Below are 115,343 nucleotides of genomic sequence, written 5' to 3'. Positions count from 1 at the left end.
GGAAGGCGTCGGCCAGGAGGGTGCTGATTTTAATGAAACCTCTGACCCTGTTACACCTGAAGTAAGGGCAATTGATGGTATTAATCCTCGTGAGGAGGGATTAAAAACAGCCAGAAAATCGGGAATCACAACCGTACAGGTAATGCCGGGAAGTGCCAATGTGATTGGCGGGGAGATGTCTGTTTTGAAAACTGCCGGTCATATCGTTGATGAGATGGTTATCCGCCAAACATCCGGTATGAAGGCAGCAACTGGTGAAAACCCTAAAAGATTCCATGGATCAAAAGGAAAAATGCCGGTTACCCGAATGGGAGTTGCAGCATTATTAAGGCAAAAGCTTCTGGAAGCAAAAGCATACACAGAAAAAGAGAATCCAACATGTAATCTTGGTTTAGAACAACTAGCAAAAGTGATAAAAAAAGAAATCCCGCTGCGTGTTCATGCGCATCGTGCAGATGATATTATCACCGTACTCCGTTTAAAAAGGGAGTTCGGTATCAATGTAACGATTGAGCATTGTACAGAAGGCCATTTTATCGCTGATTATATCGCCAAGCATGATGTCATGGTTTCTGTCGGTCCGACGATGTCTTCACGCTCTAAGGTAGAGCTGAAGGATAAAAGCTGGAGTACAATAAAAACGTTAATGGATGCTGGTATATCCTGCTCCATCACAACAGATCATCCTGTTGTCGGAATTGAATATCTGCTGACCAGCGCAATCCATGCAGTCAAAAATGGGCTTACCGAACAACAGGCTTTAGCAGCCATTACCTCTAATGCAGCCAGACATCTTGGTGTAGAGGAGCGGGTAGGGACACTGGAAGCCGAAAAAGACGCTGATTTTCTGCTTTGGGCAGGAAATCCATTTCATCCACAGTCTGAGCTTTGTCATGTATTTATTAATGGTGAGAAAATAACAGACTAACTTAAAATAATAAAAGAAGCAGGAGAATCTGACATTCAGACTCTCCTGCTTCTCTATTTACATTAGCCCATCAATGCTGTCATCAAAGCCTTCTGCGCATGCAGACGATTTTCAGACTGTTGGAAGACAACCGAGTGTTTCCCATCAATCACTTCAGCTGATACCTCTTCCCCGCGATGTGCTGGAAGGCAGTGCATAAAGGTTACATCTGACTTCGCCTGAGCAAGAAGCGCTTCATTTACTTGAAACTGTTGAAATTCCTGCTCCCGCTGTGTTTGCTCTGCTTCATGTCCCATGCTGGCCCAGACATCTGTATAAATAACATCCGCATCTTTAACAGCTGCAGCCGGATCATTACTCCATTCAATTGTTGCACCATGCTCAGAAGCGAATTGTTTTGCTTTTTCTGTAACCTGTTCATCAGGCTTATAGTTTTCCGGTGTTACCGTCACAATATGCATTCCCATCTTTGCAGCACCAATCATTAGAGAATGCGCCATGTTATTACCGTCACCAATATATACAATTTTTTGCCCCTGCAATACACCTTTTACCTCTTTAATAGTTAGCAAATCAGCCAGCACCTGACAAGGATGGTATAGATCGGTTAAGCCATTGATAACAGGAATACTTGAATTCTTTGCCAGTTCCTCCACATCAGACTGACTATAGGTACGTATCATGATTCCATCCAAATAGCCGGACAGCACCTGTGCCGTATCTGAAATGGTTTCCCCCCGGCCGAGTTGGAGGTCCTTGGAGCTTAGGAAAATTCCTGATCCGCCAAGCTGGTAAATCCCCGTTTCAAAAGAAACACGGGTTCTTGTCGAGGATTTTTCAAAAATCATCCCCAGCATTTTACCTTTTAACGGTTCAATGGTAACACCATCTTTGGTCTGCTTCTTTTGATACTCTGCTAATTCAATTAAATAATTAATTTCGTCTTTTGTATAATCTGCAAGTGTTAAAAAGTCTCTGCCTTTTAACTCCTGCTGCTGAAACTGGATTTGATTCGCTGTCATGCACATACCCCTTTTCAATAAGTTGTTACGCATTATTATGCAACAAAAAGTATATTTATGCAATAGTTTTTTTAGAATTTATTGTATTTTTCTTAAAGTTATATGTTAAACTAAACGGGCTGATCCTCTATCCAGAAAAGAAAAAGGCATCATGACAACAAACAAATTGCGAATTGTTGTAACAATGCCTTTATGGAAGTTATTCCACCTGAATCACAACTACTTTCAAATAATTCCCCTGCTTAAAATGCTTGTCCACCGTAAAATCACCTGGAAGCGAGAACTCTTCCAAAATCGTATATTTCTTTTGCTTCGCCTGAAATCCACGCTGAATCATATCTTTAAATTTCTTCATTCCAAATGAAGCTGTGTTGGTAGAAGCAATAATGACACCTTTTTTTTCTAGCAGATCTATCGAATGCTCAATCAGCTCCGGATAATCCTTCGCTGTCCGGAAGGTTCTTTTCTTAGAGCGTGCAAAGCTTGGCGGATCAAGAACAACAACATCAAAGTGCAGATTCTTCCGTTTGGCATATTTGAAATAATCGAATACATCCATCACAATAATATCCTGCTGTTCAAAATCAATACCATTTACACTAAATTGCTCAATAGTTTTGCTTTTACTGCGCTTTGCCAAATCAACACTGGTGGTTTTCGATGCACCGCCTAATGCAGCTGCCACGGAGAAAGCACCGGTATAGGAAAAGGTATTTAATACATGCTTTCCATTTGCATATTTGTCTCGCAACGCTTTTCGGACATCACGCTGATCTAAAAAAATACCCACCATCGCTCCATCGTTCAAATAAACAGCATAATTCATTCCATTTTCCTTCACGATAAGCGGGAATTCACCCCTTGTTCCTTTTACAAAATCATCATCTTCTACATACTGCCCTTTGCTATCAAAACGTTTCTTTTCATAAATTCCCTGGTAGTCACCAAGCTCGTCAAAAACCTGTATAATCCAGTCTTTAAACGCATAAATTCCTTCACTGTACCATTGGATGACGTAATAAGCCTCGAAAAAGTCAATAGTTAGTCCGCCAATCCCATCTCCTTCCCCATTAAACATTCGAAAGGCAGTTGTTTCTTCGGCCTGATAATAAGAACGGCGTTTATTCATGGCACTGAGCAGCTTTCGCTTAAAGAAAGCCTGGTCAATGACCTCTTCCTGCTTAAACGTCAATATCCAGCCCATTCCTTTATTTTGCCGGCCTGTATACGCCTGTGCCAGAAATTCTCCCTGTCTTGTATAGAGTGCAATAATTTCTCCTTCATCCAGCTTATCAGATCCGTCAATAGCTTCTTCTAAAATTAATGGATTCTGCTGTTTGATATTTTTTACATAGGCTTGCTTTACCGTTACTCGCTTCATTATTTCACCCTTATTTCTAAATTGTTTTAGGATCCTCAATCACTGCAAAAACACAGGTATCTCTGAGTTCCCCATTTTCTTCTCTATCATCGTTTCTCAAAATCCCTTCCAGCTCAAATCCGGCTCTTTCAGCAACTGCTTTGCTTCTGCTGTTTTTCGTATCACACCGGATTTCCACACGATTCGCCTCCAGCTCCCGGAATGCAAAGGAGGTCAGCCCTTTTACCAGTTCTGTAACATAGCCTTTCCCGCTATGCTTCGTATCAATCCAATAACCAATTTCAAATTTTCGCACATCCCAATTAATACGATGCAATCCGCTGGAAATAATAAACTCTCCACTCTCCTTATCAAAAGCATGGAATCGCAAATCCTCACGGGAAAGAAAGTTCAAATAGGCTTCCTTTGTTGTTTTCTGTACACCCAGTTCTGTCTGCTCCTGTCGTGCAAATGGAAGCCACGGCTCTAGTTCATTAATCGATGCCTGTATCGCAGTATAAACAGATTGCCAATCTTCCGGTTTTGGTGCACGAATAATTAATCGTTCTGTTTCAAATTCATCTGGAAAAGTTAATAATATTGGCTCCATCGTAAAGCACTTCCTCTCTATATTAAAAAACTTATTTTTCACCCAGCTTCAAATAAAACTCGCTTGTATTGCCTTTTTCATATAAGTTTGCTGTTGATGTAGCATATTCTAAGATTGTTGCCGGAAAGGACAGGGACTTTTCGGGAATGTTAAGCTGAAAATCATTCTTATAAAGCAGTGTGGTAACATCATGATAGGTTTCACTGGTTACATCAAATGAAAAGGCAACCTGCTTTTTGCCAGCTGTTTCATTTAATTCAACCTGTCTTCCTTCAAACGCATGCTCATTAATCTGAATTTCCACGTACAATCTCCTCCTTATTCAAATCCTGTGTGCCGGCTATGGCGTTCTGCGGGCAAAATATCCTTCCATCTGCCCGATTTTTTTCAAGAACACCACCCTTGTGAAATCCCATTTTTTCATGCAGCTTTAAGCTGTCTGTATTTTTAAGGATAATTTCTGATTACAACATCCATATTCCTGCCTCTGCACAAATAGATAGTGATTAATATCTTACATGCTTTTTATATGAAATTCTAGTGAATGAGACAAGTTTCTGAAATATTTGCTACAATATATAGAAAACCTCGAATATAAAGGAAGTGAGCGAATGAAAATCTATGTAGATGCAGATGCCTGTCCTGTCAAAGACATTATTATAGCGGAAGCAGGAAAAAAGAGTATTCCTGTAGTTCTGGTTACCAGTATCTCACATTTTTCTTTAAAGGCGTATCCAGATTGGGTGGAAACCATTTATGTAGACACAGGCGCGGATGCTGCAGATTACCGGATTATGAAACTTGCGGCAAAAAAAGATATCGTGGTAACTCAAGATTACGGACTGGCTTCTCTCGCACTTGCGAAGGGTTGTTATGTACTGCACCATAAAGGGTTCGCCTACACCAATGATAATATTGACCAGCTGCTGCAGTCCCGCTATTTAAGCGCCAAGGAAAGACGGAGCGGGAAGCATTCAAAAGGCCCTAAAGCACTAACAGAAGAAGACCGGCAAAAGTTTTTAGAGCTTTTTCAAAAGTACGTGTAAAAAAAGAGCATGCTTTCTGTTTCATGCTAGAAATAAGCAAAAAGATTCGTCGACATTATATACAAACATGCTCTTGGCTTAGATATTTTATGTTATAATTCGTAAATCGATAGATTGGCTTCACATGAGGGGGTAGGGTAAAAACCATAAAAAATAACCCCTCATGCACTTTAGCAGGTTAGTGAGGGATTATTCTTCTCGCCGCCTGATCCCTCTTGATGAGGTTCAGTCTATTGTAGCCGTTCCATGTACCAGCATGGTCGGTCTTTTATTTATATGTCTCTCCACTGATAGTATACCCTATTTTAAGAATTAATAACAACCAGTTTTATTTTATTGTCATCCTTTTTAGAATGCAATTAATTATACTAGGTTATTCGTCTTCCTCAAAAGCTGCAAAATTTGTGGAGAATAAATGCTTCACAGGATCTTCCGGATCAGCAATTTTTTTCGCATGATTGACTGCGATGGGTCCTTCATTAAACGCTCCGGCGATTAATCCAAGCTTATCCGGATAATGCGCGATATCCCCAATGGCAAATATACCTTCCACAGATGTCTGCATGCTCGAATCAACAGCAATCATACCATCTATCATTTCCAAACCCCACGCAGTAATCGGCTCCAGATTAATTTGAAAACCATGATTGACAACTACCCGGTCCACTTGCAGCTCTATATCATCCGCTTCCTCTTCCAAGTTCCCAAGTATCACTTTTTCAATCTGACCATCTTCTCCATGCAATTCTTTCAGTTCATACGGCGTCAATACATTCACACGCGAATTTTTCAGCTTTGTCACACTGCTTTCCAGACCTTTAAACTGATTACGGCGGTGAATAAGCGTGATACTTTTTGCGATGTTTTCAAGCTCCAGCGCCCAATCAACAGCACTGTTGCCGCCTCCGGAAATAAGTACATGCTTATCATGATAATCCGCCAGCTTTCGCACCGTATAATGCAGACTCTTCTCTTCGTAATATACTGCCTCCGGATGATCTAATTTCACAGAATGCAGTGTTCCAAACCCGGTTGCCAGCATAATTGTTTTGGAATAATGGGTATTTCCGTTACTGCTTACAAGCTCAAAATTCCGATCATCCATTCGCCGCATAGTAACGACCTGCTCTCCTAAAACGACCGCCGGATCAAATGTCATTGCCTGCTCCACTAATTGGTCCGTTACTTCTTCTCCAGTAGCATGCGCAATCCCGCCGATATCACGGATTACTTTTTCCGGGTAAAAGTAGGTTACCTTCCCGCCGAGGTAAGGAAGATACTCAATTATTTTTGTCTTCATTTCCCGCATTCCGCTATAAAAAGCAGCAAATAACCCGGCAGGCCCGCCGCCGATGATCGTTACATCATATATTTCTTCGTTTATCATTATCTGCGTCCCTTCCCTTTTTTAATTTGTTTTCATCAACAGATATACAAAATAAGGTGTACTGACAATCGATACAACAATTCCTACTGGTATCGTTGTCGGTGCTAAAATATTACTTCCTATCATATCAGCTGTCATTAAAATAAATGCTCCCAGCAGGGCAGAAATAGGAATCACATAATGATGCAGCGGACCGACCAGTTTGCGGACAATATGCGGCACAACCAGTCCTAAAAAGGCAATCGCTCCGCCGGCTGCTACTGACGCTCCAGCTAATGCGACAGCAATCAGCAGTAAGATTCCCCGTTCCCGTTCTACATGCGTACCAAGACCAGATGCAACATCGTCCCCTAAATGAAAGACGTTTAAGTTTCTCGCTTTATTTATAGCAATTGGAATAAGTATCAGCATCCAAGGCAATAAAGCAAAGACAAAGCTCCAGTTCGCACTCCAGATCTCACCGGATAGCCAAATCGTTACTTGGCGGTAATTTTGCGGATCCATTCGCAGCTGAAAAATTGTCAGTAGTGCACCGAATGCAGCATTCACCCCAATTCCGACTAAAACAAGCCGAATCGGCGATACTCCTTTTTTCCAAGCGATGGTATAAATCAAAATTGCCGCCGTAAATGCTCCTATTAAAGCAATAAAAGGGAGGATGTAAGTACTGAGTGCACTGGTTGCCGGTATGGCGCCTTGAAAGAAATAGAGAAATAATACAATCGCAAAGCCCGCTCCTGAATTAATCCCTAATATTCCCGGATCAGCAAGTCCGTTTTGTGTAATTCCCTGCATAATCGTTCCAGAGACTGCCAAGCCTGCTCCAATTAATAAAGCCAAAATAATTCCCGGCATCCGGAATTGAAATAATACAAGCTCCTGTCTGTCTGTTCCCTGTCCTATCAGCGTCTGAATCACTTCTTTTGGAGAAATCGAAATAGCACCCAAGTTTAAGCTTATAAAGGAAAAAATAATCATTCCGACAATTAATATGCTGATAATGATCCAAAATCGAAGTCGTTTTTGCTTTTCTACTGTATTCATTTTTTGTCACCCCCGCTGCCTCTTGCTAAATAGAGGAAGAATGGAACACCGATAATAGATGTAATAGCTCCTACCGGTGTTTCGAACGGGGCATTAATCATTCGCGCAATCAGATCTGCATTCACAAGTAATAAAGCGCCTAACACTGCTGAGGTTGGAATAATCCAGCGGTAATCCGTTCCGATAATAAAACGTGTCATATGCGGGATAATTAAGCCGATAAATCCGACAGAACCGGCAACAGAAACAGCAGCACCAGTTAAAATTAATACGACAATAATGCCAGAAATCTTAATAAATGTATTATTTTGTCCCAGTCCGGTAGATAAATCATCTCCTAAGCTCAGAACAGTGATGGACTTCGCAATAGACAATGCTAAAATTGTCCCTATTGCTCCTGCAAAAAGGAGAATTGTTACCGCATTCCAGCCTGCTCCATCCAATCCCCCCGCAAGCCAAAAGCCGATATCCTTCTCCAATTGAAAATGCAGCGAAAGAATAGAAGAGACTGAACGCAGTAAAGTCCCTATTGCAACCCCGGCCAGCGCCAGTTTAACAGGTGTCAATCCACTGCTTGAAAAAGACCCCACTAAAAACACCAGGGTTACAGCTATGCCTGCTCCAAGAAAAGAAACAAACATTAGACCCACATTAGAAACTGCAGGATAAAAGGCCAGGATAATCACAAGCATAAATGCAGCACCATCTGTCACTCCCATGATAGACGGCGATGCAAGCGGATTACGCGTCATTCCCTGCATAACTGCTCCAGACATAGCTAAAAACGCACCGACCAGCACAGCTGCCAGGGCGCGTGGAATACGCAGCTCCCAAATAACCTGATGCGCCTGCTCTCCTTCGCTAAATCTGAAAACAGCCTGCCAGACTGTATATAAATCAATTGTTGTTGTACCATAAGAAATAGATAAACCGATCGAAAAAACAACCAGACAAACCCCTATGATATTAATTAATAATTTTGTTAACTGCGAAGAACGTGAAAACAATTTCATTTCTTGTATACTCCTATATTTTTTATCAAATATGCTTGTACGATTACAGTATTTTTGAAAATAAAAAATCACATAAAACCTGCTGTTAAATAACTTGTTGACTTTCTAATTGAAAGTGATTATCATTATCGTTAGATGTTCATTATAACATAAAAGGAGAAAAAGAGATGAACAAATTTATGCAAAAACTATATTTATTTATGCTGATACTTACCGCTCTATTCGCTCTTGCTGCTTGCGGTGACAGTAATGATAGCAGGTCTAATGATTCAAATACATCTAATGATACGGAAGAATCAACGGAAATCACCGTTGATTCAGAAATGGGAGAAGTCACTATACCTGCAAATCCGGAAAAAATTCTTGCTTCATACAATGAAGATACATTGGTTGCACTTGATGAAAAACCTGTTGCGAAATGGGCGATTGGCGAAAGCGTTCAGGATTATTTGGAGGAAGACCTTGCAGATGTAGAGACCATTGAATGGACACTGCCTTTAGAGCAAGTGCTGAGCATAGAGCCGGATCTTATTATTTTGGATCATACTTTAGATAACTATGAAGGCACTTATGAAGACTACGCAGCCATTGCCCCAACATATGTATTATCCGAGGAAGAAGCAAGTGATTGGAAAGTACGATTACAGAAATTTGGAGAAATCCTTGGGAAAGAAGAGGAAGCGGAACAGGCTTTAGCAGATTATGATGAAAAAGTGACTGCAGCAAAAGAAGAGCTTCATGAAACACTAGGCAATGAATCTGTTGCCATGATGTGGGTTGTCGGTGGAAAATACTTCTTATTTGAAGAGAACCGCCACTCTGCAAATATGATTTATAATGAATTAGGTGTAGAAATTCCCGGGCTTGTCGAGGAGCTGGGACAAGGGGAAGAAGCATGGAATCCAATTTCGTTAGAAAAGCTTTCTGAAATCGATGCTGACCATTTGATTATTTTAGGTTACGAAGATGATGAAGGTATCGAAGCACTGAAAAACAGTAATGTATGGAATAATACCGAGGTTGTTCAAAATGGTCAGGTATACTACATTGAAGATGAAAGTAACTGGACAAACAGCGGTTTAGTAGCTTCTGAGCAGACGATTGATCTGTTTGTTGATTTATTTAAATAAGCTTCACCGCGCCAAAAGCTGAAAAATAAATTTCAGCTTTTGGCCTTTTTAGGCTCCGGTCAGCTCAAGTAATCCAGATCTCCTCACCTTAGTTTTCAATAAATTCAACCGGCATATTTTCAGATAAATTATAGGCCAATCCCTCAAAATGACTTACTTGACCGGGATCTTCCATTTGTAATTCGCGGCTGCTAATTACTGCAGCGTACATACTAAAATCTTTCCCACTTTCTTTAAAATCACTAAAAGTAATTTTCAGCTCCTCGTTTTCATTTTCAAAATTAACTACAAGTTCATCGTCATTTAACTCATATATTCCTTCTACAGCAATCGTATTACTTGCTACATTGCCCTCTGAAAATTCCAATGTCACAACAGATGGGTATTTATCAAGGTTATCCATGTCCTCTTGAAGTATTGGCGTATAAGCAACTTTCAATGTCTTTCCGGATAAATGGTTGCTGTCATCGCTGCAGGCTGAAATGAAAAATACAGATAAAAGTGCTATAAAAGCAACAAAGCCTTTCTTCATAAAGCTCCCCCTCTTTTATAAAATGAATCATCTTACTATTAAGTATATTGTTACTCCGAACCAACAAAAACTTATTCTTGGAAGTTGTCCTGTTCACGATAATCCAAACTATTCCAAAAGCAACAAGGGAAGTAAGTATTTCAAATCATATTTGTCATCTAATTGAAAACTATTATCATTGACTATTAATCTTCCAGGCAATAAAATGAAGTTAGTAGCTTATACGCACCTTTTTAGGTCAGGAGGCGTTTTCATTGAACTCACTAACTGCAAAAAACTTAACACTCAGGTTCGGAGACCGGATTATTATAGATGAATTAGATATTTCAATCCCTAAAGGGGAAATCACTGTTTTTATCGGCCCTAACGGCTGTGGAAAATCAACTTTATTACGTTCTTTGGCACGTTTATTAAAGCCAAAGCAGGGATCTGTTATATTAAATGGGCAAAATATCGCTAAAATGCGTACAAGGGAAGTTGCGCAGAATATGGCTATTCTCCCTCAGGCGCCAACAAGCCCGGAAGGATTAACTGTATATGAGCTTGTTAAACAAGGCAGACATCCTTATCGTAAAGTCATGAAGCAATGGTCCAAAGAAGATGAAGAAGCTGTACAAAAGGCATTAGAGGATACAAATATGGCAGATTTAAAAGATCAGTCTGTTGATTCGCTGTCAGGCGGACAGCGCCAGCGTGCATGGATTGCTTTAACATTAGCGCAGGATACAGATATTATTTTATTAGATGAACCGACCACATATCTTGATTTAACGCATCAAATTGATGTCCTCGACCTTCTGTTTGAATTAAATGAAAAAGACGGCCGTACGATTGTAATGGTATTGCATGATTTAAATCTGGCAAGCCGCTACGCACATCATATTATTGCGATTAAAGACAAAAAAGTATATGCACAGGGAAAACCGGAGGATACGATTTCATCCGAGCTTGTATCGGCAGTATTTCGTATGCGGTGCAATATCGCATGTGACCCGATTTTCGGTACGCCAATGTGTATTCCCCATGGGCGGGGTAACTGCTTAATCAAAGATGCAGTACAGGAAAATTCCATACATCAGACACCAAAAGCTTTATAACTTATATATTCCCGGACAATGATTTCATATTCTTTTATTCAGAATTTGGAGCTTGTCCGTTTTTTTCTTTGTTGCTATCTGCGTGCCTCTCATAAAAGAAACCTTGTTAAGTGGGAAAAGAAATGGATGGTTTAACAGCATTTTTTGTTTATCCGATTGTCATAGGAATTATTATATTTTTGCTCAGTATGCTCTTCAGAGAAAAAAGAATTATTCTTCCTCTCATCACTTGTATGTTAAGCCTTTTATTCATCATGGCCAGTTTTCTTTTTGCGAGTGGCTGGGAAGGTCTCGATCTATTATTTATAGGAATCTGTATTTTAGTGGCCTCCCTCTTAAATATCTTATTATGACTGGAATCGCATGGTTTAAATTAAAAAAATCGGAAAGTTAATTATCCAACGCTGTATTTCTTCTAGTGACAAATGCTTCTTTTTCCGCTATACTGTAATCAACAACTATCGAAAGGGTGAACAAAGGGAACATGAAGTACTAATCCTGTTTTTTAAAGAATGAATTCAAATAAAAGGATGATAACAGCAGGGCGATCAATATGATTTTGCTGTGTTATTTTTCATGCTTTTATGGAATGATTTCAGAACAGGATTAGCCTTTATCCTTTGTGGTACCCGCATGGAATGAGCGAAACATATGCTTATATCCTTTTTTGGCGACCCCTGTTCTGAACGCAGAATAGGGGTTTTGTCATTTGCAGACACTCCTTATTCGATCCCTTAACAGATACGGAGATGATCTTATGACTATTTTAGAAGGACAACATATCAAACACAGCATCAAGGACAGGGAATTATTTTCCATCGAGCATCTGGCTGTCTATGCCAAAGCCCGGATAGGTTTGGTCGGTAAAAATGGCTCCGGAAAAACAACCCTGCTCAATCTGCTTGCCGGCAATATTCAGCCTGAACAAGGCACGATTCATATGTATACTTCTGTCGAGTTATTGCCACAATTAAAAAAGAAACGTGATCAAAAAAGCGGCGGTGAGGTGACACAGGCTTATATCGTTGAGGCTTTAAAAAAGCAAACTGGCCTTCTCCTTGCAGATGAACCGACGACAAATCTGGATACCGTTCATATTGAATGGCTGGAAAAACAGCTGTCTCATTGGCAGGGAGCACTAATTATTGTCTCCCATGACCGCAATTTTTTAGATAAGTTATGCGATGAAATCTGGGAAATTGATGAACAAACTTTGAAAATTTATTCGGGAAACTATACAGCTTACCGGCAGCAGAAGGAAAAAGCAGTGGAAAAACAGCGCCTGGATTATGAACATTATCAGCAGAAAAAACAACAGCTTGAACGTGCAATCGAGAAAAAAGAGCAAAAAGCACAGCGGGCAACCAAAACACCAAAAAGTAAAATCGGTTCTACCGAAGAATCTTTAAAAGGGGCTAAGCCCTACTTTGCGAAAAAGCAAAAAAAGCTGCAAAAAACATCCAAAGCTCTGGAAACAAGGCTAGAGAATCTGGAAAAAGTGGAAAAGGTAAGAGAAGCTGCCCCTTTAAAAATGACACTCCCTCATCAAGAGAGATTACAGCAGAAAATTATTTTGCGGATAGAGGATGTTGAAGGGACTGTTCCCGGGAAACAATTATGGAAAAAAGCCAGTCTAAATATAAAGGGTGGAGACAAGGTCGGTATCATCGGTCCAAATGGGGCAGGAAAAACAACCTTTGTAAGAAAAATAATGCAGAAAGATACCGGTATCACCTTAAACCCATCTGTTAAAATTGGCTATTTTAAGCAGGACCTTTCCACATTAGATCCCGAAAAGTCGATACTGGAAAATGCCAAAGAAACCTCTAAACACGATGAAACACTGATTCGGACAGTTTTAGCAAGGCTGCATTTTTATCGTGATGATGTGTTTAAGCCTGTGCACGTGCTTAGTGGCGGCGAACAGGTAAAGGTCGCATTTGCAAAGCTTTTTGTCAGTGATATCAATATGCTGATTCTTGATGAGCCGACAAACTATCTGGATATCGAAGCGGTGGAAGCTTTGGAGGGTCTGCTTCAGGCTTATGAGGGAACGGTTTTATTTGTTTCCCATGATCGGCAGTTTATCGAAAACATTGCAACAAAAATGATTGAAATCAACAATCAGGAGCTCACTTTTTTTGAGGGAAGCTTCCGGCAGCTGCATGAAGAACCTGCGGAAAAAAAATCACAGCAAAATCCAACAGAACAGCAGTTAATGATCGTTGAAACAAAGCTGACAGAAGTATTAAGCAAGCTCAGTCTGGATCCTTCCGATGAATTAGAACAGGAATTCCAGAAGCTTCTCCAGCAAAAGCGGACTCTTTTAAACCAGCAAAAGAAATGATAAAATAAAACCTTGCCCGGCAGGAGAGCCATTTCTCTCCTGTTGTGCTTTATATATCATCGCAGAAAGGATCCTGATCATGCAGCAAGCAAATAAACAAAACGGTAGAGCAGCAATGGGGCTAAATCACGTCAGCTATGCCGATGACGATTTAGATATTATTAAAGATGTATCCGGCTTCCTCCCTGAAGGAAAAATTACCACATTCGTCGGACCTTCCGGAGCTGGAAAAACGACGATTTTCCGCTTATTAAACGGGCTGATTTCGCCAACACAAGGAGATATTCATCTGTTTGGAGAAAATATTCAAACGATGGAACCGACTGCGTTACGGCGTACAGTTGGTATTGCATTACAGGATGCCACCATGCTGCGCGGCACGGTTTATAAAAATCTGGCTATGCCTAAAACATTGCAAAATCAAGCATTAGAACAGGATGAGGCAAAACATTTGCTGACACAAGTCGGATTAGATGCTTCTTTTCTCAACCGGGATGTAACAGATTTATCAGGCGGTCAGCGCCAGAAAATATCGATTGCACGTACACTTGTCAACCGTCCAAAGGTATTGCTGCTCGATGAAATCACCTCCTCTCTGGATCGTATCTCTACATCAGAGGTGGAGCATTTAATCCAGCATGTAAACAAGGAATTTTCCGTGACCATTGCCTGGATTACTCATAACTTAGACCAGGCATTACATATTGGCGATTATACATGGGTCATGATGAATGGCGAACTAATTGAATCAGGAAGTACCGATATCTTAAAAAATCCAGTTAATCCCCAAGTACAGGAATTCATAAAGGGGGAAGGCTAATGAGTTTTCTTACACTGAGCTTGTCTCTTATTTTTGTACTGATTCCCTTAGCTCTTTCCAAAACGCTGAAGCTGGGATTAGAGAAGGACACCTTGATTGCTACGATCCGTTCTATTATTCAGCTTGTGGCAGTCGGTTATATTTTAACCTTTGTCTTTGAGTCAGAAAGCTTTCTTTTTATCATTCTGATGGTCGCTCTCATGATTGGTGCAGCAACCCATAATGCCCAGAAAAAAGGAGCCTCCATCAAGGGTATTGTCTGGAAGCTGATTCTGACATTTGTCTTTATCGAGCTGCTGACACAGGGTATTTTATTAGGCTTTCATATTACACCTGCAACCGCGCAGTATATTATTCCAATCAGCGGCATGGTTGTCGGCAATTCCATGGTGCTTTCCATTCTTTTTCTTAACCGTTTCACAGCGGAATTTCAATCGCAGAAAAAAGAAACGGAGCTGCTGCTTTCTTTAGGAGGAACTCCGAAGCAGGCGATCCATCTGCCGCTGATTCATTCGATTAAGGCCAGCTTGATTCCGACAATTGAAAGTCAAAAAACAATTGGTCTCGTTCAATTGCCGGGAATGATGAGCGGACAGATTATTGCTGGAGCAGACCCGATTCAAGCCGTTCAATTCCAGCTGTTAATTCTCTTTTTATTATTGACTACAGCTGCTGTAACCAGTATTATGCTTGGTTTTCTGTCCTATCCATCTCTTTTTAATGAACGGATGCAAATGCTAAAGATTAAGACAGAGGCAGAAGATTAGGTTTAGAGATGGGAAAAAGAATCTTTCTTTAAAGAAAAACTTGACAAGCCAAGCCTGAAAGACGCAGGATTGCCTTAGTTGTACTTTTACTTTCTTAAAGTGTAATAATATTTTATCAACATAGCTTCAAAGCACCTGTGTCTACTGCAGGTGCTTTCCATTATTTATTAGAAGAATTGTAAATACCAGAAAAACAATAGACAGGCTTGAAACGATTCATTGGATTTAGCAACTGCCAGATTTAACTGGCTCCTATCATATTGACAAGCAAATTATAATTCATTATTATTTAATTAAATATATCTTAATTAAAAACATTTAAATCTGTACTATATACTTTTTAAAAAGGAGGCCAACAAATGTCTGAGAATTTATCACTAAAGACCTTTGTTATTATCATGAAAGCATCTAAAGCGTTAGAAGAAGTCACGAAACAGGATATGAAAAAACATGGCATGCGTGCATCCGACTTTGCTATTTTAGAAGCACTATACCATAAAGGCAGACAGACCATCCGGGAAATTTCGGAATCGGTACTAATCAGCACAGGCTCGATAACATACGTGATTGATAAGCTTGAAAAAAAGGAACTTCTCATCCGGACAAATTGTCCTGACGACAGAAGAGCAGTCTATTTAGAAATCACAGCTAAGGGAAAACAAACCATGGATGATATTTTCCCGAAGCATCAGCAGGTAATTGAAGAGCTGTTTGAAGGAATTCCGGAAAGCGATAAAGAGACCGTTATCGATGTCTTGAAGAAGGTCGGGCATAAAGCAAGCGATAAAGCATATTAAACAGAAAGGGATGAAAAATCATGAAATATATCTATGAAGAAAAAGCAGGTCCCACTGGCCCTACCCTGCTTCTCTTACACGGAACTGGCGGAACAGAGAGCGATTTATTACCCTTGGCAAAAATCATTGATCCAGATGCAAATATCCTGAGTGTACGGGGGAATGTATTAGAAAATGGCATGCCGCGCTTTTTCCGTCGTCTGGCAGAAGGCGTTTTTGATGAAGAAGATTTAATCAAACGCACGGAGGAATTACATGAATTTTTAAATGAAGCAAGCCAAAGAATTGGCTTTGACCGGAAGCAGATTACCGCTATTGGCTATTCGAATGGAGCTAATATTGCCGGAAGCCTTTTATTCCATTATAAAGATTCCTTGCAAAAGGTAATCCTGCATCATCCGATGGTTCCCAGAAAAGGCATCGACCTTCCGGATTTAACTGGAACAGAGGTATTTATTGCTGCTGGGGATAATGACCCGATGTGTTCACCGGAAGAGGCAGAGGAATTAGAGCGTTTGCTGACAAATGCCGGTGCTAATGTTGATATTCATTGGGAAAGTAATGGTCATCAGCTGACAATGAGTGAGGTTAAAGCAGCTGCTGGCTGGTATGCAAAGTAACAGAAGGAGAGCCTTTTCTCCTTCTGTTTTAATTTCTAATAATAATATAGACTGTATACGCTACATAGATAAGGGCAAGTATAATCCCCTCTCTACGTCCAATCCGGAAGCTTGTCCGGGAAAAAATTAATAAAAGGATGGTCAGTACAATCATTATCCAAATATCCGTGAAGATAACAGGATTGATGGCTAAAGGAGAAATCAGCGATGCTGCACCAAGCACAAATAAAATATTAAAAATCCCGCTGCCGACTACATTCCCTAGTGCTATCTCACTTTCATTTTTTAGCGCTGCCGATATGGAGGTCACTAATTCAGGCAATGAAGTTCCTATTGCAACAATAGTCAAACCAACTAAAGCTTCACTCATCCCCAGTGACAAAGCAATTTCTGTTGCATTGGTCACCACGAATTGCCCTCCGATAATAATTGCTGCCAACCCCAGAAGGGTGATCCATGTACTCTTTCCCCACTTTACATTGGAATCTTTAATAGCTTTCGTCTCTTTCCTGCTTTTCAAACCAACCTCAATAATGTAATACATGAAAATTGCCAAAAACAGGAAGAAGATGATTCCATCACTTCTGCTGAGGATATTTTCTGCTGATCCTTGAAGCAGCACATCGCTTCCTAAGGCAAATAAAGCTACTGCTGCCAATAACGCAAAAGGAATCTGTTTGACAATCATTTCATTTTGAACCCGAAGCGGATAAATAGCAGCAGCCAATCCAACAACCAGTGTAATATTAAAAATATTGCTTCCAACTACATTTCCCACCGCTACATCGGCTGTACCCTGTACTGCTGCAATAATACTTACCGTTGCTTCCGGTGCACTTGTTCCAAGGGCTACAATTGTCAATCCGATTAAAATCGGCGGAACCCGCAGCAGCTGAGCAATATTGGAGGAGCCGTCAACAAACCAATCTGCTCCTTTTACTAACAATGCAAACCCAATAATTAATAAGATATATTCCATGAACTACTCCCCATCTCTTATTACATATTGTGTTTTTATTCTACCTTAACTGTATTTGCCTATCCACTATTTTCAGGTAATTGCTTCTTACTTTGCCGACTCAGCCAGAAAAATTTGATTTCCTGCAGGATCCTTTACCCTCCCGTCATGAATAGAATAGCCTAAAGCTTCAAGCCTTTGAATAACCTTATCTATCTCTTCTTTAACTGGATATGTTATTGTAAAGAATTTCAATCCAACTTCATTAGAATCAGGGATTGGTACGCCTTCTCCATTCCATGTATTAATTGCAACATGGTGATGATAGCCATTATCAGATAAGAAAGCAGCTCCAGGATAAGCTGTTACCTCTTGAAAGCCTAATCCTTCTACATAGAATTTCTTCGCTTTTGCCAAATCATTCACATGTAAATGAATATGTCCAATCAGTGTTTCTTCAGGCATACCGCTCCATTCCTCAGATGCCTGTTCAAGAAGCCCATCTGCATCCAGCGGCTCCGTACTCATTTGCACCGATTCTCCTGACCAATTCCAGCTTTCCGATAACCGGTCTCGTGCTACTTCAATTCCATTTCCATCCGGGTCTGAGAAATAGAGTGCTTCACTGACTAAATGGTCAGAAGCGCCTAATTGCAGCGTATACTGTCTTCCTTCTTGCAGAAGATGTTTTAAAAATATTGCCAAGTCTTTTCGTTCTGGCAGCAGAATCGCAACATGATAGAGACCTGTTGTCCTTCTTTGCTTTGACACAACCTCTTCCGGCTGCTCCAGAGTGATTAAAGCCTTTTTCCCGTCCGCTGTAAGCATTGCTTTATCTGCTGTTTCCTTCATCACCTGAAAGCCCAGAAAATCTTGATAAAATTGAATAGATCGCTGTAAGTCAGCTACTTGAATAGTTATATCTGATACATGGATTGTCGGAGCTTCGAAAAATTTCTTTTCCATTTTATATTAATCACCTTTCTAGGTTATTTTAGATTTCACTAAAAATAATTCACTTACTTAATGTAACTAATTATAGATGAAGAAAGCCCAGCGGTCAAAAATGTTTTCCTGGCTTCTTCTTTTACTAACTAAAGACGCCCTTTTGAAATAATGATTCCATAATACATACGTTAGTCTGTCAAAATAATAAAAACCAATACAAAACCTATTGTTTTCCGATTTAAATACTGATATGATATTCGTTGTGTCACGTGGTTCGCAATCATCCCACGCTAAAAAACTAGGAGGAAAACGAAATATGAATATAAGAACTCTTGTTATAAACGGGATTATCGCTGCACTATATGTCGCCGTATCCTTGCTTGTCTCCCCAGTCGCATTTGGAGCGATTCAATTTCGGATATCAGAGATGTTTAATCATTTAATTATCTTTGATAAGCGTTACTTTTTCGGAATTACAATCGGTGTATTTGCCGCTAATTTATTTTCAATGGCAGGCGGGCTGGATCTCCTGTTTGGAACAGCACACACTGCTATTTCATTAGGAATGATTATTTTCTTAAAGAAATATATTAAGAATACACTGACACTGTTTTTTCTGAACACATTGATTTTCAGCTTTAATATGTTTATTATCGCTTTTATGCTAAACATCGCATTACATTTGCCATTCCTGCTTACATGGCTTACAACAGGAATTAGTGAATTCATTGTATTGCTGATCGGTATTCCGATTTTCTATACGTTATATAAACGGATACATTTTGATAAAATGATATAGAATAGAGAAAAGACGGTGAATCCATCGTCTTTTTTTATCATTGAAAAGCAAACCTTTCCTTCATTATAATAAGGATTATAGGGTCAACAATTGATAAATGCCGCTTTTTTTTTACCCCATACAGCCATCAGCATGAAGGGAATGATTAAAATGATTATCCGGGAACACAAGGAACACTTTATTTGTATCTCGCAGGCGGACCATGCTCATTTATCTGGAGAAATTCTAAAGCATCTGGACGCTGTTTATTTCGAGCATACTCCTTATCAAGATTCTGTTATCTATGCTGCTTATCAGCATGACATCGGCTGGGATATGTTTGACCGGCAGCCTTTTTGGAACGATAAAATAAACCAGCCTTATTCTTTCACTGATTTTCCAGTCATTCCAAAAATTGTTCTATATACACATGGTATTAACAAGGTTCAGGAAAATGACAGCTATGCTGCGCTGCTTTGCAGCGAACATTACAAACGCTTCCTGGCAGATTCCTCTTTGCCTGAAGCAAAAGCATTCGTTCACGAGGAAACAAAACGGCAGGAACGGCTTATCAGCACCTTGAACGATTTTGACAATGAAAATTTTGTGGCAGATTACACACTTTTACAGTTTTCCGATCTTCTGTCGCTGTTTATATGTATGCATGAGGCAGGCTCCACAGACCAAGACCTCCATCCTTTTTTTAAAGAAGGGTTATCCTTATCCAATAATGCCTCTGCTTTACCATCTGCCTATTCTATCAGCTGGGCAGATAAAGAGACAATCTCCATGAAGCCTTTTCCATTTTCATCGGCTGTTCCAATCACTTTAAAGTATAAAAATATCCCAAAAATAATGATTCAACAGCAAGGGTTAATGGATGCTTATAAGCATGCTTCTGGTTTATCAGAAACATACCGGATACAGCCTGGAGAATAATCGCTGTTATATTTATCGCAGTCCCACGATCTCGCGAACTTAACCTTTGTTCCTTGGTCAGTGGGGATGAAAGAAAACCCCCTCTGAATAAAGTTTCACTTTATAAAGCTGGAAGGTGTTCCAGCTTTATTTCTTCCAAATCAAAAGAGGCCCAGACGCATCGCATCCAGCCCCTTTACATATAAGCTGTATTATATATGCCATTCAATATATGCTTCCTCTCCCCATACATATGGCGTCTCTTGGTACACATAGTAATTCAACCAATTGGAAAATAGCAAGCTGGAATGGCTTTTCCAGCGATGCTTAGGACGCTTATTTGGGTCATCATCCGGATAGTAATTTTCCGGCAACGCTGTATCAACTCCACGGGCATGATCTCTTTCATATTCTTCTTTTAAAGTAGTTGCCGTATATTCTAAATGCCCTGTTGCCATAATATGCTTGCCATTCTTAGAAGCAAGTAAAAAAACACCGGCATCATCTGATGTTGCAATCAATTGTAAATCCGGATGCCTCTCAATCTCTTCTAAAGAAATCTCTGTATAGCGGGAGTGAGGTGCCAAAAATACTTCATCAAATCCTCTAACTAAGCGCTCCTTTGGTGTCAGCACCTCATGTTCATAAATTCCAAAGCATTTTTTTGGAAGCGCATGCTTATCAATACCGTAGTGATGATATAAAGCAGCCTGTGCTCCCCAACAAATATGGAGTGTAGATGTCACATGATCATTTGTCCAGTCCATAATTTCCTGCAATTCCTCCCAGTAATCAACATCTGTAAAAGATAAATGCTCCACTGGAGAACCGGTAATAATCATCCCATCAAAGGTTTTATCCCGAACCTCTTCAAAGGTCTTATAAAATGTATCCAGATGGTTCTGGCTTGTCGTCTTTGATTCATGCGAAGCCATTCGTAAAAAAGAAATTCGCACTTGTAATGGCGTATTTCCTAAATATCTTAACAGCTGTGTTTCTGTTTTTTGCTTTTCCGGCATTAAATTAAGAATGAGTATGCTTAAGGGGCGAATATCCTGAGCCACAGCACGCTCCTCATCCATCACAAAAATATTTTCTCCTTCTAAAATCTCTTTTGCTGGCAACTCTCTCGGAATTTTAATTGGCATGGTTTGACCTCCACCTTTTATACTTCATTTATTTTAAATGTATTATTAAATACTTCTAAAACATGGTTTGTGATCCATAGTACATTTCTTTCAAATAATTAGTCTACCCCTATTGTAATCGCTGCCTAAAAAAGTTCAACCCTTCTATCTCTTTTTCCTGTGAAATAATATTATTTCATTTTCACAACGTCTAAAAAATCCCCTCCAAAAACGGTTATTTTCATCTGGATTGGCAATGCTAATAAGAAGAAATTTATATGGAAATGAGGCTAAGCATATGTCTGACCAAGAAAAAAAGAACAACCAAAACCATCTCGAAAATGATAAAACATTAACTACCCGCCAAGGGCATCCCGTAACAAATAATCAAAATATCCGTACAGTCAGTAATCGTGGTCCGGCAACACTTGAGAACTATGATTTTATTGAAAAAATAAGTCATTTTGATCGTGAAAAAGTCCCTGAACGTATTGTCCATGCCCGAGGTGCCGGTGCGCATGGTTATTTTGAAAGCTATGGAACAGTTGGCAATGATCCGGTTTCCAAATATACAAGAGCAAAAGTTTTTCAGGATAAAGGGAAGCAAACACCTGTCTTTGTCCGCTTCTCGACGGTTGTTCATGGTAATCATTCACCGGAAACCGTTCGTGATCCGCGCGGCTTTGCCGTTAAATTTTACACCGAGGATGGCAACTGGGATCTTGTTGGTAATAACCTAAAAATTTTCTTTATCCGTGATGCAATGAAGTTTCCCGATATGATTCATGCTTTTCGTCCAGATCCAGTAACAAATATCCAAGATTCCGAGCGCTTCTTTGATTTTTGTGCCAACTCTCCGGAATCCTTTCATATGGTGACATTTATCTATTCACCATGGGGAATTCCTGCCAACTATCGGATGATGCAGGGATCTGGCGTAAACACCTATAAATGGGTCAATCAAGCTGGTGAAGCAGTTCTTGTGAAATACCATTGGGAGCCAAAACAAGGAATTAAAAATTTAACAGCCAAAGAAGCAGCAGAAATTCAAGGTGAAAATTTCAACCATGCCACACAGGATCTATATGATGCAATTGAAAATGGCGACTATCCTGAATGGGAGCTGCTTGTACAAATCATGTCTGATGATGCTCATCCAGAGCTTGATTTTGACCCATTAGATGATACCAAGCTGTGGCCGGAGGATAAATTCCCATGGCTGCCAGTAGGAAAAATGGTATTAAATAAAAACCCGGAGAATTATTTTACCGAAGTAGAGCAGGCTGCATTTGGAACAGGGGTATTAGTTGACGGGCTCGATTTCTCAGACGATAAAATGCTGCAGGGGCGTACCTTCTCTTACTCTGATACACAGCGTTATCGTGTCGGCGCAAATTACTTACAGGTACCAATTAATGAAGCGAAAAAACGTGTCGCCACGAATCAGGAAGGTGGGCAATTACGTCAGAAAAATGATAAAGCACCCGGACAGAATCCGCATATTAACTATGAACCATCTTTACTTGGCGGACTGGAGGAAGCAGAGCAGATTGGAAAAGAATATACACCTCATGTAGAGGGAAATCTTGTTCGTGAATCCATTGATCGCAATGACAATACGAAACAGGCTGGAGAAACCTTCCGTCAGTTTGACGATTGGGAAAAGGATGAATTATTATCCAATCTGATTGGTGATTTATCGACCTGTGACAAGCGTATTCAAGAGAAAATGATTGCACTTGCAGAGGAAGCGGATGAAGAATACGGACGCCGCCTGCGGGAAGGCTTAGAACAGATGAAAAAACATGGCACCAGCAAAAATCCATTAGGCGCAACAGATGCAGAGCAAGCTCCGAAGTATGCTGAAGATATAGGACATGATGCTGATCCTTATTAAAAAATACAGGTGTCTCAAAAGCCTAATTTTTGAGACACCTGTTTATTCTTATTCAGCATCCTTTAAAAATGGACGGATGATTTGTTTATAGTCTTCGTAACGCGCTTCCCATAAATCCTTTGGAAATTCCATCTTCCTTCCTTTTAATACCTCATCCAGCATTTCTAAGCATATATGCCAGCCGGCTAAATCTTTGGGAATATGATTGTTCAGAGCAGGGATATATTCCTTCAATAAAAGAATACAGCCATCCTTCGCAGACTCCAATTCAAACCGGACGGATCCTTCTCCCCATTCAAACTGCCAATAAGACTTTTCCTTATAATCTAAAATAGTGATATCCAAAAACTTCCCAGTACCATCATTCATATTGAACTTCATCATTCCGTCTGTACGCAGGTCTGCCACTTCTAAATTCGGCATCCATTGCTGTAATTTATTATTCTCTGTCAGAGCAGACCATACTTCTTCCACAGTGTTTTTCCATTCTCGTTTAAAAATTGCCGTATAGCCATTTTCTGCTTTTTCTAAAGTTGCTAGCATCTCTTCACCATCCTTCGCTTCATTTCCGTTTACTTCAAGTTTTTCATTCTTATTATTGCACAAAAATCTTCAAAAAATAAAATGAAACTCATTCAGTGGGGGTTTTCTTTTCATCCCCCACTGAATAAAGAACAAAGGCTAAGTTCGCGACATCGTGTCGCAACGCCTTTGTGACCTACATCCTGTAGGCCCGAACGAATCGGGCCGTTACTGGCTGTTGGATCTCCCGCTTAGAATTTTCGTTTTTCTCCATTCTTGAAGCAGGAGTCTTACAAAAGCTCTTCGATGGGACGAGTAATCGCAATGGTTTTCGGTGGGGCGAGGAATCGCAGTCCCAGTCCCAGCCAGTTACACTGCGATAAATTTAAAGGAATAAAAGGTGCTTACATCGAATTACTACTATATACTTTTTTTAAGGAAGTGATGGCAATTACCCACGCTAAAGCAATTTTACTGGATCAATTATCGGCTAATGCAAACGATCAAAGCTGGTATCTTTCTTTTGAGCAGGCTGTACAAGGAATTACAGAGGAGGAAGCATTCTGGAGACCAGATGCTGCAAATCATAGTATTGCTGAAATTACTTACCATCTTATTTATTGGAATAAAGCCTGGCAAATCAGATATGATAAATCTGATTTGCATGCTGTTGAGACACTAAAAGACAATGCAGATACCTTTGCTGTCCCTCCAGAACATTCATTTTCTGACCTGAAAGCGGACCTGTTAAGCACACTTTTACATTGGCAAGAGCTTATTACCAGCGAGCAAAAATTAGATGAAAAAGTTCCCGGGTTTCCTGTAGCAGCTGAATGGTGGAATTTGATTGGAAATACAACAACACATAATGCATATCACATCGGACAAATTGTTTATTTAAGAAAAATGAAAAAAACGCTTGCTTAAATGCATAGCCTACTTCATTAACGGAAGCAGCAGCTTTTTACTGATTTTTCATTATCGCTTCAAAAATCCCTTCTACTCTGACAAATATGAGGCTTGCTATTTCCGGTACAAAGAATCTCGATTTAACTGCTGCTACTGCAATAGTCCAATCGAGATTCTCTATTTTTGATATCTATTCATTATATTTTTACCTCTTTTTTAAAAAAACGCATAAAAGAAACTTTTTTTCCTTTACCATTATGCTTCTTTTTCCTCTTTTTACATTGCTCTGCCGTCTTCCTTACATCCTCCATTTTATAATCTATATGACTTTTCAAAGCCTCATAAGAAGATAACATCATGGGATAAATCAGCTCCTAAGAATAAGTTATTTGATACTTTTATTGTATCGGCTTCCCCCTTTTTACACATCGGGTTGGCGGCTGATTTATCCCTTGAAATGATATTGCTGCAGATGGAAGAAAACCTCCGACTTCCGGTTGAGAACAGCTCCGACTTCCTCCCATTTAAAATGTATGTTACATATAATCAGCGGGAGTTTTATGAACGATTACCTAAGTGCTTATTTGCCAGCCATCGATTTATCGATAATTTCCAGAACGTGATACAGCTCCTGTACAGGAATCTGCCCCGGAGCAGAGGCTTTTTCTCCCGCTCCAAAGGTTAAAACAGATCCAAAGACCTGTCCGGACAACCGGCTGATAACCCCCAGCGGTCCCATCGCCATCGTAATCACCGGCTTCTCAGTATATTTTCTCATTTCATTGGTTGCTGTAAGCAGCTCTAAAACATCGGCTGTCTCCTTTGGCATAACAGCGATTTTTAATACATCCGCTCCAAGCTCATCTGCCTGTTTTAATCGGCTGATGATTTCTGATTCAGGCGGTGTTTTTTGAAAATCATGATTGGAAATAATCACATATGTATTGGACTGATGTGCTGAAGAAATCAGATTTTTAACAGTATCCTCTCCCTGAAACAGCTCGACATCAATAAAATCTGCAAGACCTGTCCGGATCACAAATTGATTCAGGGATACATAATCTTCCTTGGACAGCACCTTTTCTCCACCCTCTAGATGACTGCGGAAAGTAAAGATAAGCGGAATTCCTTTTAATGCCTGTACTATCCCTTTTAAAACCTGTTCCACCGCTGCATGATTTTCTATCTCTTCAAATATATCAGCACGCCATTCAACAACATCCACCTTTTCTTTTTGATAACGCTTCGCCTCCTCAATCAGTGCTGGTGTATTCGAAGACATTAAAGGGATGCAAATACTCGGCTTTCCCTCTTCCAATGTGATATTTTTAACTGTTAATGCTCCTGTCATTATCCATACACACTCCATTCTTTGCTATATTTTTCAAGTCTTCTATCACGTACTATACCTGTTTCTTTGCTTTGGAACAAAATGAAAAACAACCCATGATATCCCGACAAGTATCATAATCATACTAGATAAATAAAACACAGCAGAAATGCCATATAAATCAATAATAATAAATGATAGTAAAGGTCCAATTGCTGCTCCTAAATCAACTGCAACTGTATGCAGGGTCATCATCTTCACTGGATCAGTTCTGGCAGCAGCATCCCCTGCCAGGGTATCTGTTATCGTTACAAAGCTGGTTGAAACCACTTGAAAGAACATAATGATGATTACTAAAAATATAAAAGATTCCACATAACCGATAATAAAAAATGCAATACTGCCAAGCAATAATGGGACCAGAATCCAAGGATACTTTTGCTTTTGTTTATCTGCAAAACTCCCAATAACAGGAGCAAATACAGGGTCCCATGCCCAACGGATTGCTTGAATAATTCCAGCAAGTGTTGCAGCACCAATAACGATACCAAATACTGACCAATGTGCATGATAGGATTGTTCAATCAGCGGACTCAAGGTAGCGTTAAAAATACCCATGATGATAAATCCCATCGTTCCTCCAGTTATAATGACAAGGATAATATATGGCTGCAATATAGAAGGCTTTCCCTTTTCAGGCATATGACGACTTACAGTGACATTTTCTTTCCCGGCTGTTTTATTATTTTCAGGTACCAGCTTGAAGATAAAAGGAAATACTGCGACAGCTGCCAAGGCAAACAATGCTGTCACAAAAGGAATAGACAATTGATCTACTAAAAATCCTCCCGCCAGCATACCAGCTAAACCGCCTAATCCCCATAAACCATTATACAATCCCATATACTGCCCTCTCGTTTGTTCCGTAGAATACATTACAACTGTAAGCATTCCTCCCAGTTTCACAAAGGACCAGGCTATCCCCCATAAAATTCTGGCCAGCAACAGGAACCAAAAGCCCTGAAGCAGCCCATAGAATAACGTGCTTAATGCTGCACAAGCTACAGAAATCACTACACCTGACCGGATATTAAACTTCTTATAAAACATTCCTACAAATGGCGTAATCGGCAAACGTACAAATCGGTTGATGGATAACAGCACACCAATTTGCCAAATAGCTGTTAATCCAAAATCTTTCCAGTACAAGGGCAGCACAATAAAAAGCATAGCGTCCCCCATCAAAGTAATTGCTGTAATCAGGGCAATTCCGATAACTTTTCGTTTATCACTCATAGAAATTGCCCGCAATGCTTAAGTGGCAGCTAATTTTTCCCATTATCAGCCTCTCCTGTCTTTGTTCTAAATAATACATGGTTTTCATTCTTTTATTTTCAACTTCTCTTTTAATATATCACAAATTTTAGAATAATTCGCATCCACTTATTCTTAAGCAACCTCTTATATTTATGAAAAATTATATTCCATAGTCATGCACTTTTTGAAAGAAAATTTCTATATTGACATTCAACCGCAACACTGTTATGGTTATACACATAAGTATATAACCATAACACAATATGCATTTAAATATTTATTTTTAAAGGAGGAAAGATATGCCTTATGTAATTGAAGTCCGCAATTTAACCGCACATTATAAGAAATTTAAGACTGTTGTTTATTCTCATTGCTATCCTGCTTGCGGATGCATTTGAATTCTTACAAGGAGAGAGATGGAGGCTTGCTCCAATTAGGTTATTCTCCTCCAGTTTGCAAATTATCGGCAGCAGTTCTTACCTTATTTTCTTACTCATAATAGTCATTTTAATAGCTGTACCTATCGTTTAACCAAAGACGCATCATTTCGATTATAAAACGAAACTTCATTCTGTCAGGGTTTTAGTTCTTCTCCCTCAATGTTAGCGTCCAGTACCCCCTCCTGAATAGATTAATTCTCACTCTCTATTTTGAGGCGCGAGGTTTACGAAAGGTTATCCGTGATAAAGCCATTTCACATAAAGAAAGGAGGCTGAATGTACGATGTCTACACAATTCCGGAGTGATAAGCCTATTTTCATTCAGGTGCGGGAGCAAATCGAAGATCAGATTGTCAATGATCAATTAAAGGAGGGCGAACAGGCCCCTTCTACTAATCAGCTCGTTCAGTTTTATAAAATTAATCACGCCACCATCTCCAAAGGGGTTACACAGCTTGTAGATGAGGGCATTCTATACAAAAAGCGGGGTGTCGGCATGTTTGTTGCAGATGGAGCAAAACAAAAACTCGTTCAAAAAAGAAAGCAGGCGTTTATGGATAATTACATTATCGGTTTAGTCCAGGAAGCAGAGAAGCTTCGTATTACAGAAGAAGAAATCATTGATTTAATCAAAAGAGCGCGAAAGGAGAATAAAGCATGAGCTATGCGATTGAAGCAAAAGATGTCAGTGTAAAATATAAAGATTTTACAGCTATTAATCAAGTCAGTTTTCAACTGGAACCTGATAAAATTCACGGTTTATTAGGAAGAAACGGTGCGGGAAAAACAACCTTATTATCTGTTCTGGCAGCTTTTCGAAAAGCAGATGCCGGAAGCCTCACGATTGATGGCGAAAACCCTTTTGAGAATCCAGGAATTATGCAGAATACGATCTTTATTTTCGATCAGCATAAGGATTTAGAATATAGCTATGAAAAAATTGAAGATACACTGAAGAGCATGGCTGATTTCCGGCCAAATTATGACGAAGCATACGCTTTTCAACTGGCTAAGAAGTTCAAGCTGCCTTTAACTAAAAAAGTAAATCAGCTGTCCAAAGGGAAAAAGTCGGCGCTTCAGGCTATTATCGGTTTAGCATCCAGGGCTCCTTTAACGATTTTTGATGAAGCTTATTTAGGAATGGATGCACCGACGAGAGAAATTTTTTATAAAGAAATTTTAAATGATCAGGAAGAGCATCCAAGAACGATTATTTTTTCTACGCATCTTGTTTCGGAAACAGATTACCTGTTTGATGAGGTATTGATGATTCATCAAGGAAAGGTGCTGTTACAAGATACAAATGAACAGGTCATCTCCAAAGGTTTTTCTGTCACAGGCTCTCTTAAGCAAATAGATGCTTTCGCAAAGGACTTGGAGGTTTTAAACAGTCAAATGCTCGGCGGAACGAAATCTGTCATGGTATATGGTGAACTATCTGAACAGCAAAAAAATGCCGCAAATCAAGCCGGACTCGAAGTTGGACCGCTCTCTCTTCATGATTTGTTTGTGCATTTGACAAAGGAGGAAGATGAATGAATTCGATTATCTTAACACCGAAAAAAATAACCCGATTGTTATTTGGGGAGCAAGTGAAGTGGACAATGTGGTTTCTTTCCTTCATGTTTGTCATTTACATTGTTGTCGTAAGCCTGGTATCCGGTCCGCATTCCTCTTTTGTAGATCTGGCAAGCTTCTCAAATGGATCATCGGCTATTTACATGTTGGTTATCGGTATTTTGACAACAACCGTTTTCTTTCCGTATTACATGCAGCAGGGTGCAACCAGAAAAAATTTCTTTCTTGGTACGATGCTGGCATCAGCACTGCTGGCAATTACAATTACCGTTATAATCATTCTGTTAAGCTTCATCCTCCAATTTGCAGCTGGATGGGCAGGCTGGAATATTCATACACAAGAGGTTGATTTCACAAGCAGCTTCTCAGCGTTCATTTATACCTTCATCAGCTTTGTAATTTCGCATCTTATTTATTTTTTAATCGGCTGGGTGATTGGTCTGACCTTCTATCGCGCTGGCTGGTTATATGGGATGTTATCCATCGCATTTGGTATTATTTGTTTAGGAATCACAGGGATTCTACTTGAAATTACGCATATTTCCTTCTTTACACAACAAATAAATTTACCAATATTTGTATCCGTCCCTTTAAGTCTTGTATTAATCGTTATCCTTTTTGTAATTAATCACCGCCTGATAAAAGACGTAACTGTGAAAATATGATTTTGTCTCTATTTCGTTGAAAAATGAATAAACAGAATAACAGCACATTTTTTTGATAAAAGCTTATTTGAATGATGGAATCAAAAAGAGTAAAGCATATCCACAGTGAGGCATGCTTTACTCTTTTTTTACTTCAACTGCTGGTTCGCAAAGGAACGATACAGCTCATGTGATTCCAATAACTCCTGATGTGTCCCTTTCCCGGTAACCTCTCCATTTTCAATAAAGATAATTTGATCCGCATCAATAATTGTCGCTAAACGGTGCGCAATCACAAATGTCGTTCTTCCTTCCATCAAACGTTGCAATGCCTTTTGAACCACCTGCTCTGATTGACTATCGAGACTGGCTGTCGCCTCATCAAGCAATAAAATTTTCGGGTTACGCAGGAAAGCTCTGGCAATATTAATACGCTGCCGCTGTCCCCCTGATAATTTCGTTCCGCGCTCGCCGACTTGGGTATCCATTCCATTTGGAAGCTCCTGAATAAACTGTGCAGCATAAGCCATTTCGGCTACTGCCCAAAGCTTTTCATCTGCAATATTCTCTGCATTTTCCAAGCCATAGGTTAAATTATCACGAATCGTTCCGGACATCATGGAGCTTTCCTGCGATACATATCCAAGCTGCGAACGCCAGGATGCCAAAGAAATGTCCTGAATGGATTCTCCGCCAAGCAGAATAGCACCTTCATTCGGTTCATAATAACGTTCAATCAAGCCAAATACAGTGGTTTTTCCACCGCCGCTTGGCCCGGCAAATGCAATCATTTCCCCTGGTGCAGCAGAAAATGATATCTTATTGAGGACCTGCTCACCCGCTTCATAAGAAAAGCTGACTTCCTTAAACGCCAGCGGAAGCTCACCAATTTGCTTTTCAGAGCCGGGCAATACCTCTTCCTCTTCTTCCTGTAAAATTTCCGAAATACGTTCGGTAGCTCCTTTTGCCTTTTGCAATTCTGTAAAGAACATCGCAAATGTCGTAATAGGAAAAACAATCTGGAATAGATACAAGAGAAATGCCACCAGTGATCCGGTCGTCATGGTCCCCTGCTCCACACGGATACCGCCATAGCCAATGATCACGACAATAACAAGCATGACAATCATATACATAAATGGAGCAATAACAGAGAAAATTTTTGCTTCCTTCAACCCTGTCTGTAATAACTTGAAAATACCGTGCAGCCCCCGCTTTTCTTCCTTCTGTTCCGCAGTAGAAGATTTCATCAATTTGACTTCACTGATTGTCTGCTGAATTTCTCCCTGGAAATTAGCCGTCTGATCCTGAAGGCTGCGGGATACTTTTGCCATCTTATTTCCAAGCGGCAGCATGACAGCTAACGTAATCGGAACCGCAATAAACATGATTAGTGTCATTTTCCAATCCATGAAAAGCAAAATAATGACAGCTCCGATAATAGAAATCAGCCCGGAGATAAATTGCGGAAAATGCTGAGAAACCAAATCCTTTACAATCCCTGTATCATTAATAACTCGGCTGACAGATTCCCCACTCGGCTGTTTCTGAAAATAAGGAACAGGCAGGCGAATCAGCTTTTTCCATAATATTTCTCTGAGCCGAGCGACCACCTTCTGTCCAACATAGGCAAGTGCATAGGCCGATAATCCATCCACCAGTGCATGCACAATAAATACACCAATAATAACAGCAATAAAGCGCCAATCTAAATCGGCGATAGAAAATCCGTCAACAAGCTCCCTTGTCAAAAGCGGGATTGTCAGTCCTACCAGTGTGGTCAGCATACTCCCTATTAAGCCTAATATTAAAACAAGCTTTGGTATCTTTGTAGATAGTAACAGCTTTATAAAATTACTGGATGATTGCTTCGGTGCTTCCATTTAATCCTCTCCTTCTTCTTCATCCCATAACGGACTTAAATAATCCGTTGTTATTTGCTCAAGCCATGCTTCTTCTTCTTCTGTGATCGGTGTCGGGATAAGGCGTTCTATTTCTTTAAGGTACGCTTCTAAGCGTTCTTCATTTGCTTTATCCTCCAGATCCAAGGAAAATATTTCTCCTAATTCTTCGATAGAATCCATATCAAATATTCCTAATATAAGATGATAAAAGCTATCCAGCATTTGTTTCACCTCTGGATGATCTGCCGGCTTTCCACAATGCTCTCTGACCTGCTTATAAAATGTCAGCAGCCCCTGTTCAACAATCATCTTCTCCTTCGCTGTCTGCGGAAACATCTTCTTCATGACTTCATCCTTAATGATTCCTTTGGACAGTTCCTCCTGCTTCTTCTCGTGTTGCATACTTGCCAATAAACTGATGAGGACAGCCTGATCCACTTCTTTTTCATTTTCTAAAAGATGCACCGTGCGCTGGATGGCTTCCAGAGCAATATCAATCTGTTCCCTATCCTTGATCAGCTTTGATTCCTGCAGCCTTAACGTATCGATAAAGCTTAAATCAAACGTATCCGGCTGCATATAATCCTTGATATTATCTAAGCTCATCCCTAAGAATTTCATCGTCATAATCTTATGCAGCTGAATCATATCCTCTTTTTCATAAATACGATGTCCCGTATTTTCATCTCTCTTCGGCTTCAGTATATTTTTCTCATCATAATAATGCAGCGTTCTTACCGATACGCCCGTAGATTTGGCAAATTCACTGATGGAGAATGTCTCTTTTTTCATTTCCGTTCAAATCTCCTCTCGATTGATAGCTTTATCATACCACCTCACGTTACGTCAGGCGCAAGCTGGAAATTTCATTTATTTAAGACGTAACTAACATTAACATAATTGGTTACCCTGCATTGGTTGTTTCCTCCTCATAAACAGTTAAAATAAAAATATACCTAAACGAAAGGGATGCATCAGATGAACAAAATTACTTTATCAAGAAATCTCTCTTTTTTAAGAAGGGAAAATAACTATTCTCAAGAGGAATTAGCCGAAAAAATTGGTGTCACCAGACAATCCATTGCCAAGTGGGAAAATGGAGAGTCCTTGCCGGACATTATCAATTGTGATGCACTGGCCACATTATTTGATGTATCTTTGGATAATTTAATTCATTTTGACCAAAAAGAAAACGGTTTGCCAATCCCTCCTAAAGGAAAGCATATGTTTAACACGATTCCATTAGAAAAGGATGGGTATGTAAAATTACCGGAAAAGGCTGTGAATATGGTCAATATGCAGGAAGGCGACCAGTTTCTTGTTTTAGGTGATGAAAATCCGGAAAGTATCGGTATTGCCTTAGTCCCTGTCGAATTTTTCACTGCGATGACACAAGGAATTTTAAACCATACCAAGGATAGTAGAAAATGATGGAATATATTCTCGAAGCTAAAAATATTTCCAAAGCCTATAATGGTGTCCAGGCATTGGAAAATGTATCAATATCCTTAGAGAAAGGAAAAATTTATGGTCTGATCGGTCAAAATGGAGCAGGGAAAACAACCTTGATGCGGATTATTGCCGGCTTATCCTTTCCTACCTCCGGGGAGCTGTATTTATTTAATCAGCCGGATCAAAAATCATTACAGGCCGGCCGGAGACGAATGGGCAGTATGATTGAAAATCCAAGTATCCTGGGCAATATGAGCGCAATCACCAATCTGCGGGTCCATAAAACGATGAAAGGGATAAAAGAAGAAAGTGTCGAACAGCAAGCACTTAATATCGTTGGCTTGGGACATACAGGAAAAAAGAAAGCAAAAGATTTTTCCTTAGGAATGAGGCAGCGCCTAGGAATTGCTATTACCCTGCTTGGCAACCCGGAAATATTGATGCTTGACGAGCCTATTAACGGCTTAGACCCAAGCGGTATCGCTGAGATTAGACAATTAATCAAAGAATTAGCTGCGAAATACCAAATGACGATTCTGTTATCCAGCCACCATTTAGCAGAACTCCATCAAACTGCTGATGAATTTATTATTGTTAATAGAGGAAAAATCCTGAAAAACCTCAGCCATGATCAATTGGAAAATCAAATCGATAAGCATCTGATCCTTGACTGTAATGAACCGGAAAAGCTGCAAAAAGTGTTAAGAGAAGTGCTTGATACGGAAAACTTTATTGTCCAGCCTGATAAAAGTATTAAGCTGTATGATTTTATGGATAACAAAGAAGAGCTGTCAAAAGCTTTAATTGATCACAGCATTATCGTTACAACGCTTGCAACACAGGAGGAAACATTGGAAAGTTATTACCTTCAACTGATAGGAGGTGCGGGCTGATGCAGCTGTTAAAAGCAGATTTCTTTAAATTAAGCAGATCCATTTCACCATGGGCAGTATTTATTTTAGCTCTTCTCAGTGCTGTTATTTTCGCCGCCTGCTCCCATTACGTTGCGACAGGCAATCTTAGCTTGGAAACTGCGTCCGGCACCTTGTCTTTATTTTCGGAAACACAGATGATGGCATTGCTGGGAAGTATCGCTGCCGGTATTTGCCTGACAACGGATTTTGAAAATAAAATTATCGAAAATGCTATTTCGGGAGGACATGGCAGAAATGCTATTATTATTAACAAAATGGTTTCCTTTTTTATATTAGCCGCTTTATTATATTTTCCTTATATAATGATTACGATTATATTTGCTTTTACAGACACAGTATTCACCGGATTCATTCCGACGCCGACCTTAAATATTTTATCCGAAGCAGCCGGACAGCAATTCACAGTCGGGTTACTGGGCAAAATTTTATTGACAAATGGGTTGTCATTACTTATCTTTATCAGTCAGCTGATTATTAGCATTTTCTATATGTTTTTATTTAAAAAAGCGGTTCTCGTCATCGCTGCCACGTATATAACCAGTTTAATTCTTGGACCTGTCTCCAGTCTGAATGAAACGGTTCATTCTGTGATGGCCTATACGCCTTATGGTATTGATTTGTCACAATTAACACTTGAAATGAGCGGTGAATTTATAGTAGAGAGTTTGATTATCAGCTTGTTATTTATCCTTGTTTTCTATCTGGCCACCTTTTTCACCTTTCGGAAAGCAGAAGTGAAATAATCTTACAGGTCAAAGATATTTGATTATAAATCAAAACAGCCGTAAAATTACCGGCTCAGGCTACCCATGATTTGGAGAGTAATTGCAATCCAACCGCTGTTGATGAAAGAACGAGTAATTACAGTCCTGCAATTACGATGTTAGGCACACAAGTGTTTTCGCATTCTTACACTCTGATTATTCGCGCCCTATTGAAGACATTTGTGAAGATACTTGTGTTCTTTACTTTCCATCAGAGATGAGCAAAAAATGCATAGTTACATTTGACAGAATAAAAACATACCTATATCATATTCTCTGTGAAAGTGAGTGACTAACATGACAACATATACGTATAAAGTAACCAGTGACTGTGAAATACAAGGAACACTACATGAAACAACCAAAAAACAAGCACCGCTGCTCATGTATATTCATGGCGGCGGCTTAATATGGGGTACGAAAGATGATTTGGCTAAAAAGCAGATTGAGTGGTACACCAATGCCGGGTTCAATGTATTTTCCATTGATTATCGGCTGGCCCCGGAGACAAAATTACCGGAAATTATCGAGGATATTCGCGATGCCATCGTCTGGCTTGTGGAAAAAGGGAAGCAGCAATTTGATTTTGATACGGAAAACATTGCCGTTATCGGCTCTTCTGCCGGCGCTTATCTGGCATTAATGACAGGAACGCTGGAAACCCGGCCAAAAGCAATCGTTTCCTTCTACGGCTACGGGGATATTACCGGGGATTGGTACACCAAGCCAAGTCCTCATTTTACAAAAATGACTTCTGCTCCGGAAATGCTTGCCAATCAGCTGATTATGGATAAGCCTATCGCGGCTTCTCCGATTGAAAAAAGATATGCCATCTATCTTTATTGCCGACAGCAGGGAAAATGGATTGATTATGTAACCGGGAAAAGCTCCAAAGAAGATCTATCTTTCTTACATGCATACTGCCCTGTCCGTCTTGCAGACAGCAGCTATCCTCCAACCTTGTTATTACATGGTGACCAGGATGAGGATGTACCATATCAGGAATCTGTCCATATGAAACAGATGCTGGATGAAAAAGGGATAGACAATCAATTGATTACTATATCCAACGGGAAGCATAGCTTTGATCAGAATATGGATGATCCACAGGTTGTTCAGGCATTTGAAAAAGTGATCCAATTTCTAAAGCAGCAGCTTGGTTAATTTCTTACAGAAAATATAAGAGCGCGGCTCATCCAAATTTTTATTAAAAAAAGCAGGAAAGCACCTTTCTTTCAATCAGCGGGTGCTTCCTGCTTTTTTCGGCACTTTAAGAAAGTATAAGTGCAGCTAAGGTTTCACCTAAAGGCTTGGTGACAACCAAATCTTCTAATAAAACTATTGCTGCTTTCTTCACCCTTCAAGCCAGCTTGGCGTTTAAAAATGAGAAATATTTTTATGTACACTTACCCATTCCACTGAATCACCTGGGCGATAATTAAGAAAACAACGGCGGTCCCAATCCAAATGAAAAACAATGGCAAGTAAAACCGTACCCATTTCTGCCATGGTACTCCTGCTAAAGCAATGGTTGCCATAAAATACCCGGAAGTAGGGTACAGCAGATTCCCAACACCATCTCCAAATTGATAGGCTAATACAGCTGTTTGCCGCGTAACTCCAATTATATCTGATAAAGGCGCCATAATTGGCATTGTCACTAATGCTTGACCGCTCCCGGAAGGTACCAGAAAATTGAATAGCATTTGAACAAAAAACATACCAATTGCCCCAAATACCGCAGGCAATTCGCCAACAATTGTCCCAAGGCTGTTAACAATCGTATCCATTACCATTCCATCTTCCATGACCACCGCAACGGATCGGGCAACTCCGATAATAAATGCTCCCAGCAGTACATCACGAAATCCATCATTGAATCCATTACAGATCTCTGTAAAATTTAATCCGGATATTCTTCCAACGACAACACCCATGATAATAAACAAGCCGGCCATTTCAATCATAAACCATCCTTGCGTAAGCACTCCGTATAATAATAGGCAAAAGAAGGCAAAGAGAAAAATGGATGCAATTTTTTGCCTTGAGGTAGCTTTATGCACCTCTGTTGTGGTAGCAACCTGGTATTGTTTTCTTTTATCAGAGTCATCTTCATACACAAGACTTGTTTCTGGTTTTTTTTGTACTTTACGTGCATAGCGGATCAGGTACAGCATTCCAATAATCACAAAAACAGCAAAGGCTATTAACCTCAGCTCTATACCTGAAAAAACCGGCAACCCGGATAATTTTTGCCCAAGACCTGTGTTGACCGGGTTAAGAAAACCTGTCATGAACCCGGCTGTAGTAGCTATCAAAGCCACCCCGGCAGCTACAATAGAGTCGTACCCTAATGCAATCATTAGCGGTAAAAGAACTGGTACATACACTAAGCTTAATTCCTGTGTCCCTATCAGACTGCATATTGTCGCAAATAGAATAAACAAAACAGGAATTACCATGATACTGTTATTGGAAAATCTCCTTGTCAGTTTATCTACTCCAATTTCAATTAAGCCTGTCTTTTTAATAACTGCAAATAAACCACCGATAATAAAGGTAAAAAAGACAATTTCTCCTGCTTCAATCAACCCTCTTGGTACAGCAGTCATGAAATCAATTATCCCGATAGGTGACTGTTCAACACTTTGGTAAGAATTCGGATCAATGGTTGTCCGTCCTTCTGGTCCAGGAACTCTATCAAAAACCCCGGCAGGGATAAAATAAGTGGCAATAGATGCAAATACCATAAAGGAGAAAAGAATAACATAAATATGGGGCATAGTAAACTTCTTCACCTTTGATTTTTTTTCTTTCAGCTTGTTCTCAAGCTTTTTCTGCTCAGACATTTTATCCTCCTTCATTTACATCGCAAGCCCATTTATAAGCCTACTTTATACTTCAAACTCAAATAAAGACTTTCCAAATTATAAAGCTCCAAAAAAAAGATAATAATTTATATTAATAAAAAATTGTAATTTTTAAAAGAAAAACCACACCAAAAATTCCCATTGTTTCTTGGTAATTTTTATGGAGCTGACAACACAGATTCTTTGCTAAGTTTTATGCCTTCCTAGCGCACAAAAAAAGTGCCCGGCCGTTTTATGTAAAATACAAATCACCGCATCAGCACACAAACACAGAAGCTACCACCATTCTACCACATCTAAAAAAACACGTATATAAACTTGTTCAAAATAGAGAGAGATTTTCATTGTCATCGAAGGAATATCTAATTATTTTTCCTTTCGATTGTTTTCTAACAAATCAAAAACAGCCCATTCGTATTACCGAATAGGCTGTTTTTTGATATATAAACTCACTTTTAAGCTTTTACATTTAACATAAAAAATTCAGTGTTTCTGACTATCGGCCTTCGATGTAAATAATTATTCGACAGACTCATATACATCGAGTGCTGCTTGCAATCCTTTTCCAGAATTTAACTGGACGCCATGGCGAGCTAATACACCCTCTAGTGCAGAGATGACAAATAATACATTTTCTTTTCGGCAGCTGTATCCCATTGTACCAATACGCCAGATTTTCCCATGCAGAGGACCAAAGGAGCTCGCAATTTCGATTCCAAATTGCTCCAGAAGCATGCTTCTGACAGAATCGCCGTCAACGCCCTCAGGAATTTTTATACAAGTCACCATTGGAAGCTTCCAGCTAACATCATTAAATAGCTCCAGCCCCATTGCTTTGATACCTTCCATAAGTGCTTTTTCGTGGAGTTTATGACGCTCAAAACGAGCTGTCAATCCTTCCTGTAAAACAATTCTTACCCCTTCCCGCAAGCCGTACAGCATGGTGGTTGCCTCTGTATGATGGTTCAGCCTTCTAGGTCCCCAATAATCCTGTAACTGACTTAAATCAAAATAATTACTTTGAATTGGTTCACCGACATTCACCTGATCCTCAGCAGTAGCAATTCCTTTTTCCACCTTTTTTCTGGATGAAAGAATCTGTTCAACACGTTCATTATACGTGATCGGCGCCATACCAGAAGGAACTGACAGACATTTTTGAGTTCCGCCAATCACCGCATCCAGCTGCCATTCATCCACTTTTACCGGTGTACCGCCAATTGTCGCAACAGCGTCTACAATACATAGCACACCAGCTTCCCGGCATGCAGGTCCGATTTGATCAAGAGGCTGCATACACCCGGTAGAGGTTTCTCCATGTACAATAGCGAGAACTTTAGGGTTCACTTTTTTCATCTCTTCTATAATTACTTCCTGATCAAAAACCTCTCCCCATTCACAATGGATTGTATGAATCTCAGCTCTATTTCTTTCAGCAATTTCAGTCAGCAAATGACCAAATCTTCCATAAATCGGAATAAGCACTTTATCTCCCGGCTCAATGACACTGCTCAATAAAGCTTCAATCCCGGAACGCGATGTTCCATCTATTGGAAAAGCCCATTTATTTTTAGTTTGAAAGACATCTCGAAGCATTTCCATCGTTTCATTCATCATTTTTGTAAAAGCCGGATCAAATTGCCCAAGAATTGGCGTACTCATTGCACGCAGCACCCTTGGATCAACCTCAACAGGCCCCGGTGTCATAATTGTTCGTAATGGGGTATTAATTTCTTGATAACTATTCATTCTCAGTCCTCCTATAAGCTCTTTCATATAATACCTTTATCAACATTTGGATACTCTTTTGCAAATGACTTGTCTCCCGTTGACTCAGGAACAAACAACAAGATGATTAATATTTTCTAATCATATCTTGCCAAGCTTGCCATTTTTATATTAAAAATCATTTTTTCACAGACTGCCCGCTATCACCAATTTTAATAGTTTCTAAAGTAATGAATGCTCGACTCACATTTCAAAAAGTGTTCAGTTCCATTGGTGTCTTGAGCAACCCGAGGTGTGTATAAAGATACTGAACCACTATAGTACCGTCTATAATACCATAACCTTCTGCATACTTTCCACTTTCCCCTGCAATATCAGCATGTGCTACTGGCAATATTACTTTTATTCTTTTTGAAAGCAGGAAGCTAACTATTTAAAATTTTCAAACAATTTCATTTTAATTCCATGTTTCTGTTACCTTATGTGATATTAATTAACATGTACAGCTATTAATTTTATTTTAAAACAATCATCTTGTAAAAACATGAACATAATTGTAGAACAGTATATCCATTTTTGGCTGATTTAACTAAAAATCAGCGGGGGGATGAAGAGCCCCTCACTGATTAAATATTTACCTTATAAAAGCTGGAGCAGGATCAAATAATTCCTAAACAGTATATATTCCTGCCTCAATCTTTCAAAATGGTTATACCTATTAATCCATGTCCAAAAACAGCCTTGTAAAACCATTTTCAACTACATATTCCAACGCATACATAACAGTTTTTTAAGAAACAAAAAAATTGTCAGTTAAGCCTTGGCCTCTTTACCAGCAGCCGGCAGATTACTTTCGTCAATTAAAGAACTTGCAATCCATGCGATAATCAGCAAAGCGGCCGCAAAGTAAAACCCTATGTTCATACTTCCAGTTGTATCCGTCAGCCATCCAGTAATATACGGAGCTAAGATAGAGCCTAGCATCCCAACAAAATTGTAAAATCCAAACGCTGTACCTAATGATTGCTGTGGTGCATTGTTTGCTACAACAGCAATTAACACAGGGTTAACACTGATTTTCCCTACAATTCCATATACAATAAGTGTGATATACAGAATCGGCATGCTTTCAAAATAAACAATAGCCGCAGTTGATAAAATACCAAATGGCAGCATCAGCAGCAATACTGGTTTACGACGTCCCCACTTATCTGACAGCCAGCTGAAGAATAAAGAACCCGGAATTGCCGCCCATGGAACAAGTGATGCAACAAAAGCGATGTTTCCACCCGTCAGACCACGTGCTGTTTCCAAGTAGTAAGGCAACCAGGTAATAATCATAAAGAATCCATAAATCGAACAGAAGATAATAATATACGCCAAAATTAAATTTCTGTTAAATAAAGCAGAAAACTTAAACGGCTCGGCAGTTTGACTTTTAACCCCTTCATCCGTTTTTGGCTTGTCCTTAATGACAATCGCCATAGCAATACCAATGATTACTACAGGTACGGCGATGACAAAAAATGGAACCCGCCATCCAAATCCCCATTCTCCTACTACATAGCTGGAAATATAATAACCAATCGATGTACCAAAAGCCATGCCGGCATTAATGATAGCGCTGCCCAATGTTAATCGGTTCTTAGGGATAATCTCAGAAGATATGCCGTATTGAGGACCATAATAGACCCCTTGTGCAAGACCGACCATCAGCCATGCGGAAATAAACAGAAAGAATGTAGGCATCATTCCAGTGACTGCTGCCAATGATCCAAATAAAATAACCCCTGGAACAAGCACTCGTTTTTTCCCAATCTTATCTCCTAGTACCCCTGCTGGAACGTTCATAGCTGCATATCCGATAAAAAAGATACTCGTAATTAAACCAAGCTGTGCATTGCTTAATGAAAATGCTGATTGAATATCACCCATTATCGGGTTTAATATCGTTCTTGTTGCGTATAGTGCTATCCAGCCAAAGAAAAACACAATAACAACTTTTACCCAATAAGGGATCAATGGTTTTTTTCCATTACCTTTAGTTGTGTCTACCTTATTTTCCATTTGTTTAGTCCTTTCAATTTCAACCTCTTTATCAGGTTTATTATTTAATTTCAATCTAAATCAGATATGTGTCTTTATTCTGATATATTTTTGAAATCTATTGTATAGTACCACAAAAAACGATGCATGATAAATAAATGAATAATTCTGAAAAACAAGAAATTGAATTCTTATACTTTGTAATTTATTCGAATTATTTTCATGGACTGGAACTGCGTCGCACGAAAAGCTTCAGACTTTCTTAACATGCTAGAAAAAAGAGGGAGGATTTTGATGATCCACCCTCTCTTGGCATATTTATTTACTTCCTTATTTTGTGATACGTGTACCTGCTTTGCCTTCTAAAGCATCTACAGCCTGGTCCAATGAACAAATAATTGCCTCTTTACCTGCCTTGGCCATTTCTATTCCAGCCTGTATTTTCGGCAGCATACTGCCCGCAGGGAATTGCCCTTCCGCTACGTATTGCTCCGCTTCCTCTACTGTAATCTGGCTAAGCTTTTGTTCATTCTCTTTACCAAAATTGATATATACATTCGGCACATCCGTTAACATCATAAAGACATCTGCATTTACCTGCTGTGCAAGCTTTAATCCGGAACGGTCTTTGTCAATTACTGCTTCAACACCGTGAATTTGATCGTTATCATCACGATATACAGGTATACCGCCACCGCCTGAGGAAATGACAATGGTCTCATCGATTAAACGTTTAATCTCTTCTATACCGTGAATTTCTTTTGGTTCCGGAGAAGGTACAACCCGTCTGTAGCCGCGACCTGCATCCTCTGCCATCGTAAATCCTTGTGCTTCCATATGTTTTGCTTCTTCTTCCGAGAAAAATACCCCTATCGGCTTTGTTGGGTTTTCAAATGCTTTATCATTCTTATCAACTTCCACCATTGTTAATAATGTAGCCACGTTTGCAGAAATACCACGCTCTCTGATATGATTTTTCAGAGATTTTTCCAGCATATAGCCGATAAATCCTTGTGATTCAGCGTTACAAACATCAATTGGCATTGGTTCTATGACATCTTTAGCAGCCTCGTTTTGTACGATAATATTTCCTACTTGCGGGCCGTTTCCATGTGTAATAACAATGTTATGACCAGCTTCTCTGATTTCAATCATATGACCTGCTGCTGATATAACATTGTTTAATTGATTTGTATAGGTTGCTTCTTGCTTTGGTTGTAAAATTGCATTACCTCCTAATGCAATTACGACACTTTTACCCATTTCTTCACTCCTTCTTTAAAGTCATGCAAATTCCATATAATGTATCTTTTCCAGAAGAAGAGCCAACTTTTATAAGGCTTTTCATACTTTCCAAAGATGAATCATATTGCAATTTTGTAATCTTTGAACTAAATAAACCTTTTATAGCACAGGTTAAAAAACGCTGGCTGACAGTCGTTGTTAAAGGTTCTTTTATCAGATTTGCCAATGTTTCAAGATGATTTGGTGCGATAAAGGGATGAATAAAATGCCCATATAAAATACCGACCAGTATATCATCGCCTGTTGGCGTTAAACCTTGACCACGTCCAATAAAATACCGAAAATCTGCCTCTACATTTTCGGAGGAGTCCTGTAATTTATGGATTAATTCTGATACTCTTGCTAGCTCAAAATCTGTGGATTCATATGATTCAAATGAGATTTGCTGCATATTTTCTTTTAATTTATTTATATTGGCATGTTCAAAATCCATATTTAACGGCAGCATCTTTGCATGATCGAATTGGATATCAAAACGGCTATGAGAAAGACGGTGATTGCGGACAATAAAGGTATCCCCTGCTGTAATACCTGCTCTCACTGTTTGCTTCGTTTGCTGATCCAGCAGGATACCAAATGGAAATGTCCCATTTTCATCTGTCCCCAGGAATATCAATTCCCCATTGCAATCAATAATATTCCAACCCTTTTCAAAAATACTGTGAACCGTAAATTTTTTTCCTTCAATCAAGAGCTCGAGTGCGATTGATCCAATCGCACTCGCCTCTAAAATCATTCTGTAAAACCTAATTTTTCAGCATATGCCGTGATTGCTTTTTCAAAACATTCAATTGGCGGGTTAACTGTACCGGCACCAATTTGTCCGAAACCTGCAACTTTATGCGCAATACCAGTGTTGATTACCGGAGTAATACCAGTTTCAACAACTTTTCTTGCATCAATACCTAAGCATGCACCTTTGAAATCCCATGTTGGAATTGCAAAGTTTGGATTTTCACCGATAAAAATTTCTGTCATTTGATTACTTGTTTCCAGCGCATCATTAAATCCGCCTGAACCAACAAAACGAGTTACTGCTGGAGCAGCAATCATTGCTACACCGCCGACACCGATTGTTTCAGTAATCGCTGAATCACCGATATCTGTGTTTGCATCTTCTGCTGAATAGCCAGTGAAATACAATCCTTGTGGTGTATTAACAGGAGCAGTAAACCACTCATCTCCCATACCAGCGATACGAATTCCGAAATTTTCTCCATTCCGGCACATTGCTGTAACAACCGTACCATGTTCAATTGTTGCTGCTGCATCCATCATTGCTTTTCCTGTTGCCATGGCAATATTTAAGAAAAATTGATCGGTATCAGCTAAAAATTGAATAACCTCTGTACGTTGTTCTTTCTCAACATCATCTAATGCTGAAATAATTGGAGCTACCTCTTTTAAAAATGCAAGTGATGCAGCAATATTACGCTGGTGGAACTCATCTCCCATTGCAATAGCTTTTGCAATCAGAACGTTCACGTTCAAGCCGCCTTCAATGGTTTTTAATGCTTTACTCAATACTGGACCTAACACATCTTTCATCCAGTGCAGACGATTAATTACCTGCTCATTATACGCACCAAAACGCAATACAGCACCGATACCTTCATTCATTTGACAATATGCTTCGTTTCCAGTCTCTTTGTTCACAACAACCAGAACCGGCATATTAGGTGAGGTGATACCTCCCATTGGTCCTACTGCATTTACATGGTGACACGGAATAAAAGTAATCTTATCATTTTCAAGCAGTTCACGAGCTCCAGCTTCATCTTCCGCCCATCCTTCAAAAAGGATCGCTCCGACACAGGAGCCCTGCATTGGATCTGTCATATTTTCATACTTAATTGGTGGTCCTGCATGCAATAGTACATGCTCTTCCAGTTCAGGAATCACAGATTTAGCAGGCACTACATCCGTTAAGAATGGTGCAGCTGCAACTATCTTCTGGATAACAGCTTCGTTTGCTTCATTAATTGTTTTGTAACCCATTAGATGTATCTCCTTCATAATAGTTTAGGAATTGAAGTACTTTCATTAACTTCTCATCGCCGCCAGCCATTGGGCGCCAGTTAAATTGAACACACTCTGATCCACTTTCCTTAACAGCTTCTGTAAAGCTCTTCAGTCCAATATTGATGACACTTGGATTAGAGTTAATCAAGGACATAATTTTTTCATCTACAGACAAGTCTTCTTTTGTATGTTCAAAGTTTTGTACATCAAGAACCGGCTGTTCCACTTTTCCACCTACAAGGCTGATCGCTGTACGAACCATTTGATCGTTTGTTTCACAAATAATGGCACCACTTTCTTTTAAAGTGGCAATTTGTTTATCATAACCTTGAGGATCCTGTTCTGTACCTACAACTGTTGCAAGCACTGCAAGCTCACGGCCATCCTGATGTGCTTTCTCTAACACACGCTTAATAGTCGGCGCTAATTCATTTGCCATATCATCATGACTGCCGTAGCCGATAACATTATCGATCATGATAACTGCTGTTTCCGGATCGTTTCCAGATGTCTCTAGCATCTCAATACGTTTTTCCGGATCAATCATCGGATGCGGTTTTCCTTGTGTATAAATATCATCACCCAAGTCAATAATTTCATGGTGCTTTGTTTTTAAGATATAAGCTTCTTTCTTTTCTGCAGGAACCTCATCTTTAAATGCATCCTTTAATAACATCGCTGCTTCAGATGCCAACGTTCCGCCTGAATAATAACCTTTAATACCAACTTGTGAATCTTTTAATGCTACGTTGACATTTTCAACGATTTTAGGTTCAAAGTTCGGTTTTTCACCATTAGATAATTGAACGGATACAACTGCTGCTTCTTCCAGCGTGTAAGCATGATAAATATTTTCTTCCTGATAAGCAGGCTTGTCTCCTAAGAATAAGGTTACAACCGGCTTTTCAATATTTCTTAACACGTTTAATACTTTTTGCTGTACCTCTTCTGCAGGTGGCTTGGAGATAACTGTTATTACATTTACTTTAGGGTCCTGGTTCAATGCTTTGATACTATCTAAAACGGTGATAGCTCCAACTTCTGTTGATAAGTCCCGGCCGCCGGTACCAATTGCATTTGTTACCCCTTTTCCATAACGGTCAATGATGGTTGTTACTTCCTGAATACCTGTACCTGACGCACCTACAACACCAATATCTCCTTCTTTTACGATGTTCGTAAAAGCAAGTGGTAAGCCGTGGATGATTCCAGTACCACAGTCTGGTCCCATCACCAATAATCCTTTTTCATGCGCTTTTTGCTTCAACTTTACTTCGTCTTCCTTAGACACATTATCGCTAAAGATAAATGCATGCAAGCCTTCATTCAATGCGTTTTCCGCTTCCATTGCTGCATACTGTCCAGGAATGGAAATTAATGCTAAATTAGGGTTGTTAGCAAGCTCCATTGCCTTTTTCCAGTTGTGTGCCTCCTGCGCTTTTGACTCGTCCTGTGCAGCCGAGTTTCCTTTTAACTCTGCCTCTATCTCTGCTTCTACTTCAGATACTTTGTCTTCTTGGTCTGTATCTACAACAACAACAATATCGTTCGGGTTTGCATTTTCTAATTCATCTGTTCCCAAACCTGAAGATTTAAAAATATCTTTATTAGCTGGCGTTCCCATCATGATGGACACTTTGTTCACACCATCCATTGCAGATAATTTGTTTGATAAAAGCATTAACACAATAGAATCCTGATACGTGTTTTCTTTTATAATTGTATATAACATAATGTTCCTCCATTTTATTATTCTGCAAATCTATTTTTACCATGATAACGATCGTAATGAATATCGTCTGAAACCAGATAGTTGTATATGTCATCAACGATTTCAATACCATCTTTTTCATACTTTGCACTTCTTAATCTTGCGCGTTCTCCCGGATAAAAAACTTCTCCATAGCCTTCTGCCGCCGGTTGTGCTTTTAATTCATCCAGCATCGTTGAAATCTGTTTCTTAAAAGCATCCGAATCGGTAAAGTATGCCGGATTGATGACAATGTGAAGCTGGCCTAAATCCCGGCCTTTGGTCAAATCCTGATACATCGACGATACATGTACTCCATGAGGCACGCCAAGCAGACTGCCTGATAAAATATCCACCATCATCATTAACCCATATCCTTTGGGACCGGCAATTGGAACAAGAGCATGCACATCTCTGGCATTTGTTGTCGGTGCACCAGACGCATCCACTGCCCATGTGTCTGGAATGGATGCATCTTTACTTCTCGCATCCAATACTTTTCCCCAGGCCTGAACAGTTGTTGCCATATCAAATGTTATCATGCGTTCATCCGAAGATGGCGCACTAAATGCAATCGGGTTTGTACCAAAATATGGTTCAGTTCCTCCAAACGGAACCACCATAGGGTCCGATTGACACATGCTTATCCCAACCATATCTTGCTCTGCCGCCATTTCAACAAAATAGCCCAGTGCTCCGCTGTGTGAGATATGCTTCATCCCGACAACAGCAATACCGGATGTTTTCGCCATCTCAATCGCTTTTTCCATCGCCTGCTTTGCCGCCTGGTGACCCGGACCATTATCTCCGTCAAAAACAGCAGATGACGGTCCTGTCTGTTCAAACTTGTAATTCGGGTTTGCTGTAATACCGCCTTTTGCGATTCGTTCCGAGTAGTATTCTACACGTACAGCACCGTGGGAATGAATTCCCCGGTAATCAGCAAATGTCAATACATCTGAAACATCATGCGCTGCTTCTTCATTCAATCCGGCCTTTATAAACTTTTGCTTCATTAAATCAAACAGTTCCTGCTTAGATACACGCATCTGATTACTCCCCTTCATCAAATGATCAGTAAATCTTATCAGACTCTAAATAATCAAGAATTTCCTTTGTAACGGGAATGCCCGTTTCTTGATACTTCTTCATTACATCAAGCTGAATTTCACCCGGGTAGTACACTTTGTCAAATCCTTCAGCAGGCGGATTGTTATGCAATTCTTCAACCATTTGGGATATTTGTTCAAGGAATTGATCCCTGTCTCCAAAATATGCCGGATTAATGACAATTTGAAATTGCCCTAAACGCCGGTACTCTGTTAAATCCTTGTACATGGAAGTGACATGTTTGCCGAATGGCAAGCCAAGTAAGCTTCCTGCCAGGATATCCACCATCATCATTAATCCATATCCTTTAGGTCCTGCCATCGGCAATAATGCATTTACCTTAAATGGATCGGTTGTCGGCGAGCCTGTTTTATCTACTGCCCATGTATCCGGGATAGATTGGTTTTTACTTCTTGCATCTAAAATTTTCCCCCAGGCTTGTACCGTTGTCGCCATGTCAAAGATAATTGGTTCGCCATCTTTTTTGGGAGTTCCAAAAGCGATCGGATTTGTGCCAAAGTATGGTTCCGAACCGCCAAACGGCACGACCATAGGGTCAGATTGACATACGGTTAAAGATACCATGCCTTCCAAAGCTGCTTGCCGTGCATAATAACCAATTGCACCGCTGTGCCCCATTTCTTTTACACCAACAACTCCGATGCCGGATGTTTTTGCCAGCTCGATGGCTTTTTCTGTTGCCTGATAGCTTACGTAATGCCCTAACGCATTGTCTCCGTGATAAATCCCAGATGCCGGACCTGTTTGTTCAAATCTTAAATCAGGAGTCAGATTATACCCGCCTTTTGACGTGCGCTCTGAATAGTATTGCATTCTTACTGCACCATGAGAATGGATACCCCGTTCATCTGCAAAAATGAGTAAGTCCGCTGATTTATCCGCTTGCTCTTCAGGCAAACCGGCTTTCACTAATTTGTCTTTCATTAGCTTGCGGAGACGGTTACGTTCTACATACACTAATGGTTCACTCATAAAACTTGCCCCTCTTTATAAATTAATATCCCTGTTTGCATCCTTGGAGTAAATATAGGCAAATGGCTCATCCAGACCAACTGCATAGGTTGCCTGCGGTGCATAAGCGCCCATAAAAATATAATCACCCTTATCAACCGGCATCCATTCATTATCCAAGTTGTACATTCCCCGGCCGCTTAATATATAAGCACCATGTTCCTGCACATGTGTTTCAATGTAACCATGTGAAGCTCCCGGTTCAAATGAAAGAATATGGATATTCATGTCATATGCGATATCTTTAGGCAATAAATCTTGAATTAATACCTCTTTCATACCTTCATAAGCTTCCTGTTTAATCTCATTCACATTCCCGGAAACAATTTCCGGTGTATGACCTTCAAGCGGCTGATAGCGTTTTTTGTATAAGAACAAACGGCTGTCCTCGCCATTATTATTATTCTCAAAAGTCAATTGTAAATGCGGAGGTACGTATAAATACCCGCCTTTTGTCAATTCATATTTTCTGCCGTCAGCATAAGCGTTGATTTTACCATATTCAACATAGACAAATGATTGAACGCCATCGCCAGCAAAACCAGTTTTGTTTCCACCCTGGTTTTTAACTGTTACCAGGTAATCAACAAACCTTGCACCTAAACGGGGGGAGCCTAAGATGGTTACGTCACAGTCTTCAAAACCAGGCACCACATTATTCACAAGACCATCTGGTGTAATTACTGCATAGTTATCTTTTTTGATTACTGAACGTGTTTCTAACAATCCTTCTCTATATCCTTGATTGTGATTCAAATAACTCAAAAGTATCTAGCCCCTTTTCCAATTTATTATTCTTTATAAGCTAACTCATACAGTACATCTTTCAGTACTTCAATTCCTTTTACAAGGTCTTCTATTTTTGTTTCCTCATTTGTGTTATGGCTGATTCCGCCAATAGAAGGTACAAACAGCATCGCTGTAGGAACGAAATCCGCAAAAATTTGTGAATCATGTCCAGCTCCGGAAGGCATAACTTTATAGGCATCCCCTACATTGTCTTTCGCAGCCTGCTCGATGATGCCGATGATTTTTTCATCCATTAATGAAGGTGCTTCATCCATCCACAAATTGATGTCATAAGTCATATCATTTGCTTCTGCCACTGACTTGATTTTGTCTTCTATTTCTTTTGAAAAGTCATTTAAAGCCTGCTGATCAATATGACGGCAATCGACGGAAAAAGTGATTTCTCCCGGAACAACATTTACAGTGTTTGGAACAGGAGTCACATGTCCAAATGTTAGTACAAGCGGCTCACCGATTTCTCTGGCACGCTTTGTCAAGTCTGTGACGATTTCACTGTATGCAACAACAGTATCTCTGCGTAATGACATCGGTGTTGTACCTGCATGGTTTGCTTCGCCTTTTAAATTGATGGTATAACGCTTTTGACCGACAATCCCATTTACTACACCAATTGTTTTATTTTCTGTCTCTAATACTTTCCCTTGTTCGATGTGCACTTCTACAAATGCTTTAATATCATCGCGGACTGTATCTGATTTACGATAATCAAAGCCGGATTCACGCATCGCATCTTCAAATTTAATTCCTTCTGCATCTGTAATCGTTTCAACATCTTCTTTTTTAGCCAGATTAAAGAAGTTTTTACTACCCCAGAATGTATATGGAAAGCGACTTCCTTCTTCTTCTGCAAGGGACAGTACTTCTAATGTCCGTAGCGGCTGACCATACTTTTCTTTTAAGTATTTTACTGCAATCAACGCAGATAAAATACCAAATTGTCCGTCCAGATGGCCACCTTCGACAACTGTATCAATGTGTGAACCTGTTAAAATTGTCTCATCAGCATATTTACTTCCAACAAGGCGCCCGGATAAGTTTCCGATCTCATCAAAGCTTACTTCTAATCCTTCTTCTTTAAAGGTTGCTTCCAGCTCACGAACTGCCTCATTCCACTCAGATGAATATAACAGGCGTGTAATACCGCCCTGTTCCAAACCGCCAAAACTTGTAAATTTCTTATCTAACGCTTCAAAGGTTGCTTGAATATCCATTCCTTGCTCACTCCCCATTTCTTATTTATTTCTATTATAAAATCGTAACCCAAACCAATCATTGACATAACCAACAATTCTGGGTGTTAGTTTTATGCACTATCAACAAATGCATTTTTAATACTCACTCCTGCACTTATAAAAGATACTAATAAACAGATACACCATAAAAAAACCGGTAACCTCCAGCCTGAAAAGAGAAGGATTAGCCGTACTTATATGTTCATTTCTGTAATTTCTATGTTTTCCGAAATTTCGTATTAAAAGACTTACTAAACCAGGCCTTGCTGCTGACAAACAACCTTATAATAAAGGTTCATCCGGATATAGACACCATTCCATAGGATGCATCAAATTCCTACATAATACTTTCCCCCCTTTTAACTTTTTCAATCCTATTTTTATTATACAATAAATGATAAGATAAAAGTTACAATGCATACGGGCAATAGTAATCCAAGCTGTATTTTAATGTATAGTGTTAATATTGAAAACTGCCGGCATGGTGATTGTCTCCGGTGTCATCGGCGGCGTAAGAAGAATTTGTTCATGTAATCCAGGAATTTGAAGAGTCATCGTTGTAAAATCAAACACTCCACCAGCAAATAATTGCAGTCGCTGATTCTCAGATATATGAACAATGCTACCATGGACAATATCAAATTTTCACTTTTACAGAAATCTTGTATTACCAGACGGCCATGATAATAATATAACCGATCGGTCATAATACATACCCGCTTCAAGAAGAATGGACAAAAAGCAACAATTACGCTCGCTATTTCGTTTCCAATTGTATTGTTGATACCATATTATCATCATTTCTTTCTATCAGTAATTTTATTCGACTGTCATGCGTTGAGATGGACAATTTAGGAACCTTCCATAATAAGCACTTTTATTCACTGTCGACTCTTCCTTATCCCTTTTGGAGCATTACAATGAATTGTGAAAAATTTCACAATTATACTTAAATAAAAAACGATACAACTCTTAAGAAGAGTAGAAGTCTAAATAAAAACTTCCATGTAAAAAATCTAATGCAGACTTATTTCATTGTCCAAGTGACTTCAGCGTGATATTCTTGTAATAGTGCTTTCAGAAAACGAAGAATCACCTAAGTATTAATGATTCTCCTTTCATATTTTATATAACAGGTTTATACGTATAATAACCTTCAAAGACAGTGTACTATCATTCGTGCAGGGTTATCCTCGTAGCATCTAACATATTTAACTTTCATTTTATCTTTTTCTGACAAAGGTAAGGAGGCAGTCATCATGACAACATTAAAAGATATATTATCTGTACTTCAATTTTCAGATTTAACATTGCTGAATGCACAAGGTGACCTTGAACGTACAGTCGAAATGGTTGATATTACGGAAACGCCCGATATCAAAAATTTTACAACACCGCATTCATTTATCGTAACAACAGGGATGAATTACAAGGATAATCAATCCGGGCTTATCAGTCTTATCCGTGAGTTGAATGATATAGAAGTTGCCGGTTTAGGGATTAAATTATCCCGATTTTTAAAAAAATTGGATGATGAGGTAATAGCGTTTGCAAACAAATTAAAATTTCCAATTATTGAAATCCCGGAAAGCTGGAATCTCGGATCTATTACGCACCATATTTCATCATTTATCCTGGATGAAGAGACAGAAAAATTACATTTTGCGTTAGATATCCAAAAGGAATTAAACGAGATGCTTATTCAAGGTTTAAACTTAAACATGATGATTGAACGTTTAAGCAGACTTATCAAAGTTCCCGTTATGCTGCTGGACCCTTTTCATGAAGTGCAGTCTTTAAGTCAGCACTTTCACCAGCATTCCGATCAAGTTCAAAAAAACCTTAACTATTTCCGGAGATATTTAAATTCTGAACAAAGCAAGGAAAGTCAGCAACCCGTCTTTCAGGATAACTATGTCATATTTAAAGTCCCTGCCTTTAAATATTTCCCATATCATCTGATTATTTCAAATGTCAATATGCTCAACTATCCGATCAGCTTATTAACAATAGAACAAGCTGTAAACATACTCAGCCTCGCTATTTATAAAAACAGCAAAATCGAGGAAGCAGAGCAGCAGGATACAGATCATTTTTTCTCATCGCTTATGTCTGAACAACCAAATAATCTTATTTCTCTGACTCAGCACACGGATCTGTTAAAAAAATATCACATTCGGACCTCTGATTTCTATCAGGTGATTATCTGCGGGATTGACAAGGAAAAAAATGTAGAAAATAACATCTACTTAAACGAGCTTTATCAAATGACTTTCAAATGGCTGGCGCATATGTTTCATAATATTGATCCTACCATTAGTATATACATGTCTCCAGGGCAGCGTCGATTTACGATTCTTTTACAAACAGGGCATCATTATTACCTTGAATACTGTAAGTATATCCAAAAAGAATATCAGAATTTCTTTGACAGCACGCTTTCTTTCGGTATTGGTAATGAAGTCTCTGAGCTTTCTCAGCTGCCTTTGTCTTATTTCGAAGCGAATGAGGCTTATGATAATAAATACGAACGCGGTGAAAAGGAGTTTATAGAGCTGTATAAATCGAAAAGTGTGGAAGAATTGTTACAGCTCATCCCGACAAATAAATTAAAGCCATTTATCATATATACACTTGGTCCATTAGCTTATCCAAAAACAACAAAGGAAAAAGAATTAAAATATACATTAAACGTCTATATGGAAAACCAATGTGACCTTACCAAGACGTCGGAAGATATTTTTATTCACCGTAATACCGTCAAATACCGTATCAAAAAATGCGAAGAGATATTAGGACGGCCGGTTGAATCGCCCGACACCTCTCTGGGTATCCGGTTAGCTTTATTCGCTTCAGAGAAAATAACATTATAACAAAAAGGAGAACTGTCATTTGTTCTCCTTTTTGTTTTCCATATATTTTATTTAGCCAGCTAATGTTTTTTTCTGTCTTAACATCACCACAAGGAAAAATAGCAATGCTGCTAATGCCAGAAGAACTGTCGCAATATAGAACGCTAATACCTGTGATCCTGTTACATCACCAATATAACCAGTCAGTGCCGGTGCTATAACAGATGAACTCATACCAAAGAAGTTAAAAAGAGTCAACGCTCTGGCAACTTTATCTCCTGATACGGAATCAGACACATAAGTAATTAACACTGGGTCAATTGCAAGCTTACCTAATAGACCGTATAGAATCAGTGCGATATAAAGCACGATAGGGTTTGGTGCAAATACAGTCAAACTAATTGTCGCAGCTGCCGCAATCAATAGGAACAAAATTAAAGGCAGACGCTGATGTGCATTTTTATCGATATATTTCGTAAACATCAAAGCACCTGGTACAGCAGCAATTGCAACTAATGCAGATACATATCCTACAGCACCCTGTGCAAATCCTTTTTCTGACACAAGAAATGACGGTAACCACGTAACAATCATGTAGTAACCGTAACACGTTGCAAAGTAGACAAAATAGACAACTAATTGCTTGGCAGAAAATAAGCTTACGTTTGTCGGAGCATCCACGTTTTGCACGGCTTCCTGCTTGTCTTTCGCATCTCCACCGTTATCATCAGCTGCTGCTCTATCTTTTTTAATAAACAGAATAAATACAAATGTTATAGCTAATATGATAACTGCTGTCATATAAAGCATATAATTCCATTGGATTTGCAGACCGCCTACCAAAACAGAAGATCCGACTAGTCCAATGACCATCCCTAATGCCGAACCACTATTGATAATCGCATTCGCAAAGCTTTTCTTATCTTTTGGTGTATGTTTAGCCGATAGAGAAAAGGCTGCCCCGTAATAAGAACCAGTAGAAATACCCGCTAATAGTGCCCCGATATATACTTGCATAATTGTTGTACTTGTACCAATGACGATTGCTGCTATTGCAAACGCGAAAAATGCAGGAATTAAAACCTTTTTTTGCCCGAATTTATCAACAAGGGCTCCAGAAGGAATTTGCATCCCTGTATAAGCAAAGAAATAAAATGAAGCAACAAGTCCCATTTGCGTGTTGCTGACGTCTCCTAATGATGCTTGTATCTGAGGATATATCGGTGTAAGGATTGTTCGGTATATCCAGATAGCTACCCATCCTAAACACAATGCCACAATTATCTTTTTGTAATAATTAGGATCATGTTTGATTGTTTTATCCATGGTAAGACACGCTCCCTTTTTATTGTTTATATATTTGTTTACTTAATTAAATTGTAATTTATAAGTAAGTAAATAACATTGTGCAATTGTAACAAAAACAAATGTAACATTACACATTTCAGACAAAAGATACCCTTTTCAAAAAATGATGAGATAATTTCATTGAATGGAGGGTCTATTTATTATTCCACTATTACTCCCTTTTAAAAAAGAAAATAGGAAATACCATTCATTCCCATTATCAATCTTTAAGCACATTACCAATCCTATTTTAAATAATGAGAGCCAGAGGTATTCTTAGCTACATCATAACAGAAAATACTTCTCACTGGGTTGCATGAGAAGTATAAAAAAACGGATTTCATTTGGAGGAACAATGATGCATACTATATCCAATTCATTTGCGCAGTAGACATAAACCAGAATTTTCTTTCACAGCAGTTTCAATCTGTTCCCATCGAAAGTAACTCTGTAAGTTTGCTCATCCTTTCTTTCGGCATTGGCCCAGCGATTCCATAGAATATTCACCTTTAACCTGCCTTCATTCATTATCCGTCAGAACTCGCAGATGATTTTCCTGCTTTTTTTTGCACCATTGTCACAAATAATAAATAACCTATTGGTAACAGTCCCGCCAGCCAAACAACAGCATTCCACCCTGCTGCATCCCAGATAGGCCCCACTGCCGTACTCCCAAATGCTACACCAATATAGTAGGATACTAAATACAGACTGGATGCACTCCCCTTATGATGCGTTGCCTGCTCAGTCACAAAGGTTGCCGTTAAAGAATGCGCTGTAAAGAACCCGAGGCAGGTAACACATAAACCGACGATAATCCAGGGTAATGAAACAATCATTGTCAGGATAATACCACCAGATAAAATAATGATACCTGCAATACGAATAGCATTCAGCCCCAAAGAGCTTGCCAGCCAGCCGGCAGCTGGAGCCCCGATGACACCAAAGCCATAAGCTAGAAACGTATAAGAAATTGCTTGTGCTGACAGGTAGAACGGTTCCCCTTCCAAATAAAACGGTAAATACGTCCAAACAGAGGTAAAGGAAAGCTGGAAAACGATCCCCATACCAAAAATCAAAAGCATTGTCGGACTTTTAATATGAAAAATCATTCCATCTATATCTTTTCGAAAAGGAAGATGACTAGGCTCAAAAAATCGGGATTTTGGCAAAAATAGCATCACTACGGTCACAATAACTGCTCCTATACCAGCAAAAATGTAAAAGATCGTCTGCCATGCAAAACCCTCTGCTAAATAGCCTGCCAATACTCTGCCAACCATCCCTCCAAAAGCATTACTGGCTATGTACAAGGCGGTAGCAATTCCAATACTGGAACGGTCGACTTCCTCATTTATATAAGCGAGCGATGCTGCTGGCAAACCAGCCAATGCAAAGCCTTGGATAAACCGCATGAAAACAAAGAAAGAAAAGGAATCTGTCATAGGAATTAACAGAAACGGGATGACCGAAGCAAGTAACGAATATTTGATAAAAGGAACTCTGCCAATTCGATCAGAAAAAAATCCAAGAACAATTAAACCAATAATTAAACCTGCAATATTTATAGACAATGTTAAAGTAGCTTCCGATACAGATACACCAAAATCCCTGACAAACACCGGTAATAATGGCTGTACGACATAAAGACTTGCAAATACAAAAAAAGAAGCGGCTGCTAAACATAATGTAATTTTCCAAAAATAAAAATCTGTTTTATGATACTTCTGCATTGCCATATCATGACACCCCTTATCCACTTCATTATACTATTAAAACAGGAGTTTATGATATGCCTAATTTGTTTAGCTTCTATCGTGGAATGGCATAGTGGTGAATTATAGCAGAGAAGCTTCTTGAAGAAACAATAAACCACTCTCCAAAAGCCAGATTCCTCATCTGCCTTTTGGAGAGTGGTATAAAAAGCGCTGTACTTTACTTTCAAACAAACATCCCCAGCCATATAGCTGTCGCAAAAGCAAGAAAAAGCAGCTTTTTCTCATCATTTGTTACTTTTTCCACATCATCGGTGTCCATTTGGATAACAAGATAGATCGCATATCCTAAGAAAATACCGGCCCCGATTGCCCCGACAGGGCGTGTGAAGGCTGTCCAAAGCAGCAACACGCCGATAAGAACAAAATAAAGCAGTGCCGGGACTTTAGCACCCTTTGCTCCAAAAGCATCCTCTGCCCAGACAACGGAGGTTCGTTTTAATGGAGATGCTTTTCGATCCGCATGCCGATCAGGAATATGATGCACCATGACCCAAGCCATACACCATATCGCATTAATAAGCCCATTTTGCCAGGCCCAGACGGGAATCTGTTCAAGTAAAATCCATGGTGCTGCAATTCCCAGTATCAGCATTGTCGGGAATAAACTTAGCCACTCCCCTACAAAAGGGTAGTATGCTAACTGTAATGGCTTCAATGAATACGAAGCAGCTCCCCAGATACCTACAAGTGTTAAAACAGCAAACTCCATATACCCAAAGGAAGCAAACAAAATGGCAATCAGCAATAAAACAATGCTGGCACTGATGCCTAATTGGGTTAATATTCGTACTGACATCGTTCCTGTCTGCAATACCCTGCTCCCCCCGGAAAGAATACCCGGGCTATACTGATCTGTGCCGGACTGAAAATCTGCAAGATCATTGAAAACATGTGTCAGCATCCCATGTATCAGCACAGCACCTAATAATAATACAAAAGCAACTCCCATAACAGCAGGTACTGATAAGGGATAATAAAATAAAAGCGGCTGTACCGTTGATAAAATAGCTGCCACACTGGAAAATCCCACTGCTACAAGCCTTAGCAGCATGCCGATCCCTTTCAGGCTAAATGACGGCTGTGTAGGAATCATATGCATCATCCTCTGTCAGATAATTTTAACTTTCTTCTGTTATTAGCATGGTTGCTTTTCCTGTCATTTATACTCCCATCTTCGCAATATGCTTTTTTAGCCTCGACCCGCTTGCATCTCTCAATATCCTCATAAGATATTTAGCTTACTTGCCAAAAGCCAAATAATAATCCTTCATTTCTCTATCAAATTTTTCTATTGCATACCTTAATGTAATTCTGGGCATTGTTGCTGCATGTTTATCTAAAAAAGCCTTTAATTGATCTTCATTCAATTTGCCAGCTGTACGAATCCAGCTTCCGACTGCTTTTTGAATAAGCTCTTCTTTATCATCCACTAACAATTCAGCAATTTGAAAAGTATCTTCTGTATTCCCAGCTTTTATAAATGCATGGGTACTTACAATAGAGGTTCTACGTTCCCATACATTAGGTGATTTAGCCATTTTGTATAAAATATCCTTGGGCTTGTCCAATAGATATGCCCCAACTACGGATGGAGCTGCCCGGTCTACAAAATCCCAATTGTTAATCCGGTCATGCCTTCTAATATAAAGCCCGAACAATTCTTTTCTTTGCTCTTCTGTAATTTTCTTCTGCTTGGCTTGAAAATCCATAATACTAACCGCACCCATTCTCACTTCATAATATGGACTTTCAAGCAGCTCCTCGACTGCACTTAAAGGCATGTTTGTGAACCGTTTGGCAGTTTGAAATACATGACGCATATGCACTCCTAAACACAATGTATCTTTATCAGAGTCTTTAAAAAAACGTTTCATTTTTTCTATATCATTTTCATTCTCATACTGTTTTAATTCAGCCATAAACTTCTCTGCTTTAGCATCTGTCACTTCACCATTCACTCCCTATCTATATTATCCACTATTTTTTACTACATTCTACCAAAAGAAAGGAGAGAAAATTTCTTTCAGATTGCTTTATTTCCTGAGTTTATCCAACCAAATATTTAGAAGCATTAACATCAGAGTCGTTTTATTGCTGAATGCATCATTCCATCGGCTTGCTGTCCAAAACAACATTCAAGCAAATATCATGCTCCAGCAGCGCCTTTATTGCACAGAGTACCATTGTATATCCTCCCACTGAATCCATAGCTCTTGTGACCATCTCATCTCCTTCTCCAGTAAATCCAGAATTGATCACTGTAACAACTGTTCCAATATCCTCTTTAGCAGTAAACATCCATCTATCTTCCGTGCCATCCGGCCATTCAATTAGAATCGATTCATTTTCTTGTAATTCTTTGACATAAAGCGTGTCGGAAACATCAAACATTTCCCATTCCCACTTAATATGTTTTCCCTGCTCCAATCTGCCGCTGCTTTTCGTAAACCAGAATTTTGTGGTGATTTCTGGATTAACAAGCGCTTCAAATACCTCTTTCACAGGTTTTCTAATCAGCATTTCCGCTTTTACTACAGGTACTTTTTCTAACGTAATCATCAGCTTTTCTCCTTTATCATAAAAAATAGGTGGGCATCATTAAAAAAACGCTATCAAAAATAGTTTTCAACTCATTTCCTATAAGTGCGTGTTCAAAAGTTCGGTAAAAAGGAGCAATCCGGCTAAGATCTTGGGCGTCCTTGAGCCTAAGATTACTCACCCCACCGTGAAGAGTTGTTGCAACGCTGATACTACACGTCCTGGGGCTGCAATGACTTCTACGTTGCTCACACGATGCAGGCGTTGTTAGCAGAATTCCTTTTCCCGCCGTGTCATTTTTGTTGGATTTTTTGAACATCCTTCTTAAGAGCATACTGAATTTCCTTATCGATTATACTAAATTATCAATACATAGAGAGTATTTTGTTGCTGTGTACAGATTATCAAAAATTCGTATAAAAATAAAACACCCCGGGTAATAGATTTTTTCTAATACTTGAGGTGTCCGTTACAAATCAATAACCTATATTTTCCATTATTGCTAGCTGACACTAGCATATGCCCAGCACTTTTCCCTTTCACTATATCAAAAAAAGACTTATCTTTCTAACCATTTCATTTTTCTCTGAGTGAGTTTTTGTTTATTCCATTTTGTTCTGAAAAGCATCCAATTTCTTTTCGATTGCTTCAAGCCTTTCATCCAGTTTCCGATCCTTATCATTTTGCTCTTCCGTACCCTGCAAAAATTCATCAATCGCCAGGCTTGCAGCATAAGTGCTGATAGCATCTCCTAAAGTCGTTATTAAACCGCCAATGAAAGCTAATTTTAAACTGTAAGAAATTGGTACTTCTTGTTCCGGCTGGATAGAATCGTTTTTATTTTTTTCATCCATTTACCTCAACCTCTCGATTCAATTCATGTTCTGTTATGTATAATATTCAAATGAGACGTTTGCCGTTAATAAGACATCTAACTATATAAATGGAACTTATGAATATCACAAAATACATATTCTTAGCTAAACCTTGCTCGTATTATCTCTTCACAACACTTAATTTAATCCCTTCATCTGAATTTTAAGATTCGCACGCCTTTCAGCAAAGCTGAACGTTTAAGCTGATTATTCGTTGAGCTTATGGAGCGTCTCTTATTTTAACGACTAAAAAAAAACGCCACAGCGTTTTTTTTAGCTGTGACGTTTTTTTAGCTGTGACGTTTTTTTAGCCATGACTTTTCAATTATATTTCCATAACCCCGCCAGTGTTCGCTGAGGTTACAAGCTTGGAATAACGGCCAAGCCACCCTCTTTTCACTTTCGGCTCGAAGCCTTTCCAATTAGCTTTGCGCTTTTCAAATTCCTCATCAGAAACCAGCAGATTCATTTCCCGGTTTTCAAGGTCTAATTCAATCAAGTCTCCATCTTCTACAAAGGCAATTGGACCGCCTTCCGCAGCTTCTGGAGAAATATGACCAATGGAAATTCCTCTGGATGCACCAGAGAAGCGTCCATCCGTGATTAAACCAACTTTTGCACCCAGTCCCCGTCCAACAATTTGTGAAGTCGGCGCAAGCATTTCCGGCATGCCTGGTCCGCCTTTAGGGCCTTCATAACGAATAACAACAACATGCCCTTCTTTTACTTTGCCGGATTCAATCCCTTCTAATGCTTCTTCCTGCGAATCAAAGCAGATAGCCGGTCCTTTAAAATATCCGCCAACCTCCGGATCAATGGCACCTACTTTAACAATAGAGCCATTTGGCGCGATATTCCCAAACAATACAGCAAGTCCGCCCCGTTCGGAATGCGGGTTATCAAGTGTATGAATAACATCCTTGTCCAGAATTTCTGCATCCTGCACATTTTCGCGAATTGTTTTTGCAGATACACTTAGATTGTCTCCATGAAATGCGCCCGGCTTTTTAAGTAATTCATTAATAATTGCACTAATGCCGCCTGCTCTGTCAACATCTTCAATATGGTAATTCGATGCCGGAGCAACCTTCGCCAAATGCGGTACACGGTTTGCGATCTCATTGATGCGCTCAAGCGGATAGTCTACCCCTGCTTCGTGCGCCAATGCTAATGTATGCAATACCGTATTTGTTGATCCGCCCATCGCCATGTCTAATGCAAAAGCATTATCAATTGCTTCTTTGGTTACAATATCACGCGGTTTAATATCTTTTTCTACTAATTCCATTAATTGTTTTGCAGAGCGTTTCACAAATTCTTTACGTTCTTCGGCAACAGCCAGGATGGTTCCATTACCAGGAAGTGCCAGTCCAATTCCTTCTGCCAGACAGTTCATCGAATTAGCAGTAAACATACCGGAACACGATCCGCATGTCGGACATGCATTTTGCTCCAATTCCAGTAATCTGGCTTCATCAATTTGTCCAGATTGATAAGCCCCAACACCTTCAAAAACAGAAGTTAATGAGAGGGGATTCCCTGCACTGTCCGTTCCTGCCTTCATCGGACCGCCACTGACAAAGATAGATGGAATATTTACACGCAAGGAAGCCATCAGCATCCCTGGTGTAATTTTGTCACAGTTTGGAATACACACCATGCCGTCGAACCAGTGTGCATTCGCTACTGTTTCCACAGAATCTGCAATAAGCTCCCGGCTTGGTAAAGAATACCTCATTCCAATGTGCCCCATCGCAATACCATCATCCACACCAATTGTATTCATTTCAAATGGTATACCACCAGCTTCACGAATTGCTTCTTTGACAATTTTACCAAATTCTTGTAAGTGAATATGTCCAGGAACAATATCTATATAAGAGTTGACCACCAGAATAAATGGTTTTCCCAAGTCCTTCGTTTTTACACCTGCAGCATGCAGCAGGCTTCGATGCGGTGCACGATCAACACCTTTTTTAATCATATCACTGCGTAGTTCTGCCAATTTCAATACCTTCTTTCTAAGATTTTTACTACGTGCAGCAGCCGGAGAATGGCTCTCTTTTGCTGCTTATTCTGGAATGTCTCAAACACATCACTCATCTGAAATATTTTTTTAAGGTTTGTTCATCTGCCCGATCCATGGAGAGATGAACAACCTCCCTGGATGAAAGATTAACTTTTCAAACTATTTCAGGGGACTGCTTCTATGGATGACTGTATCAAAATAAACATTCTAATTTTTCTTATTTTACTACTTCTAGTTAGAAATTTATATACTAAATTACAAATTCAATGAAAAATCTTAATAGATTATGACGAAAAACGCAATAAAATCATGAAAAATTTTACCTTCACACAGAAAAAACGCAGAAATTGTACCCAATTCAACAATTCCTGCATTTTAAGTAAATAGATATATAGACGCTTTCTACTAGCCTTCCATGTCCCGCCGCTTATATCCCAGCGCTCCAATCACCATCATTAATATGCTTATTCCACTTAGAATCAGCAACACTGGATACGACAGCTCCTCGTTGGGATAAGCTGGAATATATTCATAGACAGACAGATTTCGTACCCAATCCGGAAGCTCTAAAATATCTCCTAAATAGATCACGATAAAGCCGTACACGAGAAACACCCATACAAGAGAAGTTGCTTTAGGAAGCCAGCCGATCAATAAAACAGCTATTCCCAACACTAGTAAAAGGGCAGGAATATAAACCACAGAAGCTCCCAGCACATCTGCAAATGACATCATCTCCTCGCTGATTATAAAGCCGACACTCCATAATGTAATCGCCTGCAAGGTCGGTAACACAACCGCAATCATAATAGCTGAAACGAGATAAGCCCGCAGCAGTTGCATTCGTGATACTGCCCTGCTGAATAAGAGCTCAGTCCGGTTTGCTTTTTCTTCCCCACGGAGCCTTAAAAAGCTGATAATCACCGGTGCCGTGATAAACAACGCCATAATCGCCATCAATAAAACAATAAATTGCTCCATCACATTTCCGTCCCCTGTTAAAAAGGCTTGCATCGCTTCATTCTCTAAAAAGAAAGCCTCTAAATCTCCTAATATAAGAGCAAAAACAATATTAAGCAGTAAAATACCGATCATCCACATCAAAATCATCGTTCTCTGCAAACGAATACCCAGACCGATCTTTGTTTTCAAAAAGGCAGAAGCACGCATAGCCCCCGCACGTTCAGGCAGTAAGCCATCGCCTATATCACGTTTTGCCTGCAGAATAAATGCAATCATTCCAATCCCAATACTGCTTACAAGTAATAACACTACTGGAAGGCTGTTATTTCCCACAAAAACATATGCTCTTGAAAGCCACCCAAGCGGACTGATCCAAGATAAAAACGTCACTTCCACATCCCCGATAGCACGTAACAGATAGAAGAAAAACAATGCACCGAAGCTAAATATACTAGTTCCCCTTGAAGAGGTGGCCAGATGAGCAAAGAATGCTGTCAATGTACCAAACAGCAGTCCAAAGCTGCCCAGAAGACTACTGTAAAGAACAATACCTGAAAACCCAAAACCGTCTATTCGCATGGCTGTCATTGCTGTCACAAGCAAAATGATGAGTAAAATATTTGCCGACAGCATCACCATAAAGGAAGCTGTCAAATAGCTTAGACGTCCAACAGACTTGGACTGGACAAGCTCCAGGATTCCATTCTCTTCATCATCCCTTGTCAGCCTAGACATGAGTAAAATATTCATAATAGCTACTGCAATTGCAGAAAACAACAGCATTTCCAATGCAAATAAGCTGCCGATTTCCTGATAATGTTCATAGCCTATTCCAAGCATCGCAATCATTGCCGGGTTTTCCATCGTTATAGAGTATGCTTCTCTGGATGCTTGATCCGGATACATACCTGGATAAGCATAAGCTACGGAGCAGGTTACCAAAACCAGTCCTGCCAGCCACAACAGCAGCCGCAGCCTGTGCTGTCTCATTAAAATAGGAAAAAGGATGCCCGTTCCTTTGATATGCCTCTTCATTATGCATTCTCCTCACTGCTGCGTTCCTCATAATGGCGCATAAATAAATCCTCCAAAGTTGGTGGTGTACTCTCCATTTTCCGCACGCCATATTTGCTTAGATAGTTGATGATTTCTTCCATATGGTCTGTATCTGCCTGAAAAGAAAATTGTCCTTCTGTTTCCTTCAATTGGTGTATACCGGACAGTTGTGCCAATCCTTCTGGGGCTTCTCTTGTTTCTACCTGCATTTGCATCCTTGTTAAATGACGTAAATCCTTAAGTGTCCCTCTTTCAATTATTTTTCCTTGGCGAATAATCGCAACACGGTCACAAAGCTTCTCGACTTCTGATAAAATATGACTGGATAAAAGCACCGTCTTCCCAGCTTCTTTCACTTCTCTTACACCCTGCTGAAAAGTATACTCCATCAAAGGATCAAGCCCTGAAGTCGGCTCATCAAGAATAAATAGATCAGCCTCTGAGGCAAAAGCGGCGATCAAGGCAATCTTTTGCCGATTCCCTTTCGAATAAGACCTTGCTTTCTTCGTCGGATCAAATTGAAATCGTTCCACCCATTCATCACGCTTCTTCTCTGAATAGCTCCCGTTCATTTTCAGTAAAACATCAATCACTTCTCCACCTGTTAAATTGGGCCATACATACACATCACCCGGTACATAAGCACAGCGTTTATGAATTTCCGCTGCATCCTTCCATGCGTCCTTTCCAAATAATGTTGCACGCCCCTCCGTCGCCTTTAACATTCCTAATAAAATACGTATTGTTGTTGACTTCCCTGCTCCGTTCGGTCCAATAAATCCGTAAATCTCTCCTTCCTTTAATTCCAGCGACACTTGATCCAGCGCTTTAAAATCACCAAATTTTTTCGTTATCCGATCCAGCTGAAGCATAGTCATTAAAAATCACCCCTTGAAGTTTTGAAATATTTTAACTTATATATTTCATAATATAGATAAAACCATCGTAAGTCAATAAGTTTTGAAGTATTTTATTGTTTATATTTCATTTTTAAATATGATATGATATAGGCGGAGGTGGCAGACTATGGACGGTTTTGAACGCAGAACGTCAATCAAAAAGGAAAAAATTTTAAATATAAGCGCAGCACTATTTCAAAAAGAGGGCATCAAAAAGGTTTCCATCTCGAGGATCGCAAAAGAAGCAAATGTGTCACAGGTAACCATTTATAATTATTTTGAGAGCAAAGAAAAATTATTGTATGAAGCCCTGATTTATTTTGTGAATCAAACATGGGAAGAATATCTGGAAATCGCTCAGCGATCGATTCCATTCGAAGAAAAAATGAAGCTGTTTATATTCGATAAGGGACAAGTAGCTAGCCATTTACATGAAGAATTTTATAACTATATGATGGATTTATATAAAACAGAAGGAAATTATATCGAACAGCTTTACCAGGAAAAAGCTCTCCCAGCCATGATGCAATTATTTAATCAAGGGCGAGAAGAAGGTTTTATCGATTCGAACATCAGTGACACAGCTCTATTTGTGTTTTTGCAAATGTTTAGTGACTATGTTCAAAAGGATGAGATGGGTGATCAAATTCTTCCCTTAACTGAAGAATTAATGAAGCTGTTTTTCTATGGTATTGCAGGCAAAGGAGAAAGTAAAAAACCTGACTGAGAGATTTTCACATCTGACAGTCAGGTTTTTTGCCTTATTTTTTTATTTTGGCAGCAATAATCATAAGTACCGCAACGATAACTGCCGGTGTAAGCCATCCTAAGCCCTCTGCATAAAGCGGAAGGACATTGCCGAATAGATCAACTATTGCATCCAGCCAGCTAGGCAATTCCATTTTTAAAGACTTAAAAAGTGCTACAAGCCCGTCTACAATACTGAATATAAACGTAATCGCAATGGTCGGGATATAGACAATCCGTGAATGATTGAAAAACGGTGACACAAAAGTTAATAAAACTAAAACCATTGCCAGCGGATATAAGAACATCAGCACTGGAATAGAGAAGGAAATAATGTTCTCAAGTCCAAAGTTAGCGACAACAAACGTTAAAATAGAAAAGAAAAACACCCATGGCTTATAAGCAATAGCAGGGACCAAAGAATGAAAATATTCTGCATTTGCTGTTACTAAGCCAATCGCTGTGGTCAGACAAGCCAATATAATAATAGCTGCCAGCAAAATAGCTCCAAATGTACCAAAGTAATGCGATGCTGCGCCGCTTAATACAGGTCCTCCGTTATCAAATACACCTAATTCTGTCACACTGGTTGCTCCTAAGTAGGAAATTCCTACATAGATGACAGCCAGTAAAGCTGTTGATGTTAAACCGATTTTAGTAACAGCAGAAAGGATTTGACTGTTATTTGTAATTCCAAAGCTTTTAATAACATTAATAATAATAATCCCAAATACCAGCGCAGCTAAAGCATCCATCGTGTTATACCCTTCTATAAAGCCGGTAAAAAACGCTGCTGATTGATAGGTTTCATCCGGAGATTGGATAGACCCCATTGGATTGAAAAATGCGATTGCTAACAAAACAATCAGTAGAATAACAAGCGCCGGAGCCAGGAATTTCCCGATATTATCTACAATCTTTGATGGGAACAATGAGAAAAGTAATGTAATCAAGAAAAAACTTCCTGTAAAAATCAATAAGCCCGTCTGCTGTGCGCCATCACTTACATATGGTGCAATCCCAACTTCAAAAGCAACTGTTCCTGTTCTTGGTGCAGCAAAAAATGGTCCAATTGTTAAATAAAGTAACGCTGTAAATGCAAGACCATAAATAGGGTGGACACGACTTGCAAGCTCCTGCAAATTATTCTTTCCAGAGAAGCCCATAGCCATAATACCAAGAAATGGCAGACCTACTCCGGTTACTAAAAATCCAATAATAGCTGGTGCGAGGTTATCACCTGACAGTTGTCCCAGCTGCGCCGGAAAGATCAGATTCCCCGCTCCAAAAAATAAAGCAAATAGCATAAATGCAATTGCTAAATAATTACCTATACGTAGTTTGGTATTCATTTTATTCCTCCTAGCTCCAAACCTAATAATTCTTAGAATTGTCAAATTATTTAACATAATTTGACACGATTATTATCTTACTACTTTCAAATATGAAATGCAACGAAAAGTAAGGAAAATAGGAGATTTAGAAAAAATTCACAAAAATAGATAGTAGCATCTTATTTTTTCTTATAGACAATCTTCCGGCAAACTTATACTATTATAGATAATTATAAAGTAGAAAGTTATTTAGTCAGGGAGTCCCTGTCAGAGCATTCACAAATCATAGTATAAAGAGGTTGATAGATGATGAAGTTATCCCGTCGTGTCGAACAGCTTCCTTCCCAGTTCTTTGCATCACTTGCCGGGAAAGTAGCTGCTGCTATAAAAGAAGGAAGAGATATCATTAACTTAGGGCAAGGAAATCCGGATCAGCCGACACCACCCCATATTATCCAGGCCCTTCAGGAAAGTGTAGAGGATCCAGCTACACATAAATATTCTCCATTCCGTGGTACAGAGGAATTAAAGCAAGCTGCTGCATTATTTTATAAAAGGGAATATGGAGTCGATTTAGATCCTGCATCAGAAATTGCTATTCTGTTCGGCAGTAAAATCGGTTTAATAGAGTTACCTGTAGCTCTCATGGATGAAGGGGAATTAATGCTTTTACCAGACCCCGGATACCCGGATTATCTGTCCAGTGTTCCATTAGCTAATGTGGCTTATAGCACTTTTCCCTTACTAGAAGAAAATGATTTTTTGCCAGATTATACTGCCTTGACAGATGAACAAAAGAAGCTTGCCAAGCTGTTATATCTCAACTACCCGAATAATCCGACCGGAGGAGTGGCAACGAAGGGTTTTTTTGAAGATACCGTTGCATTAGCTAGGCAGAATGATATTGGCATTGTCCATGATTTTGCTTATGGAGCAATCGGCTTCGACGGAGATCAGCCAGTGAGCTTTCTGCAAACTGAAGGAGCAAAAGACGTTGGCGTGGAGCTGTATACTCTTTCCAAAACGTATAACATGGCAGGCTGGCGCGTTGGATTCGCCGCCGGGAATAAAGATATGATTGAAGCCATTAATATTCTGCAGGACCACTTATTCGTCAGTCTTTTCCCAGCTGTTCAAAAAGCTGCATCCGAAGCATTACTAGGCGACCAAAGCTGTGTCACTGCGCTTGTAAAGCTCTATGAACAGCGCAGAAATGTTTTAATAGAAGAGTGTAAACGCATTGGCTGGAAGGTCACTGCACCCAAAGGCTCCTTTTTTGCCTGGCTCCCTGTGCCTGCAGCATTTACAAGCGAAGAATTTGCAGATTATTTATTAACAGAAGCAGATGTAGCCGTTGCTGCCGGAAATGGTTTTGGGAAAACCGGAGAAGGTTATATACGGGTCGGTCTGCTTGTAGACGACGAACGTATTCGTGAAGCACTTCGCCGTATAGAAAAACTCCAGTTATTTCGCAAATAAAACATTGACGAAACGTGTAAAATAAGATAATTTTAAGTAATACAATTCAAATAATACGAATTCAAAAAGTTCCCAAAATAGAAGCAGAAAGATTAAGGTGACGTCGGCTTTTACAGGATATGATGACTTTGTGTTGTCCACAGGACATGGACAATCTTAGCAGACTTATGCTTTTAAATACGTGAGTATCGGAAAAGTGACGTCAACAAAGAGATTCGCCGCATATCATTGGAGGGACTTTTTGAACAGCCTCTATAAATGATACACCTCTTATCCAGAGTAGCTGAGGGACTGGCCCGTTGAAGCTCGGCAACCTTAAAAAGGTGCTAATTCCAGCAAGACATTTGTCTTGAAAGATGAGAGCAGAAAATAAAAGCCTATTTTCGAGTCTCTCTTCCACCAGAGAGGCTTTTTTTATGAATTGTTCAGATAGTGATATTAAAGCGCACAGATGATAAAATCAACCGCTAAAAAATAGAAAGGCAGGAAGAACATCAAATGATTAAGTTAGAGAATGTCACAAAAATTTTCCCGTCCAAAAAAGGAAAAGATGTTACTGCATTAGACAATGTGACGATTTCTGTTAATAAAGGAGAAATCCATGGCGTTATCGGCTATAGTGGTGCAGGAAAAAGTACATTAATTCGTTGTGTTAATTTACTGGAAACACCGTCTAAAGGAAAGGTATGGATTAATGGGATTGATTTAACAAAATTATCAAAGGAAAAGCTCCGGCAAACAAGACAAAAAGTTGGCATGATTTTTCAGCATTTCAATTTATTAAAAACGGCTACTGTCTACGATAATATTGCCATTCCTTTAAAACTGCTCGGCATACCTAAAGCAAAGATTGCTGAGCGGGTTAATAAATACTTACAAATTGTTGATTTAGTTGAAAAAAAAGATGCTTACCCTTCCCAGCTTTCAGGCGGTCAAAAGCAGCGTGTAGCTATTGCCAGAGCATTGTCGCAGGAGCCACAAGTGCTTCTAAGTGATGAGGCGACCAGTGCACTGGATCCCGAGACAACAAATTCCATACTCGAATTATTATTGAAAATCAATGAAGAGCTTGGGATTACCATTCTATTAATCACACATGAAATGAATGTTATCCAAAAAATATGTGATTATGTCTATGTTATTGAAAATGGGAATCTCATTGAGCAAGGATCCACGATAGAGTTATTTACAAAACCAAAACAGGCGACAACCAAAAAATTCTTAAATACGATTTCACAGCGAAAATTATCTGACCGATTAATTGATGACTTGAATTTAGAAGGCAAAGTCATTCGTTTAACCTTCCTTGGTGAAAATACAGGACAGCCGCTGCTATCCAGGGTGACACAGCAATTTTATGTAGAACCGAATATTCTGACAGCGAATATTATCGAATTAAAAAATGGCATTGTTGGTAATCTTGTTATTCACTTGATTGGCAATGAGCATCAAGTGGAACAATCCCTCTCTTTCTTGCGAGAACAAGGCGTAGAGGTAGAAGAATTGGGGGTAAATTAAGATGCAAAACTTTATAGATCAATGGCTGCCATTATTTCCTCAAGCAATCAAAGAAACCTTTCAAATGGTTACTATTTCGTTATTTTTCTCTGTTATTATAGGCGTCATTTTAGCTATTCTATTAATATTGACACGTCCAGGACAACCTTTACAAAATAAATTTGTTTACCAGTTTTTAAACTTACTTATTAATGTCATTCGTTCGATTCCATTTATTATTCTTTTATTCTTTATGCTCCCTTTCACCAAATTGGTAGTAGGCGTAACGATTGGTGTAAAAGGGGTTATTGTACCACTGGTTGTCAATGCAGCCCCTTATATCGCCAGACTGATTGAATCCTCCCTGTTAGAGGTAAACCAGGGAGTAGTTGAAGCATACCGTGCTATGGGAATAAAGACACATCAAATTATTTGGAATGTGATGTTGCGTGAAGCTAGACCAGCAATCGTTCTGGCTCTAACTATTGCAACAATCAGCCTGATAGGCGCAACGGCTATGGCTGGTCTGGTTGGAGCCGGCGGTTTGGGTGACCTTGCTTACCGATTTGGACATCTGCGCTATGAAGCAGAAGTAATGTATGTCACCGTAATCCTTCTCGTCATTATCGTCCAAGGTATCCAATCTCTTGGAAACCGGCTCGCTGAGCGAATGAAAAAAGATTAAAATGGAGGCAGAACTATGGTAACCTCATCGAAGGATGGCTCTTTCTTAGAGCACATCACTATACAGGATTCGTTTCCTATCGGAGTAGAACAACTTGAAGCTGCAGCAAAGCATGCCTTGCCAGAAGAGGTATTCAGTCATATTCGTTCTGGTGCTGGCGGAGAAGAAACATTAAGAAAAAACAGAGCAGAATTCAAAAAATATTCCATCATCCCTAGATTTTTAAGGAATGTATCAGAGGTCGATACTTCCATTTGTATTTTAGGAAATGAATATGCTTATCCTTTTATGGTTGCTCCAATCGGTCATTTAAAAATGGTTCATGAGGAGCCGGACTTTGCCATTGCAAATGCTGCTGCTTCCATAAATATTCCATATATACAAAGCACAGTTACTTCCAGATCTATGGAAGAAATCTCAAAAGCTGTTCCGCATGGCCCGAAATGGTTTCAATTATATTGGTCTAAAAATGATGCTATTTCCTACAGCATGGCAAAACGTGCAGAAAACGCAGGCTACGAGGCAATTGTAGTAACCGTGGATACAACGATACTTGGCTGGCGTGAAGATGATATGCGCCATCAATATTCTCCTTTAAAAAAAGGATATGGAAAGGCAAATTATGTTCAAGACCCTGTGTTCCAAGAAAGTCTGAAGAAAGATCAGGATGAAATTGCTTCGATTATTGAGAACCTGCATCATCCACACCTGCACTGGAATAACATAGCAGAATTGCGTCAGCGTACAAAACTGCCAATCTTTTTAAAAGGTATCCTTCACCCTGAAGATGCAAAGCAGGCTATAAAAGCGGGCATCAGCGGTATTGTTGTGTCTAATCATGGAGGCAGACAAATGGATGGGACTATTTCAAGTCTGGAAGCATTACCAGCTATACGGAAAGCCGTTGGTTCAGACTTTCCTCTGCTCTTTGACAGCGGCATCCGCCGGGGAGCAGATGTCATCAAAGCCCTTGCTCTTGGTGCTGACGCAATTTTACTCGGACGTCCTTATGCCTATGCACTAGCACTTCAAGGAGAAACAGGTGTTCAGAGAATATTTGCCAACCTTGCTCAGGACATTTCTGTATCCATGGCTTTATCCGGGGCCAGAACAGTGAAAGAAGTGAAGCAGCTCACGTTAAAAGTTGCTGATATTTAAAGTAGAGGAAGCGGACTCTTAATGGAGCCGCTTTTTTCTTTCATCCTGCTGCAAGATAAGCAACTCTTCCCACCCTAAAATATAAGCTTGTGTTTCAAATTAGATATTTTTTATAGAGCAAAAAAGAGCTGTATCTGTTAAAGTAAAAGTTAACGCTTATAAAAAACTCTGATTTTACCCAGATTAACAATATAAGAATAAAACAGTACGTTCAAGAGGTGTTCCAAAGATGGATGAATGGTACAAACTTGATAATGCAGGCAAAATGTTTCATGCTGTATCCGAACAGACAAATTCCTCGGTCTTCCGGATTGCTGCCGTAATGAAGGAAGCCGTACAACCCGATAAGCTCCAGCTTGCACTTGATGATGTTCTCAAACGTCTGCCTATGTTTGCCGTAAAGCTTAGCAAGGGGTTATTTTGGGATTTCCTTGTGGAAAATAATCAAAAGCTTTTTGTTCAATATGAAAGCCAATATCCATGTGCACCTATTGATCCTATCGAAACAAACGGCTTTTTAATGCGTGTTACCTATTATAAGAAGCGGATTGCTGTGGAATTTTTTCATTCTGTCACAGATGGCACAGGTGCTTTAGAATTTATTAAAGCACTTGTTTACCATTATCTCATTCATTTGGGTAAAAGCGTAAGCTACGAGAGTACACTAATTAATATTCATGATGAGCCCAGCTATTACGAAAGGGATGACAGTTATCAAAACTATGTAACAGATGAAAAACCAGAAAAATTTAAAGAAGCATCCTCTTATCAAATCCGTGGCGGCTCTATCGATCAAACTATTGTCATCCATGGGAAAATGAGTACAGAGAAGGTACATCAGCTTGCTAAAAAGCACGGGACGACCATTACTGCTTTTATTTCAGCGCTTCTTATTGCAGCTATCTATAAAGAGAGATTAAAATTTCGAGCTTACCAGGAAGAAATAAAGATTGCTATTCCTGTTAATTTAAGAAATCTTTTTCCTTCGAATACGCTGCGTAATTTTTTTGGAGTTGTCAATATCGGCATGGCAGTTACGGAAACGACAACATTAGAAGAAATTATTACGGAAATCTCGAAACAACTGCGGGAAAAAATACGGAAGGAAAGCTTGCAGCAAAGTATTAATGACCGGGTAAAATGGCAAACGAGACTGACAGCCAGATTCATCCCGCTCCCCCTTAAGTACCATGCGATCCGTTATGGTTATAGAAGCTTTAGTGAACGTACCAAAGCAATGACGCTAACTAATGTAGGTAAGGTACAACTTTCCGAATCCATGAAATCACACATCTCTCATATGGAAATCATCTTGTATCCGACAAAGAAAAGTCCAATCAACGGAGCAATGATTGCAGTCGGAGATGAACTTGTAATTTCATTTTCAAGAATGATTAAAGAAGCGGATATTATTCGTACTTTTTTCAGGGAACTTTCTAAGACATACAATTTGGAGATAGAAGTATACTCCAATGACAGCAGGTGAAAACAATGCAACATTATTGCAATAATTGCAACACCTATACAAAACAGAAATATTGCCCATTATGCAAGCATAAGCTTTCCGAAAAAACAGGAGACAACGAATATTATCCTGTTTATGAAACCAAAGTCAAACGGCGCCGCTTTGCACAGCGTCTTGTCTTATTCATTGCGATTTTTGCTATCAATACCAGCTTATTAATTAATTTATTTACTACTCCGGAAAGGTTATGGTTTTTATACGTACTAGGTCCTGTTCTGTATGGTTTACTGACTATCAATCATACCTTTCTTTCTAAAGCACACATTGGATCGAAGGTGGTTCTTCAAGTTATCTCTCTTTCTGTGATGCTGTTTATCCTAGATGCCGCATCCGGGAGCTCAAAATGGTCCATTCACTATGTTATTCCGTTTCTTGTTACGTTGGCGACACTGCTTGTAACAATTATTGTACTGCGGAAGCCAATGAAATGGAGAGAATACATTGGATATATGACTACCATGGTCATTCTCGGTTTTCTTCCTGTACTTCTGTTTTTAAGCTCCTGGTCCACGGTGTTATGGCCAAGTGCAGCAACAGCCTTATACGCTCTGATGACACTGGTTGGCATGGTGTTGTTTTCGGAAAAGACAATGAAAAACGAAATTGTACGACGGTTTCATTTTTAGAATAAAGGCACATGTGATTTTTTCCTTTATCAGCCTGTGCCTTGCTATTTCATCCTGGTACTTTATAATCTACTTATCATTATTTTCCGATTCTTGCTGAATAATCTTTAATTGCTCTGGAGTAAGGCCCGTTATCTGTATAATGGCAGTATAATCTATCCCTTGTTTTAGCATTTTTAATGCTATTTGTTTTGTATTTTCCTCCAATGCAGACTCCGCTTCGATTCTTCTGGTCTCCTCCTTTCTTCTTTTGATCTCCGTTTCTTTTTCCCTCGCTTTCAGTTCTTCTTTCTCTGCTTTCAGTTCCTCATTCTGCTTTTCAGCTTCTTCTTTCTGCTCTTTCATCTCTTCCATTTCCTGTTCCAATAACTCTCTATCCCGCTTCTTGGATTGCTCATCTAAAATTTGCTTCAAACGTGTTTCATATTCCCGGCGCTCTTCTTCTGTTCGGCTTAAATCTTCCCAAACCCGCATCGCAACATGTAATGTTTTATCCACCATTGCAATCTCCTCCAATTCCTGATAGATATCATTGTAGAAGTGATTCTTTCGTCTATCAACAGTTCCTAACAGCAGCAGCCAGCGTGTTAAGACATCCTCCCACGGATCCAGCTGATTCTTCTTCCAGGCAGTGATTAGTTTAGGAATCTCCACAAAATGAAATTCAATCATATCGGTTAATGGATATTTCTCCTTCATCTCGTATAAACGAAAGATATTATGAAAGGCATCTGTTTCATCCAGCAGGTTAAAATGCATAATATTAATACTGATAACAGGGTACAGTTCCCTATAGCTTTGCCCTTCTTTCAGCTGTTCTGAAAAAAGTCTCGACCAATAATACAGGGATCTTTTAATCATATTATACTCATTATTGATTTGAATTTCTATGTTGACCCATTCTTTCTTCTCTGTCTTAATCAAGAGATCTAATCTGGATTTTTTATCCTCTTCATATTCACCCCCAATTTCAATGTTTTGAAAGTAAAGCTGCTGAATCGGACTTCTTCCTGACTTTGCTAAAATTGCGTTAAGGAAAACAACGGTGATTTCTTTATTCTTTTCGCTTCCAAATAATTGCTTAAAAGCATAATCTACTTTTAAATCCATTAATTGAACATCCGGTATCCGATGCAGTGCTTTCTTGGTACGCCCTTTTCTTCTTTGATACTTGTTGTATGATTTGGAATCTTCCTGTACATGCAGAGAGGTTATTGCTGATGAAGAGTAAATTTTACGGAGACAAATTTGAGGCATAAAAACACATCCTTTATTTATGATAAGGTGAATTTCTGAGGTGAATATCTAAATACAGTATATCGAACAAATGTTCTTTAATCAAGTAGTTTTTTCTAAAATTAATTTGGAAAGACGAATCGCTCTCTTATTTCCGTATGTTTCACTTGATTAAAGGAAAAGCTAATCACAGAAGAAACATAAAGGAGAAACAGAAAATGATTACATTAGATACGAATATGCCTGGAAAAAAGGGTTTTTTCAAAAAATTAAAGCCACATTTTAAAGAGCTTGGATTTCATATCAATGGAGATAATAAGTATCAAGGCCATTTTAATGGACTTCTTTCCAGCCAAGACGGGGAAAAAATGTATTTATATCTCCCCTATCAATTGTTACAAGAGGAGCATAACCAGCCATCTGTTCAAATTGAATTTGGAACCCCTCTTATCATTTATCATGGCACCAACGAGGATCCCTATTTATTTCAGTCCGTACGTCATAAACAAGATTGGAAACATAAGGGAGAACAGGCTGTTCAGCAAATCATTAATCATATTGATAATAATCTTTAGTTGAACTTTTTCCTTTGTTCCAGCATACTGAAAGAAAGATTCATCTGAAAAAGGAGGGGCGCTATGTATCACTTTGTAGAAGAGCAAATTAAAAAGGCAGTGGATAATGGAGAATTTGATGATTTGCCGGGCAAAGGAGAACGCTTGGACTTGCATGATGAATTTGCAGGATTACCCGAGGAAGTTAAACAATCCTTTCGTATTTTAAAACGGGCAGGTTACCTTTCAGACGAACAGGAAAATCAAAAGCAGTATATATCGCACCGCGACTTAATGCAAATTGCAACGGATGGTGAGATGCAAGCTGATCAATCAGAAAAACAAGCAGCATTTCAAACATTAGTGAAAGAACGGAAACTTGATAAGAGCAATGTTTTTCATAAATATGCAAGAAAGATTAAGCATAAGCTGTTTCAGTAGAAAAGGGACCAACCTCCAAGTTAATCCCTTTTTAACTTTATACAATTATACGTTCCATCTCTTTTAACAGCTCATAAGCCCCTTCAGATTTATTAGAGCACACAATCAGTGTCTTTTCATCATGCGGATAATGAACCGCACGAAAATTAACTCCCGGGTCATATCCCATTTGAATATACTTTATCACTTCTTTATCATCGCCTAATTCCATATAACCGGAATATCCGTAGAAGATGTTTTCTTCCTCATCTACACATTTGCGCGCTTGCAGCAGTTCCCGGGTTATTTGCTCAGACAAAAGCCGGTAACGCATTAAAGCATCCCAGAATTTGGCCATATCACCTGTAGTGACAAATGCTCCACCATCTGATCCACCTTTTGCCGGAAGAGAATAAATATTTGTTTTCCATTTTCCGTTTGGCTCTTCTACATACCCTAAAGCTGTCCGTTCCGGTAAACAATCCATTTCAAAATAGCCTGAATCACACATGTCGGCAGCTTTAAAGATATGTTCTTCTACAAATGAAGTAAAGCTGCAATCAGCGACATGCTCTACAACCAAGCCTAATAGGATGTAGCCTGAATTGTTATATTGAAAGGAACCACCTGGATTTTCCTGCATTTTCCTGTGTTGAAAAAGTGGCAAGAAATCTTTTGGTGTTCTGACACCATACATGGGGAAATCTTTCCACAACAACTCAAAATCATCCATCTCTCCCTCATCAAAGTAATCCGGTACACCCGAGGTATGCGTCAATAAATGATGAATGGTAATGCCTTTATCAAAGTAAGGGAACTTCTCTGCCACGCAATCTTGTAACTTTGTTTGAAACGATATCTTGCCCATTTCTACAAGCTTAGCAATGGCAACTGCAGTAAATATCTTACAGCCTGAAGCAATACCAAATCGTGTATCTGCTTGATTTTCGAGTTTTTCGGCACGGTTTCTGAATCCATTGCTCCCTGTTATTATTTCATCCTGCTTTTTAGCATAGAATGCTCCTGAAAAAGAAAGTTTCTTTTGCACTTCCATCAGTTTATTCCACTTATTTTCTGTACACATTTTTGCTCCTCCTGAAACCCTTTTTTTATTTATGATTTACATGCATGTTCAAAAAGTTGCACCAGTTTTCGGTGGGGCGAGTAATCGCAGTACAGTCCCAGCCCCTCATTGGAAAAATCACGTCAATGCAGCAATTCGCCACTTATCATTTAGGACTCTTTGAACACCCTTTTAAAAGGAAAATCAGGTAAGAAGTTCATACCATATAATGAATCATATGATTTTCCTCCATCCTTATTTTGGAGTTATAGTTAAAATACAGAAAATTACTACAAATCCTATTATTTATGGATTCCTTTCTAAAACAACCCCAGCTGCTGCGAGGCAAGCCCGTCAAACTCAATCCCCAGCATCTGCTGAAATTGCTTGGCATTTCCAGCTGCATGTCCTCCAGAATTATTGTTAAACAAAACGATGACTTCTTCACACTGCTTTTCCAATCTTTTTACCTCTTCAGCTATCGATATTAACTCTTGTTCATTGTATTCATATAAATAGCGGACCTTACGCCAATTAGCATTGCCCGAGTAGTTCCAGCCATGGACATTCCTGCCGTGCAAACGAACAATCACTTTATCCTTTACCGTCACCACAGGCACAAACGGAACAGATTTCACACCAGCCTGAGGCTCATCCGCAATCGTGTGAATCCAGCCTTCCCGTTTCATAAACTGCAAGGTTTGCTGCTGAAACCTTTCTTCATACCAGGATTGCTGTCTAAATTCCAATGCAACAGGAATATCCTTCATTTGCTTTTTACAATAACGGATATAATTTACATGCTCCTGTCTGCAATCAAACCACGGTGGAAATTGAAACAGCACTGCTCCCAGTTTGCCTGCCTTCCGAAGCGGCTCGACAGACTCCCTAAAAGCCTGGAACATTTCCTCTTTGGTTTCAAAAGGATTTTCCTTTCCTTCACGATCATGCCCTGTCATTCCTTGGTAGGCTTTCACGATAAATTGAAAATTTCCGGGTGTCTCCCTTGCCCATTTCTCCATATTACGGATAGGCTGTACTGCATAGAAAGAGGAATCTAATTCTACTACTGGAAAATGACTGCTGTATTCCTGTAATTTCTCATGTGCTTTCGTATCAGCAGCATAAATAGATTTGTGATCTCCCCATCCAGTCAATCCAATTTGAATCACTTTTAACACCTCTCTTTTTCTCTACTCTCTTAATTGTCTATGTTCACGCAGAACCATAAATTTAATGAACGGAATAATAATAATCGATAAAAACAAAATTCGGAACAGTTGAAAAGATGTCACCACTGTTACATCTGCCTGAATAGACGCTGCGATAATCCCCATTTGATCCACACCACCTGGAACAACGCTTAAAAAGCTTGTAGCAAAGTCCATAAACCGATGTGCCATCCATTCACTAATCAAAAATGCTACCCCAATTAAAATAACACAAGAACCAACGGCATAAACAATATGAGACTTCATTTTCTTCAATTTATCCCGTTTTAATAATAGCCCCATATAAATCCCGATAAAAAGCTGTGCAATATGTAATAAACTTTCCGGCATAACCGGGACTTGAACAGATAATAGATTACATACCATGACAAGAAATACAGGTCCCAATAAATATGCGGTAGGAACTTTAATAAATTTAAAAAGCATTCCTGCTATGTAGCATATAATCAATAAGCCAAATAAAACCGGCGAATAGCTTTCAATTGTTTTCTCTGCTGTCATACTGCCATTATTACCAGAAACAATAAATGGAACTAGCGTAATAATCGCCAGTAAACGGATAACTTGATAAAACGTCACAACCGTAATATTCAATTTTTTTTGTTCTTCTGCAAAGACTACCACCTGCTGTAATCCTCCGGGAGCGCAACAAGCCATGGCTGTCCCAAGATCTAACCGCGCCCATTTGGAAACCACATAGCTGACACAAATAAATAACACAAGAAAGATAACGTTAATGAAGAACATCATCGGGAAATAGTTCACCATTTCTTGCAGTGCTTTCAAGGTAAAGGCATATCCAATCGTGTATCCGGCAATAATTAAGCCGATATTCCGAAAGATTGGATTCCATACTATTTTCCATGGTGATCTTAATTGAAACAATAGTGTCACAATCATTGATCCGAGCAGCCAGGGCAATGGCAGGTTAACAATCGAGAAGATAATAGCACCTAAGAGACCAATTGCAAATGTTCTCAGGAATAAAAATATCATACAATTCCCTTCCTTCTCTTTCTATTATAACGTGTTCTCTCAAATACTAAAATCGATTATTTCGGATTTATATGTAAAAAAGAGGTATATGCCATCCAAAGAAGTAGCTTTATAGACACACCTGCTCTAACCCCAAAGATAGAAGTCATTATTTTTAATTTTGCTGAGGCTTTCTTTAACCTTCTATAGATAAAGCGTACATATGTCCAAAATCCTCACTTCATTCAGCCGTAAACTGATTATTACCATACATTTAAATAAAAGTACAAAAAATAGCAGCTTTTCCACTTCAAATCGGAAAACTGCTATTTTTTTCTAACTGTATGCTTTTATCTTCTTTCAGTCCCAACAAAATCAGTTTATTGTCAAAGCCTTTTATTTCACCCTAATCACAACATCTTCACTTGCCCGGACCTGCTTCACATCCTGTTTATGTAAAGCTTCGATATCACTCATATTTGTAATAAGCATTGGCGTAACCGTACTCACCGCTTTTTCACCTACAACTGCCAAGTCGACATCAACAAGAGCATCGCCTTTTTTCACTTTATCTCCTTCTTTGACATGGATGGTGAACCCTTCACCATCCAAAGCAACGGTTTCTAAGCCAATATGAATTAAAATTTCCGTCCCATTGCTGGCTTTAATCCCTACCGCATGCTTTGTCGGGAACGCTTGCACAATATTCCCATCAATAGGTGATACAACTTTTCCATCAGCTGGTTTAATAGCAATGCCGTCGCCCATCATTTTTTCAGCGAATACCGGATCAGGCACTTCCTCCAAAGGAATTACCTCTCCATTAATCGGAGCGAATAATTCAATCTCCTGATTCTCTTTCTTTTTAAAAAGCTTTTCAAACATGGCTATCCCTCCATTTTATTTGCATCATGCTGTGCAGAGTTCGGATTCCCACAAATGTCACCCCTCCCTGACACGTAAAATAAATTTATTCAATGCACATGCTACGCCGTCATTATTATTATCTTTTGTTATAAAATCAGCTATTTCTTTGACATATTGTTGGGCATTTCCCATCGCAATCCCCAGTTTAGCCTTTTTAATAAGCTTGGCATCATTCAGTGCATCTCCTATTGCCATTACCTCATTCATATCAATCCCCATTTGCTTACAAACAAATTCAATACCCGTTGCTTTATTTATACCTACGGGGTTTAATTCAATATTAGTTGGCAGCGTATTTGAAACCTCATAGAGATTCGTTTCTTTTAAATATTTGCGGAGAATTTCAGCTTCCTCCGCTGTTTCCAGCCTGATTCCAAATTTCAACCAGCTTTTGTCCATATAATTGGCTGGAAATTGATTCGTAAAGAATTCCCTCGCAGTCAGTGCCCAGTAACTTAATTTATTTGCTTCACAAAGATCGACAAGCTTTGACAAATGATCAGCAGAAAGATAATGCTGGGAAATCACTTCCTCCTTTGCGTTTAATATTTGTCCGCCATTAGCTGTAACAAAAAAATTATTTAAATTTAATTCATTGACATATGGTTTTACATGGCTGAAAGGTCTGCCTGTGCTAAGAACGATTTTAATTCCCTGATCTATACAAGCTTGGATGGCATCTTTATTTGCACTGGATATTTGTTTATTCGTATCTAAAAGTGTTCCATCCATGTCAACAGCAACAAGTTTAATCATATCGAACACACTCCTGAAACGGGATCGCCTTATTCTGCTCCATCAAATTTCATATCTTTTTTTATTTTTTCAGATACATGAAACGCTCTTTCAGCTTGTTTCCCGGCAATAATATGCCCTGCACCAACGTACTTTTCCGGGAGCAGCATGCTCTTGATTTCATCCCTGGAAAACATTTCATTCACATCCTTATCTTCCAATAAAGCATCTACAAATGAACTTCCCTCTGTCTGCACTTGTATCGCTTTATTGTAAACAATCGTATGTGCTTTATCTTTTCCAAGCCTCTTCGCTATTTCCATCATAATAAATTCACTGTTGTCCAATCCTTTATTCAGAGAAGCGTTTTCCTTCATTTTATCTACATGAACAGAGATTCCTTTCGTTAATTCCTCTGTTCGTAAAACAATCTCTGTAATTAATTCTATGGCCTCTTCTAGCGCAGCATCAAACACCATATACTGACTGCTGTCTGCTTCATACGGCCTTGCAGCCGCATTTAAGCAAAGCTGCGGAAGCGTATAGAGCTTTTGGGCATTAGCAATAATTCCTTTGGATAACTTTGGATTAATTTTATGCGGCATTGTACTGGAACCAATTGTGCCGCTTGCAAAGCTTTCCGAAACCTCTCCGATTTCCTCAATAGATGTTGTGTATACTTCTTCAGCAATTTTATGAAATCCATTTGCTAATAAAGCAAGTGCATGAATATATTCTGTTTTATGACTGGTTATATTTCTTGACGGTACCTGCATTGCATGCATATTTAACAGCTTAGCTACTTCTGACTGCAACTTTATACCAGCTTCTCCAAACGTATTAAATGAACCGACAGCTCCTCCCATCATTACTTGGAATGTCCGCTTAGCTGCTTCGGACAGTCTTTCTATCGCATCAATTGTCTCACTGATCCACACAGAAACTTTATATCCGTAAGTAATCGGAATCGCATGCCTTCCATGTGTACGCCCAGGCATTACTGTATTTTGATGCTTTTCTGCCAAATCTCCTAAGTGAGATAAAATATCTGCAAGTACATTCATCATGCGATCATGTATTTTTGAAACAACCAGAAGCTGTGCTGTCTGCTGAATATTTTGCGTTGTAACACCATAATGCACGTACTTACCGCTTTCTTCGTTACAAGCTTTAATGAACACTTTTAGAAAGGGTACAAAGCCATGTCCCACACTTTCTTTTAATCGTTCCATTTCTTCTAAATCTATATTTTCTAATCGGGCTGCTTCATTAATATTTTTTGCGGCTTCTTCCGGTATGATGCCCAGCTCTCCTTGAGCAGCTGCTAATGCTGCTTCCACATCCAGCCAGGATTGATATTTTTGATTGGAACCTAATAATTCTCTTATTCCATAATCATACATTGTTTTTGTTTTGGAATCATATAACGCTCTCATATCTATTTCCTGCTCCCTTATGCTTTATTTTGGATATAGTTTCTCATCAACTGCATTTCTGACAAATTCAACATGTGGTCCAAATACGACATGAATATGATTTTTTTGAGCCATAAAGGAGCCGGATGAGCCGGAATCTTTTAATTTTTCCAAGTCAACTTTCTCATCATCATTTAAATCTACTCTTAATCGGGTAACGCAGTTGTCGACATTCTTAATATTTTCTTTTCCGCCAAGCCCTTCAATAACAATTGCTGCAATTTCAGGATATCTTTTTTCTTTTAATAAATTTACATTTTTTATTTCTGCTTCACGACCAGGTGTTTTTAAATTCCATTTTGTAATAGCAAACCGGAAAACAAAATAGAAAACAATAAAGTTTACAATACCTAAAAGAACAAGCTGATACCAATTTGTGTCTTCGTATAATAAACCAAAGATACCAAAGTCAAATATAGTTCCTCGAATATAACCAATCGATATATCTAAAAAGTTTAATGGTAATGCCATGATGCCACTTAATATGATATAAACGACAAATAGCAGCGGAGCAATAAATAAGAATGAAAATTCCAGCGGCTCCGTAACGTTTCCTAAAAATGCTGTTAATACGACTGTCAGAATAGTTCCTTTCGCAATCGTTTTATTGGATGCAAAAGATGTATGATACATCGCTAATCCAATTGCCGGAATTCTAAACAATGTAATCAGCATTTGACCAGATGCCAAATACTTCACTAAATCAGGCATTAAACGATCCCATGCTTCATGAGAAGGACCTAAATTAAATAAAATCTGATTGGTAGCATTTAAAATACCCATATAATTTTGCCCATCAATCAAGTAGACTCCACCGGCTTCTGAGAAACGAACTACAGAGGCAAGTACATGATGCAGGCCAAAAGGTATTAACGCACGATGAGCAGCCCAGTAAACACCAACTCCAAAATGCTGATTCATAAATATAAATGAAATACTTAATAAAAATTGTGTGAATAGTCCCCAGATAATCGGTATGATTAACCCGACCGGAATCATAACTAAAAATGTTATGATTGGTACAGACTTTTTACCGCCAAAGAAAGCAAATGCCAGCGGTAATTCCAATCTATAAAAACGATCTGCAATTTTGGCGGCTATTAAACCTGCTATTATTCCTCCAAAAGCATCAATTCGTAATGTTTGAATTCCTAACACGATTCCCTGTCCGACTTGCGACATTGTCTCAGGGTCTTCAACTAATGTTCCTGTAACTGTCAGATACACATTCATTACAATAAGCATCGTTAAATATCCCAATACAGAGGCAAACACAGCTATTCCCTTTTCATTCTTCGACATCCCATATGCAACGCCCATAGCAAAGAGAAGCGGTATATTCTCGAAAACAATTCCTGTAATATCCCGCAGGCTATTAATGGAAGTTTGAATGACTGCATTATCTAGAAAAGGCAGCCTTTCAATCATATAATCCTGCCCTAAAGCGCCGCATATTCCCATGAGCATCCCCACAGGAGCCATGACACCAATTGGTAATAACAAAGATCTTCCAAATTTTTGAATTGTATCTTTGACGTTATTTAATTTCATTCCTTCTCTTCCTTCCTCATTTATTAAATTAAGTGTAGAATTATATCAGGGGTATAACAAGGAAGTTTTTCAATAAAAATGCATCTCAAAAAGTACCCCTCATTTATATCAGCAAAGTTAAATTTACTATTAAACCTATGTTTTCTGCAGGAAGAAAATGAAATAACCTAGTATTTACAAAGCCATTTAGGCAATCCCTGTGAGGAGGAATCTGGCTATGGATTCTCTTGATTTAAAATTACTCAACCACCTTCAAGAGCATGGAGAGATTGATTTATCAAATACAAAAGCTTTCAATCGAAGTGAAGGAAGTATTTACAGAAGGATTGATTCCATTAATGCCTATTTATCAAAGCATCAGCAGCTTGTACCTAAAAACCATAAAATTCAAAGTAAGATGACGTATAAGGAATATATCCAAATTGTTCAAAGCATCCCTTTTTATGCATATATTCCATCACAACAGGAACGGTTATCTTTTATCATTGTGCAATCCATTTTAAAAGAAGTTGTTAATACCTCCAGACTATATCAGCACCTGGGATTAAGTATGAGCACCAAGAAAAAAGATAACCGTCATTTGACAAAGCAGTTAAAGCAGGCAGGGCTTTGCAAAGAGATTGTTCGAAAAAAAGGGATTCGTATCAGCGGTCAAGAAACCCTGATTCGGATAGAAGCTGCAAAAATTCTGGTTAAGCTATTTGAGCTGGATAAGGATAATAAACTATATCTCCGGCAAGCTAATAATCCAATGGAAGTATTAATCGCAGAATACTTTTTAACTGAAACAAATTTTATTCACAACCAAGTAAAAAATTTGATTGAAACGATTATCTATCAACAAAACATAGAATTATCTTATCCTTCTAAAAAGTTTATTTTTCTATACGCCATGATTACATTTTACAGGAATCATCTGGGATACTATGAAAGTAAAAAAATTCATACAACCATTACATTTCCGTCACCATTCAAGTTTGTTAAGCATTCAATGGAGAATCAAATATTTAACCATATATTATTTTCTTTGGATACTATGAATAAGGAGAGCAACGTATCTATTCAAATACAATGGCTGGAAGAAAAAGTAACACAATTTATTTCTGTTGTTCAATCAAACATTATTACGGATATATACTCAAAACATGAATTATTTCAAGAAATGTATCAGTTTATTTTCAAATGTATTCTGCGTTCGGATTATCGCTTTGATTTTTATGATAATAAGCTGGATCAAACTGCGGGAAAATTTCCAAATCTCTATCATTTAATCGAACAAGATTCATTTATTTCCAATGAACTTCAATTATCATCTGATCAAATTGCAACACTCACACTTATTTTTCGAAAGCATATTAACGAAAATAAAATCTTGGGGAGAAACACAAAAAGTATTGTAATTGTTACGAATTCCTCTATAGAGAAAGCAGATTTTTTCGGAGCTACGTTAAATCATTACCTGGATATTAAAATTGTTAAAACATTGCATATTAATGAATTGCATGCGTTGGCTTATCTTGATTATGATTATGTCCTTACCTTTTCCAACCGTATTGCCACACTTATTGAGGAGCAGGGCTATACATGCCTGAAAGTAAAATTCTATATTAATGATGACGATATCAATATGCTGCTGCAAATTGGCTTTTCCAGCAGCTCCCGCAGAAAAATACTTGCTGAAGAGATCGTTCCTGTTTTGCAAGGGAAAACAGCGGATGAGATGAAGGAATATTTGATTAAAAATTATCCTTCTCACTTTCTATAAGAGAAGCCTTCGTCGCTGATAGAAAAATATTTGCTGGTTTAATTACAAACAGAAGCCAAGGCTGGGGTGCTCCCGGCCTTTTTTATTAATCGAATACTTTTTTCATTGACATACCATGACAGACATAGTAATATACTTATACAAATAATTACTTTGTCTGTCATAGTATTTTATTTAATATAGATGAGATGACTCATTGCAAGGCAAGGAGGGGTTTTGTTGGAAGGAAGGATTTCAGCAGATTTATTACGCGGGCATACCGACACGATTGTATTGGGAATACTGATGAAAAACGATGCCTATGGGTATCAAATTTATAAATCAATTATGGATCGCACGGATGGATTGTACCAATTGAAGGAAGCTACATTATATTCGAGCTATAAGCGCTTGGAAAAGGAAGCTTGTATCGTCGCCTATTGGGGAGACGAAAGCCAGGGCGGCCGCAGAAAGTATTATCGGATTACCGATAAAGGCCGCATACAGTATAAACAGAATATTGCCGATTGGGAATTTACCCAACGTATTTTAAATCGATTACTGAAGGAGGAAATTGATTAACATGATGATAAAAAAATATGTGGATGATTTATTTCAGAGCTATGAGTCAACCCCTGAGCTGGAAGATTTTAAAGAAGAAATCATGATGAATTTAAAGGATCGTGTACAAGATTTAGAAAAGAAAGGAAAATCCTCTGATGAGGCATTCGCAGAAGCTGTCGCAGAATTAGGTGATATTACAGCAATTGCTGATGATTTAAGCAGAGAAAAAAGAAAGGAGATTATTGGAAAAATGTATGTAGATACAAAACCAAAGCTTTCTGCCGGTTACGCGATTGGATATACACTTGCTGCGGGAGTTCTATTGTTTGGAATTATTACAAGCCTGATCACTTATTTTTCTACAGGAGATAATTTATTCATTGCCATTTCCTCCCTTCTGCCATTTGTTGTGCCTGCAGGAGCAGCTTTAACTTATTTAGGATTGACAACGGAAACAACAGCCAAATACCCGATGCATTGGAAACGGGCGCTTATTTATACCCTTGCAGTTGGTCTTATTTTATTTGGAATTTCTATCTCCAGTTCACAATATTTTATGGAAAATAGTGATCCTGCAGCTATTTTGGGTGTGCTGATTCCTTTTGTGTTACCCGGTATTTTGGTAATTGCCTTTTTAATTCTTACAGAAAAGAAGCGATTCAAGCCATGGTTAATGCAAGAGCATGAACGACATCATGAAGCTTACACAGGCTATTATAAGGATACAGAAGAGATAACGAAACGTGGAATGCTGTCAGGAGCTTTATGGATTGGAACGATGGGCGTCTTTCTTATTATCTGGATACTGACGAATATCCTCTACGCCCTTCCTGTCTTTTTATTTGCTATTGTTGGAGAGCTCTTGATTGAGTACCGTATGATATCAAAGCACAAGCGTAATTCCACTGCAAAATAATATAAGAGGATGTTCAAAAAGTCCAATAAAAGTGATACGGCGAATTTCTGCGTTGACGCGGCTTTTCCGATACTCACGTATTTAAGAGCATACGCTCCGTTCGTAAAAGCCGCGTCGCCTTGAACTTCTTGATCCTTTTTATCGAACTTTTTGAACACGTAGGTAATCTCTCTTTACACCATGCTGCTATGCAGCATGGGTGTTTTTTTATAAAATAATTGTATAAAAAAGCAGAAACAGGAACACATTACCTTATAGGAGAGTCGAAATAAAAAATTGCTGTCAAAAAAAGTGATGTTCCAGTTTGATTTTTCTAACATTGGGTATTATGATTTTATACAATAACTCTCCTTCAATGGGGATTGGAAAGGATGAACTATCATGAAAAAAATATTATTTTTATGCTTCACTTTGCTTCTTTCCATTACTTTAGCTGCTTGTGGGACAAGCGATGACAACAACACAGGAAATGACGCAACAAACGATTCAGATACAAGTGAAAATGCAGACAATAATAATGAAGATACAAATGCAGAAGATGAAAACACGGATGATGCAAATACCAATGATAATAATGGTGCAGCCGACGGTAACGATGCCTTAGATCTTACAAATGTATCGTTAAGTGTGGAAGATGCAGTCAGTGCCTTCCAGGAAAATTTCCCGGATACACGTGTTTCCTCTATTCAGCTGGATGAAGAAAGAGGAGAGCTTGTCTATGATATAGACGGTTTTGATGATTCCATGGAATACTCTGCTGAAATCAATCAAGCCGGTGAAATTATAGCTGAGGAACAGGAGCAGCAGGATTCAGATGACCGCTATGAGGAATTAGTCCTCGCTGATTATGTCACGGCAGAGGAAGCATTAGCTACAGCATCTGAAGCTCCCGAAACAGAAGGTATCACTGCCAAAAGCTGGTCCTTAGAGTTTGAGAATGGCAGCCCGGAATATGAAATAAATTTTGAAGATATGGGATCTCAGGAAGTAGATGTTTATATTGATGCGGTGTCTGGGGAACAGCTGCATGTGGAAGTGGATGATTAAATTCTAATGAAAGCAGGCTAAGCTAAGAGCTTGAGCCTGCTTTCTTTATGTTGTTTTTTAGACGAAGACCTTGAAGCGGAAGAGGAGGCAGCAAAATAGCGGCATTAATTGAATCAATTGTTGCTTTAACAGCTTTGGACACAGGCAGATTCTTACTCAGCTGCTTAATTTGTTTTTCTGCCTGATTCTTTCCGGTCTGGAAATACGATACGAAGCAAGCTGCTGACATGAACTAATGATATTAATACAATGGTTCGCTCTTCTTCTTTTTCTAAGAGCTCTTGTTTTTTACTTTTTTGCATCCGTCTAATAAAATCCACTTGATTAAACGTGTACGTATAAGATGGGAAAATACTTAATATCCTTTTTTCCTCCATATTCCCTACACCAGCCTGGTCTAATTTAGTCGCAATTTTACTGGCAATATTTTTATGCGAATGTTTCAAAGCAGAAACCCAATATTTTAGTGTTTTCTCACTTTTTTGTTGCATCATCTCCATGGTTTCTTTTAGCAGCGGGTCGTCTACTTCTGTAGGAATGACTTTCAGTTTAGAATGATGCAGCTTTACCTGCTCCTCCACATAAGTTCTGCCAGCAAAGCGCTGCTTAAGCTATAAGGTAATGCCGAAGAAGCATGTGCATAGGCTCGATTTGTTTTTGGATCGATGGATAATAAGAAAGGCTGTTCAGCTAATAAAAGCATGTTCATTGCTTCTTTCAAGCTGTATGATAGTTTTGGCCGCTACATTCAAAATACCTTACGCTGATAAATAAATTGACTGATCATCCACGAAATTAGATACAGACCAATAGAGGTAGCTGCACCGATTAGGTAAAGCGTTGTTGTTGATGTGCTTACAAGGAAATCTGTAATTACTGTCATATGTTCCATAAAGAAACGGGAAGCGGGTTGAAAACCTAATGCTAAAACAATTGTCCCGATTAAAACTGCTACCCCTATATAAGCCGGTTTTAAGATATAAAATAATGGAAAAGCAAAAGCAGCAAAAATGAAGAATAATCCGACCGCTATAGCCATATCCATCATTTCATAGCCATAACCTGTTAAATATAGAACACCCCCTGCCAGTGCAATTGATATAATCATATATACAATAGCACCAAGATATCGGGAAGCGACAATCTTCTTGCGTGTATAAGGTAAAGAATTTAGTAGAATATTTGATTCTGTCAAAGCATCATATACATAGGCATTTGCCGATATAAATGTACTAGCTAGCAGAAAAATAAGAATTGGACTAAGATTCTGGGCAAAGAAAACAAGAAAAATAATTAGTGGGATAAATAGGAGAAGCTGTGTTTTTTGTATAATGATATCTTTTTTTATCAAGTTAAACATGTTGCTTTTTCGCTCCTTTCGCATAAAACATAATATCTTCCAAAGTTGCTTCCTCAATCATGACACGATCACCTAATAATGCTTTTATCTCTCTCGCATCATTTGTCAGAGCTTGAAATCCATAAGACGAGCGCTCTACCTTTATAAACAGTTCTTCTGTTTCTCGATTGAGTATATCAGTACTTCCTTTGACCAATGCATAACGATCCTGTACATCCTCCTTGGAATCATTGAAAAGAAGCCTCCCTTTCTGAATAAACGTAATATAATCCGCAATCCTTTCTAAATCACTGGTAATATGTGTCGAAAAGAATAACGTGCGCTTTCCATCCTCCATCAATTCCTGCAGGATATCCAACAGTTCTCTCCGGAAAACCGGATCTAATCCCGCTGTTGGCTCATCCATCATAATAAATTCTGCATCATGGGATAACGCCATTGCCATGGAAGCTTTCATCTGCATTCCTTTGGAAAAAGTTTTAATTGCTTTATTTAAAGGTAATTCAAATATCTTGATATAGTTATAAAATGTCTTGTCATTCCAATTTTTATAAGCTGGTGCAACAATTCGCCGGATATCTTTTAAATTTAAACTTTCATAAAACACATTGCTATCATAGACAAAGCCCATGCGCTCCTTAATTTCCTTCTCATTACCAGCATAATCCATTCCAAAGATTTTTACTTCTCCTTCATCTGCTTGCAAGAGATTCATCATCAGCTTCATCGTTGTTGATTTTCCTGCTCCATTAGCCCCGACAAATCCTGTTACATACCCTTGTTTTATTTGCAAATTAAAATTTTCTAAGGAAAAATCTTTAAAACGTTTGGTTACGTTTTTAAATTCTACTATATTTTCCATACTTATTACTCCTCTCATCATTTTGTATTTAAAATCAATATTGTATATACACTATATTAACACTATATACATTATTAAAGCATCTTTTTTTATTCTTTGCAACCACAAAATGATTTTCTGCAAAAAAAAGAGACCTTAGCTTCATGCTTAAGATCTCTAATCGATGTCTATTCAAGAAAGAATATAGATTTTTAAAAAGCTTTTCGCTGATAAATTACTTGGCTAATCAGCCAAGAAGCTGCATACAACACCGTGATAACCCCCACACTGCTTAAATACAGTAAAGAAGTGGATACGCTCGAAAGAAAATTAACTGCCGGTGTTAAGTACTCCTCGAAAAATGTGATTACCGGACCCATTAATATAACTAATAGAATAAATCCTATCGTAACTGCTGTTCCAATATGCCCCGGCTTCAAAAGATAGAACAATGGAAAAGCAAAGGCAAACATGGTAAGGGTAATCCCAACTCCAATAGCTATATCAGCCCATGTAAAAGGACGATTAAATACATAGAAAAGTAATACCGCGATACCAATAGATACTGTCATATAAAAAATCGCACCAATATACCTGGATGCAATAATCTGCGTACGTGTATACGGTAAAGAATTCAATAAAATATTTGTTTCTGCCTTTTCATCATACGAATAGGCGTTTATTGGTATGAAAAATCCTGCAAATACAAAAATAAAAAAGGCTGAAAGATGTGAACCAAAGAAAATAAAGAAAAGAATACATGGAATGAATACGTACAGCTGAAATTTCTGTATAATTAGGTCTCTCCTGATTAAATTAATCATATGGATGATCTGCTCCTTTCATATAAAACATGATTTCCTCTAAGGATGCTTCTTCAATAACAGCATGCTCGCCGAAGACTTCTTTTACTTTTGCCACATCCTTTGTCAACGCCTGAAATCCGTTTGGAGAACGTTCTATTTTTATAAAATACGCTTCCGTATCTGCATCAAGCAATTCCGTGCTGCCTTTCACTATCGCATACTGCTCCTGCAGTTCATAAACAGGTTTATCAAAAAGAATCTGCCCTTCATCAATCAGAACAATATAATCGGCGATACGCTCCAGATCGCTTGTAATATGTGTGGAGAAAAGAATCGTTCTTTTCCCGTCAACCATCACTTCCTGGAAAATATCTAACAGCTCCCGCCGAGATGTCGGATCCAGACCGGCAGTCGGCTCATCCATAATAATCAGCTCTGCATCATGCGAGAGAGCAATCGCAATGGACGCTTTCATCTGCATTCCTTTAGAGAATTTTTTAATAGCTTTATTTAACGGTAATTCAAACTGCTTCACATAGAACTTAAACTGCTTGTCGTCCCAGTGTTTGTAAGCCGGTGCAACAATCCTGCTGATATCCTTCAAATTCAAGGATTCATAAAATATATTGCTGTCGTAAACAAATCCGATACGATCCTTTATTGTTTTTTCATGATTGGCATAATCCAATCCGAACACACTCACTTTCCCTTTATCCGGCTGCAGCAGATTCATAATAAGCTTCATCGTCGTGGACTTGCCTGCACCATTTGCCCCAATAAATCCAGTTACATAGCCTTGCTTTATTTGCAGATTCATATTATCTATCGTGAATGCTTTCAACGCTTTTGATACACCACGGAGCTCTATCACATTTTCCATCCCCATCACTACTCCTCGTACAACAGCTTTAATAATTCCTGCAGCTCTTCATAGGGCAGACCGATTTCCTTACTATTCGAAATAACTGCGCTCAGCTGCTCTTCAATCACTTTTAATTTTTTCTCCCGGATAACATCTAAATTTTGCTCCGCTATAAACGAGCCTTTTCCGACAATCGAATAGATAAATCCCGCTTTCTCTAATTCCTCATAAGCCCGTTTTGTCGTGATCACACTTATTTTCAAATCCTTTGCCAACTGTCTGATAGAAGGCAATGCGTCTCCTTCCGCCAGCTCACCTGACAGGATTGCCGTTTGAATCTGCTTCAAAATTTGCTCATAAATTGGCTCTTTGGAGCTGTTTGATATGATAATTTGCATGTCCATACCTCATTTTTCTGATTGTATATCTACATTATACACAGTATAAAAAGGATTGGATAATTTCGTCAAGCTAAGTTCTAAGAACATCACCTTATTTAGAAAAAATCAGGAGAGAAAATTTATCCGCTGCCGGCTCCCTCCCATTAATTAATGTATATATACTTCATAAACAATATATACAAATTAAACCATCTTTCATTATCTTTTTCAACCATAAAAAAAGACCTTGAATACATCTCAAGATCTTTTTACAGTGGTGAAACCATTTAATTCAAAGCAGATTGCTGCACCAGCCTCTGCTTCTCCTCTTCAATTTTCCCTTTATCTATCCTTTGAAATAGCGGTACTACTTCCTCCACCTGTTTGGGAAGATTACTGATTTCTTTCCACCCCAGCTCTTTGATCGACAGCATTTTCTGAACCTGCTTTACGGAATAAGGCAGGAAAGGATACAACAACTGCGCAGTATTTACAATAATGTATACACAGGTTGCCAATGTTTTATCTGCTTCTTCAGGATTTTCCTTCACCTGCTTCCAAGGCGCTTGAATATCAAAGTATTTATTAGCTTCCCTTATAAAGCCAAATATCTCATTCAATGCCTGTTTCAGCTTCCCTGATTCCACAAGCTCCCCAACAACTGGATAAAGCTTTTCTACTTTATCGACTATGTCCGTTTCCAATGCCGCTTGAGGGATATTAGAATCACTATTCTTCTCAATAAATTTCAGGGTACGGTTGACAAAGTTTCCATATGCCCCCAATAATTCACTGTTATGGCTGAGGATAAATTCCTGCCAGGAGAAATCAGCATCGCGGTTTTCAGGAGCATTAATGGTTAGGAAATAACGTAATGAATCTGGATGGTAGGTTTCCAGTACATCCTTTATCCAGACGGCCCAGTTATTACTTGTTGATATTTTTCTTTTCTCTAAGGTGACATACTCATTGGAAACGATATGAGTAGGCAGTTGCTTCTCTCCAACCGCTAATAATAGAACCGGCCAGATAATGGTATGAAAAGGAATATTATCTTTACCATGTACATAATAAGCTTTTGTTGAGGAATCTGGTTTCCACCACGGCTCAATACTTTTCTGGTTAGCCTCTCGCCACGCCTGACTGGCAGTTAAATAACCCGCAACAGCCTCCAGCCATACATATATCTTTTTCCCTTCAAAACCTTCTACAGGAACATCAATCCCATTAGGAAGATCTCTCGTAATGGCTCTTTCCCGCAGCCCTTCCTGTAAATAGCGCTTTGAAAATTGAATCGCATTATCACGCCACCGCTCTTCTTCTTCTGCTTGATTGACAAAGGAAGTCAGCTCATTTGAAAAATTGCCAAAGGAAAAATAATAATGTGCTGTCTCGCGTATCGCCGGTTCTTCACCGCAAAGCTTACATTTTTTATCCTTCAGCTCAAGCGGATCAAGAACAGCAGAACAATGATCACACTGATCCCCCCGAGCATTTTCACCACAGACTGGACATCGTCCTTCTACAAAACGATCCGGTAAAAAGCGCTTATCCTTTTCACAATAGGCCTGCTCTGTCGTTTTCTCCTCTAAATATCCCTTATCAAGCAGGTCTAAAAAGATTTTCTGTACTGCCTGATGGTGGAATGTACTATCTGTTCTTGTATAATAATCATAGGAGAAGCCTAATTTTTCAAAGGTATCCACAAATTCCCGATGATATTTTTCGGCAATAGCCTCAGTTGTGGTCCCTTCCTGTGATGCACGGATAGAAATCGGTGTCCCATTACAATCACTTCCGGAAACATACAGCACTTCTTCTCCCTTTAAACGATAATACCTTGCTAAAATATCCCCCGGCAGTAAGCTTGCAATATGTCCTAAATGCAGTGAACCATTTGCATACGGCCATGCACCGCCAATAAATACAGCCATGTTCAACACTCCTTCTTGTGTAATTCTAATTCAAAATAGACACAGTCATGAGATAAACCCTCTTTCAAGACATAAAAAACGTCCTAAGCTTTCAATACTAAAGAAAGCTTAGGACGAGTATTCCCGTGTTACCACCTAATGTTCGCAGGCTGCTCACACAGCCTGCCTCTGTCTGTACGTCTGGTGGGTTGTACCAGCAGATTATACAGTTGCTGTTGTAACGAGTGCCTCTCGTCGCAGCCTACTATCCCTTAAAGGAGTTCAGTGCGCAGCTCAAAGGTCATTGTTCAATTGGGGATGGCTGCCTCATTTCCACCAGCAGAGACTCTCTTTTTAGCGCTTCCCAATCTACTTTTCCTTCTCATTGCCTGTTTAACTATTTGTTTCAGTTTACTCTTATCGGACAATATTATCAACTTTTATTTAAAATTGAGTATTCTGCCCAGGTTGAATACGTAGTGAAGTAATATTATTCTTCCAGCTTAAACACACGTGTCGCCTCGACAGCTTTTTGCCAGCCTTTATATAATTTTTCACTTTCTTCATTATCCATTTTGTCCTCGAATGTCTTTTCTACTTTCCATTGCTTAGCGATTTCTTCCTGGCTTTCCCAGAAACCGACAGCTAGTCCTGCCAAATAAGCAGACCCGAGTGCTGTTGTCTCCTGAATAACAGGTCGCTCTACGGTTACATCCAAAATATCACTTTGGAACTGCATTAAGAAATCATTTTTTACCGCTCCTCCGTCTACACGGAGCGTTTTTAATTCCATTCCTGAGTCCGTTGCCATAGATTCCATGACATCTCTGGTCTGATAAGCCAAAGATTCTAATGTAGCACGGATAAAATGCTCTTTTTTGGTTCCTCTTGTTAACCCAAATACGGCTCCACGTGCATCACTGTCCCAATATGGTGTTCCCAAACCGACAAAAGCAGGCACAACATACACGCCATCCGTTGAATTTACCCGGGTTGCGAAACCTTCACTTTCCGGACTGGATTCAATCATTCTTAAGCCGTCCCGCAGCCACTGAATAGCAGAACCGGCTACAAAAATACTGCCTTCCAATGCATAGGTTACTTTTCCATCAACACCCCAGGCGATTGTTGTTAATAATCCATTCTTTGATTCAACCGGTTTTTCACCTGTATTCATTAATAAAAAGCCGCCTGTACCATACGTATTTTTCGCCATTCCCTGTTCAAAACAAGCCTGACCGAATAAAGCTGCCTGCTGATCACCAGCAATACCGGCAATTGGAACTTCCTCGCCAAAGAAATGGTAGGATACGGTTTTTGTATATTTCTCACAAGACGGACGTACTTCCGGAAGCATTGATTTTGGTACATCGAGAATGTCTAAAAGCTCATCATCCCATTTTAAATCGTAAATATTAAACATCAATGTTCTGGAAGCATTGGAATAGTCGGTAACATGTGTTTGTCCGCCTGAAAATTTGTAGATAAGCCATGTATCCACGGTTCCAAATAATAGATCCCCTGCTTCCGCTTTTTCTCTTGCTCCCTCTACATTATCCAGTATCCATTTCACTTTAGTTCCTGAAAAATACGGATCTATCAGGAGTCCTGTCTTATCCCGGAATGTATCCTCATATCCTTGATCTTTTAACTTCTTACAAATAGGCTCCGTTTGCCGGGACTGCCAGACAACCGCCCGATAAATTGGTCTGCCAGTAGTTTTGTCCCAGACGATTGCTGTCTCACGCTGATTGGTAATTCCAATTCCTTCTATCTGATTCGCTTCAATGCCTGTTTTATTTAATACTTCTGCAATACAGCCAAGCACTGATGTCCAAATTTCATTAGCATCATGCTCTACCCAGCCCGGCTTCTCAAAATATTGCTTAAACTCTTTTTGTGCTGTGTCGACAATTTCCCCTTTATTGTCAAATACAATTGCACGTGAGCTGGTTGTTCCTTGATCGATTGAAAGAATGTATTTCTCTGCCATCCCTGACTCCTCCATTTTCTATTTGAAATCTCCCTGATTTAAAAGCTCAGGTGTACATAAACCCTATTCATTGCATTCCCTTAATTCTTTTTTTCTATTCCTATTTATGCCATGGAATGCTTCTCCCGATGTTGTTCATTTACAAAAGCTGCTATAAATATGGCGACGACCACCGCACTCATTATCCAAAAACCAATGCTCCTGCTTCCTTGAAAAATAGCGTGATAGAAAATAGCACCGTACACACCGCCGATAATGGGACCAATAACAGGTATCGGCGCATAACTCCAATCCGATCCTCCCTTACCGGTAATCGGTAAAATAGCATGTGCGATTCTCGGACCTAAATCCCGGGCAGGATTAATCGCATAGCCAGTCGGCCCTCCTAACGACATACCAATCGCAACAATTAATAAACCAACGATAGCCGGATTTAATCCTTCCGTGAATTCGTTTGCACCGATAAATAACAGGCCCATCACCAATACAAAAGTTCCAATGATCTCACTTACTAAATTGGCTGGATAGCTTCTTACAGCCGGACCTGTCGCAAATACTCCAAGCTTTGCCCCTTTATCTTCGGTTTCTCTCCAATGCGGAAGATATTGAAAGAAGACAATTATTGCACCGATGAGAGCACCAATTAATTGACCGGATATATAGGCCGGCACCTTGGCCCATGGAAACTCGCCAATCGTTGCAAACCCAAGGGTTACCGCTGGGTTAAGATGGGCATCAGACACATTCCCTACTGCATAAACGCCCATCGTCACACCAAGTCCCCAGCCTATCGTAATCAGGACCCAGCCAGCACCTGCCGCTTTCGATTTTTTTAACTCCACACCAGCGACAACCCCCGCACCTAAAATGATAAGAATCATAGTTCCAATTAATTCAGCTGCAAATTCAGACATATTCTATATCCCCTTTGCTAAATAGAAAATTCTATTGATCTTAACAAGTATCGGGAAAGAACGCAAAATAAAAAAGTCCACACAGATACAATCGCACTCTTCCCCATGAAAGAACGATTTACTGTGTGAACTCACTCTCCGACACAACCCTTAACTTGTCATAGAATACCATATAACAAAATTAAAACGCTGTCAATAATTTCAATTTTTGTGCTAAGCAGGGATTTCCCTGTCCCTTCGAATTAAAAATGCCCTAAACCTTCTATAAAAAGAAAGCCCAGGACATATATCCTAATGTTATATCCGCATAGACAAGCTGGTACACACAATAAATTACTCAGCATAGATTCAGCAAATAAATCAGCTGCTTTCACCTATTCCTTTTGAACAGTACTTTCATCACTTTTTTCTGATTCTAAGTCTTCTTCATACAATTGACTGCGAATTTTAAAGAATTCAAAAGCATGTGTTACAAATACTTTCAGCAGCGCATAACCTGGTACAGCTAACAGTACACCGATAACTCCAAATAAATTCCCCGATGTCAAAATAATAAAGATAATAGTAATCGGATGCACACGGAGGTTTCTCCCCATAATCTGCGGGGAAATAAACTTTCCTTCAATCAGCTGAACAATGGTCCAGACAATAATTAGCTTGATAACCATAAACGGAGAAGTCACAAGCGCAATGATTAACGCTGGAGTAATAGCAATCGCCGGTCCAAGATAAGGAACAACATTTGTAAAAGCAGCGATTAACGCCAATACTGGTGCATATTCCAGCCTTATAATGGTAAAACCGATATACATGAGCACTCCAATACAGAAGGCAACAATAATTTGCCCGCGGATAAAGCTGCTGATTTGATGGTTCATTTCCTTTAGAATAACAAATGTCGGCTTTCTCATTGACACTGGTAAAAATTTCAGGAAATACCCTGGCAGCTTTTCTCCGTCCTTCAATAAATAAAACAAGATAAATGGCAGTGTCACAATTGCCAAAACTACCTCTGTTACCGCTCCGATAACACTTCCAATATTGGAGAAAGCACTATTCACTAAATCGAGCGAGCGATCGGACAATTGTGTCGCAAATCCTTGCAGATCGATATATTCTACTAATTGAAATTGATTAATGAAATTTCCGCCGATAAAATCATTTACCATTTTTTCAATGTCTGAAATAAACGGAGGCAAGCTTGTTATAAAACTCGTAATCTGATCTCGTAAAAAAGGAAAGACTGAGCTGATTAAGATAGTTAAAATCCCGATAATAATCAGGTACAATCCAAAGATAGAATAGATTCGCTTCACATTTTTCTTTTCCAGGTAATTCACAATTGGATTCAATAAATAATATAAGATCGCCGATAAAATAATTGGCAGTAATACTGTTTTCAAAAGCACCACAAAAGGGGTAAATACAAAGGAAATATGTGTAAATATCAGTACATTCAAGCCAATTAACAATAGAATGACTAAAAATACAACAAAGCGGTTATTTAAGAAAAAACGTTTAAATAAGTCTATTTTATCGTTAACGGATTTCAATGCAGCACCTTCTCTTCTCCTTATATTTCTAAGTTACTTCTATTATATCGTAAAAAACGACAGGAATCTCTACCAAGCTCACCATTTTTTGCACATTAGAAATAATAAAAATCATAGCAACGCCTTTAATGGGGTGAGTAATCGCAACCCCAACGCCTTTAATGGGGTGAGTAATCGCAACCCCAACGCCTTTAATGGGGTGAGTAATCGCAACCCCAACGCCTTTAATGGGGTGAGTAATCGCAACCCCAACGCCTTTAATGGGGTGAGTAATCGCAACCCCAACGCCTTTAATGGGGTGAGTAATCGCAACCCCAACGCCTTTAATGGGGTGAGTAATCGCAACCCCAACGCCTTTAATGGGGTGAGTAATCGCAACCCCAACGCCTTTAATGGGGTGAGTAATCGCAACCCCAACGCCTTTAATGGGGTGAGTAATCGCAACCCCAACGCCTTTAATGGGGTGAGTAATCGCAACCCCAACGCCTTTAATGGGGTGAGTAATCGCAACCCCAACGCCTTTAATGGGGTGAGTAATCGCAACCCCAACGCCTTTAATGGGGTGAGTAATCGCAACCCCAACGCCTTTAATGGGGTGAGTAATCGCAACCCCAACGCCTTTAATGGGGTGAGTAATCGCAACCCCAACGCCTTTAATGGGGTGAGTAATCGCAACCCCAACGCCTTTAATGGGGTGAGTAATCGCAACCCCAACGCCTTTAATGGGGTGAGTAATCGCAACCCCAACGCCTTTAATGGGGTGAGTAATCGCAACCCCAACGCCTTTAATGGGGTGAGTAATCGCAGCCCCAACGCTTTTTATGGGGTGAGTAATGCCGTCTGCGTCCAGGCAAATACCTTCACCTGAAATCTTGTACCCCAGAGTATAAGGGATTCTATGAAAGCAAAATATGCTTTCATGTCCCCTTTAACAAATGGCTTCGTTTTCTAACCTTCACTCTCCAAAACTAGTAACTTTTCATAGGCATATTGCCTTTCTTTACCATAATTTTCCTTCTGTTCCTGTAACTTTTGCAGCTCTTCCACTTCTGTCGTGCCTGCCATTTTCAGCTCTATCGCATAGATTTCCGCTTCCAGCCCTTCGATTTGCTTCTCCAGCTTCTCTATCATTATTGCCGGACTCTCTGGGGTTCTATACGATTTTTTCGTATTCTTGTTTGTTTTTTTATCCGGGGAAGATGGTGCTGTTTGTTTTTCTGGCAGCTGTCCTTTCCGCCTTTCCTTTGCCCATGAATAATTCCCCAGATATCTTGTTATGCGCTTGTCTTCTATCCAATATAGATAATCAAACTGTTTATCTAAGAAATAACGGTCATGGCTGACAGCAATCAGACTTCCTTCAAAGCCTTCCAAGGTCTCCTCTAATACTTCTCTTGAATCAATATCTAAATGGTTGGTCGGTTCATCGAGAATAAGCGTATTGATATCCTGATGCATCAGCTGTGCCAAGCGAAGACGCATTTTTTCACCGCCGCTTAATTGTGTTACTTTACGAAAAACATGCTCCCCGTAAAAGAGAAACTTTGCCAGGATATGCCTTGCTTTTCCTTCCGTAACCGAAATCGCTTCACGAAAAGTTTCGAGCACTGTCTGATCCGGATCAATATCATGAAAAACATGCTGCGATAAATAGCCAATCTTTACATTACTGCCAATCATAACTTCCCCTTGATCCGGCTCTAAATTACCAAGCATCAGCTGGATCAGCGTTGATTTTCCTGTTCCATTTTCCCCGATAACTGCAACACGATCCTGATAACGAATATGCATATCTACGTTATCAAAAAGCAGCTTTGCCCCAAATTGCTTCCGCACAGCTGTCATTACAACCACATCTTTCCCACTCCGGTCCGAACTGTCCAATTCCATTTGCATCTTTTTCCGATGTAACTGCGGTTTATTTAATTTTTCCATCCGCTCCAATGCACGCTCCATATTTTTGGCACGCTTATGCAGTCCTTCATTTGGCGGGTTGGCACGATTCGCCCACTCTCTCAAACGCTTAATGGCTTCCTTCATCTTCTTTATTTTCTTCTGCTGCTCTTCATAAGCCTGAAACTCCCGGAGCAGCCGTTCTTCCTTTTCCTTCACATAGCCAGTGAAATTCGTATGATAAACAGCAAGCTCACCATCCTCTAAATCTAAAATTCTTCCGGCTACCTCATCCAGAAAGTAGCGGTCATGTGAAATAACAACAACAGTCCCCTCATAGTTGTTCAGGAATTCACCAAGCCATTCAACTGCCGGCAGATCCAAATGATTGGTCGGCTCATCCAGCAGTAGTAAGTCTGGATCCTGGAGGAGAATTTTCGCTAAGCCGACCTTTGTTTTTTCTCCGCCGCTAATTTGTTCAAAAGGCATCTGTAACAAATCATCAATTTGTAATCCGGTCGTAATCCGGTCAATATTGGCTTCTAATTCATAGCCGCCCAGAACCGTAAAACGATCCTGTGCTTCTCCATATTCCTCAATATTTTTATTCATTTCCTTTTCTGAATTTTGGTTCTGCATTGCTTGCTCTAACGCTTTCATCCGTTTTTCCAATGCTACAATTTCCTCATGAGACTGTTTTAGCACATCAAATACACGTATTCCCTCTCCCGGATGAGGAATTTGCTCCAAATAGCCGATGGTCGTTGCTTTCTTCCAATGAATATTTCCTTCATCCTGTTTCGTTATTCCCGCCATTAACCGCAGCAGCGTGGTCTTGCCCCCTCCATTTCTTCCAACGATACCAATGCGTTCCTTCTCTTTTATCTCTAATGATAAATTTTCAAATATAATATTTCCACCGTACATTTTCTTTACTTGATTCATTTGACAAATCATTTTTTATTCTCCTTTATCTTCTCTGCATGAAGATAAAGCTATCGTCGCTATAAAGACAAAAAAACACACAAAGAGCATATTCTCCCTGTGTGTTCATAAGGTTAAGGTTCATAATCAACCGTACTTTATCGGATGCAGAGATGCTTTTTTGCTTTTGTATTTGCTATTAAATTGCTAAAAAAGGACAGACCTATCCCGTCAGCAGCAAATACCGCAAATTTCGCACGGCAGTAATATAAGAATTCTATCCAGTCTCCGCACGACTTCTCAGCTTGTAAAAACATCTCTACACCTCCATTTCCTAAGTAAATTATATTCATTATATAAAAATTTTGTGCTGCATGCAAATTTCCTAAAGCTATTGCCCGGATATTCCATCTTTATCAAGCTTTTTTTTCGAGAATGAAAAACCCCTTTAAAAATAACTTAAAGTTCTAACATTATATCTAGATATTCTCCGTTAATAAGCTATACTCGTAATAGAGGAGGTTTTAAATAATGCTGATACAAGAAAAGGCTGTTCAGGATTCTATTTTATTTATTCAACAAAATCTGGATAAGGATCTTTCACTCAACACACTTGCTAATGAAGCCGCTTACAGCCCTTATCATTTTTCCCGTATGTTCAAGCGTCAGGTCGGTGTATCTCCAATGTACTATATTTCCAGCTTACGGCTGCAGCTTGCCAAGGAATTATTACTGAACACTGCCTTCCCAATCCGGGATATAGGCCTTGAAATTGGTCAGCAAAGTCTGGGAACCTTTACCACACGTTTTACCAACAGCATTGGAATGACGCCTGCTTCATTTCGTGCTACCCGGCAACATTCTGAAGAATATATGACCCATTTAAAACAGAACCGGCTGCAGAATCCCAGGATAAATACTTCTTCTTTTCATCAATTATCCGGGTCCATCCATACAGAAGAAGCCTTCAATGGTATTATCTTGGCCGGTCTATTTCCAAAGCCGATCCCAGAAGGATTGCCAGTCCGCGGAACATTAATCATGCAGTCTGATTCTTTTCACATAACGAACATTCCTGTCGGCACTTACTTTCTGATGGCAACTGCTATATCATGGGAAATGGATTCCAAAACGATTCTTATCCCGCATGAAACATTACGTGCACGCCATCCTTATCCAATTTGTATTGATGGAAAACACGCACTGCCCGAGGCCCGTCTTATCATGAGAAAACCAGAAATTACAGATCCGCCCATTCTTATTTCTTTACCATTATTAATGAAACACTTCCTGCAGCGTTCGCCTATTTCTCATTAAATTTTTGCATAGAGCAATCGGGAAGAAATCGGTTTGAACAGCTGTTGCTATACTATAGATAAGAAGGAAAGGAGTGAAATTTATTGACCGTTTCCAGGAAACTGATGGAAAAGATTAATATCGCTTTTGCCAATGGAGATGTTGATTTTATTTTTGAATTAGTTGCAGATAATATTGTCTTAAATGAGGTTGGACATAGTATCGCCGAGGGAAAAGCTGCTTTTATTAAAAAGATGGAGCCGATGCGTGATTATAAGCCAGATGTTTATAGGGTTCACCGGACATTAATTGATGGAGATACAGCTGTTGTAGAGGGTGAAATGCAGTCTGCTGAAGATGATAAGCTGGTAACTTTTTATTTTAATGATTGGTACACCTTTAAGGATGGGAAAATAATAAATCTAACCGCATACTTGATTAAACAAACACAGGAAAAATAGGAGGAGAATGCTATGTCAGCAGGAGTATACGCTTATATAACAATGGATGGTACAGGGAAGGAAGCGATTGATTTTTATCAAAATGCACTGGACGCCGAAGTGCTGGGAATTCAGACTTTTGGCGATTTACCGGAGAATCCGGAATTTGCTCTCCCGGATGAAGCAAAGAGCCGGATACTTCATGCCCAGATACAAGTAGGAAATACGTATTTTATGCTCTCCGATACATTTCCAGGTCAGCCTTTGGATACAGGTTCACAAGTAAATGTCTGCGTCACTTTAGAGGATGTTGAAAAATCCAAAGAAGTATTTGAGAAGCTGAAAACGGATGGTAAAGTGCTGATGCCGCTTCAGGAGACGCACTGGAGTCCTTCTTATGGGCAGGTGCAGGATAAATTTGGCATCACCTGGCAAATCTCAACGAACCTTCAAGAATGTATGTAAGTTTATTTTCATAGATAGATGAAAGCAAATATATTTTATTCTCCTCTTACCCGAATTTGGTAAGAGTTTTTCTTTTTAAACAAATTGTTTGAATTTTCCTCAGCAGATAGGTAGGATTTTAAGTATAAGTGAAAGGAGAGGATAGGCGGATGACAAAGCAAATTCCAGCAATTTCATTACATGATGGTATTCAAATTCCTTCTGTCGGCTTTGGTACGTACAAGCTGAAAGGTGAAAAAGGAGTACAGGCAATTAATACTGCCATTACAAATGGCTACCGACTTATTGATTCAGCGTATAATTATGAAAATGAAGCTACTGTAGGGAAAGCCGTACGCAGAAGCTCTGTACCACGTGAAGAATTATTTATAACTTCTAAGCTTCCGGGACGTTACCATCATTATGATGATGCTATTATTACCATTCAAGAATCTTTATTCCGGGCAGATCTGGATTATTATGATTTATACCTGATCCATTGGCCAAACCCGATTCAGGATAACTATGTAGAAGCCTGGCAAGCGTTAATTGATGCACAAAAATTTGGTTATATCCGTTCCATCGGTGTATGTAACTTCTTACCAGAACATTTAGAGCGGCTTCAGAAAGAGACAGGCATCTTACCAACTGTGAACCAGATTGAATTGCATCCTTTATTTAATCAGGAAGAACAGTTAAAATTCCATGCAAAGCATCATATTGCAACGGAATCATGGAGTCCTTTATCCAGAGCAAGTGACCTCCTTCAGAATGAAACTTTACAAAAGCTTGCTGATCAGCACCATAAAACCATTTCACAAATTATTCTCCGCTGGCATTATCAGCTGGGAGCGATCGCAATCCCTAAATCAGCATCGCCAGTCCGCCAGAAGGAAAATATCTCTATTTTTGACTTTGAATTAAGTGATGAAGAGGTTGCTATGATTAATAGCCTTACCCAGGCTGATGGACGTCTAAAAGATCAGAACCCGGCTGTTTATGAAGAGTTTTGATAGATATCGAAGGAGAGAAGGCGCCTTCAACTCATAAATTAAGAAAACATTTATAGTATGTGTTCAAAAAGTCCGATAAATAGGACCAAGAAGTTCAAGGCGATCTGCTTTTTACAAACGGAGCGTATGCTTTATAATACGTGAGTATTGGAAAAAGCAGGTCAACGCAGAAATTCGCCGTGTCATTTTTATTGGACTTTTTGAACATCCTCTTATACGAAAAGGGACTGTTGTGCACTTAGGTAACTGATTGTACAACAGTCCCTTTATTTTTTATCTCATTCCTCTAGCATATTGAAAAGGTGGCTTTACTTTATGAGTTAATCTCTTCTCAGCATGCAAACTCCAATAAGGATCATTAAGCATACCTCTTGCAACAGCTACAAGCTCTGCATCTCCATTTGTAATGGTTGCTTCTGCCAGTTCGGGGTTGCTTAATTTACCAACAGCGATAACTGGGAGATTTAACTGTTTTTTCACCTCACGTGCAAAGGGTACCTGATAACCCGGAGTGTTTTTCGGTTTTCGTTCTCCGGGAATTCCTTCCCCGCCACTTGAAACATGAAAAACATCTACACCAGCTTTTTTAAAACGTTTTGCCATATTAATAGCGTGTGGCAAGCCGTAGCCCCCATCTATATACTCAATGGCAGAAATTCGCATGATTAATGGCATATCAGCTGGCATTACAGCTTTGACTGCCTTTATCACTTCTTCTCCAAAGAGTGCCAGGTCTTCTCCATACTCATCTGTACGATTATTGATGCTTGGTGACATAAACTGATGCAAGAGATAACCATGAGCGCCATGCAATTCGATGGTATCAAAACCCGCTTTTACTGCTCTCTCAGCGGCCTGTTTAAATTGTTGAACAGTTTCTTTTACTTCTTGGTTTGTTAAAGCTCTTGGCGGTTTAAGTTCCCCATTCATTGTTTCTTCTGGTAATACTTCTACAGGTATATTGGAAGCTCCTACAGGCTGATTAGCATCTTCTGCTTTTCTGCCTGCATGGGCAATCTGAATCCCAACCTTGGTGTCATATTTTTTAATTTCATTAATAAGCCGTTGGTAATGTGGTACTTGTTCATCAGACCAAAGACCAAGATCGCCATTAGTAATACGCCCCTCAGGGGTAACACTAGTCATTTCTATAATAATTAGACCAGTTCCTCCAATCGCTCTTGATACATAGTGAACAAAGTGCCAATCATTTGGGGCACCATCTTCTTTCGTGACGGAATATTGACACATCGGTGACATAACAATTCGATTTTTTAGTGAAAGACCTTTAATTTTATAAGGACTGAATAAATGATTCACATAAAAACTCCTTTTATTTTATTTGTATGCACATGCATATAATATAATTTATGATATAATAATGTCAATAAATAAGATTAGAAAGGATTATAAGCATGAATAATAACGAGTTGTTTGATACTTGGATTAATCTGACAAAATATCACGATCGTATACTGAAAGCAATGGATTACACACTCCAAGATCGATACCAATTAGGAGTTAAAGAATTTTACCTTATGTACTACTTGGCACAATCAGAGCAAAAAAAGATGAGGTTATCAGAATTAGTCCCCAAAGTGGGTCTTAGCCATAGTGCTTTATCACGCTTAGTTACAAGATTGGAACAATATCGAGGCGAGTCATTAGTTGAACGCCAAAAGGATGTAAAGGATAAACGATCTGTTGATATCTTTCTCCTGAAAAAAGGGGAACAATTTATTCAGGAGATGCAATTGCTGATTAGTGAAAGTTTGCAGCAACAAATGAGTGAGAAGGATATACAAAATATTATACGCCTTCTTGAATAAGAGATAGTTAAAAATTATTTATAATATAAAACAGTATTTGTAACCCGAAGTATAACCGTTCTGTTCCGGTGTATTGAAAAATGCCATTGATATTGGCTTCCGCCCTAAAAAAGCTCTCTGTTATTCATTTCAAAAATTCCCCAATATTACTTGATTAGCAAGTCTACTTTACAAAGTATTAAAAGTTAAGTCCTTCATTCATGCTTTCATAGAAGGCATGAATGAAGGACTCGTTTCATCAGCTTATAACCCGTACTTTTCTTTATCTAAGTTCAGCTCTTTACAAAGCTCAACTAATTCTTCATGAAGGCTATCCGCAATATCCACTCCCGCTTCTAACCTTTTTTGTTTTGTTTGAGCTTCAATCTCACCTGGCAGATAAATATGTCCATTTTCATCAATTTTTTCAGAGTTTACAATAATATCTGTAAAATCATCTAACCTATCATAAAATCTGTCTAAAGGCATAATTTTATCAATATTTATTACAATCATCGTGCATCCTACTTTATTAGGCTTATCATAGTCTAATAAGGATATATTTTTGCTATAATTGGCTCCCGATAACACCCCGGCTAAAATATCCATAACTAGAGTTAGCCCATACCCTTTATGGCCGCCGATAGGTACTAACGTTCCTTCTAATCCCTTATCTGGATCTGTAGTTGGGTTTCCTTCTGTATCTAATGCCCAGCCTAATGGAATCTCTTCTCCTTTTGAACTAGCTAACTGAAGCTTACCACCTGCAACAACACTGTTCGCAATATCTAGTATAATAGGTTCCTTACCTTTTCGCGGAATAGAGAAACACAACGGGTTATTTCCTAATACTCTCTCTTTTCCTCCTGAAGCTGCCATAAGTGATCCTGCATTCGTAGTTAAGAAACCAATCATACCTTGTTCAGCAGCCATTTGAGCATAACATGCCCCGGCACCTATATGATTGCCGTTATATAAAGTGGCAAAACCAATACCTTTTTCCCTTGCTTTTTCGATCGCTTTTTCCATTGCTAACTGGGCTGGATAGTGCCCCATTCCATCATCTGCATCCAGCACAGCCATTGTATCTGTTTCCTTCACCCATTTTGTATTTGGTTTTGCATTAAATGCTCCAGACTGCAACCGTTCAATATAAACAGGAACTCGCATAATACCATGTGTATCTGTTCCTTGCTTATCTGCAAAACTGATATTCTTTGCACAAATTTCAGCTTCTTTTTCATCTACACCTACAGCTTGTAAAGCGTCTAAAGTAAAAGTTTCTACGTTGGATAATTTCATTGTATACATTTATATTTCTCCCTCATCTTATATATTTTAAGAGCCTTTTGCTCTTAAGATTTAATTTGTTTTCTTCTGCTACTAATTAACCTTTTCAGAAGTAACATCATTTGATGTTACATTCTCTGTTAATGTATTCTTTTGAGCACCAGTCAGCTTAACTAATAAAGATAAAGCAATTGGTAATAATATTGCTGTGGTCACAGCTGAAGCTGCTACTTGCACAGTTGATATAGCTTCAACAGATGCAAAAGCAGGATTAGCCGCAGCTATTACAGCTGGAACCATTACTGCATTACCTGCTGTTGTTCCCTCAGCAGCACCGACAATTGGATTCCATTTAAATAATTTAAATACGAAAAATGCAGCGCCTCCAGTAAATATTAAAGTAAATACACCTAAAAGTACTCCACTTAATCCTCCTTCAAGTATTGCTGTTAAATTGATTCCCATTCCTAAAGCAAAAGCCAAAAATGGTATAATCATATCGCTACCACTAACAAAAAAGTCTCTCATTTTTCCATCTAAATTCCCCAAGACAACACCGACTAGCAATGGTATTAATACAGATATGAATGGCATGATAGAGAACATGCCTTCTACAAATCCCATGAATCCCAATATTGTAAAAGCCAGCATTGTTAATAAAGGACCATCATTTAAAACCAGTATAGAGTAAGCTGCCTTATCATCCTGTTTACCATATTGTGATGCTACAGCCATATACATAGCACCGTTACTATTCGACATCGCAGCCATAATAGCTAAAGGGGCAAGCCCTAACCAGAGACCAGACTCTCCACCGAACCAAATAGCCAGTAATGTAAATATTACTGCCACAAGCCATTTTACTGTTAAAAGTGTTACCCCTTTTGCAACACTTGTACCAAAGCTTCGAAGATTTAACTGAGCTCCAGCACAGACAAGATATAATGCAGCTAAAACTGGAACAGCATCTACAAATAACGCTTGGGTAAACCCGTCAATTCTTAAGGCATTTGGAGCCACCGTATTAACTATTGCTCCCAGCAAAAGAGGGACTACCATCATCCCGCCAGGAATTCTCTCTAAAAATCTTTTAATTTCCATATATTTCGCCTCTTTTATAATAATTTTCTTTGGAAATCAAACTTAAATAGAAATGTTAAAATCTTATTTCAAGAGCATTTTCCAATATATTCCTAGTTTCTTTTTCATTATTTAGATAATTCTCCGTATCTCTTCCTCTTACTTCTGCTGCCACACGTAAGCCATTCTCTTTTCTTATACCAAGTTCATCCGCTTTTCTTAAAATAGATGCCATTTTATCCACTGTTAGAAATCCCGGCTCTCCAATCGGCATATGATTATCACCATATAAACTATCTTTATCGTTCAGAACCGCGTTAGAAAAATGAATTTGATGCGTCTCACACTTTGCTTTTTCTAAAGCTTCGTTAATATCTTCTCCATTTAACGCTGCATGTGCCGTATCAAAAGCTAAGCCAATATTACTAAATTGTTTTTTTACTCGACGAATCAATTCAACAGCATCTTTTGTAGGGCCAATGATCCGTTTTTTATGTGCTTCCCGATCTAATGGTTCTACTAAAACATCCATATTATAAGTAGCCGCTTCTTCACAAAGTTCACATATACTTTCATATAATCCTTCTATAGCATCCATACGTCTTGCAACACCTGGATCTGCCCCAGTTACAAACGCGATATTGGATGCACCACACTCCGCTGCACCATAAAGGCTTTCTTTCAATTGTTTTACTGCTTCTTTTCTTAATTTTGAATCAAGCGATGAAACATCCAGTCCATTTCTATCGATGATAAAAGTCAACCATTGTGTCAGCTCATAATTATTTGCTTTTGCCAGATTTAAAATTCTCTTTCTCTCAAAAGATTGAGAGATATCTCCAATCTCATAAGAGCGATAAAATCCTTCTTCCGATAATTGTTCGATAATATTTGCTGTAAAGTTATCTTTATCTTTTACTGGAAAGAAAATTTCTGGCACTAATAAGGAAGGTATAAATCGATTTGTCATTTTCTTCCCTCCTTATTTACAATCGTTTTCAAGTTCTTTTCAACATATTTTCCAACATTTAAAATAACTTTATCTGGATCTGCCCTAGCTTCTTCTGTTTCTTCTTCAATCATAATCCACCCTTGGTAGCCGCTATCTTTGAGCGTCTGTACGATATAAGGGAAATCAATATCTCCTGTCCCCATTTCTCTCCATTCATTATTGTTAGAGCAATCTTTAAAATGAACATGCTTGATAATAGAAAGATTATCTGTAATAATTTCTTCTGGACGCATCCCTCCCGCTTTTATATGACCTGCATCCGGTGTATAGCTCATATAGGATGTATCTAAAAGGTCAAATAAAACATCGTAATCCTCTTTCGTTCTAAAATAGGATGTTTCTGGAGAAGCCGGGTGAAAAGAAGCTTGCACGCCTTTTTCATATGCTCGTTTTCCGACAGCGTTTGCACAAGCAATAATTTGCTTTTGGCGTTTCAGCAAATTGTCTCTATTAGCCCCTACTCGTGACGGAAGATTCATTACTGCTCCAGGAAAATTTGTTAAATAATCAATGTAATAATCTGCACGTTCTCTTTCGCCTTTTGTTTCTTCATCGTTCGCCCATGTAAATGGGACTGTTAATGAAGCCAGAGAAATTCCTCTTTCATCTAATGCCCGTTTTAACTTTTCAGGGGCATTTTGATACCTTCCCAGCATCGCAACCTGAACATCTACCCCTTTAAAATCTGCATTACTTACCGTATTCATTACTTCATCAAGGTAATCCGTTTCTTTATCGTAGTCCAATTCCCAAGTAGAAGTATGACACCCAAATTTAATACACATTTGCAATCCTCCTGTTTCTATTAGAATCCGATAGCGTTTTCATTTTCTTTAACACGACGTAATTGCCTTATTTCCTTTTATTGCTAGCAAAAGAAAGGGTTTTCATTTTGGAACAAAATTGTTCAGTGGATTTATATTAACACACTAAACTTTGTTTTTCCATAGGAAGAACTAAATTTATATAAGATTTTTTTTATTATTTTCCAAAAATGCTTATATAATAATGTTTTAAGGTGTTAATATATACTTAAATAAATCGTTTTTTTCAAAGCAAATGAAGTATATCACTGTAAATATGGTTTAAAAATGCATATAATTATTATATAAAATGAGATAATAAGCATTTTTTCTATAAAGTAAAGCTACAAAATACAGTTTGAATAGATCTTAACCTTATATCCTCATAGTGATATACAGACATTTGCTGCAGGGCAAAAAGTTTATGCCAAAGATTAAAATTTTTACTCCTTAATATCTTTGTTTGTTCTCAGGAAATGCAAAGTTCTCTTTAATTACTTTCATTACATTTTTATGCTCTAAACATAGCGGAAGGAATGATATTTAAAGTGGAAACGATTACTGCAGACCAGTACTTGGTCAAAAAAATTAATAAAGCATTAATTTTAAGTATAATAAGAGACTACTCTCCTCTTTCAAAGCCTGAAATTGTCACTAAATCCGGGCTTAATCGTGGAACAGTATCTCGATTAGTTAATGAGCTTGAATCAGATTCGATTATTAAACAATTAGGCGAAGGGGTATCATCAGGAGGCAGAAAACCAACGATGTATTCCATAAAGGGGGATTCCGGGTTTGTTATTGGGATTACTGTTAAGTCGAAACTATTAGAAGTTGCCTTAGCTGATCTAAATGGACAAATAGTCAAGCGTTTTACAAAGGAGTTAAGAAGTAACACACCAAAGTTTGTTATAAAAAATATCATTGAATCCATTAAAGAAATGCAGGGTCATGCTAAAGAAAGCCTCTTTCAAATCACGTGTATCGGTATTGGTTTTCCAGGTATGATTAATGAGAACGGTACAGTTTTAAAAGCACCATCTTTAAAATGGAACTCTGTAGACTTAAGACAAACTATTGTCGATACATTTCGAATTCCTTGCGTTGTAGATAATCAGGCACGGGTTGGTTTGATTGGAGAAAAGCAATTTGATAAGAATAACCTTTTAACCGATACCTTGTATATAAGTGTTGGCAATGTCATAGGAAGTGCCGCTACTATAAAAAATGAATTATTTCGCGGCTATAATGGATTATCCGGAGAAGCAGGGCATCTTATCGTTAAATACAATGGTAAAAGATGCTCTTGTGGAAGTAAAGGCTGTTGGCAAATGTATGCTTCCACGAATACCCTGCTAAAGAAACTTTCGGGTGTGCCCGAGGTAGCAGAACAATTAGATGCCAGCCCTTTTTCACAGCTTTCTATTGAATTCCTGGAAACACTGGCTGGTCAAAATAATCCGTTAGTGATAAAAGAGATAGAAGAAATAGGGCGTTTTCTAGGTATAGGTCTCATCAGTCTTGTAAATGTTTTAAATCCTAAAAATGTTTTAATAGGAGGAGATATTACCAAACTCAAAAAGTGGGTTGAACCTTCTCTGAATGAAACACTTCACACAAATGTATTACCTGATCACAATAAAAACTTAGAAATTTTATTTTCTGAATTAGGTTCTGATTCAACCATTATTGGCGCCATTGCTATTGCATTAACACACTTTTTTGAAAATGATTATCACGTTAGCTCTGAATAAATAATTATTTCTTAATAGTCATTTCAAAAATGATACGCTTTTCATGGAACTCTTTTTATTTTACTACATTCATATCAGGTACTGCTTTCACTTCGAGTTTAAGACAGTGAATAGTATACCATCTATTCAATCACATTATATCGGCTTGTACCAAAAATTGGAGGATACGCTGTTAACAGCGTTCTCTAGACAAAGAATGGATGAAAAAATATATTCTCCAAATTACAATAACAGAAAGGAAATAAAAAGAGATGAAATATGTCATTGGAATAGACTTAGGGACTAGTGCAGTCAAACTTTTATTAGTAAGCATGAATGGAAAAGTGATTCAAGAAATATCAAAAGAATACCCTTTAATGCAAGAAAAAGCGGGGTACAGCGAGCAAAACCCGGAAGATTGGGTAGAGCAGACAATAGCTGGATTGGCTGAGCTTACAGACAGCTTTCCTGGAGATGTATCTGATATTGAAGGAATCAGCTTTTCCGGACAAATGCATGGTCTTGTATTATTAGATGAGAACCATGATGCTATTCGACCCGCTATCCTATGGAATGATACACGTACTACAGAAGAATGTCAGGAAATTACAGAGCAGGTTGGCAGAGAGAAACTTCTCCACATATCAAAAAACATAGCACTGGAAGGCTTTACACTGCCTAAAATAATATGGGTAAAAAAATATGAACCTGAAAATTATGCGAAAGCAAAGCTGTTTTTATTACCAAAGGATTATTTGCGCTTCCGATTAACCGGCCGGTTACATATGGATTATTCGGATGCTGCAGGGACACTTTTGTTAGATATAGAGAAGCGTTCGTGGAGCGATGAAATTTGCACGGCGTTAGATATTGATCCGGAGCTGTGCCCGCCGCTTGTTCCCTCTCATGAAATGGTTGGAAATATTGATGAAATTATAGCGGAGAAAACGGGACTTTCTGGAAAAATCAACGTATTTGCCGGCGGTGCTGATAATGCCTGTGGAGCGATTGGGGCAGGTATTTTGGAGGAAGGAAGAACGATGGCCAGTATCGGTACTTCTGGAGTTGTTTTATCTTATGAGGATGCCGGTAATAAATCATTTGCGGGAAAGGTACATTACCTTAACCATGCTGCTCCCGATGCTTTTTATACCATGGGAGTTACGCTTGCTGCAGGCTATAGCTTATCCTGGTTTAAAAATACCTTTGCCAAAGAAATGACATTCGATGATCTTTTACAAGAAGCAGCAGACGTTCCTGTCGGGGCAAATGGTCTCCTGTTTACGCCTTATATTGCTGGAGAACGTACCCCTCACGTTGATGCATCTATCCGGGGCAGCTTTATTGGCATGGACAGCTCTCATAAACGCAAGCATTTTACAAGAGCAGTGATGGAAGGAATCACTTTTTCATTAAATGAATCTGTAGAAATTTTCAGGGAGAATGGAAAGTCAGTCGATACCGTTATATCTATTGGCGGCGGGGCAAAAAGTACGATGTGGCTGCAAATGCAGGCAGATATTTTTAATGCCACGGTAATGAAACCAAGCAGTGAGCAAGGTCCGGGAATGGGGGCTGCTATGCTGGCTGCTTATGGATCAGGCTGGTTTGAAACACTTCCGGAACGCGCTTCTGTTTTTCTGGAGGATGCACAAACGGTGGAGCCTATACGTGAAAATGTAGAAAAATACAAGGAACTCTTTACATTGTATAAATCTGTTTATGCATCGACAAAGCAAATCAATAAGGATTTAATGAAATATCGAAATGGGAATGAATTGTAGTCATGTATCACATGTTTCTCACCTTATGAATAACCTGTAATGGTACGCTAAAGCGAGAGGTGGAGGAGCATGGATTCATTGTTTACACTGGCATATCAGATTGGTTCTCTATATATTATTGTTGCAATTGGCTGGATCATTAGACGGAAGAAGCTGATCTCTGAACAAGGTCAGCGTGCCATGACAACTTTATTATTATATGTGGCTCTACCCTGTCTGATTATCAGTTCCATGCATATACCTTTCCAGTACGAACAAGCTTATGGCGCCTTCATTATGTTTGTCCTTTCCATCTATATTATGGGAGGGACCCTTTTTTTAAGCCGGTTTATTACGAGAAGATTGACATTGCCGATAGAACGTAAAGCGGTATTTGAAAATGTTATTTTATTTGGTAATCAAGGATTTATCGGCATGGTGATTATTCTGCAGCTGTTCGGCCAGGAGGGAATTCTGCTTGCTTCTGTATTTAATCTGATTTATTACGTTTTGATGTGGACATATGCCATTTATATTATGAACCCTGGC

The 115,343-nt window shown here is 38.9% G+C and carries 107 protein-coding genes, 2 riboswitches and 1 other annotated feature (2 of these 110 cut by a window edge); of the genes, 44 read left to right on the top strand and 63 right to left on the bottom strand.

Annotated features, from left to right (window positions below; genetic code table 11):
* Positions 1 to 928, top strand: partial view of an amidohydrolase gene (locus tag FLK20_RS07940; RefSeq protein WP_152656028.1) — the 3' portion only. Its footprint begins 200 nt before the window's first position; 928 of the gene's 1,128 nt are visible here — the last part of the coding sequence; its start codon lies off the left edge, out of view; the stop codon is at positions 926 to 928.
* Positions 929 to 990: 62 nt separating this feature from the next.
* Here the strand turns inward: FLK20_RS07940 and argF are convergent, their stop codons facing one another.
* The 4 genes from argF to FLK20_RS07920 form a co-directional block, all read right to left on the bottom strand.
* On the bottom strand, positions 991 to 1,956 hold the full coding sequence (gene argF / locus FLK20_RS07935; RefSeq protein WP_370453175.1) for an ornithine carbamoyltransferase: 966 nt from the start codon (positions 1,954 to 1,956) through the stop codon (positions 991 to 993).
* 193 nt (positions 1,957 to 2,149) lie between these two features.
* Entirely contained in the window at positions 2,150 to 3,331 is a 1,182-nt protein-coding gene (locus FLK20_RS07930) for a class I SAM-dependent rRNA methyltransferase (protein ID WP_152656026.1), read from the bottom strand.
* Between the two features lie 16 nt (positions 3,332 to 3,347).
* Positions 3,348 to 3,920 carry a GNAT family N-acetyltransferase gene (locus FLK20_RS07925; protein ID WP_152656025.1) on the bottom strand — a complete coding sequence of 191 codons (573 nt, stop codon included), beginning with the start codon at positions 3,918 to 3,920 and terminating at the stop codon, positions 3,348 to 3,350.
* Positions 3,921 to 3,951: 31 nt separating this feature from the next.
* Positions 3,952 to 4,224 (bottom strand): DUF3219 family protein, encoded by a 273-nt coding sequence (locus FLK20_RS07920; protein WP_152656024.1) that lies wholly within the window; start codon positions 4,222 to 4,224, stop codon positions 3,952 to 3,954.
* 307 nt (positions 4,225 to 4,531) lie between these two features.
* On the opposite strand from FLK20_RS07920, the gene FLK20_RS07915 reads away from it, so the two are divergent.
* Complete coding sequence (locus FLK20_RS07915; protein ID WP_152656023.1) at positions 4,532 to 4,966, top strand: YaiI/YqxD family protein; 435 nt, start codon at positions 4,532 to 4,534, stop codon at positions 4,964 to 4,966.
* Positions 4,967 to 5,339: 373 nt separating this feature from the next.
* On the opposite strand, the gene FLK20_RS07910 is transcribed toward FLK20_RS07915, so the two are convergent.
* The 3 genes from FLK20_RS07910 to FLK20_RS07900 are packed head-to-tail and all read right to left on the bottom strand — an operon-like array spanning position 5,340 to position 8,410.
* A complete protein-coding gene (locus FLK20_RS07910) occupies positions 5,340 to 6,356 on the bottom strand; it encodes an NAD(P)/FAD-dependent oxidoreductase (RefSeq protein WP_152656022.1) in 1,017 nt (338 codons plus the stop codon).
* A gap of 18 nt (positions 6,357 to 6,374) precedes the next feature.
* Positions 6,375 to 7,397, bottom strand: a complete 1,023-nt coding sequence (locus FLK20_RS07905; protein ID WP_152656021.1) for a FecCD family ABC transporter permease — start codon at positions 7,395 to 7,397, stop codon at positions 6,375 to 6,377.
* Positions 7,394 to 8,410: a FecCD family ABC transporter permease gene (locus FLK20_RS07900; RefSeq protein WP_152656020.1), complete on the bottom strand. Its 1,017-nt coding sequence runs from the start codon at positions 8,408 to 8,410 to the stop codon at positions 7,394 to 7,396. Before FLK20_RS07900 ends, FLK20_RS07905 begins: the two co-directional genes overlap by 4 nt.
* Positions 8,411 to 8,577: 167 nt before the next feature.
* On the opposite strand from FLK20_RS07900, the gene FLK20_RS07895 reads away from it, so the two are divergent.
* Positions 8,578 to 9,540 (top strand): iron-hydroxamate ABC transporter substrate-binding protein, encoded by a 963-nt coding sequence (locus FLK20_RS07895; RefSeq protein WP_152656019.1) that lies wholly within the window; start codon positions 8,578 to 8,580, stop codon positions 9,538 to 9,540.
* A gap of 88 nt (positions 9,541 to 9,628) precedes the next feature.
* Here FLK20_RS07895 and FLK20_RS07890 read toward each other — a convergent pair whose 3' ends face one another.
* Entirely contained in the window at positions 9,629 to 10,072 is a 444-nt protein-coding gene (locus FLK20_RS07890) for a hypothetical protein (RefSeq protein ID WP_152656018.1), read from the bottom strand.
* Between the two features lie 254 nt (positions 10,073 to 10,326).
* Here FLK20_RS07890 and FLK20_RS07885 point away from each other — a divergent pair, with 254 nt between their 5' ends.
* From FLK20_RS07885 to FLK20_RS07855, 7 genes are all read left to right on the top strand, one after another.
* Positions 10,327 to 11,169 (top strand): ABC transporter ATP-binding protein, encoded by an 843-nt coding sequence (locus FLK20_RS07885; protein WP_152656017.1) that lies wholly within the window; start codon positions 10,327 to 10,329, stop codon positions 11,167 to 11,169.
* Between the two features lie 122 nt (positions 11,170 to 11,291).
* Positions 11,292 to 11,522: a YesK family protein gene (locus tag FLK20_RS07880; RefSeq protein WP_152656016.1), complete on the top strand. Its 231-nt coding sequence runs from the start codon at positions 11,292 to 11,294 to the stop codon at positions 11,520 to 11,522.
* A 404-nt stretch (positions 11,523 to 11,926) separates the two neighbouring features.
* A complete protein-coding gene (locus tag FLK20_RS07875) occupies positions 11,927 to 13,516 on the top strand; it encodes a Vga family ABC-F type ribosomal protection protein (RefSeq protein ID WP_152656015.1) in 1,590 nt (529 codons plus the stop codon).
* A 79-nt stretch (positions 13,517 to 13,595) separates the two neighbouring features.
* Positions 13,596 to 14,336 (top strand): ABC transporter ATP-binding protein, encoded by a 741-nt coding sequence (locus FLK20_RS07870; RefSeq protein WP_152656014.1) that lies wholly within the window; start codon positions 13,596 to 13,598, stop codon positions 14,334 to 14,336.
* The gene (locus FLK20_RS07865; RefSeq protein ID WP_152656013.1) at positions 14,336 to 15,103 is read left to right on the top strand and encodes an ABC transporter permease; all 768 of its coding nucleotides are present in this window, start codon (positions 14,336 to 14,338) and stop codon (positions 15,101 to 15,103) included. The genes FLK20_RS07870 and FLK20_RS07865 overlap by 1 nt, the downstream gene beginning before the upstream one ends.
* Positions 15,104 to 15,462: 359 nt before the next feature.
* Positions 15,463 to 15,900: a MarR family winged helix-turn-helix transcriptional regulator gene (locus FLK20_RS07860; RefSeq protein ID WP_152656012.1), complete on the top strand. Its 438-nt coding sequence runs from the start codon at positions 15,463 to 15,465 to the stop codon at positions 15,898 to 15,900.
* 20 nt (positions 15,901 to 15,920) lie between these two features.
* The gene (locus tag FLK20_RS07855; RefSeq protein WP_152656011.1) at positions 15,921 to 16,520 is read left to right on the top strand and encodes an alpha/beta hydrolase; all 600 of its coding nucleotides are present in this window, start codon (positions 15,921 to 15,923) and stop codon (positions 16,518 to 16,520) included.
* 28 nt (positions 16,521 to 16,548) lie between these two features.
* Here FLK20_RS07855 and FLK20_RS07850 read toward each other — a convergent pair whose 3' ends face one another.
* A complete protein-coding gene (locus FLK20_RS07850; RefSeq protein WP_152656010.1) occupies positions 16,549 to 17,499 on the bottom strand; it encodes a calcium/sodium antiporter in 951 nt (316 codons plus the stop codon).
* A gap of 87 nt (positions 17,500 to 17,586) precedes the next feature.
* A complete protein-coding gene (locus tag FLK20_RS07845) occupies positions 17,587 to 18,444 on the bottom strand; it encodes a VOC family protein (protein ID WP_152656009.1) in 858 nt (285 codons plus the stop codon).
* Positions 18,445 to 18,689: 245 nt separating this feature from the next.
* Positions 18,690 to 18,734, top strand: a riboswitch (PreQ1 riboswitch).
* Between the two features lie 8 nt (positions 18,735 to 18,742).
* Here FLK20_RS07845 and FLK20_RS07840 point away from each other — a divergent pair.
* Together FLK20_RS07840 and FLK20_RS07835 are read left to right on the top strand one after the other, a co-directional pair.
* Positions 18,743 to 19,225: a QueT transporter family protein gene (locus FLK20_RS07840; RefSeq protein WP_152656008.1), complete on the top strand. Its 483-nt coding sequence runs from the start codon at positions 18,743 to 18,745 to the stop codon at positions 19,223 to 19,225.
* Between the two features lie 141 nt (positions 19,226 to 19,366).
* A complete protein-coding gene (locus tag FLK20_RS07835) occupies positions 19,367 to 20,143 on the top strand; it encodes a DUF3891 family protein (RefSeq protein WP_227994918.1) in 777 nt (258 codons plus the stop codon).
* A 191-nt stretch (positions 20,144 to 20,334) separates the two neighbouring features.
* Here FLK20_RS07835 and metA read toward each other — a convergent pair whose 3' ends face one another.
* The gene (metA, locus tag FLK20_RS07830) at positions 20,335 to 21,270 is read right to left on the bottom strand and encodes a homoserine O-acetyltransferase MetA (RefSeq protein WP_152656007.1); all 936 of its coding nucleotides are present in this window, start codon (positions 21,268 to 21,270) and stop codon (positions 20,335 to 20,337) included.
* A gap of 277 nt (positions 21,271 to 21,547) precedes the next feature.
* Between metA and FLK20_RS07825 the strand changes: the two genes are divergently transcribed.
* Complete coding sequence (locus FLK20_RS07825) at positions 21,548 to 23,146, top strand: catalase (RefSeq protein WP_152656006.1); 1,599 nt, start codon at positions 21,548 to 21,550, stop codon at positions 23,144 to 23,146.
* A 48-nt stretch (positions 23,147 to 23,194) separates the two neighbouring features.
* Here FLK20_RS07825 and FLK20_RS07820 read toward each other — a convergent pair whose 3' ends face one another.
* Positions 23,195 to 23,689 (bottom strand): SRPBCC family protein, encoded by a 495-nt coding sequence (locus tag FLK20_RS07820; RefSeq protein ID WP_152656005.1) that lies wholly within the window; start codon positions 23,687 to 23,689, stop codon positions 23,195 to 23,197.
* A 285-nt stretch (positions 23,690 to 23,974) separates the two neighbouring features.
* Here FLK20_RS07820 and FLK20_RS07815 point away from each other — a divergent pair, with 285 nt between their 5' ends.
* A complete protein-coding gene (locus FLK20_RS07815; RefSeq protein ID WP_370453174.1) occupies positions 23,975 to 24,595 on the top strand; it encodes a DinB family protein in 621 nt (206 codons plus the stop codon).
* 562 nt (positions 24,596 to 25,157) lie between these two features.
* On the opposite strand, the gene aroD is transcribed toward FLK20_RS07815, so the two are convergent.
* Both aroD and FLK20_RS07805 read right to left on the bottom strand, forming a co-directional pair.
* Positions 25,158 to 25,928: a type I 3-dehydroquinate dehydratase gene (gene aroD / locus FLK20_RS07810; RefSeq protein WP_152656004.1), complete on the bottom strand. Its 771-nt coding sequence runs from the start codon at positions 25,926 to 25,928 to the stop codon at positions 25,158 to 25,160.
* Positions 25,929 to 25,973: 45 nt separating this feature from the next.
* Positions 25,974 to 27,203: an MFS transporter gene (locus tag FLK20_RS07805; RefSeq protein WP_227994917.1), complete on the bottom strand. Its 1,230-nt coding sequence runs from the start codon at positions 27,201 to 27,203 to the stop codon at positions 25,974 to 25,976.
* Between the two features lie 744 nt (positions 27,204 to 27,947).
* Here FLK20_RS07805 and FLK20_RS07800 point away from each other — a divergent pair.
* From FLK20_RS07800 to FLK20_RS07790, 3 genes are read left to right on the top strand one after another with little or no spacing between them, the layout of a single operon-like run.
* A complete protein-coding gene (locus tag FLK20_RS07800; protein WP_152656003.1) occupies positions 27,948 to 28,325 on the top strand; it encodes a GntR family transcriptional regulator in 378 nt (125 codons plus the stop codon).
* Positions 28,322 to 29,203, top strand: coding sequence for an ATP-binding cassette domain-containing protein (locus FLK20_RS07795; RefSeq protein ID WP_152656002.1), 882 nt, complete (start codon positions 28,322 to 28,324; stop codon positions 29,201 to 29,203). The genes FLK20_RS07800 and FLK20_RS07795 overlap by 4 nt, the downstream gene beginning before the upstream one ends.
* Positions 29,200 to 29,907: a hypothetical protein gene (locus tag FLK20_RS07790; protein WP_152656001.1), complete on the top strand. Its 708-nt coding sequence runs from the start codon at positions 29,200 to 29,202 to the stop codon at positions 29,905 to 29,907. The genes FLK20_RS07795 and FLK20_RS07790 overlap by 4 nt, the downstream gene beginning before the upstream one ends.
* 128 nt (positions 29,908 to 30,035) lie before the next feature.
* Here the strand turns inward: FLK20_RS07790 and FLK20_RS07785 are convergent, their stop codons facing one another.
* On the bottom strand, positions 30,036 to 31,769 hold the full coding sequence (locus FLK20_RS07785; RefSeq protein WP_152656000.1) for an ABC transporter ATP-binding protein: 1,734 nt from the start codon (positions 31,767 to 31,769) through the stop codon (positions 30,036 to 30,038).
* Positions 31,770 to 32,582: a MerR family transcriptional regulator gene (locus tag FLK20_RS07780; RefSeq protein WP_152655999.1), complete on the bottom strand. Its 813-nt coding sequence runs from the start codon at positions 32,580 to 32,582 to the stop codon at positions 31,770 to 31,772.
* Between the two features lie 186 nt (positions 32,583 to 32,768).
* On the opposite strand from FLK20_RS07780, the gene FLK20_RS07775 reads away from it, so the two are divergent.
* The 4 genes from FLK20_RS07775 (at position 32,769) to FLK20_RS07760 (ending at position 36,105) form a co-directional block, all read left to right on the top strand.
* A complete protein-coding gene (locus FLK20_RS07775; RefSeq protein WP_152655998.1) occupies positions 32,769 to 33,221 on the top strand; it encodes a helix-turn-helix transcriptional regulator in 453 nt (150 codons plus the stop codon).
* Positions 33,218 to 34,135: an ATP-binding cassette domain-containing protein gene (locus FLK20_RS07770; RefSeq protein WP_152655997.1), complete on the top strand. Its 918-nt coding sequence runs from the start codon at positions 33,218 to 33,220 to the stop codon at positions 34,133 to 34,135. The genes FLK20_RS07775 and FLK20_RS07770 overlap by 4 nt, the downstream gene beginning before the upstream one ends.
* Entirely contained in the window at positions 34,135 to 34,920 is a 786-nt protein-coding gene (locus FLK20_RS07765; protein WP_152655996.1) for a hypothetical protein, read from the top strand. Before FLK20_RS07770 ends, FLK20_RS07765 begins: the two co-directional genes overlap by 1 nt.
* Before the next feature lie 318 nt (positions 34,921 to 35,238).
* Complete coding sequence (locus FLK20_RS07760) at positions 35,239 to 36,105, top strand: alpha/beta hydrolase (protein WP_152655995.1); 867 nt, start codon at positions 35,239 to 35,241, stop codon at positions 36,103 to 36,105.
* A gap of 242 nt (positions 36,106 to 36,347) precedes the next feature.
* Here FLK20_RS07760 and FLK20_RS07755 read toward each other — a convergent pair whose 3' ends face one another.
* The 11 genes from FLK20_RS07755 to allC form a co-directional block, all read right to left on the bottom strand.
* Entirely contained in the window at positions 36,348 to 37,790 is a 1,443-nt protein-coding gene (locus FLK20_RS07755) for a YfcC family protein (RefSeq protein WP_227994916.1), read from the bottom strand.
* 540 nt (positions 37,791 to 38,330) lie between these two features.
* Positions 38,331 to 39,560 (bottom strand): pyridoxal-phosphate-dependent aminotransferase family protein, encoded by a 1,230-nt coding sequence (locus FLK20_RS07750; protein WP_152655994.1) that lies wholly within the window; start codon positions 39,558 to 39,560, stop codon positions 38,331 to 38,333.
* A 792-nt stretch (positions 39,561 to 40,352) separates the two neighbouring features.
* Entirely contained in the window at positions 40,353 to 41,606 is a 1,254-nt protein-coding gene (locus FLK20_RS07745) for an MFS transporter (protein WP_152655993.1), read from the bottom strand.
* A 309-nt stretch (positions 41,607 to 41,915) separates the two neighbouring features.
* Entirely contained in the window at positions 41,916 to 42,848 is a 933-nt protein-coding gene (gene arcC / locus FLK20_RS07740; protein WP_152655992.1) for a carbamate kinase, read from the bottom strand.
* A 4-nt stretch (positions 42,849 to 42,852) separates the two neighbouring features.
* Positions 42,853 to 43,626: an oxamate carbamoyltransferase subunit AllH family protein gene (locus FLK20_RS07735; RefSeq protein WP_152655991.1), complete on the bottom strand. Its 774-nt coding sequence runs from the start codon at positions 43,624 to 43,626 to the stop codon at positions 42,853 to 42,855.
* The gene (locus tag FLK20_RS07730; RefSeq protein WP_152655990.1) at positions 43,623 to 44,888 is read right to left on the bottom strand and encodes a YlbE family protein; all 1,266 of its coding nucleotides are present in this window, start codon (positions 44,886 to 44,888) and stop codon (positions 43,623 to 43,625) included. The genes FLK20_RS07735 and FLK20_RS07730 overlap by 4 nt, the downstream gene beginning before the upstream one ends.
* Entirely contained in the window at positions 44,869 to 46,644 is a 1,776-nt protein-coding gene (locus FLK20_RS07725) for an acyl-CoA synthetase FdrA (protein WP_152655989.1), read from the bottom strand. The genes FLK20_RS07730 and FLK20_RS07725 overlap by 20 nt, the downstream gene beginning before the upstream one ends.
* 17 nt (positions 46,645 to 46,661) lie before the next feature.
* Complete coding sequence (allD, locus tag FLK20_RS07720; RefSeq protein ID WP_152655988.1) at positions 46,662 to 47,711, bottom strand: ureidoglycolate dehydrogenase; 1,050 nt, start codon at positions 47,709 to 47,711, stop codon at positions 46,662 to 46,664.
* Positions 47,712 to 47,736: 25 nt separating this feature from the next.
* The gene (allD, locus tag FLK20_RS07715; protein ID WP_152655987.1) at positions 47,737 to 48,765 is read right to left on the bottom strand and encodes an ureidoglycolate dehydrogenase; all 1,029 of its coding nucleotides are present in this window, start codon (positions 48,763 to 48,765) and stop codon (positions 47,737 to 47,739) included.
* A gap of 15 nt (positions 48,766 to 48,780) precedes the next feature.
* Positions 48,781 to 49,569 carry a (S)-ureidoglycine aminohydrolase gene (gene allE, locus FLK20_RS07710; protein ID WP_152655986.1) on the bottom strand — a complete coding sequence of 263 codons (789 nt, stop codon included), beginning with the start codon at positions 49,567 to 49,569 and terminating at the stop codon, positions 48,781 to 48,783.
* A 26-nt stretch (positions 49,570 to 49,595) separates the two neighbouring features.
* Positions 49,596 to 50,825 (bottom strand): allantoate deiminase, encoded by a 1,230-nt coding sequence (gene allC / locus FLK20_RS07705; RefSeq protein ID WP_152655985.1) that lies wholly within the window; start codon positions 50,823 to 50,825, stop codon positions 49,596 to 49,598.
* 1,280 nt (positions 50,826 to 52,105) lie between these two features.
* Between allC and FLK20_RS07700 the strand changes: the two genes are divergently transcribed.
* A complete protein-coding gene (locus FLK20_RS07700; RefSeq protein ID WP_152655984.1) occupies positions 52,106 to 53,719 on the top strand; it encodes a PucR family transcriptional regulator in 1,614 nt (537 codons plus the stop codon).
* Positions 53,720 to 53,770: 51 nt separating this feature from the next.
* Here FLK20_RS07700 and FLK20_RS07695 read toward each other — a convergent pair whose 3' ends face one another.
* The 9 genes from FLK20_RS07695 to FLK20_RS07655 all read right to left on the bottom strand — a co-directional run bounded on the left by FLK20_RS07695 (position 53,771) and on the right by FLK20_RS07655 (position 65,162).
* The gene (locus FLK20_RS07695) at positions 53,771 to 55,024 is read right to left on the bottom strand and encodes an MFS transporter (protein WP_152655983.1); all 1,254 of its coding nucleotides are present in this window, start codon (positions 55,022 to 55,024) and stop codon (positions 53,771 to 53,773) included.
* 548 nt (positions 55,025 to 55,572) lie between these two features.
* The gene (locus tag FLK20_RS07690) at positions 55,573 to 56,784 is read right to left on the bottom strand and encodes an MFS transporter (RefSeq protein ID WP_227994913.1); all 1,212 of its coding nucleotides are present in this window, start codon (positions 56,782 to 56,784) and stop codon (positions 55,573 to 55,575) included.
* 202 nt (positions 56,785 to 56,986) lie between these two features.
* Complete coding sequence (locus FLK20_RS07685) at positions 56,987 to 57,916, bottom strand: prenyltransferase (protein ID WP_152655982.1); 930 nt, start codon at positions 57,914 to 57,916, stop codon at positions 56,987 to 56,989.
* Between the two features lie 145 nt (positions 57,917 to 58,061).
* On the bottom strand, positions 58,062 to 58,769 hold the full coding sequence (locus FLK20_RS07680; RefSeq protein ID WP_152655981.1) for a DNA alkylation repair protein: 708 nt from the start codon (positions 58,767 to 58,769) through the stop codon (positions 58,062 to 58,064).
* Between the two features lie 157 nt (positions 58,770 to 58,926).
* A complete protein-coding gene (locus FLK20_RS07675; protein WP_152655980.1) occupies positions 58,927 to 59,382 on the bottom strand; it encodes an SRPBCC family protein in 456 nt (151 codons plus the stop codon).
* A 581-nt stretch (positions 59,383 to 59,963) separates the two neighbouring features.
* Positions 59,964 to 60,215 carry a hypothetical protein gene (locus tag FLK20_RS07670; protein ID WP_152655979.1) on the bottom strand — a complete coding sequence of 84 codons (252 nt, stop codon included), beginning with the start codon at positions 60,213 to 60,215 and terminating at the stop codon, positions 59,964 to 59,966.
* Between the two features lie 346 nt (positions 60,216 to 60,561).
* A complete protein-coding gene (gene ilvD, locus FLK20_RS07665) occupies positions 60,562 to 62,241 on the bottom strand; it encodes a dihydroxy-acid dehydratase (RefSeq protein ID WP_370453172.1) in 1,680 nt (559 codons plus the stop codon).
* Positions 62,242 to 62,670: 429 nt separating this feature from the next.
* Complete coding sequence (locus tag FLK20_RS07660) at positions 62,671 to 64,263, bottom strand: ABC transporter permease (protein WP_152655978.1); 1,593 nt, start codon at positions 64,261 to 64,263, stop codon at positions 62,671 to 62,673.
* Positions 64,263 to 65,162, bottom strand: a complete 900-nt coding sequence (locus FLK20_RS07655; protein ID WP_152655977.1) for an ABC transporter ATP-binding protein — start codon at positions 65,160 to 65,162, stop codon at positions 64,263 to 64,265. Before FLK20_RS07655 ends, FLK20_RS07660 begins: the two co-directional genes overlap by 1 nt.
* 148 nt (positions 65,163 to 65,310) lie before the next feature.
* Here FLK20_RS07655 and FLK20_RS07650 point away from each other — a divergent pair, with 148 nt between their 5' ends.
* Positions 65,311 to 65,910 (top strand): TetR/AcrR family transcriptional regulator, encoded by a 600-nt coding sequence (locus FLK20_RS07650; RefSeq protein WP_152655976.1) that lies wholly within the window; start codon positions 65,311 to 65,313, stop codon positions 65,908 to 65,910.
* 34 nt (positions 65,911 to 65,944) lie between these two features.
* Here FLK20_RS07650 and brnQ read toward each other — a convergent pair whose 3' ends face one another.
* On the bottom strand, positions 65,945 to 67,282 hold the full coding sequence (gene brnQ, locus FLK20_RS07645) for a branched-chain amino acid transport system II carrier protein (protein WP_152655975.1): 1,338 nt from the start codon (positions 67,280 to 67,282) through the stop codon (positions 65,945 to 65,947).
* 291 nt (positions 67,283 to 67,573) lie between these two features.
* Here brnQ and FLK20_RS07640 point away from each other — a divergent pair, with 291 nt between their 5' ends.
* The 6 genes from FLK20_RS07640 to FLK20_RS07615 all read left to right on the top strand — a co-directional run bounded on the left by FLK20_RS07640 (position 67,574) and on the right by FLK20_RS07615 (position 74,234).
* The gene (locus FLK20_RS07640) at positions 67,574 to 68,743 is read left to right on the top strand and encodes a pyridoxal phosphate-dependent aminotransferase (protein ID WP_152656177.1); all 1,170 of its coding nucleotides are present in this window, start codon (positions 67,574 to 67,576) and stop codon (positions 68,741 to 68,743) included.
* A 267-nt stretch (positions 68,744 to 69,010) separates the two neighbouring features.
* Positions 69,011 to 69,106: riboswitch (SAM riboswitch) on the top strand.
* 135 nt (positions 69,107 to 69,241) lie between these two features.
* Complete coding sequence (locus FLK20_RS07635; RefSeq protein WP_152655974.1) at positions 69,242 to 70,261, top strand: methionine ABC transporter ATP-binding protein; 1,020 nt, start codon at positions 69,242 to 69,244, stop codon at positions 70,259 to 70,261.
* The gene (locus tag FLK20_RS07630) at positions 70,257 to 70,925 is read left to right on the top strand and encodes a methionine ABC transporter permease (protein WP_152655973.1); all 669 of its coding nucleotides are present in this window, start codon (positions 70,257 to 70,259) and stop codon (positions 70,923 to 70,925) included. The genes FLK20_RS07635 and FLK20_RS07630 overlap by 5 nt, the downstream gene beginning before the upstream one ends.
* 15 nt (positions 70,926 to 70,940) lie before the next feature.
* A complete protein-coding gene (locus FLK20_RS07625; protein ID WP_152655972.1) occupies positions 70,941 to 72,083 on the top strand; it encodes an alpha-hydroxy-acid oxidizing protein in 1,143 nt (380 codons plus the stop codon).
* A 229-nt stretch (positions 72,084 to 72,312) separates the two neighbouring features.
* Complete coding sequence (locus tag FLK20_RS07620) at positions 72,313 to 73,569, top strand: phthiocerol/phthiodiolone dimycocerosyl transferase family protein (protein ID WP_152655971.1); 1,257 nt, start codon at positions 72,313 to 72,315, stop codon at positions 73,567 to 73,569.
* 5 nt (positions 73,570 to 73,574) lie between these two features.
* Positions 73,575 to 74,234 (top strand): DUF6320 domain-containing protein, encoded by a 660-nt coding sequence (locus FLK20_RS07615; RefSeq protein WP_152655970.1) that lies wholly within the window; start codon positions 73,575 to 73,577, stop codon positions 74,232 to 74,234.
* Positions 74,235 to 74,303: 69 nt separating this feature from the next.
* Here FLK20_RS07615 and FLK20_RS07610 read toward each other — a convergent pair whose 3' ends face one another.
* The gene (locus FLK20_RS07610; protein ID WP_152655969.1) at positions 74,304 to 75,491 is read right to left on the bottom strand and encodes an Rpn family recombination-promoting nuclease/putative transposase; all 1,188 of its coding nucleotides are present in this window, start codon (positions 75,489 to 75,491) and stop codon (positions 74,304 to 74,306) included.
* 197 nt (positions 75,492 to 75,688) lie between these two features.
* Here FLK20_RS07610 and FLK20_RS07605 point away from each other — a divergent pair, with 197 nt between their 5' ends.
* Together FLK20_RS07605 and FLK20_RS07600 are read left to right on the top strand one after the other, a co-directional pair.
* Positions 75,689 to 76,045, top strand: coding sequence for a YugN family protein (locus FLK20_RS07605; RefSeq protein WP_194165572.1), 357 nt, complete (start codon positions 75,689 to 75,691; stop codon positions 76,043 to 76,045).
* Positions 76,046 to 76,108: 63 nt separating this feature from the next.
* Positions 76,109 to 76,465: a DnaJ family domain-containing protein gene (locus tag FLK20_RS07600; RefSeq protein ID WP_152655967.1), complete on the top strand. Its 357-nt coding sequence runs from the start codon at positions 76,109 to 76,111 to the stop codon at positions 76,463 to 76,465.
* Positions 76,466 to 76,502: 37 nt separating this feature from the next.
* Here the strand turns inward: FLK20_RS07600 and FLK20_RS07595 are convergent, their stop codons facing one another.
* From FLK20_RS07595 to FLK20_RS07565, 7 genes are all read right to left on the bottom strand, one after another.
* Complete coding sequence (locus FLK20_RS07595) at positions 76,503 to 77,528, bottom strand: serine hydrolase domain-containing protein (RefSeq protein WP_152655966.1); 1,026 nt, start codon at positions 77,526 to 77,528, stop codon at positions 76,503 to 76,505.
* Positions 77,529 to 77,827: 299 nt separating this feature from the next.
* Positions 77,828 to 78,679 carry a DUF72 domain-containing protein gene (locus tag FLK20_RS07590; RefSeq protein ID WP_152655965.1) on the bottom strand — a complete coding sequence of 284 codons (852 nt, stop codon included), beginning with the start codon at positions 78,677 to 78,679 and terminating at the stop codon, positions 77,828 to 77,830.
* 21 nt (positions 78,680 to 78,700) lie between these two features.
* Entirely contained in the window at positions 78,701 to 79,735 is a 1,035-nt protein-coding gene (locus tag FLK20_RS07585; RefSeq protein ID WP_152655964.1) for an AbrB family transcriptional regulator, read from the bottom strand.
* Positions 79,736 to 80,110: 375 nt separating this feature from the next.
* On the bottom strand, positions 80,111 to 80,599 hold the full coding sequence (locus FLK20_RS07580; RefSeq protein ID WP_152655963.1) for a PTS sugar transporter subunit IIA: 489 nt from the start codon (positions 80,597 to 80,599) through the stop codon (positions 80,111 to 80,113).
* 57 nt (positions 80,600 to 80,656) lie between these two features.
* Complete coding sequence (locus FLK20_RS07575) at positions 80,657 to 81,397, bottom strand: Cof-type HAD-IIB family hydrolase (RefSeq protein WP_152655962.1); 741 nt, start codon at positions 81,395 to 81,397, stop codon at positions 80,657 to 80,659.
* Between the two features lie 29 nt (positions 81,398 to 81,426).
* Positions 81,427 to 82,812, bottom strand: coding sequence for a class-II fumarase/aspartase family protein (locus tag FLK20_RS07570; protein WP_152655961.1), 1,386 nt, complete (start codon positions 82,810 to 82,812; stop codon positions 81,427 to 81,429).
* 24 nt (positions 82,813 to 82,836) lie between these two features.
* Positions 82,837 to 84,402 carry a PTS transporter subunit EIIC gene (locus FLK20_RS07565; protein WP_152655960.1) on the bottom strand — a complete coding sequence of 522 codons (1,566 nt, stop codon included), beginning with the start codon at positions 84,400 to 84,402 and terminating at the stop codon, positions 82,837 to 82,839.
* Positions 84,403 to 84,619: 217 nt separating this feature from the next.
* On the opposite strand from FLK20_RS07565, the gene FLK20_RS07560 reads away from it, so the two are divergent.
* The 4 genes from FLK20_RS07560 (at position 84,620) to FLK20_RS07545 (ending at position 88,673) form a co-directional block, all read left to right on the top strand.
* Complete coding sequence (locus FLK20_RS07560; protein ID WP_152655959.1) at positions 84,620 to 86,167, top strand: helix-turn-helix domain-containing protein; 1,548 nt, start codon at positions 84,620 to 84,622, stop codon at positions 86,165 to 86,167.
* Positions 86,168 to 86,383: 216 nt separating this feature from the next.
* Positions 86,384 to 86,728, top strand: coding sequence for a PadR family transcriptional regulator (locus FLK20_RS07555; RefSeq protein WP_370453171.1), 345 nt, complete (start codon positions 86,384 to 86,386; stop codon positions 86,726 to 86,728).
* Position 86,729: 1 nt separating this feature from the next.
* Positions 86,730 to 87,626, top strand: a complete 897-nt coding sequence (locus tag FLK20_RS07550) for a permease prefix domain 1-containing protein (RefSeq protein WP_227994910.1) — start codon at positions 86,730 to 86,732, stop codon at positions 87,624 to 87,626.
* A gap of 381 nt (positions 87,627 to 88,007) precedes the next feature.
* Positions 88,008 to 88,673 carry a PepSY domain-containing protein gene (locus tag FLK20_RS07545; RefSeq protein WP_152655957.1) on the top strand — a complete coding sequence of 222 codons (666 nt, stop codon included), beginning with the start codon at positions 88,008 to 88,010 and terminating at the stop codon, positions 88,671 to 88,673.
* Positions 88,674 to 88,837: 164 nt separating this feature from the next.
* Here FLK20_RS07545 and FLK20_RS07540 read toward each other — a convergent pair whose 3' ends face one another.
* The 11 genes from FLK20_RS07540 to FLK20_RS07495 all read right to left on the bottom strand — a co-directional run bounded on the left by FLK20_RS07540 (position 88,838) and on the right by FLK20_RS07495 (position 99,295).
* Positions 88,838 to 89,254, bottom strand: coding sequence for a GPP34 family phosphoprotein (locus FLK20_RS07540; protein ID WP_152655956.1), 417 nt, complete (start codon positions 89,252 to 89,254; stop codon positions 88,838 to 88,840).
* Entirely contained in the window at positions 89,239 to 89,376 is a 138-nt protein-coding gene (locus FLK20_RS21585; RefSeq protein ID WP_194165571.1) for a GOLPH3/VPS74 family protein, read from the bottom strand. The genes FLK20_RS07540 and FLK20_RS21585 overlap by 16 nt, the downstream gene beginning before the upstream one ends.
* 45 nt (positions 89,377 to 89,421) lie before the next feature.
* Positions 89,422 to 90,033, bottom strand: a complete 612-nt coding sequence (locus FLK20_RS07535) for an ABC-2 transporter permease (RefSeq protein ID WP_152655955.1) — start codon at positions 90,031 to 90,033, stop codon at positions 89,422 to 89,424.
* Positions 90,026 to 90,895: an ABC transporter ATP-binding protein gene (locus FLK20_RS07530; protein ID WP_152655954.1), complete on the bottom strand. Its 870-nt coding sequence runs from the start codon at positions 90,893 to 90,895 to the stop codon at positions 90,026 to 90,028. The genes FLK20_RS07535 and FLK20_RS07530 overlap by 8 nt, the downstream gene beginning before the upstream one ends.
* A 191-nt stretch (positions 90,896 to 91,086) precedes the next feature.
* A complete protein-coding gene (locus tag FLK20_RS07525; protein ID WP_152655953.1) occupies positions 91,087 to 91,698 on the bottom strand; it encodes an ABC-2 transporter permease in 612 nt (203 codons plus the stop codon).
* Entirely contained in the window at positions 91,691 to 92,560 is an 870-nt protein-coding gene (locus FLK20_RS07520) for an ABC transporter ATP-binding protein (RefSeq protein ID WP_152655952.1), read from the bottom strand. The genes FLK20_RS07525 and FLK20_RS07520 overlap by 8 nt, the downstream gene beginning before the upstream one ends.
* 8 nt (positions 92,561 to 92,568) lie before the next feature.
* On the bottom strand, positions 92,569 to 92,940 hold the full coding sequence (locus tag FLK20_RS07515) for a GntR family transcriptional regulator (protein WP_152655951.1): 372 nt from the start codon (positions 92,938 to 92,940) through the stop codon (positions 92,569 to 92,571).
* A gap of 269 nt (positions 92,941 to 93,209) precedes the next feature.
* Positions 93,210 to 94,856 (bottom strand): methionine--tRNA ligase, encoded by a 1,647-nt coding sequence (gene metG / locus FLK20_RS07510; protein WP_152655950.1) that lies wholly within the window; start codon positions 94,854 to 94,856, stop codon positions 93,210 to 93,212.
* A gap of 106 nt (positions 94,857 to 94,962) precedes the next feature.
* Positions 94,963 to 95,230, bottom strand: a binding site (T-box leader).
* Positions 95,231 to 95,325: 95 nt separating this feature from the next.
* On the bottom strand, positions 95,326 to 96,828 hold the full coding sequence (gene glpK / locus FLK20_RS07505; RefSeq protein ID WP_152655949.1) for a glycerol kinase GlpK: 1,503 nt from the start codon (positions 96,826 to 96,828) through the stop codon (positions 95,326 to 95,328).
* 104 nt (positions 96,829 to 96,932) lie between these two features.
* On the bottom strand, positions 96,933 to 97,742 hold the full coding sequence (locus tag FLK20_RS07500; RefSeq protein ID WP_152655948.1) for an MIP/aquaporin family protein: 810 nt from the start codon (positions 97,740 to 97,742) through the stop codon (positions 96,933 to 96,935).
* Positions 97,743 to 98,116: 374 nt separating this feature from the next.
* Positions 98,117 to 99,295 carry an AI-2E family transporter gene (locus FLK20_RS07495; RefSeq protein ID WP_152655947.1) on the bottom strand — a complete coding sequence of 393 codons (1,179 nt, stop codon included), beginning with the start codon at positions 99,293 to 99,295 and terminating at the stop codon, positions 98,117 to 98,119.
* A gap of 133 nt (positions 99,296 to 99,428) precedes the next feature.
* On the opposite strand from FLK20_RS07495, the gene FLK20_RS22375 reads away from it, so the two are divergent.
* Positions 99,429 to 100,163 carry a hypothetical protein gene (locus FLK20_RS22375; protein WP_152655946.1) on the top strand — a complete coding sequence of 245 codons (735 nt, stop codon included), beginning with the start codon at positions 99,429 to 99,431 and terminating at the stop codon, positions 100,161 to 100,163.
* A gap of 80 nt (positions 100,164 to 100,243) precedes the next feature.
* Here FLK20_RS22375 and abc-f read toward each other — a convergent pair whose 3' ends face one another.
* Positions 100,244 to 102,145 (bottom strand): ribosomal protection-like ABC-F family protein, encoded by a 1,902-nt coding sequence (abc-f, locus tag FLK20_RS07485; RefSeq protein WP_152655945.1) that lies wholly within the window; start codon positions 102,143 to 102,145, stop codon positions 100,244 to 100,246.
* A 125-nt stretch (positions 102,146 to 102,270) separates the two neighbouring features.
* On the bottom strand, positions 102,271 to 102,429 hold the full coding sequence (locus tag FLK20_RS21580) for an RAxF-45 family protein (RefSeq protein ID WP_194165570.1): 159 nt from the start codon (positions 102,427 to 102,429) through the stop codon (positions 102,271 to 102,273).
* Positions 102,430 to 102,643: 214 nt separating this feature from the next.
* Here FLK20_RS21580 and FLK20_RS07480 point away from each other — a divergent pair, with 214 nt between their 5' ends.
* From FLK20_RS07480 to FLK20_RS07465, 4 genes are all read left to right on the top strand, one after another.
* Positions 102,644 to 103,429 carry a helix-turn-helix transcriptional regulator gene (locus FLK20_RS07480; RefSeq protein WP_152655944.1) on the top strand — a complete coding sequence of 262 codons (786 nt, stop codon included), beginning with the start codon at positions 102,644 to 102,646 and terminating at the stop codon, positions 103,427 to 103,429.
* A gap of 83 nt (positions 103,430 to 103,512) precedes the next feature.
* Entirely contained in the window at positions 103,513 to 103,869 is a 357-nt protein-coding gene (locus FLK20_RS07475; RefSeq protein ID WP_152655943.1) for a nuclear transport factor 2 family protein, read from the top strand.
* A 12-nt stretch (positions 103,870 to 103,881) separates the two neighbouring features.
* Positions 103,882 to 104,313: a VOC family protein gene (locus FLK20_RS07470; RefSeq protein WP_152655942.1), complete on the top strand. Its 432-nt coding sequence runs from the start codon at positions 103,882 to 103,884 to the stop codon at positions 104,311 to 104,313.
* A 149-nt stretch (positions 104,314 to 104,462) separates the two neighbouring features.
* A complete protein-coding gene (locus FLK20_RS07465; protein WP_152655941.1) occupies positions 104,463 to 105,305 on the top strand; it encodes an aldo/keto reductase in 843 nt (280 codons plus the stop codon).
* A 273-nt stretch (positions 105,306 to 105,578) separates the two neighbouring features.
* On the opposite strand, the gene FLK20_RS07460 is transcribed toward FLK20_RS07465, so the two are convergent.
* Complete coding sequence (locus tag FLK20_RS07460; protein WP_152655940.1) at positions 105,579 to 106,625, bottom strand: NADH:flavin oxidoreductase/NADH oxidase; 1,047 nt, start codon at positions 106,623 to 106,625, stop codon at positions 105,579 to 105,581.
* A 95-nt stretch (positions 106,626 to 106,720) separates the two neighbouring features.
* On the opposite strand from FLK20_RS07460, the gene FLK20_RS07455 reads away from it, so the two are divergent.
* Positions 106,721 to 107,134 carry a MarR family winged helix-turn-helix transcriptional regulator gene (locus FLK20_RS07455; protein WP_152655939.1) on the top strand — a complete coding sequence of 138 codons (414 nt, stop codon included), beginning with the start codon at positions 106,721 to 106,723 and terminating at the stop codon, positions 107,132 to 107,134.
* Positions 107,135 to 107,377: 243 nt separating this feature from the next.
* Here FLK20_RS07455 and FLK20_RS07450 read toward each other — a convergent pair whose 3' ends face one another.
* From FLK20_RS07450 to FLK20_RS07435, 4 genes are all read right to left on the bottom strand, one after another.
* Positions 107,378 to 108,424 carry an Ldh family oxidoreductase gene (locus tag FLK20_RS07450; protein WP_152655938.1) on the bottom strand — a complete coding sequence of 349 codons (1,047 nt, stop codon included), beginning with the start codon at positions 108,422 to 108,424 and terminating at the stop codon, positions 107,378 to 107,380.
* Positions 108,425 to 108,496: 72 nt separating this feature from the next.
* Positions 108,497 to 109,504 carry a 2-keto-3-deoxygluconate permease gene (locus tag FLK20_RS07445; RefSeq protein WP_152655937.1) on the bottom strand — a complete coding sequence of 336 codons (1,008 nt, stop codon included), beginning with the start codon at positions 109,502 to 109,504 and terminating at the stop codon, positions 108,497 to 108,499.
* A gap of 55 nt (positions 109,505 to 109,559) precedes the next feature.
* Positions 109,560 to 110,453 carry a sugar phosphate isomerase/epimerase family protein gene (locus tag FLK20_RS07440; protein ID WP_152655936.1) on the bottom strand — a complete coding sequence of 298 codons (894 nt, stop codon included), beginning with the start codon at positions 110,451 to 110,453 and terminating at the stop codon, positions 109,560 to 109,562.
* Entirely contained in the window at positions 110,450 to 111,280 is an 831-nt protein-coding gene (locus tag FLK20_RS07435) for a sugar phosphate isomerase/epimerase family protein (protein WP_152655935.1), read from the bottom strand. The genes FLK20_RS07440 and FLK20_RS07435 overlap by 4 nt, the downstream gene beginning before the upstream one ends.
* A gap of 566 nt (positions 111,281 to 111,846) precedes the next feature.
* Here FLK20_RS07435 and FLK20_RS07430 point away from each other — a divergent pair.
* The 3 genes from FLK20_RS07430 to FLK20_RS07420 form a co-directional block, all read left to right on the top strand.
* A complete protein-coding gene (locus tag FLK20_RS07430) occupies positions 111,847 to 113,052 on the top strand; it encodes an ROK family transcriptional regulator (RefSeq protein ID WP_194165569.1) in 1,206 nt (401 codons plus the stop codon).
* A 251-nt stretch (positions 113,053 to 113,303) separates the two neighbouring features.
* Positions 113,304 to 114,815: a xylulokinase gene (xylB, locus tag FLK20_RS07425; protein ID WP_152655933.1), complete on the top strand. Its 1,512-nt coding sequence runs from the start codon at positions 113,304 to 113,306 to the stop codon at positions 114,813 to 114,815.
* A gap of 69 nt (positions 114,816 to 114,884) precedes the next feature.
* Positions 114,885 to 115,343: the start of an AEC family transporter gene (locus tag FLK20_RS07420; RefSeq protein ID WP_152655932.1), read on the top strand. 483 nt of this gene lie beyond the right edge of the window; 459 of the gene's 942 nt are visible here — the first part of the coding sequence; its start codon is at positions 114,885 to 114,887; its stop codon lies beyond the right edge, outside the window.

It is taken from the genome of Oceanobacillus sp. CFH 90083 (assembly GCF_009389585.1).
In the GTDB taxonomy this organism is placed as follows: Bacteria; Bacillota; Bacilli; order Bacillales; family Amphibacillaceae; genus Oceanobacillus.
This window is presented reverse-complemented; position numbering and strand designations above follow the sequence as displayed.

Coding starts and splice junctions, on each gene's coding strand:
- argF (WP_370453175.1), bottom strand. CDS start 1,956: ATGTGCATGACAGCGAATCAAATCCAGTTTCAGCAGCAGGAGTTAAAA.
- FLK20_RS07930 (WP_152656026.1), bottom strand. CDS start 3,331: ATGAAGCGAGTAACGGTAAAGCAAGCCTATGTAAAAAATATCAAACAG.
- FLK20_RS07925 (WP_152656025.1), bottom strand. CDS start 3,920: ATGGAGCCAATATTATTAACTTTTCCAGATGAATTTGAAACAGAACGA.
- FLK20_RS07915 (WP_152656023.1), top strand. CDS start 4,532: ATGAAAATCTATGTAGATGCAGATGCCTGTCCTGTCAAAGACATTATT.
- FLK20_RS07905 (WP_152656021.1), bottom strand. CDS start 7,397: ATGAATACAGTAGAAAAGCAAAAACGACTTCGATTTTGGATCATTATC.
- FLK20_RS07900 (WP_152656020.1), bottom strand. CDS start 8,410: ATGAAATTGTTTTCACGTTCTTCGCAGTTAACAAAATTATTAATTAAT.
- FLK20_RS07895 (WP_152656019.1), top strand. CDS start 8,578: ATGAACAAATTTATGCAAAAACTATATTTATTTATGCTGATACTTACC.
- FLK20_RS07890 (WP_152656018.1), bottom strand. CDS start 10,072: ATGAAGAAAGGCTTTGTTGCTTTTATAGCACTTTTATCTGTATTTTTC.
- FLK20_RS07880 (WP_152656016.1), top strand. CDS start 11,292: ATGGATGGTTTAACAGCATTTTTTGTTTATCCGATTGTCATAGGAATT.
- FLK20_RS07875 (WP_152656015.1), top strand. CDS start 11,927: ATGACTATTTTAGAAGGACAACATATCAAACACAGCATCAAGGACAGG.
- FLK20_RS07870 (WP_152656014.1), top strand. CDS start 13,596: ATGCAGCAAGCAAATAAACAAAACGGTAGAGCAGCAATGGGGCTAAAT.
- FLK20_RS07865 (WP_152656013.1), top strand. CDS start 14,336: ATGAGTTTTCTTACACTGAGCTTGTCTCTTATTTTTGTACTGATTCCC.
- FLK20_RS07860 (WP_152656012.1), top strand. CDS start 15,463: ATGTCTGAGAATTTATCACTAAAGACCTTTGTTATTATCATGAAAGCA.
- FLK20_RS07855 (WP_152656011.1), top strand. CDS start 15,921: ATGAAATATATCTATGAAGAAAAAGCAGGTCCCACTGGCCCTACCCTG.
- FLK20_RS07850 (WP_152656010.1), bottom strand. CDS start 17,499: ATGGAATATATCTTATTAATTATTGGGTTTGCATTGTTAGTAAAAGGA.
- FLK20_RS07845 (WP_152656009.1), bottom strand. CDS start 18,444: ATGGAAAAGAAATTTTTCGAAGCTCCGACAATCCATGTATCAGATATA.
- FLK20_RS07840 (WP_152656008.1), top strand. CDS start 18,743: ATGAATATAAGAACTCTTGTTATAAACGGGATTATCGCTGCACTATAT.
- FLK20_RS07835 (WP_227994918.1), top strand. CDS start 19,367: ATGATTAAAATGATTATCCGGGAACACAAGGAACACTTTATTTGTATC.
- metA (WP_152656007.1), bottom strand. CDS start 21,270: ATGCCAATTAAAATTCCGAGAGAGTTGCCAGCAAAAGAGATTTTAGAA.
- FLK20_RS07825 (WP_152656006.1), top strand. CDS start 21,548: ATGTCTGACCAAGAAAAAAAGAACAACCAAAACCATCTCGAAAATGAT.
- FLK20_RS07820 (WP_152656005.1), bottom strand. CDS start 23,689: ATGCTAGCAACTTTAGAAAAAGCAGAAAATGGCTATACGGCAATTTTT.
- FLK20_RS07815 (WP_370453174.1), top strand. CDS start 23,975: ATGGGACGAGTAATCGCAATGGTTTTCGGTGGGGCGAGGAATCGCAGT.
- aroD (WP_152656004.1), bottom strand. CDS start 25,928: ATGACAGGAGCATTAACAGTTAAAAATATCACATTGGAAGAGGGAAAG.
- FLK20_RS07805 (WP_227994917.1), bottom strand. CDS start 27,203: ATGAGTGATAAACGAAAAGTTATCGGAATTGCCCTGATTACAGCAATT.
- FLK20_RS07800 (WP_152656003.1), top strand. CDS start 27,948: ATGTCTACACAATTCCGGAGTGATAAGCCTATTTTCATTCAGGTGCGG.
- FLK20_RS07795 (WP_152656002.1), top strand. CDS start 28,322: ATGAGCTATGCGATTGAAGCAAAAGATGTCAGTGTAAAATATAAAGAT.
- FLK20_RS07790 (WP_152656001.1), top strand. CDS start 29,200: ATGAATTCGATTATCTTAACACCGAAAAAAATAACCCGATTGTTATTT.
- FLK20_RS07785 (WP_152656000.1), bottom strand. CDS start 31,769: ATGGAAGCACCGAAGCAATCATCCAGTAATTTTATAAAGCTGTTACTA.
- FLK20_RS07780 (WP_152655999.1), bottom strand. CDS start 32,582: ATGAAAAAAGAGACATTCTCCATCAGTGAATTTGCCAAATCTACGGGC.
- FLK20_RS07775 (WP_152655998.1), top strand. CDS start 32,769: ATGAACAAAATTACTTTATCAAGAAATCTCTCTTTTTTAAGAAGGGAA.
- FLK20_RS07770 (WP_152655997.1), top strand. CDS start 33,218: ATGATGGAATATATTCTCGAAGCTAAAAATATTTCCAAAGCCTATAAT.
- FLK20_RS07765 (WP_152655996.1), top strand. CDS start 34,135: ATGCAGCTGTTAAAAGCAGATTTCTTTAAATTAAGCAGATCCATTTCA.
- FLK20_RS07760 (WP_152655995.1), top strand. CDS start 35,239: ATGACAACATATACGTATAAAGTAACCAGTGACTGTGAAATACAAGGA.
- FLK20_RS07755 (WP_227994916.1), bottom strand. CDS start 37,790: ATGTCTGAGCAGAAAAAGCTTGAGAACAAGCTGAAAGAAAAAAAATCA.
- FLK20_RS07750 (WP_152655994.1), bottom strand. CDS start 39,560: ATGAATAGTTATCAAGAAATTAATACCCCATTACGAACAATTATGACA.
- FLK20_RS07745 (WP_152655993.1), bottom strand. CDS start 41,606: ATGGAAAATAAGGTAGACACAACTAAAGGTAATGGAAAAAAACCATTG.
- arcC (WP_152655992.1), bottom strand. CDS start 42,848: ATGGGTAAAAGTGTCGTAATTGCATTAGGAGGTAATGCAATTTTACAA.
- FLK20_RS07735 (WP_152655991.1), bottom strand. CDS start 43,626: ATGATTTTAGAGGCGAGTGCGATTGGATCAATCGCACTCGAGCTCTTG.
- FLK20_RS07730 (WP_152655990.1), bottom strand. CDS start 44,888: ATGGGTTACAAAACAATTAATGAAGCAAACGAAGCTGTTATCCAGAAG.
- FLK20_RS07725 (WP_152655989.1), bottom strand. CDS start 46,644: ATGTTATATACAATTATAAAAGAAAACACGTATCAGGATTCTATTGTG.
- allD (WP_152655988.1), bottom strand. CDS start 47,711: ATGCGTGTATCTAAGCAGGAACTGTTTGATTTAATGAAGCAAAAGTTT.
- allD (WP_152655987.1), bottom strand. CDS start 48,765: ATGAGTGAACCATTAGTGTATGTAGAACGTAACCGTCTCCGCAAGCTA.
- allC (WP_152655985.1), bottom strand. CDS start 50,825: ATGGATATTCAAGCAACCTTTGAAGCGTTAGATAAGAAATTTACAAGT.
- FLK20_RS07700 (WP_152655984.1), top strand. CDS start 52,106: ATGACAACATTAAAAGATATATTATCTGTACTTCAATTTTCAGATTTA.
- FLK20_RS07695 (WP_152655983.1), bottom strand. CDS start 55,024: ATGGATAAAACAATCAAACATGATCCTAATTATTACAAAAAGATAATT.
- FLK20_RS07690 (WP_227994913.1), bottom strand. CDS start 56,784: ATGGCAATGCAGAAGTATCATAAAACAGATTTTTATTTTTGGAAAATT.
- FLK20_RS07685 (WP_152655982.1), bottom strand. CDS start 57,916: ATGATTCCTACACAGCCGTCATTTAGCCTGAAAGGGATCGGCATGCTG.
- FLK20_RS07675 (WP_152655980.1), bottom strand. CDS start 59,382: ATGATTACGTTAGAAAAAGTACCTGTAGTAAAAGCGGAAATGCTGATT.
- FLK20_RS07670 (WP_152655979.1), bottom strand. CDS start 60,215: ATGGATGAAAAAAATAAAAACGATTCTATCCAGCCGGAACAAGAAGTA.
- FLK20_RS07660 (WP_152655978.1), bottom strand. CDS start 64,263: ATGAAGAGGCATATCAAAGGAACGGGCATCCTTTTTCCTATTTTAATG.
- FLK20_RS07655 (WP_152655977.1), bottom strand. CDS start 65,162: ATGACTATGCTTCAGCTGGATCGGATAACGAAAAAATTTGGTGATTTT.
- FLK20_RS07650 (WP_152655976.1), top strand. CDS start 65,311: ATGGACGGTTTTGAACGCAGAACGTCAATCAAAAAGGAAAAAATTTTA.
- brnQ (WP_152655975.1), bottom strand. CDS start 67,282: ATGAATACCAAACTACGTATAGGTAATTATTTAGCAATTGCATTTATG.
- FLK20_RS07640 (WP_152656177.1), top strand. CDS start 67,574: ATGAAGTTATCCCGTCGTGTCGAACAGCTTCCTTCCCAGTTCTTTGCA.
- FLK20_RS07635 (WP_152655974.1), top strand. CDS start 69,242: ATGATTAAGTTAGAGAATGTCACAAAAATTTTCCCGTCCAAAAAAGGA.
- FLK20_RS07625 (WP_152655972.1), top strand. CDS start 70,941: ATGGTAACCTCATCGAAGGATGGCTCTTTCTTAGAGCACATCACTATA.
- FLK20_RS07620 (WP_152655971.1), top strand. CDS start 72,313: ATGGATGAATGGTACAAACTTGATAATGCAGGCAAAATGTTTCATGCT.
- FLK20_RS07615 (WP_152655970.1), top strand. CDS start 73,575: ATGCAACATTATTGCAATAATTGCAACACCTATACAAAACAGAAATAT.
- FLK20_RS07610 (WP_152655969.1), bottom strand. CDS start 75,491: ATGCCTCAAATTTGTCTCCGTAAAATTTACTCTTCATCAGCAATAACC.
- FLK20_RS07605 (WP_194165572.1), top strand. CDS start 75,689: ATGATTACATTAGATACGAATATGCCTGGAAAAAAGGGTTTTTTCAAA.
- FLK20_RS07600 (WP_152655967.1), top strand. CDS start 76,109: ATGTATCACTTTGTAGAAGAGCAAATTAAAAAGGCAGTGGATAATGGA.
- FLK20_RS07595 (WP_152655966.1), bottom strand. CDS start 77,528: ATGTGTACAGAAAATAAGTGGAATAAACTGATGGAAGTGCAAAAGAAA.
- FLK20_RS07585 (WP_152655964.1), bottom strand. CDS start 79,735: ATGATATTTTTATTCCTGAGAACATTTGCAATTGGTCTCTTAGGTGCT.
- FLK20_RS07580 (WP_152655963.1), bottom strand. CDS start 80,599: ATGTTTGAAAAGCTTTTTAAAAAGAAAGAGAATCAGGAGATTGAATTA.
- FLK20_RS07575 (WP_152655962.1), bottom strand. CDS start 81,397: ATGATTAAACTTGTTGCTGTTGACATGGATGGAACACTTTTAGATACG.
- FLK20_RS07570 (WP_152655961.1), bottom strand. CDS start 82,812: ATGAGAGCGTTATATGATTCCAAAACAAAAACAATGTATGATTATGGA.
- FLK20_RS07565 (WP_152655960.1), bottom strand. CDS start 84,402: ATGAAATTAAATAACGTCAAAGATACAATTCAAAAATTTGGAAGATCT.
- FLK20_RS07560 (WP_152655959.1), top strand. CDS start 84,620: ATGGATTCTCTTGATTTAAAATTACTCAACCACCTTCAAGAGCATGGA.
- FLK20_RS07550 (WP_227994910.1), top strand. CDS start 86,730: ATGATGATAAAAAAATATGTGGATGATTTATTTCAGAGCTATGAGTCA.
- FLK20_RS07545 (WP_152655957.1), top strand. CDS start 88,008: ATGAAAAAAATATTATTTTTATGCTTCACTTTGCTTCTTTCCATTACT.
- FLK20_RS21585 (WP_194165571.1), bottom strand. CDS start 89,376: ATGCTTTTATTAGCTGAACAGCCTTTCTTATTATCCATCGATCCAAAA.
- FLK20_RS07535 (WP_152655955.1), bottom strand. CDS start 90,033: ATGTTTAACTTGATAAAAAAAGATATCATTATACAAAAAACACAGCTT.
- FLK20_RS07530 (WP_152655954.1), bottom strand. CDS start 90,895: ATGGAAAATATAGTAGAATTTAAAAACGTAACCAAACGTTTTAAAGAT.
- FLK20_RS07525 (WP_152655953.1), bottom strand. CDS start 91,698: ATGATTAATTTAATCAGGAGAGACCTAATTATACAGAAATTTCAGCTG.
- FLK20_RS07520 (WP_152655952.1), bottom strand. CDS start 92,560: ATGGAAAATGTGATAGAGCTCCGTGGTGTATCAAAAGCGTTGAAAGCA.
- FLK20_RS07515 (WP_152655951.1), bottom strand. CDS start 92,940: ATGCAAATTATCATATCAAACAGCTCCAAAGAGCCAATTTATGAGCAA.
- metG (WP_152655950.1), bottom strand. CDS start 94,856: ATGGCTGTATTTATTGGCGGTGCATGGCCGTATGCAAATGGTTCACTG.
- glpK (WP_152655949.1), bottom strand. CDS start 96,828: ATGGCAGAGAAATACATTCTTTCAATCGATCAAGGAACAACCAGCTCA.
- FLK20_RS07500 (WP_152655948.1), bottom strand. CDS start 97,742: ATGTCTGAATTTGCAGCTGAATTAATTGGAACTATGATTCTTATCATT.
- abc-f (WP_152655945.1), bottom strand. CDS start 102,145: ATGATTTGTCAAATGAATCAAGTAAAGAAAATGTACGGTGGAAATATT.
- FLK20_RS21580 (WP_194165570.1), bottom strand. CDS start 102,429: ATGTTTTTACAAGCTGAGAAGTCGTGCGGAGACTGGATAGAATTCTTA.
- FLK20_RS07480 (WP_152655944.1), top strand. CDS start 102,644: ATGCTGATACAAGAAAAGGCTGTTCAGGATTCTATTTTATTTATTCAA.
- FLK20_RS07470 (WP_152655942.1), top strand. CDS start 103,882: ATGTCAGCAGGAGTATACGCTTATATAACAATGGATGGTACAGGGAAG.
- FLK20_RS07465 (WP_152655941.1), top strand. CDS start 104,463: ATGACAAAGCAAATTCCAGCAATTTCATTACATGATGGTATTCAAATT.
- FLK20_RS07455 (WP_152655939.1), top strand. CDS start 106,721: ATGAATAATAACGAGTTGTTTGATACTTGGATTAATCTGACAAAATAT.
- FLK20_RS07450 (WP_152655938.1), bottom strand. CDS start 108,424: ATGTATACAATGAAATTATCCAACGTAGAAACTTTTACTTTAGACGCT.
- FLK20_RS07445 (WP_152655937.1), bottom strand. CDS start 109,504: ATGGAAATTAAAAGATTTTTAGAGAGAATTCCTGGCGGGATGATGGTA.
- FLK20_RS07440 (WP_152655936.1), bottom strand. CDS start 110,453: ATGACAAATCGATTTATACCTTCCTTATTAGTGCCAGAAATTTTCTTT.
- FLK20_RS07435 (WP_152655935.1), bottom strand. CDS start 111,280: ATGTGTATTAAATTTGGGTGTCATACTTCTACTTGGGAATTGGACTAC.
- xylB (WP_152655933.1), top strand. CDS start 113,304: ATGAAATATGTCATTGGAATAGACTTAGGGACTAGTGCAGTCAAACTT.